Origin of the sequence: Pseudomonas sp. FW300-N2A2 (assembly GCF_017351735.1) — a bacterium.
GTDB classification, from domain to species: Bacteria; Pseudomonadota; Gammaproteobacteria; order Pseudomonadales; family Pseudomonadaceae; genus Aquipseudomonas; species Aquipseudomonas migulae.
This window is the reverse complement of the sequence record NZ_JACNDU010000013.1, coordinates 1-115,343: the sequence shown is the minus strand read 5'-3', so window position 1 is coordinate 115,343 and position 115,343 is coordinate 1. Positions and strand designations below refer to the sequence as shown.

The window sequence follows — 115,343 nt, the reverse complement described above, 5'->3', positions numbered from 1 at the left end:
CTGCAACACTTCGGTCACAAACCGCGGATTCTCCAGATTGGAGATATGCCCCGCCTCCGGCACCAGCACATACGGACAACCGATCAACTCGGCCATTTCAATGGTTTCCGACGGTGGCCGCGGTTTGTCCTGATCACCACACATCACCAGCGTGGCCTCAGCCTCCAGCTCGCCCAGTCGCGGCAACACATCATCGCGCCCAAATGTGATCCGCCCCATCGGCACGATACTTTCGCGCAGACGCTCTGGCGGCAGCGCAGCCAGTTTTGCGCGGAAATCCTGATACAGCGCCGACTGCGGGTCGATGCCCGGACGAAAGAAAATCGGCACGACGATGTCGAGCAGTTGCGGTGCAATCACGCCGCTGACTTCGATCTGTTTGAACAGCGAGAAATAGTATTGGCGAGTGGGTTCAGGTTCGACACCGACGTAGGTGTCCATCAGCACCAGGCCGTTGATCCGCTGTGGAACCGACAGCGCCAGGCGCACGCCCCACATGCCACCGACGGAAAGACCGACCAGCGTGACACGGTCGATGTGCAGATGATCGAGCAAGGCCAGCGCCTGACGTGCAATGTCATCCAGCGATTGCGTGCTTTCGGGTAGTGGGCCTGATTCACCGTGGCCCCAAAGGTCCAGGGCGATGACCCGGTATTGCTCCGACAGGGCGGCGATCTGCGGCGCCCACATGGTTTGGTCCCAGAGGTAGCTGCCGGCGAGTAGTACGGCAGGGCCGGTGCCTTGATCGATGTAGTGAAGGGGTTGTCCGTCAATCGTAACGAAGGGCATTGACTGTTTCCTTTGTGAAAACCGGAGCAGGGAGACTGTGCTGCTGTGGTTCCACAGTCAACCTTGTGGTGCTTTAAGAGGCCCCATCGCCAGCAGGCTGGCTCCCACATTTTGTTCTGCGAACACAGTTCAAATGTGGGAGCCAGCCTGCTGGCGAATAGGCCCTTACAGACGCTAGAGAATTACAGACCCTCCAACTCCGCCATCAAGTCATTCAACCGATCGACCTTGTCCTCGGTGATGTCACTCGCCGCCAACCCGTCGATGTACTCAGCCAATTCCTCCACCGTGCTGCACTCGAACATCGCCCGCAGCGGTACATCCCGTTGCAGGGCTTTCTGCACCCGCGACGCAATCTGCGTCGCCAGCAGCGAATGCCCGCCCAACTCGAAGAAGTTGTCGCGCACACCGACCTTTTCGACCTTCAACACCTCGGCCCAGATACCCGCCAACGTCTGCTCCAACTCATTGCGCGGCGCCTGATAATCCTGGCTCTGCATCTGACCGATCTCCAGCGCTGGCAGTGCCTTGCGGTCCAGTTTGCCGTTGGCATTGAGCGGCATCCGTTCCAGCCACAACCAGTGCAGCGGCACCATGTATTCCGGCAGCTCGGCGCGCAGGCGTTGCTTGATGCGCTCCAGGCGCTCAGTCGGATTAAGTGAAGAATCAGTCGCGACCAAATAGCCGACCAGATGCTTGCCGTTCACGCCCTCCTGCACACCAACCGCCGCTTCGCGCACTTCCGGTTGCTCATGCAGACGCGCTTCGATTTCACCCAGCTCGATGCGGTAGCCGCGAATTTTCACCTGATGGTCGATGCGCCCAACGTACTCCAGCACGCCGTCACTGCGACGACGGGCCAGGTCGCCGGTGCGATACAGACGATCGCCCGGCGCGCCAAACGGGTTCGGCACAAACACCTGCGCGGTACGCAACGGATCGCTGACATAACCGCGCCCGACACCAGTGCCGGCCACGCACAGTTCGCCCACCGCACCCAACGGCACCAGGTCCAGCGCGCCATCGAGCAGGTACAAACGGTTGTTGTCGGTCGGCGTGCCAATCGGCAAGTAACTGCCGCGAGTCGACGCCATGTCGACACGGAAGAACGCCACGTCGTCCGAACATTCCGCCGGCCCGTAAGCATTCACCAGCCCGATGTCCGGGTAGCGCAGCAACCATTGGTGCGCGAGTTCCGGCGGCATCGCTTCACCGGTCGGCAGCATCCAGCGCAGGCCGTCGAGGCTCATGCGTTCCTGGGCAAGCATGCCCTGAATCAGCGACGGCACGCTTTCCAGCACGGTGATGCCCTGGGCCGATACATGCGCCAGCAAGCCTTGCGGATCGTGGGCAATGGTGTTCGGCACGATGTCCACCCGCGCGCCGAACAACGGTGCGGCAAGGAACTGCCAGACCGAAATGTCGAAGCTTTGCGAGGCGGTCTGCGCGATCACATCGGCAGCGCTGAGGTTCAGGTACGGCAGCTTGCTCAATTGGTTGTTGAGCATACCGCGCTGCTCGACCATCACACCTTTGGGCAGGCCGGTCGAACCCGAGGTGTAGATCACGTAGGCAAGGTTGTCCGGGCCGCTGTAGACGCCCGGATTCGCCACCGACACTTCGCTCGCCTGCACCTCCTCCCACACCAGCAACCGTGGCCGATTGGCGCAACCGAATTCCTCCAGCAACGCCACCGCTTGTTCGCGACAGGCCTGGGTGCAGACCAGCAATGGCGTGCGGCTCAGGTCGATGATCCGGCTCAGGCGCTGACTTGGCAGCCCCGGATCCAGCGGCAGATAACCCGCGCCGGCCTTGAAGCTGCCGATGATCATCCCGAGCAGATCGAGGTTACGTTCGGCCAGCAACGCCACCGGCTGATCCAGCCCGACACCGGCCGCGATCAACGCATGGCCGAGACGGTTGCTGCGCTGGTTCAGTTCGGCGTAGCTGTGTTGCTGATCGAGGCAACTGGCGGCGATCCGTTGCGGATGCTGCGCAACCTGCGCTTCAAACAACGCAACGTAGCTCTGCTCCAACGGGTAATCGTGTTCGCTCTGGTTGCAGCCGTGGATCAGGAAATCCTGTTCCTCGGCACCCAGCAGCGGCAAGTCCGCCATGTCGCCATGGAAACCTTCGACCAGTGCCAGCAACAGGCGCTTGAACTCACCGAGCATGCGTTCAACGGTCGACTCATCGAAATAACGCTGGTCGTAAGACAGGTGCAAGCCCAGGTCATCGCCCGGATAGCACACCGCCGTCAGCGGGAAGTTGGTGTGGGTGCGGCCCGAATCCGAGGTCGCGTTGAGGCTCTGCGCACGGTCCAGTACCGAGACTTCCACCGGCGCGTTTTCGAACACGAACAGGCTGTCGAACAGCGGTTGGCCCTTCGGCAATTCGCTGTTTTCCTGAATGCTCACCAGCGGCAGGTATTCGTACTCGCGCAGTTGCATGTTGCTGTCGAGCAAGCCGCTCAGCCACTGACGAACGCTGCAACGCTGGTCGTCTTCCGGCATCTTCACCCGCAGCGCGATGCTGTTGATGAACAGCCCGACGGTGCGTTGCATCTCCGGCATTTCCACCGGGCGCCCGGCCACCGTGACGCCGAACAGCACGTCGCGATCACCGCTCAAGCGCCTCAGCACCAGGGCCCACGCGGCTTGGGCGAAAGTGTTGATGGTCAGCTGATGGGCCTGCGCCAGTTCACGCAGTTGCGCACCGTCGCGAGCATCGAGTCGGGTGTAGCGGTCGCCGACGATCATGCCGCCGCTGTCGCCGGCATGTTCACGCAGGAACGGCCGGTCGCTCGGAATCGGCGTGGTCCGTTCGAAGCCTTGCAGGTTGGTTTTCCACCACTGCCGCGCTTCGGCCAGGCTCTGGCGTTGCAGCCAGCCGATGTAGTCGCGGTAGCGCGGCGGCACAGGTAGCTGAGCTTCGCGACTTTCACCCAACGCGGTGTAGATCTCGAAGAAATCGTTCATCAGCAACGAGCGGCACCAGGCATCGATGAGGATGTGGTGGTTGCTCATCATGAACCAGTAGCGCGCTTCGCCAACCTTGATCAAACGCAGGTGGAACGGTGCCTGATTCAGCAGATCGAACCCGGCTTCACGCTCGCTTTTCAGCAACGCCTGCAACTTGGGTTCTTGCTCGGCCTCGGCGATTGCCGTCCAGTCGAGGGACTCGATCGGCGTGCTGCCCGGCTTGTGGATAACCTGCAGCATGTCTTCGCCAACGTTCCAGCAGAACGATGCGCGCAAGGCTTCGTGACGGGCGATCACCGCTTGCCAGGCCTCGGCAAAACGTTGCTGATCGAGCGCGCTGTTGATGCGGTAACGGTCCTGCATGTAGTAGAGGCCGGTGCCCGGTTCGAGCAAGGTGTGCAGCAGCATGCCTTCCTGCATCGGGGTCAGCGGGTAGACGTCTTCGATGGCGGCGGCCGGAATCGGCAGTGCATCGAGTTGCGGCTGGGTCAGCTTCGCCAGCGGGAAGTCCGACGGCGTCAGGCCGCCCGCCTCGTCACGCAGGCAATGCACGATCAGGCTCTGCAATTCGCCGAGGTAGGCGTCCGCCAGTTCACTGATGGTTTGCGGATCGTGGCGCTCGGCGCTGAAGGTCCAGCGCAGCACCAATTCGCCGCCGTAGACCTGACTGTCAACGCTCAGCTCGTTGGGCAGCGGCGCTTTCGGATCGTGGGCGGCACCGACCGGCTCATCCAGTGGACGGAACAACGCGTCCGCGCCAAAGCTCTGGTCGAACTGGCCGAGGTAGTTGAAGGTGATCGACGCCACCGGCAACGCGGCCATGGCTTCGCGGCACAGGTCGTCGGCGAGGTAACGCAACACGCCATAACCCAGGCCCTTGTGCGGCACGCCGCGCAGTTGTTCCTTGATCGCCTTGATCGAAGCGCCCTGGCCGGCGGCTTCTTCAATGTTCTGCGGGGTCAGGCGCAGCGGGTAGGCGCTGGTGAACCAGCCGACGGTGCGGGTCAGGTCGATCTCGTCGAACAGCGCCTCGCGACCGTGGCCTTCAAGTTGGATCAGCGCTGATTCATTCCCGCTCCAGCGGCACAGCACGCGGGCCAATGCCGTCAGCAACAGGTCGTTGACCTGGGTGCGATAGGCGCTCGGTGCCTGTTGCAGCAACTGGCGAGTGAACTCGCCGTCGAGGCGTACGCTGACGGTTTGCGCATGACGATTCTGCCGGCCGCCCTCAGGGCGATCACACGGCAATTCGACGCTCGGTCCGGCCAGCTGCGACTGCCACCAGCTCAGTTCTTCACGTAGGGATTCGCTGCCGGCATACGCCTGCAAGCGGGCTGCCCAATCCTTGAAGGCGCTGGTTTTCGCCGGCAGTTTCACCGACTGCCCAGCCGCCAGTTGGCGATACACCGTTTGCAGATCGTCCAGCAGCACACGCCAGGAAACGCCGTCCACCACCAAGTGATGGATCGCGAAGAACAGCCGTTGCTGGCCCTCGGGACCATCGATCAGCAGCACACGCATCAACGGCCCCTGTTCGAGGTCAAGGCTGCGCTGGGCATCGGCAAACAAAGCCGCGCATTTATCCATCGCCGGCACATGCACTTGCCACAACACGGGAGCGTCTCCCACCTTCTGGTGCGCCGCCGTCCATGCGCCGCCGGCCTCGGTGAAGCGCAGGCGCAAGGCGTCGTGCTGTTCGATCACCGCCAGCAGCGCTTGCTCCAGGCGATGAGGTTCCAGCGCAACGGTCGGTTCCAGCAACAACGCCTGGTTCCAGTGCTGACGCTCGGGCATGTCGGTGTCGAAGAACCAGTGCTGGATCGGGGTCAGACGCGATTCGCCGGTGAGCAAACCCTGCTCGGCTGTAACCTGCTCGGTGCGGCTGGCCACGGCGGCGAGTGTTTGAACAGTCTGGTGCTGGAACAGGTCACGCGGGCTGAAGTGAATGCCCTGCTGCCGCGCGCGGCTGACCACCTGGATCGACAGAATCGAGTCGCCACCCAGTTCGAAGAAGTTGTCGTTGAGGCCGACCTGCGCGACGTTCAGCACTTCGCACCAGATCTGCGCCAACGTCAGCTCCAGCTCGTTGCTTGGCGCCACATAGTCCTGACGATTCAGTTCCGGGTCCGGTGCCGGCAATGCGCGACGGTCGAGTTTGCCGTTGGCAGTCAGCGGCATGCTCGCCAGCAGGATCAGGTGCGTCGGCACCATGTACTCCGGCAGTTGCGATTTCAGGTGAGCCTTGAGGGCTTCGCGCAGCTCGGCTTGTTGCGCTTCATCCTGCTCAGCCACGTCGGTGACCAGATAGCCGACCAGTTGTTTGCCACTCGGGGCGTCCAGCGCCAGCACCACCGCTTCACGGATCGAATCATGGTCCAGCAGGCGGGTTTCGATCTCGCCCAGTTCGATGCGGAAACCGCGAATTTTCACTTGATGGTCGATGCGGCCGAGGTATTCCACCAGACCGTCGGCGCGCTGCCGCACCAGGTCGCCGGTGCGATAAATCCGCCCGCCATCCGCTGCAAACGGGTTGGCCACGAAGCGTTCCGCCGTGATGCCCGGACGGTCGTGATAACCCTGAGCCAGACCGGCACCGCCAACGTACAACTCACCGGTCGCGCCTTGCGGCACCAGTGCCAGATCGGCATCGAGAATGTAGGCCACGCGAGCACCGATCACGCTGCCGATCGGCACACTGCCCAACCCTTCTTCAAGCTGCTGCGGTGCAAGACTGGCCAACGGCATGACTACCGTTTCCGTCGGGCCGTAGGCATTGAAGAACAGGCTCGGTTTGAACGCTGCGCGAATGCGCTGCAAGTGCTCGCCGGTCAACGCTTCGCCGCCGGTGATGCACATGCGCACCGGCAAGGTTTCGCCCTGAGTCGCCAGACACTGCGCCAGTTGGCTGCCATAGCTTGGGGTGAAGCCGAGGATGTTGATGTGGTGGCGACGGATCAATCCGCAGATTTCTTCTGCGTCCCACTGCCCTTGAGCACGCAAGACCACTTGCGCACCGCTCAACAACGGCACCAGCAGACGCTCGGTCGCGGCGTCGAAGTTGATCGAGTAGAAGTGCAGCTCACAGTCGTCCGCACGCATGCCAAAGCGCTCGATCACCGCTTGGCAGTGCATGGCGATTTCACCGTGGGACACCACCACGCCTTTCGGCTTGCCGGTGGAGCCGGAGGTGTAAATCAGGTACGCCTGATGCTGCGGCAGGCTGATGAACGGCAGCTCGGTGGCCGGGTAGTTGGCCAATTCAGCAGCGTCATCTTCGAGGCACCAGCGACTTACGGTTGCCGGCAGATCACCCAGGGCCTTGAACATCGCCGCATCGCTGAGCAGCAAACCGATGCCGCTGTCTTCGATCATGTAATGCAGGCGATCGAGCGGGTATTCCGGATCGAGCGGCACATAGGCGCCACCCGCCTTGAGGATCGCCAGCAGGCCGATGACCATTTCCAGCGACCGCTCAAGTGCCAGACCGACGCGAACCTGCGGCCCGACACCCCGCTCGCGCAGCATCCAGGCCAGGCGATTGGCGCGGCTGTCGAGTTCGGCGTAGCTCAGGGTTTGCCCGGCGAACGTCAGCGCCGGCGCATCCTTGCGCACCAGCGCCTGTTCGCTGAACAGGTGATGAATGCACTGATCCAGTCGATGCTCACCCGGTTCGATGCCAAGGCTGTCGAGCAGCTTTTGCTGTTCCGTGGTTTCGAGCAACGGCAGTTCACTGAGGCGCTGTTGCGGATCGGCCAGCAACGCTTCCAGCAGATTGCGCCAGTGCCCGGCCATGCGCGCAATGCGCGGTTCATCGAACAGGTCGGTGCTGTAAGTCAGGCAGCAACCCAACCGATGATCGAGGTCGGTCACTTCCAGGTTGAGGTCGAATTTGGTCGCTCGCGCATCGTTCGCCAGATACTCGACCGTCATGCCGGCCAGCGTGCGGCTCTGCTGGAATTCCCAGCGCTGCACGTTGCACATCACCTGGAACAGCGGGTTGTACGCAGCACTGCGCGGTGGCTGCAACGCTTCAACCAAATGGTCGAACGGCAGGTCCTGATGGGACTGGCCTTCGATCACGGTGTGGCGCACCTGCTCGAACAGTTCGCCAACGGACATCTGCCCGTCGAGCTGGCAACGCAGCACTTGGGTGTTGAGGAACGCACCGATCAGCCCTTCGCTTTCCGGGCGAATGCGGTTGGCCACCGGCGCGCCGATGCGCAGGTCGGTCTGGCCGCTGTAGCGGTAAAGCAGCACGGCCAGCGCGGCCGTCATGGTCATGAACAGGGTCAGGCCGTTTTGCGCGTTGAAGGCGCGGACCCGTGCCGCGAGATCATCGCTCAGGTCGAAACGGAACAGCTCGCCCTGATGGCTTTGCACCGCTGGACGCGGACGGTCGGCGGGCAATTCCAGCAGCGGATGTTCGCGGCCCAGTTGCGCGGTCCAGTAGTCGAGCTGGCGCTGACGTTCGCCGGACTCCAGCCACTGGCGCTGCCAGACGCTGTAATCGAGGTATTGCACCGGCAGCGGCGCCAGTGGCGATTCGCGGTCATCGACGAACGCTTCGTAAAGCGCACTGAGTTCCCGGGCGAAAATGTCCATCGCCCAGCCTTCGGTGACGATGTGGTGCAGGGTCAGCACCAGGTAATGTTCCTGCTCGGCGGTCTTGACCAGGCAGGCGCGCAGCAGCGGCCCGGTTTCCAGATCGAAGGGTTGATGCGCTTCGCTGTCGGCCAATGCCTGCACCCGCTGTTCGCGCAAGTCGGCGTCCAGCGCGGAAAAATCTTTCCAGTCCATGCGCATCCCGGTTTCCGGGTGCACGCGCTGTTGCGCCACGCCGTCGATGCTCGGGAACGTGGTGCGCAAGGTTTCGTGACGCATGATCAGCGCTTGCAACGCCGTCTCGAAGCGCCCGATGTCCAGCACCCCGCGCAACCGCGCCATGCCGCCGACATTGTAGGCCGGACTGTCCGGCTCCATCTGCCAGAGGAACCACATGCGCTGCTGGGAATAGGACAGCGGCACCGGTTGGCTGCGGTCGACCTTTTCAATCGGCGGTTGTTTGTTGGTGTTGCCGCTGGCTTGAATCCGTTGCACCTGCTCGGCGAACGCGCCCAGCTCACTGTTTTCGAACAACGCGCGCAGTGGCAATTCGACGTCGCAGGCCTGACGGGTGCGGGAGATAATTTGCGTGGCCAGCAGCGAATGGCCGCCGAGGGCGAAGAAATCGTCGCGCAGACCGATCTGCTTCAAGCCCAGCACGTCACGCCAGATCGCGGCGATCTGCTGTTCAAGTTCAGTCACCGGCTCAACGTGTTCGCGCACCTGCCATTGCGGTTCCGGCAAGGCACGGCGGTCGAGTTTGCCGCTTGGGCTGAGGGGCATTTCGTCAAGGCGCATCAGCTGCGCCGGGACCATGTACTCCGGCAGCTCGGCCGCCAGCGCGGCTTTCAGGCGAGCGGTTTGAGTGTCTTCGGATTCACTGGTTTCGCTGGCCGTGTAGTAACCGATCAACTGCCCGCCAGCGGCGGTTTCGCGCACCAGCACCACGGCTTGCGCGACACCATCCTGCGCCAGCAGACGTGCTTCGATTTCTTCCGGTTCGACGCGAAAGCCCCGCAGTTTGACCTGCTGATCGAGACGGCCGAGGTATTCGATCACGCCATCGGCAGTCCAGCGTGCACGGTCGCCGGTGCGATACAGACGTGCGCCCTGCTCGCCCAACGGGTCGACGACAAAACGTTCAGCCGTCAGTGCCGGACGCCCCAGATACCCCCGGGCCAGACCGATGCCGCTGATGCACAACTCACCGGGCACACCAGCCGGCACAGGGTTGAGCTCGCTGTCGAGCACGCGGCAAATCACGTTGCCCAACGGACGGCCAATCGGCGAGCGCTCGCCATCGCCCGTGCTGCAATGCCAATGAGTGACGTTGATCGCGGTTTCAGTCGGGCCATAACGGTTGTGCAGTTGCACGGCCGGCAGCTGCGCCAACACGCGGTTGCGCAGCTCCGCCGGCAACGCTTCGCCGCCCGAGAACACACGACGCAGGCTGGTGCATTCGGCGGTGAGCGGCTCGTCGATGAACAACGAAAGCAGTGGCGGCACAAAGTGCAGCGTAGTCACCCCGTATTCCTGAACCAGTTGGGCAATGCGGTACGGATCGCGGTGTTCGCCGGGCCCGGCAATCAGCAAACGCGCCCTGGTGATCAGCGGCCAAAAGCATTCCCACACCGACACGTCAAAACTGATCGGCGCCTTTTGCATCAGCACGTCGGTGTCGTTCAGGCGATAAGTGTTCTGCATCCATTGCAGGCGTTCGGCGAGCGCCGCGTGGGTGTTGCCGACGCCCTTCGGCTGGCCGGTGGAACCGGAGGTGTAAATCACATACGCGAGGTTGTCGCCGTGCAGATGCAGGCCCGGCGCCTGGCTCGGCCAGTTCTCCAGGTGCAGTGCATCCATGGCAATCACGCTGACGCCATCGGTGGCCGGCAGCCGGTCGAGCAATTCGGTTTGGGTCAGCAGCAATTCGACGCCGCTGTCGCCGAGCATGTACGCCAGGCGCTCGGTCGGGTAATCCGGGTCCAGCGGCACGTAGGCACCACCGGCCTTGATGATCGCCAACAGGCCGATCAACAGTTGCGGCGAACGCTCGGCGGCGATGGCCACGCAAACGTCCGGGCCGACACCTTTGTCGCGCAGGTAATGCGCGAGGCGGTTGGCCTTGGCGTGCAGTTCGGCGAAGTCCAGGCTGCCGCCGTCCCACAGCAGCGCGGTGCGCTCCGGGTTCAGGCGTGCCTGTTCGGTCAGCAGTTCCGGCAGCCATTGGCTGGCCGGTGTGCACGGTGCGACGCTCCACGAGGTTTGCTGATCGTGCTCGCTCGCGGTCAACAGTTTCAGGTCGCCGACGGTGGTGACCGGCTGCTCGCAAATGGCTCGCAGCAGGTTGCTGAAATGCTCGGCCAGACGCTCGATGGTAGTGGCGTCAAACAGCTCGCTGGCATAGTCGAACGACAGGCTCAGGCGACCGTTACGGTCTTCCTCGCTGTGCAATTGCAAATCGAACTTGGCTTCGCGGCTGTGCCACGGCAGTTCTTCGGCGAGCAACCCGGGCAAGCGACGCAGTGCGCTCAGGTCCCGTTGCTGATGGTTGAACATGACCTGGAACAAGCCTTGTTCGCGGGCCTGCGGGAACGCTTCCAGCAGTTGTTCGAACGGCAGGTCCTGATGCGCCTGGGCGCCCAAGGCTGTCTGGCGTGTTTGCGCCAACAGTTCAACAAATGGCAACCGCGAATCCACCTCGGCACGCAGCACCTGGGTGTTGATGAAGAAGCCGATCAGGCCCTGGGTTTCCAGGCGCGGACGGTTGGCGTTCGGCACGCCGATGCGGATGTCGGTTTGGCCACTGTAGCGGTGCAACAGGCTCTGGAACGCCGTGAGCAACAGCATGAATGAGGTGGCGTCGTGGGCCTGGGCAGTCTGGCGAATCGCTTCGCTGAGGGGCGCAGCCAAACGCACGGTGTGGCGCGCGGCGCTGTGACGGTGTTGCACCGAACGCGGGTGATCGGTGGCCAGGTTCAGGGTCGGATGCTCCTCGCCCAACTGCGTTTTCCAGTAGGCCAGTTGCCGCTCGCCCTCACCTTGCGCCAGCCATTGACGCTGCCAGCTGCCGTAGTCGGCGTACTGGGTCGGCAATGGCGCGAGCGATGCCGTTTGCCCTTGGGACGCAGCGGCATACAGGCGCGAGAACTCGTCGATCAGCACGTTCAGCGACCAACCATCGGCGATGATGTGGTGCAGCGTCACCAGCAACTGGTGATCCTCGTCATCGAGGCGCACCAGCGTCACCCACAGCAGCGGACCTTTCTCCAGGTCGAACTGGGTGTGCGCTTCGTCCTCGCGGATTTGCTGCGCGCGAGCTTCACGCTCGGCGACGGGCACATCGCTGATGTCGATCCGCTGCAGGTTGAATTCGCCAGCGGCAATGACCTGTTGCAGCGCCACGCCGTCACGTTCGAAGAAGCGCGTGCGCAGGGATTCGTGGCGCTCGATCAGGTGCTGGAAGCTGGCGCGCAGGGCGTCTTCATCCAGTTCGCCACGCAAACGCAAGGCGCCGGGAATGTTGTAGGCGCTGCTTTGCGGGTCCAGTTGCCAGGTAATCCACAAACGGTTTTGCGCGAGGGATTGCGGCATCGCTTCGCTGCGCGAGAGTGTGCTGATCGCGCCTTGGGCCAGGCCCCCGTCCTGTTGTTGCTGCGCGACCACCGCGGTAAATGCACCGAGGGTCGGCGCTTCAAACAGCAGGCGCAGGTTCAGCTCCAGACCCAACTCTTCGCGCAAACGCGCAACCACCTGAGTGGCGGCGATGGAGTTGCCACCGAGCAGGAAGAAGTGGTCATCGGCACCGATCTGTTTCACCTGCAACTGCTCGGCCCAGATCTGGCCGATCAGACTTTGCAGCTCGGAACCCGACTCGGCTTTGGTCTGGTTTTCAGGGGCCGCCGATGGGAACACCGCATAGCTGTCGAGGCTGCCATCCGCCAGTCGATTGCGGCACGCCGAACGTTGCAGCTTGCCGCTGGAGGTTTTCGGCAATGCGCCCGGATTGAGCAACACCACCACGCTCGGTGCTTCCTGATACGCCTCGGCCACCGCCTGGCGGATGGCTTTGATCAGTGCCTCGGGCGGCAGGATTTTCTGCACGCTGCGGCTGATTTCCGCGGCGATGCCGATGCCTTCCTGACCGTCGATATTCACGGCGAACGCGGCGACGCGACCTTTGCGCACCACTTCCACTTCACGCTCGATGGTCTGCTCGATGTCCTGCGGGTACAGGTTGTGACCGCGAACGATCAGCATGTCTTTCAGGCGACCGGTGATGAACAGCTCGCCGTTGCGCATGAAACCCAGGTCGCCGGTGCGCAGCCAGGTTTTGCCGTCGTGTTGAACGAAGGTCTTGGCGCTGGCCTCGGGGTTGCGCCAGTAGCCATGGGCGATGCTCGGCCCGGTGGCCCAGACTTCGCCGACCGCGTTGTCGGCCAGTTCGGTCAGCGCCAATGGATCGATAATCAGCACCGCGTGATCCGGCTGGCTGATGCCGCAACTCATGATCGCGCTGCCTTCACCCGCTTCGGCACGGTTTTGCGCCAACGCCTGATCATCCACGCGCAGGTTGCCGATGCCTTGGCCACGAGGTGTGCCGGCGACGAACAACGTGGCCTCGGCCAAACCGTAAGACGCCATGAAACTGTCCGGGGTGAAACCACAGCTCGCGAACTTCTCGGCGAAACGGTCGAGGGTGTCGAGGCGAATCGGTTCGGAACCGGAATACGCCACGCGCCAGCCGCTGAGGTCGAGGCGTTCCAGCGCCGATTCACTGACACGTTCGCTGCACAGACGGTAGGCAAAATCCGGCCCGCCGCTGATGGTTCCACCGTACTCGCTGATCGCTTCGAGCCAGCGCAGCGGCCGACCGAGGAAGTACGCCGGCGACATCAACACGCACGGCACGCCGCTGAAAATCGGCTGCAACAGACCGCCGATCAAGCCCATGTCGTGGTACAGCGGCAGCCAGCTGACGATCACGTCGTCAGGGTTCAGGTCGATGCCGAAGCCGTGGCGAATCAGCAACTCATTGGCGACCAGGTTGCCATGGCTGACTTGCACGCCTTTTGGCAGCGCGGTGGAGCCCGAGGTGTATTGTAGGAAGGCGATGTGGTCGCCTTCGAGATTCGGTTCGACCCACTTTGCGGCCAGTGCACCGTCGAGGGTGTCGACGCACAGCAGCGGCGGCGCGCCTTCGATTTGCAGCAACGCATCGCGCAGGCCGGCGCTGGTCAGCAGCAGGCGCGGTTCGGCGTCGCTGATGATCGACAGCAGGCGTTCCTGATGATGACGCTTGGCCGACTCCGGCGGATAAGCCGGCACCGCGATCACGCCCGCATACAGGCAACCAAAAAACGCCGCGACGTAGTCCGGACCGCTGGGAAACAGCAGCACCGCGCGATCACCAAAGTCAGTTTCGGCCTGCAACGCGCCGGCAATGGTGCGCGCCCGCTGATCCAGTTCGCGATAACTGAGCACCACCGTCTGATCCGGGGTTTCGGCGAGAAAACGCAAGGCCACCCGATCCGGCGTCAGGGCCGCGCGGCGCTGAAGGGCTTGGACCAGTGTGCCAGGTATTTTGAACGCGTCGGTCATGAGGTTTCCTGCCTGAATTCGGCTTGCAAGTGGAATCGGTTTTCTGCTTTCACGCCCCATCAGGGGCATGCAGGACGCGGTCTTCGCCGACCACGCGAGGCATTGGGAATGCTGTTTTGGTCGGGGCTTGCGCCCGGAGCCATTCACCAATGAGAACGGATGACGTCTTGAAATAATTAGTCGGCAGGCTTGATCGCCAACGGGGGCTGAGCGCAACAGCGTGTCGCAGTTCTCACTGCGAACCTTAGAGAAGGATTAGTTCTCTTTCTCAATTGACAATCATTATCATTCAGAATAATTTGTCGCTCGATGTGTAGGACGGCTCCGATATACCCGTCGTCCCACGACCCCATTTGCAGCAAGGTGATTTCCATGACGGAACAAGTATCCACAAGCAGGTGCGATTCACCGCTACTTCAGGCATTCGTGGACAATCGACTGATTCTGGTCAAGATTGCCGCCCGTATTACCGGCTGCCGATCCCGTGCCGAAGATGTGGTTCAGGATGCGTTCTTCCGCCTGCAATCGGCGCCGCAGATCACCTCCTCGATCAAGGCTCAGCTCAGTTACCTGTTCCAGATCGTGCGTAACCTGGCGATCGACCACTACCGCAAACAGGCGTTGGAACAGAAGTATTCGGGGCCTGAAGAAGAAGGGCTGAACGTGGTGATTCAAGGCGCTTCGCCGGAAACCTCGCACATCAATTTTTCGACCCTGGAAAACATCGCCGACGCGCTGACGGAGCTGCCGAGCCGCACCCGTTACGCCTTCGAGATGTACCGCCTGCACGGCGTGCCGCAAAAGGACATCGCCAAGGAACTGGGTGTTTCGCCGACCCTGGTGAACTTCATGATTCGCGACGCGCTGGTGCATTGCCGCAAGGTGTCGGGCAGTCGCGCAGATACTTTCTCCCGCCGCTAAGATCTGAAATCTCATCGCCCCCATCGCGAGCAGGCTCGCTCCCACATTTGATCTGTGTACACCGGACCAATGTGGGAGCGAGCCTGCTCGCGATGGCGGACTCAAGACCGCTACGAATCTTGAACCCTACTAATCAAGCCAACCCACACCGCTCAAAAAACCGCTCCCGCCCCAACACCATCAACGCCGCGCGCTTGTGCGGGAAGTCGAACTCTTTCTCGCAATGAAACCGCTGACCCTGCATGTACCCGATCATCTTCGCGTTGTCGGCTCGCGGCTCTGCAACCACCCGCCGGGTACGCGGATCGTCGAGAAACAGGTAATGCGTCAACGCCGATAACCAGCTCGCCACCTTGTGCGGACCGCGATGGTTTTCTTCGCCGACCAGCATGTGAATGCCACGGTCGTAATCATCGACATCGTAGAACGCCGCAATGCGGTCTTCCTTGGCCCAGTAGGCTTCGAAATAAGCAAACGGCTGGTCATCGAAACAGCCGATCAACGTCACGGTGTGGGGATCGGCGTCGAGTTTGCCCAGGTATTCGCGATGCTGTTCAAGGCTGCCCTCTTCCTGCCAGAAACTCGCCACCCGCGCACTGTTCTGCCAGCGATTGAACCGCGCCAGATCCAGGTCGATGTCCAGCGTTCGCAGGGAAATCCACGCCCCCAGCCGCGCATCGAAACGTCGATAGACTTCACCGCGCGGTTTCACCGGGCGCAATGGATGACGCTTGCCAGCGCTGATCACCATTTGCTGCGGGTAGCTGCTGGTCAGCGACGTCCCCAGCCAAGGCTGCGGCAACTGCCAGAACAGTGTGCGCTCGCAGCGATACTGGTCGGCGAGTTCGGTCGACACCAGCAACCCGCTGAGCAAGGCTTCGGCGGGAGCTTTATCGAGGTGCCAGGTCAGGCGCTGGCAAGCCGGGTCACGGGCAAACAGCCAATAACCGGCGGCCCACACGGCCTGAGTGTCGACGCGAGCCTCGACATGCACGTGCAACTCGGGCTCACGCGTCAGCCGCAAGGTAATCAGCGATTGCGCGTCCAGGCTCAGGCTCAGGCGGTTTTCGGTTTCATCCGCGACAAGGCGGTTGCCTGTCGGCAAAGCCAGGGCAGTCAGGTCATTCAGATTGGGCATGGGTCGGGCTCACGATCATCGACAGTTCACTTAGGAACGTGAGCCAGGCTTGGAAATTTAGCGATGACTGTCGTAAACCTCAGAGTGACGTAAGCCAGATTTTGCTAATGATGTAGTCGTTCCCCATACCAGTGGCGATATGACTGACGATCTCCAAGTCCATTTGCGACGAGTCCGCCGTAAACGAACCCTCCAGGCGGTTTACCGCTGATGTAATCTCAGTGGGTGGGACAATGACACCAGCACTGGATTCAAGTGAGAGCACTGGAACTGCATAAAGGTTTATCCAACGGCGCACGTCAATCCCAAAGGTATACACGCGCCCCACCTCTAAATCCTGGAAGCTCTTGCTTAACAGAACGCCTGAAGATCGACTGGTGAACGTGTTGCTGAATAATGCATAGCCATTTCCATCTTGCCTGACAGTGAGATCTCGAGGGTCAGCCGCAGCCTCTCCCCTCATCCAGCCGTTCCAGTTATCTGTCCCGTCCTTCGCACTGAACGTTGTTACATCTTCGTAGCGCAACACAATCTCAAGACTCAGTGGCGGAAACAAATCCGGGCAACCACATTCGCCGTTCTCCAGCGGCACCTGAAAAACAAACATGAGGTGACTGCGGTCAAGCAGGCCTTGAAAATGCTCCCAACTAATGTCTCGAGACCAACCTTTCACATATTCGTCTTGGGTTACAGGCTCCTTATCTACGATGAGCTGCATCATTGTCGAGCCATCCCGATTGTACCCACAGATATGCAAAGTAGTCGGTTGGCCAACCTCAATAGTCCGCCAACGGGCAACATCAACAGTGATACCGGACTCTCCATCCGGCGTCGGCACAGTCAGAAACTTGCCGACAGCTTGCTTCACCAACGGAGTTGGAAGACGCGGGAGTAAATTCGATTCGTTATTTGACATTGCAGATGCCTTTTCGTAATGAGGCTTTCCCCCATTAAAGGGTTCAGCACCGGAAAGTCATCTAACCGCAAGGCAATGAGAGCGACTACTGTCACATTTGACAGTTTGCTCCTCGAAAAAAGGAATTTACGACGTATGGGCGCCTGCTACTTTCCAGGGGGTTGAAGCCTTATCGTCAATCCTGGGGAACCGGCACCACGGCGATCTTGTACGGATCGAAAATCTTCAGCATCTGGCCGTTGTCCCGCAACCCTTGCAGCAACTTGCCAAAGGCAACGCCGCTGATGGGCGCTGTCGGACGGAGAATGGCGTAATGGTGATAGACCTGATCGATGCGTTCGGACACCAGCAGTTGATCAGCAACTTTATCGTTACGCAGCAGGTAATCGCTCAGGTAGGAGCGCGTCACCAGGGCAATGTCGGCGCGCCCGCGCAGCACCATCAGCAGGTTGCTGTCATGGGAATAGGTCAGCGTGGCGTTGTAGTTTTGCGCGAGGACTTTGGGGTCGGCATTGAAGTTGGCGAATTCGTAGTGATAGCCACTGAACAGCGCCAGACGCTTGCCGGCAAGATCGGCGAAATAGTTCTGCTGACGATTGGGAATCCGTTGCGCGACAAAAATCTCGGCATCTTCCAGGCCCATGTCGACGCTGACGTGGGGAATGTCCTTCCAGCCCCAGTTCGGGTTCTCGAAGATGGCCATGTCCACCCGGCTCTGCTTGAAGTCACCGAAGCGTCGCGGAATGGATGTCGGCACGAGCACAAACTGGTAGTCGGTTTGCAGGGCATTGAGCGCCTCGACCAACTGCGGCAGCAGGCCAGTGTCGGCACCGGATTCAGGGCGTACGGTGTAGGGCGGAAAATGCGCGGCACCGACCCGCACCAGTTGCGCCGCCGGAGACGGTAATACCCAAAGCGCTGCAAGCGCCGCCAGAAAAAGCCGCGAGGCCGTCCGAATTGGCGAAGACATCAAAACAACCCACTCCCCAAAAAAGTACGCATCAATTCATTCAAGCTAGGCGGTTTCGGCCACTTAGCCAGTTTCCTGCGGTTCCGGGCAACACTATTGTTTTTCTTCGAGTACCAGAATCAACGCCTCATCGGCCAATTGATCGAGGTTCACGCTGCCATCCGGGCGATACCAGGTCGTGGTCCAGGACAGCGCACCGGTCAGAAAACGCCGAGTGATGAACACGTCCCCGCGGATGAATCCCGCGTCCTTGGCCTCCCCCAGCACCTGCAGCCAGAGGTCTTCATAGATGTCGCGCAACGCCAACACCTTCACTTGCCCGTCTTCGGACAGCGAACGCCATTCGTACACCAACACCGCCATGGCCTCGCCGCTGCCGCCCATGATCGACTGCAACTCACAGCGAATCAGCGCCAGTACCCGTTCGCGCACGTTTTCAGCTTCGGCGATCGCCGCACGCATCAACGCGGTGTTGTAGCGAATGGTTTCCTCCATCACAGCCCGCAGGATCTCGTCCTTGCTTTTGAAGTGATGAAAAATGCTGCCCGACTGAATGCCCACCGCGCCGGCCAGATCACGCACCGTGGTGCGCTCGTAGCCTTTGTTGCGGAACAGGTGAGCCGCCACTTGCAGCAATTTGCCACGGGCGCTGTCCGGGTCGGTCAACTGGCCGTTGTCGACCAATTCGCGCATTACCCTCAGGGCTTTTTGCTCGTCCACCCGTTCTCTCCTACAGTCGTACTCACCGCTAAAACAGCGGGGTTGCGCGGGCAATTTAAGCTGACGAAGGCAACCAAGCAAGCGCTCGGGCAGAAGATATTTAAGTCGTTTACAAACCAAGCGCTTGCTTGGTAGTCTCGATACACGTCTGAGGGAGGTGGCTATGGAAAGGGCTGTGCCTGAAACTGTTCGCATCGGTTGCGCCAGCGCCTTCTGGGGCGACACCTCGACCGCCGCCGCGCAACTGGTGGAAGGCGGACGCCTGGATTACCTGGTGTTCGATTATCTGGCCGAGATCACGATGTCGATCATGGCCGGTGCGCGGATGAAAGATCCCCGGGCCGGCTACGCCAGCGACTTCATCGAAGTGCTCAGCCCGCTGCTCACGCAGCTCGCCGCACAGAACATCCGCGTCATCAGCAACGCCGGCGGTGTCAACCCGCAGGCCTGCGCCGCCGCCCTGCAAGCGGCCTGCGACAAGGCCGGGGTGGCGCTGAAAATCGCCGTGTTGCTGGGTGATGACCTGCAACCGCAGTTCAAACACCTGAGCACCCGCGGCCTTCGCGAAATGTTCAGCGGCGCGCCCTTGCCGCCGATGTGCGTCTCCACCAACGCCTACCTCGGTGCGCCCGGCATCGTCGAAGCCTTGCGCCTGGGCGCGGACATCGTCATCACCGGGCGCGTGGTCGACAGCGCCGTGGTCAGCGCTGCACTGGTGCATGAATTCGGCTGGTCCTGGCACGACTACGACAAACTCGCGCAAGCCGCACTCGCCGGTCACATCATCGAATGCGGCGCCCAGTGCACCGGCGGCAACTTCACCGATTGGCGCGACGTGCCCGACTACGAACACATCGGTTTCCCCATCGTCGAAGTCAGCGCCGACAGCCAGTTCATCGTCAGCAAACCCGAAGGCTCCGGCGGTCTCGTCACGCCACTCACGGTCGGCGAGCAGATGCTCTATGAAATCGGCGACCCGCAGGCCTATCTGCTGCCCGATGTGATCTGCGATTTCACCCAGGTCAAACTTCAGCAACAAGGCAAGAACGCAGTTCAGGTACACGGCGCCAAAGGCTTGCCGCCCACCGATCAGTACAAGGTCAGCGCGACGTATCCGGACGGTTTCCGCTGCACCGCCAGTTGCCTGATCGCCGGGATCGATGCGGTGGACAAGGCACGGCGTGTCAGCGAAGCGATCATCAACAAGACCTCGGAAATCTTCAGTCAGCGCGGTTGGGCGCCCTACAGCGAAGTCAATATTGAACTGCTCGGCAGCGAGGCCACGTACGGTCCCCATGGCCAGCGTCACGACAGCCGCGAAGTGGTGATCAAACTCGCCGTGCGCCACCCGGACAAACAGGCGCTGATCGTGTTCTCCCGGGAAATCGCCCAGGCCGCCACCGGCATGGCGCCGGGGTTGACCGGCATCGTCGGCGGACGGCCGACGGTGTATCCGCTGATCCGGCTGTTCTCGTTCCTCATCGACAAATCCGCCTGCACGCTGGACATTGATCTCAATGGTCAACGTCATCCGTGCGCCCTGCCCGCCCTCGACGCGCTCACCACCGCGAACCTGCCGGTGCCGTACGACCCACCGAAACCCACCGGTCGCGCCGATGCCAGCGTGGCGCTGATCAAGCTCGCGGTCGCACGCTCGGGTGACAAGGGCAATCACAGCAACATCGGCGTCATGGCACGCGAGCCGGAGTACCTGCCGTGGATCGCCGAAGCCCTGACCCCGGAAGTGATGGTCGACTGGATGAGCCATGTGCTCGACCCGGTTCACGGGCGCGTCGAGCGCTGGTACCTGCCCGCGACCCACAGCCTGAATTTCTTGCTGGAAAACGCCCTTGGCGGCGGAGGCGTCGCCAGTCTGCGGATCGATCCGCAAGGCAAAGCCTTCGCCCAACAACTGCTGGACATCCAGATTCCGGTGCCGCAGCGCATCGCCGACCAGGTCAACTAGAGGATTGCCGCCGTGGCCTACGATTCGATTTTCAAAGCTGATCTGTTTGCCGGCCAAAACATCATCGTCACCGGTGGCGGCAGCGGCATCGGTCGCTGCACCGCCCATGAACTGGCGGCCCTCGGCGCCCATGTGCTGTTGATCGGGCGCAATGCCGACAAACTGAAATCCGTGGTTGCCGAGATTACCGAGGATGGCGGCAAGGCCGATTGGCAGACCTGCGATATTCGCGACGAAGAAGCGGTCAAGCATCTGGTCAGCGAACTGATCCGCAAGCACGGTCCGATCCACGGACTGGTCAACAATGCCGGCGGCCAATTTCCCTCACCACTGGCCTCGATCAACCAGAAGGGTTTCGAAACCGTGATGCGCACCAACCTGGTGGGCGGTTTCCTGATGGCGCGCGAAGTCTTCAACCAGTCCATGAGCCAACACGGCGGCGCCATCGTCAACATGCTCGCCGACATGTGGAACGGCATGCCCGGCATGGGCCACTCGGGCGCGGCGCGCTCGGGCATGGATAACCTGACCAAGACCGCTGCGTTCGAATGGGGTTACGCCGGGGTGCGGGTCAATGCAGTGGCGCCGGGCTGGATCGCCTCCAGCGGCATGGACACTTACGAAGGTGCGTTCAAAGCGGTGATTCCGACCTTGCGCGAGCACGTGCCGCTGAAACGCATCGGCACCGAATCGGAAGTCAGCGCCGCGATCGTCTTCCTGCTCAGTCCGGCCGCAGCGTTTGTCAGTGGCAGCACCTTGCGTATCGACGGCGCCGCCAGCCTTGGCGGTCGGGCGTGGCCGATCCACAAGGCCAGGATCAGTGAGTCGTACAACGGTTTCCACCGCGCGTACTTGCCGGACGTGCTCAAGGACAAGGAATAAGTCATGCCGGTGATTCAGTCGCAAGTCGACCCGTTCAGCGACCAGTTTGCCCAGAACCGTGCAGCGATGCTGGCGGGAATCGAGCAAGTCCGTCAGCTCGAACAGAACCTGCTGAACAAAGCGGCCGAAGCCAAACCCAGGTTCGACAAGCGCGGGCAATTGCTGCCCCGCGAACGCCTCAATCTTCTGCTCGACCCGGGTGCGCCGTTCCTCGAACTGGCGAGCCTGGCCGGCTACAAATTGCATGACGACAAGGACGGCAGTTCGGCCGGCGGCGGTTTGATCGCCGGGATCGGTTACGTGTCCGGTGTGCGGGTTCTGGTCGTGGCGAACAACAGCGCGATCAAGGGCGGGACGATTTCCCCCAGCGGTTTGAAAAAGTCCCTGCGCCTGCAACAGATCGCCATGGAGAACAAACTGCCGGTGATCACCCTCGCCGAAAGCGGCGGCGCCAACCTCAATTACGCAGCGGAGATTTTCGTCGAAGGCGCGCGCAGTTTTGCCAATCAGGCGCGGATGTCGGCCATGGGGTTGCCGCAGATCACCGTGGTCCACGGTTCGGCCACGGCGGGCGGTGCTTATCAGCCAGGGCTCTCGGATTACACGGTAGTGGTGCGTGGCAAAGCCAAACTGTTTCTCGCCGGCCCACCGTTACTGAAAGCCGCGACCGGAGAAGTGGCGACCGACGAAGAACTGGGCGGTGCCGAGATGCACGCGCAAACCGCCGGCACCGCTGAATACCTGGCCGAGAACGATGCCGATGGCGTGCGCCTGGTGCGCGAGATTGTCAGCCTGTTGTCATGGAACGAGCAGCTGCAATGGTTGCCCGAACGGCAGTGGAAAGAACCCCTCTACCCTATCGACGAGCTGCTGGGACTGATCCCGGACGATCCGAAAAAGCCCTACGACGTGCGCGAAATCATTGCGCGGATTGCCGACGGCTCGAACTTCCTTGAGTTCAAGGGTGAGTTCGATCAGCAAACCATTTGCGGCCATTTGCACATTCAGGGGCGCGCCTGCGGATTCATTGGCAACAACGGCCCGATCACCCCCAAAGGGGCGAGTAAAGCCGCGCAATTCATCCAGCTGTGCGATCAGAGCCAGACGCCGCTGCTGTTCTTTCACAACACCACCGGGTTCATGGTTGGCACCGAGTCGGAACAGCAAGGCGTGATCAAGCACGGCGCGAAGATGATTCAGGCGGTGGCCAACGCCCGCGTACCGAAACTGACCATCGTCGTCGGCGGCTCCTATGGCGCCGGTAACTACGCCATGTGCGGTCGCGGCCTCGACCCGCGCTTTATCTTCGCCTGGCCCAACAGCCGCACGGCGGTGATGGGCGGCGCGCAGGCCGGCAAGGTGCTGCGCATCGTCACCGAAGCCAAACAACTCAAGGACGGCCTGGTGCCCGACCCGAAAATGCTCGACATGCTGGAGCAGGTCACCGCACAGAAACTCGACAGCCAGTCCACCGCGCTTTATGGCAGCGCCAGTCTGTGGGACGACGGCCTCATCGATCCGCGGGACACCCGGACCCTGCTCGGTTACTTGCTGGACATCTGTCATGAGGCCGATGTGCGGCCGCTGCAAACCAACAGTTTTGGCGTAGCCCGGTTCTGAACCGGCCAGAGGAGAACAATAAAAATGATCTTCACCCAGGAACACGAAGCACTGCGCCGCACCGTTCGCCAATTCGTCGAAAACGAGATCAACCCGCACGTCGAGGCATGGGAAAAGGCCGGGCGCTTTCCCATCCACGAAATCTTCCGCAAGGCCGGTGACCTGGGCCTGCTGGGAATTTCCAAACCGGAGAAATTCGGCGGCATGGGGCTCGACTACAGCTATTCGATTGTCGCCGCCGAGGAGTTCGGCACCATTCATTGCGGCGGCATTCCGATGTCCATCGGTGTGCAGACCGACATGTGCACTCCAGCGCTGGCGCGTTTCGGTTCCGATGAACTGCGTGAAGAATTTCTGCGCCCTGCCATTACCGGCGAACAGGTCGGTTGCATCGGCGTTTCCGAAGTCGGCGCCGGCTCCGACGTGGCCGGGTTGAAAACCACCGCCCGCAAGGACGGCGACGACTACGTGATCAACGGCAGCAAGATGTGGATCACCAACTCGCCAAGCGCCGATTTCATTTGTCTGCTGGCCAACACCTCGGACGACAAACCGCACATCAACAAGTCGCTGATCATGGTGCCGATGAACACGCCGGGGATCAGCCTCAGTTCGCACCTGGACAAGCTCGGCATGCGCAGCTCGGAAACCGCCCAGGTGTTTTTCGACAACGTGCGCGTGCCGCAACGCAACCGCATCGGCCATGAAGGCGCGGGCTTCATGATGCAAATGCTGCAGTTTCAGGAAGAACGCCTGTTCGGAGCGGCGAACATGATCAAGGGCCTGGAATACTGCATCGACAGCACCATCGAGTATTGCAAGGAACGTAAAACCTTCGGCAATGCGCTGATCGACAATCAGGTCATCCACTTTCGCCTCGCCGAATTGCAAACCGAAATCGAATGCCTGCGGGCGCTGGTCTATCAGGCCACCGAGCAATACATCAAAGGTCAGGACGTCACGCGTCTGGCGTCGATGGCCAAACTCAAGGCCGGGCGGCTGGGCCGCGAAGTCAGCGACAGTTGCCTGCAATATTGGGGCGGCATGGGCTTCATGTGGGACAACCCCGTGGCCCGCGCTTACCGCGATGTGCGGCTGGTGTCGATTGGCGGCGGCGCCGACGAAATCATGCTGGGGATCATCTGCAAACTCATGGGCATCCTGCCGGGGAAAAAGAAATGAGCCCCCTGCCGGATTGCCAGACGTTATTGCTCGAACCGCATAACGGCGTGCTGCACATCACCCTCAACCGCCCGGAAAGCCGCAACGCCATGAGCCTGCAGATGGTCGCCGAACTGCGTGCGGTGCTGTTGGCCGTGCGCGATGACCGTGCGATTCGGGCCTTGGTGATCGGCGGTGCCGGTGGACATTTCTGTGCCGGTGGCGACATCAAGGACATGGCCAACGCCCGTGCTCAAGGCGCGAACGCCTTCCGCGATCTGAACCGTGCGTTCGGCGCGCTGCTGCAAGAGGTGCAACACGCGCCGCAAGTGGTGATCACCGTGCTGCAAGGCGCGGTGCTTGGTGGCGGATTGGGCCTGGCCTGCGTCAGCGATGTCGCCCTGGCGGATCATCAGGCGCAATTCGGGTTGCCGGAAACCAGCCTCGGCGTGCTGCCCGCGCAGATCGCGCCGTTTGTGGTCCAGCGCATCGGCTTGACTCAGGCCCGGCGCCTGGCGCTGACGGCGGCGCGGTTCGATGGCAACCAGGCGCGGCGCATGGGGCTGGTGCATTTTGTCGAACATGACGCGCAAGCCTTGGCCGAGCGTCTCGGTGAAATTCTGGCCCACGTACTGTGCTGCGCGCCGGGGGCCAATGCGACGACCAAAAAACTGTTGCTGGCGAGTGCCGGGCAACCGTCGGATGCGTTGCTGGATGAAGCGGCCGAGTGGTTCAGCGAAGCGGTGATCGGAGCGGAAGGAGTCGAGGGCACGATGGCCTTCGTGCAGAAGCGTAAACCGGGGTGGGCAATTTAAAAGCTTCGCGGGCAAGCCTCGCTCCTACAGGGCTCACCAAAAACCTTGTAGGAGCGAGGCTTGCCCGCGAAGAGGCCATCACTTCCACCGCAAATACGAAGGGAATATCCCAATGCCCGCCCTGAAAAAAATCCTGATCGCCAACCGCGGTGAAATCGCCTGCCGCATCCAGCGCACGGCCCAATCCTTGGGCTACCGCACCGTCGCCGTGTTCAGCGACGCAGATGCGGATGCCTTGCACGTACAAATCGCCGACGAAGCCGTCAACATCGGCCCGGCCCCGGTCCAGCAGTCGTACCTGAACATCCCGGCCATCCTCGACGCCGCCCGCCGCACCGGTGCCGATTCGATCCACCCCGGCTACGGCTTCCTCTCGGAAAATGCCGAATTCGCCCGCGCCTGCCAGCACGCCGGCCTCACTTTCATCGGCCCCAGCCCCGAAGCCATCGAACTGATGGGCAGCAAACGCCTGTCGAAACTCGCCATGCTCGACGCCGGCGTGCCCTGCATCAAAGGCTATCAAGGCACCGGGCAGGACGATGCGACCCTGAGCCGCGAAGCCGAACGCATCGGTTTTCCGCTGATGATCAAGGCCAGTGCCGGCGGTGGCGGGCGCGGCATGCGCCTGGTGCACGATGCAGGGGATTTGCTCGCACAGATTCGCACCGCGCGCTCCGAGGCATTGAACGGGTTTGGCAGCGACGAACTGATCCTCGAACAAGCGCTGATCGATCCGCGTCACGTTGAGGTTCAGCTGTTCGGCGACCAACACGGCAACCTGATCTACCTCGGCGAACGCGACTGTTCGATCCAGCGCCGCCATCAGAAAGTCATCGAAGAAGCGCCCTGCCCGGTCATGACCGCCGAACTGCGCCAGGCCATGGGGGAAGCGGCGCTCAAGGCCGGTCGCGCGGTGAACTATGTGGGCGCTGGCACTGTGGAGTTTCTGCTGGACGCGCACGGGCAGTTCTACTTTCTGGAAATGAACACGCGGTTGCAGGTGGAACACCCGGTGACTGAATTGATCACCGGCCTCGATCTGGTGGCCTGGCAGTTGCACGTCGCCGAAGGGCTACCGCTGCCATTGCGCCAGGAACAGGTGCAACTCAACGGCCACGCCATGGAAGTGCGGCTGTATGCCGAAGACCCGACCCAAGGGTTCCTCCCGCAGACCGGGCGCATCACCACCTGGGAACCGGCCTTGCAGAGTGGAGCGCGGATCGACCATGGGTTGATCGAAGGTCAACACGTCAGCCCGTTCTATGACCCGATGCTGGGCAAGATCATCGCCCACGGCGCTACCCGTGAAGAAGCCCGGCGCAAGTTGCTGCGCGCGGTGCAAGACAGTGTGCTGCTGGGCTTGCCGAGCAATCAGCGCTTGCTTGCCAGCCTGCTGGAACATCCACGCTTCATCAGTGGCGAGTTCAGCACCGGGTTCATCCCGACGCATTTCGCCGACCATCCTTGTTTGCATCCGCATAACCCGAGTGCTGAAGAACTGGCGATTGCGGCGGCGCTGTTTTATCAGGCTTCGGCGCAGGCTCATCCCGCCGCGCTGGCCGGCTGGCGCAACAACGCCAGTGTGCCGCTGCACTATCGCATCGGCCTGGAGGATCGGGACTGGCCGGTGCAGTTGAACGCGGTACCAGGTGAACCGTACCGGATTGAAGTCGCCGCCCAGGCCTTCGAACTGAACGTCATCCAGTGCGACGGACGCTGGGCCACCCTGGACATCAACGGCATCCGCCAGCGCCATGCCTATCGTCTGGAGGCCGGACAACTCTGGCTGTTCACCCGCCCCGGCAGCCTGCGCCTGGAGGATCGCACGCAAGCGCTGGTCAGCGGCCAGGCCAGCGTCAGCTCCGGCACGCTCAAGGCGCCGATGGACGGCGCGATCGTCGACGTGCTGGTCGCACAAGGCAGCCTGGTCAGTAAAGGCCAACTGCTGGTGGTGCTGGAAGCAATGAAAATGGAGCATCCGCTCAAGTCCGGCATCGACGGCGTGCTCAAACGCTTGCAGGTCAAGGTCGGCGATCAGGTAAAAAATCGTCAGATTTTGTTGGAGGTCGAATAAGCCGCTAGGCGGATCCGTCGGGTTTGGCTACGCTCAAGCCCTATCAGGATGCGGATACCGGGAACCCTTCAATGCCTCACTGGCTGGTGATCGATCTGGAAGCCACCACCGATGAAGGTGGCTGGCCAGTTACGGAAATGGAAATCATCGAAATCGGCGCCACGCTGGTGGACCGCCAAGGGCGTGAGCAGGACCATTTCCAGCGCTTCGTGCGACCGCTGCGACGGCCCCTGCTCACGCCGTTTTGTCGCGAGTTGACCCGCATCACCCAGGCGAATATCGACAGCGCACAGGCGCTGACCGAGGTCTGGCCGGTCTTCGAGCGCTGGCTCGGCCAACATCATTCGCGGCTGGAAGGCTGGGCCAGTTGGGGCGATTACGATCGCAGGCAACTGCTTCAGGAGTGGGAGCGCTTGCAACTCGACAGCCAACTGAGTCGCGTGCCGCACATGAACCTCAAGCAGCGCTTTGCCAAGGCCCGACGGCTGGAACGCCCGCTGGGACTCAACGGCGCCCTGCAACTGGCCGGCATGCAGTTCACCGGCCAGCAGCACCGGGCACTGGAAGATGCGCGCAATACAGCGCGTCTGTTACCGCTGATTCTCCCGCTCTAGAGAGGTGACGGCGCCAAGGGCCTTGTGCATACTGGCCGGCCCTTTTTAGCCCTTTTCGAGGAATCGCCCATGTTTAAAGTCAACGAGTACTTCGACGGCACCGTCAAGTCGATCGCCTTTGGCACCGCTGAAGGTCCGGCGACCATTGGCGTCATGGCTCCGGGCGAATACGAATTCGGCACCAGCCAGCGTGAAATCATGCACGTGGTGACCGGCGCCCTGACCGTCAAACTGCCAGACAGCACCAACTGGGAAACCTTCGCCGCCGGCAGCCAGTTCAACGTGCCAGCCAACAGCAAATTCCAGCTTAAAGTGGCCGTCGACACCGCTTACCTGTGCGAATACCGCGGCTAAAACCCCGGGTTTTCACAGCACAAAAAAAATGCCCGTGTCCTTGGACACGGGCATTTTTCATTCAGGGTCGCTTATTCCAGGATCGTGACCGGCATGCCGACTTCGAGAAGACCGTTGCCATCGTTGACCAGATTCTGGCCAAACATCGCACCGTCTTCCTGGGCACGATACTTCTGCAAGGTCGCGAGCGGTTCACGGTCATCGCTGCGTTCGCCGGTCTGCGGATCGATGGTGGTCAGAATGCAGCGCGAACACGGCTTGACCACACGAAACTCGACATCGCCGATACGAATACGCTTCCAGCCGTCCTCGGCATACGCCTCGCTGCCCTCGATCACCAGATTCGGTCGAAAACGCAGCATCTCCAACGAACGCCCGACCTTTTGCGACAGATCCTCAAGGGACGCCTGCCCGATCAGCAGCAACGGGAAGCCATCGGCGAAGGCCACCTGATCGTCGTCCTTGCCATAACCGGCCTGTGTGGTCCGAGCGCGATCAACCGGCACCTGCACCAGGCGAGTCGGCTTGCCAATGAATCTGCTGACCCAGGCCCCCGCCTCGTCACCGGCATCAGGCACACGCAAGGTGTCGCGCCAGATGGTCACGCCACGCAACTCAGCGTCGTTGGCAGGCAAGGCAATATCAATTGGCGTGTGGCCGGGAGCGCTGAGGGTCAAACCACCCTGGGCATTCCACAACGCCGACAGCTGGCTCATCTGCGCCACCGCACGCTGGGTCAGGAAGCGCCCGCTGGCCTCGTCCACCAGCATCCAGCGTCGATCCCCGTCCAGCCCCAGTTTGTCGAGACTGACCTGTTGCAGGATCTCGCCCTTGCCGGATTTCAACGGATAACGATAAAGCGCGCTCAGACGCAGCATGACCAGCTCCCTGGAGGACAAAAATGCCACCCTATACGAGCTTGATCGCCGAATCAAAGACTGCGAACTGGATTACCAACCCTGTGGGAGCGAGCAGGCTCGTTCCCACAGGAAACTGTATCGTGATCAGGCAGGCACTTCGTCGAGCATCAGGCGCTGACGCACCACATCGACCAGTTTGTCCGGCTGGAATTTGGAGAGGAAGTTGTCACAACCAACCTTCTTGACCATCGAGTCGTTGAAACTGCCGGACAACGAGGTGTGCAGAACCACGTAGAGGCCGCGCAGACGCGGATCGTTACGGATCTCGGTGGTCAGGCGATAGCCGTCCATTTCCGGCATCTCGGCGTCGGTGAAGATCATCAGCAATTTGTCGGTCATGTTCACGCCGGTATCCGCCCAGCCCTTGAGCATGTTCAGCGCTTTCAAGCCATCGCTGGCGATGTGCATCTTCACGCCCAACTGGCCGAGGGTGTCGCGCAACTGCGAGAGCGCCACGTTGGAGTCGTCCACCAGCAGCACTTCACGGCCACGGGCGCGCTCCAGTATTGGATCGTCGAGTTTGTCGCGGGACACCTTGGCGTTGTACGGAACGATTTCGGCGAGGACTTTTTCGACGTCGATAATCTCCACCAACTGATCATCGACCTTGCTGATGGCAGTCAGGTAATGCTGACGGCCGGCGCTGGTCGGCGGCGGCAGAATGGCTTCCCAGTTCATGTTGACGATGCGGTCCACACCACCCACCAGGAAAGCCTGCACGGAGCGGTTATACTCGGTGACGATGATCGTGCTGGTAGGGCTCGGCACCAGCGGACGCATGCCGATGGCCTGGGACAGGTCGATCACCGGCAACGTCTGGCCACGCAGGTTGACCACGCCGCAGACAAACGGATGGCGCTGGGGCATCAGGGTCAGTTTCGGCAGTTGCAGCACTTCCTGCACTTTGAAAACGTTGATCGCGAACAATTGCCGCCCAGCCAGGCGGAACATGAGAATTTCCAGGCGATTCTCACCCACCAGTTGCGTGCGTTGGTCTACCGTGTCGAGAATGCCGGCCATCAATGACTCCTGGTACTTGTTCTGATGAATTCACTAAAGAGGGTTATCGGCTGTTTTTTCAGGACCTTGACCCCGATGCAAAATGCCACGCTCAGGCATTGATGTCACATTAACATCATGCTTTACTGGCGCCATCACTTCATCTGCTTCACTCCCTGCGGCGCGACCCTGTTTCGTCCATTAGGTTCCCGTGCGTAAGGGATTCCCCTAGTAACAATCAGGCCCAACCTGATATTCGCAATATCCAATAGCCATTAATGTGACGCCATTCTCATTGCATGAACGGAGTCAGGCTTTTGTGTGCGATCGCAGGTCAGTGGCCATCCACCCTCTTGAACTCCTCCGCCTGCAGACAGCCCGGCTGGAGCGCGATCTCACGACGGCACGGCAACGCCATGGCGCAGATCATTCTCGCTGACACACACGACATTCCCTCATTTGACATGACGTTGTGGAGATAAGCATGCCGAACGACCGTAACGACTGGGCCAAGCGGTTCCCGGAGTTTCTCGCCGAAGCTGAAACACTCCTGGCCAAATCCGAGGAGTGCCTGAGTCATTTGCAACTGATCAGCAATGACAAGGACGCCATCGAATGCATGCTCAGTACCCTGCTCAAGCTGGCCAACAAGGCCGACGCCCTCGCCCTGGTCGCCGTTTCGGAGTTTTCGCTGCACATTCATGGCCTGCTGAACCATGCCCAAAACCACGTCGACCTGCATGCTCAGGCGCTGGATGCGTTGAAAGACTGCTTCACATTGATGGCCTGGCAACTCGAACTGATCGATCAGACCACCGGCCAACTCAGCCTCGACGACAGTGAACAAACCTCATTGATCGAAGCCTTTGCCTACCAGGTCGGGCAAAACCAGTTTCAGCCACCGGTTAATTCCAAACCGTTCCGGCTCGTTTCCTTTACGGAACGGCAGGCTTAATTTCACCCGATAATAACGCCGTGGTTCGTATTCATATTGCCAAGATGTCACTCTGTAACTTGATCACGCTCATGTCGCAATTGAATATTTCATGCCTGTCAACGACAGCCCGATACAAGTAACTATTCCCTTCCTGCCGATAAACTTTTCCATTGTGGAACTATCGTCCAAAACCTTTATTTCCTGACTCTATAGACATATATACCGAACGCGACCAACGGTATGTTAAGTGGTATTATGCCGACCATTAGTTGACGTCAATTAATGGCAGAGTGACTCAGACAGAGACCCGTCAGTCCATTAGACCGGTCTGCCCGCAGCGAACATCCATTGGCTCCATCCGTTATGTACGCCAGCCTCAAGTCAATCACCATGTGGCCCCCCTCCCGAGTAAACGCGCGTCGGTTCACGCTTTTGTTGTGTACCTGCTCGGCGCTCGGCAGCCTGCTGATCTATGGCCTGTCCACACGCTTGCCGCTAAGTCTGCTGCTGCTCAATATTGCAGCGCTGACGTGCGTCTGGGTGCAGCATCGCCTGTCGCGCAAGTCGATAAAGTTCGAGCCTCAAGAGCTCGCCGACCGTTTATTGAAGGTTCAGGAGAACGAGCGCCACCGGCTCAGTCGTGAACTGCATGACGATATTGGCCAGTTATTGACCGCGGCAAAACTTCAAAGTGATTGGCTCAGACGCCGAATGCCCGAAGAACTGCAAGAGCAATGCGCGGCGCTCTGCGACACGCTGGAAGAAACCCTGACCAAAGTGCGTGACGTATCGGCCATCCTCAACCCCAGACAGTTGACCAGCCTCGGGCTGGAAGCCAGCCTGCGTGCGCATTTGCTCAAGACACTGGGCAATACGACGGTGAACTGGAGCCTGGAATGCCATTCACGCTTGACCGGCATCCCCGAAGAAATGGCGGTGGCCGCCTTTCGAATCACCCAGGAAGCGGTGACCAACATACTGCGCCACGCCGAGGCGAAAAATCTGTTGGTCCGCCTGCAACGCCAGCCTCAAGGCTTGACGCTGTTGATCAGCGACGACGGCCTGGGGTTTGCGCCAGCGACGGATCCGGGTCGTGAGGGCCAGCGCGGAATGGCCGGAATGTCGGAACGTATCGATCAACTGGGCGGTACATTGACCGTCACCAGCGAACCGGGCAAAGGTACTCAAATCGAAGCTCTCTTCCCCTGGGCGCCACGTGCGCTCGAACGGGCCAGTACGAATAAGGTTATGCGTTGACTTGTAACTTACTTCTGGTGGATGACCACTCGCTTATCAGGGCTGGCGTGCGCGCTCTGGTGCTGGATATTCCCGGCTACGCTGTCATCGGCGAGGCCAATGACGGCTCGCAGCTGCTCGAAATGGTCGAGCATCTGTCCCCGGACATCGTGCTGCTGGATATTTCCATGAAGGAAACCGGTGGCCTTGAAGCCTTGCAGCGCCTCAAGCGCGTACGCCCGCAAAGCAAGGTACTGATTCTGTCGATGCACACCGACCCGGCGCTCATCATGCAGGCACTGGAATCAGGCGCCCACGGTTACCTGCTCAAGGACACCACGGCCACCGAACTCGAACATGCCCTGGAAGCCCTGCGCAACAACGAGCGCTACCTGAGCCCGGCCATCGCCCATACGGTTATCAACCAGGCGCTAACCCGCAACCAGAAACATCAGCCGGAACCCGCGGACTCGCACAACCTGACCGCACGTCAGCTGGAAATCCTGCGGCTGATTGTTCGCGGAAAATCCACCCGGGAAATCGCCAATGGCCTTGGTTTGAGTATCAAGACGGTCGAAACCCACCGCTCGCAAATCATGAAGCGCTTGCAGATTTACGACGTGGCAGGCCTGGTGCTGTTCGCCGTGCGCGAACAGATCATCAGTCTGGACGACTGATCATTGCCGGAACGCTCAGCAGCGGCGAGTCCTCGGGCAAATGCACCCGCAGTGCTGCCGGGCGCGCCGAGAAACGCAAGCTGTCGCCTTCCAGTGGTTCACCATCGAGATTGATGTAAAGACCTTCCGAGACCTTGATCTCGACCCATGGCAGACGGGCGCGCACAAACATGCTGTCGATACCGAAGCCGTCGGAGAGCAAACTTTTCAACGTACCCACCACTTCCTGCGGTGCAGGCAGAATACTGATATCCAGCAGACCGTCATCCGCCAGCGCCTGTGGGCACAGTACGTGACCACCGCCCGCCTGGCGGCCATTGCCGATGCCCAGTGCCAGCAGCTCGCCACTCCACTGAAAATCCGGGCCATGCAGCTCGCCATAGGCCGCATGCAACTCGCTGAAACGTGACAACCCCGTGAACAGGTAGGCCGCACCTCCAAGCACTTTCTTTAGTTCCTCTGAGGTATTGGCCGTGACCTGACTGCCGAAGCCGCCCGTGGCCATATTCAGAAACACCTGCCCGCCGACCTCTCCCAGGTCGATGGCACACGGTTCAGTTTCCAGAAGATTCAAGGCTTGGGCGGGTTCCAGAGGCACACCGGCAGCGCGCGCGAAATCGTTGGCGGTTCCCAACGGCATCAGCACCAGACTGGCCTGCGTCGACTGTGCAGCCATGGCTTCGGCAATATCACGCAACGTTCCGTCACCGCCCCCAGCGATGATCTGCCTGTAGCCCGCCGCCAGAGCCTCATCCACCAGGCGTCGTGCGTCGCCGGCCTCCCAGGTCAATCGAACAGCCAACTCCCAACCTTGTGCGCGCCTGCCCTCGACCGCCGCACGAACCTCCTCGTTGAGCGCCTGCTTGCCATGCAGAATCAACAGTGCCTTGCGTTCGCTCATTGTGATCACCCCCATGTTTGCATTCCGTATGGGAGATGTTGACCGCGATGCGCACCATAAAAGTCGCAGGAAACCGAATTATTTCAAGGAGTCCGGGATTGAGGTCCTACAAGGCGGGATTTTTTCTTACAAAACCTGAGGAATCGGCTCAATTGACCCACCCGTTTGATTGGTACACCTTGGTGGCCGCGGTTTATCAGTCATCAGCAGGAATTACAGGGACGTACCATGCAAAGCCATGACATCAGGTTACCGGGCATCCCGGTTGCACCACTCGCGGAAAGACGGGCCAAACAGCAAGCCGAATTCAATAAAAGTACAAAACCCACTGGAGAAGCCGAAATGGAACCTCGCGTCGTCGAACTGGAAACTCACCTCGAATACATCCGAAGAGACATGGATGAAGTCCGCAGTGACGTGAAATCGATCAAACACCGGCTTGCCTATTCAGCCGGTGGCACTGCCGTGGTGCTCGGCCTTCTGGGCTGGATCGCCAACAGTCGTTTCGACCAGGTCGTGGCACTCATCGCACATTAAGCGTCAGCCATCAACGCAAAACCCGGTTCGATCAACCGGGTTTGCGTGGCCAGCGTGAGGCAGATATCAGCCCAGAACTTCGCTCAGCGGGATGAAATACACGCTGTCACCTTCAATTAGCGTGTGATCCTCCAGCACTTCAACCAGACCATCGGCCCAGGCTGCGCTGCGCAGTACACCTGAACTCTGATTTTTGTAGATGATCGCCCGGCCGTTTTCCAGACGTCCACGCAAGTACTCGCGTCGACTGCCGGCTTTGGTCCAGTTAAACCCTGCCGGCACCTGAAATTTCAGCGGCTCAACCACTTTTACGCCTTGGCGGCGTAATAGATAGGGCCTTGCCAACAAGGCAAAGGTCACCAGGGTCGACGCCGGGTTACCGGGTAAACCAATGACCGGAACCCCACGGAAATGTCCGAAGGTCAGCGGTTTGCCCGGTTTGATAGCGAGTTTCCACAATGTCAGCTCGCCCTCCTCCCGTAAGGCAATGCCCAGAAAATCCGCCTCACCCACCGATACGCCACCGGTCGAGAGGATCAGATCGACGCTTGCCAAACTGGCAAGACGGGCACGAGTGGTCTCGAGGTCATCTGGAAGAATACCGGCGTCGATCACCTCACAACCCAATCGCTGCAACCAGCTGCAGAGCAACACACGATTGCTGTTGTAGATCTGGCCAGGTCCCAGCGGCTTACCCGGTTCAACCAATTCATCACCGGTGGACAAAACGGCGACGCGAACTTTGCGAATCACCTCCAGCTCTGCGCATCCCAGTGAAGCAGCCAGGCCCTGCTCAATTGGCCCAAGCCGTGTGCCGGCTGGCAGAATCAGTTCACCGACGGTAGTTTCCTGGCCTTGTGGCCGGATGTTTTGTCCTGGCGCCAGGGCTTCGGTGAAACGGACTCGTTCATCCGCCTGGATTTCGGCGTTTTCCTGCATCTCGACGCAGTCGGCCCCAGCAGGAACCGGCGCACCGGTGAAGATTCGCGCACAGGTGCCGGGCGTCAAAGGCGGCGGAGCGTTGCCTGCAAAAATCTTCTGGCTGACCACCAACGGCTCTCCCGTCCAGTCGGCCGCGCGCAACGCATAACCATCCATTGCACTGTTGGGCCACGGAGGAAGATCAAGCGTCGAGATCAGGTCATCGGCCAGAACACGACCCTCAACCTGCGCCAGGGGCAGGCGCTCACGCTCACGAATCGGCGTGGCTTCAGCCATTTCCAGCAAGCGCGCCAGTGCGACTTCGACAGCCATCAGGCTGCCTGTCTTGCCTGGCTTACCCACGGGATTCACAGGGCTGCGCCTGTTTCAGATGAGGCACGAAATTGCATGGGCGGTGCCGCGAATCCAGTTGCTCAGCGAGAATACCGTCCCAACCGGTTCGCACAGCGTTGGTCGAGCCGGGCAAGCAGCAGACCAGCGTGCCATTGGCCAAACCGGCCAAGGCGCGGGACTGAACAGTGGAGGAGCCAATATCCGCCACCGATATCTGCCGGAAAAGCTCGCCAAATCCATCGACCTGCTTGTCCAGCAGGCAGCTCACCGCTTCGGGCGTGCTGTCGCGCCCGGTGAATCCCGTACCACCTGTGATCAGGACAACCTGCACCACATCGTCGGCAATCCAGTTGGCGACTTGCGCGCGGATTTTGTAGAGGTCATCTTTGAGCAGAACCCGAGAGGCCAGGTTATGGCCAGCAGCGATCAAGCGGTCAACGAAGACCTGGCCTGACGTGTCGGTTTCCAGAGTACGGGTATCGCTGACAGTCAGCACCGCGATGTTGAGCGGTGCGAAAGGTACATCAGCCTTGGCTTTCATAGGCTCGTCCAGTTGTAGGAGAAACAGCCCGGTGTTATATCACAGCGCCTCCTTTTTTCGCCGCCCCCATGGAGACCTGCCATGACCTCGAATACACATTTGCCACCCTGTTCCATTCTGCTCCTGGCAGGGGGGCGCGGCCAACGCATGGGCGGCCAGGACAAAGGGCTGATCGAGTGGCACGGCGAGCCACTGATCGCGCATTTGCATCGCAAGACCCGTCCGCTGAGCGATGACCTGATCATCTCCTGCAACAGGAACCTGGAAAAGTATGCGCCCTACGCCGACCTGTTGGTCCATGACGACGAAGGCGATTTCCCCGGTCCGTTGGCTGGCATGCGTGCAGGCCTGAAGGCCGCTCGTCATGCGTATCTGCTGGTATTGCCTTGTGACGTACCGCGCATCGATGCCGCGCTGCTCCACAGCATGCGCGAAACTGCCAGCCAGCATCCGGACAAACCGCTGATGCTGCGCCATGACGGACACTGGGAACCCTTGCTGTGCATCATTCCGGTTGCACTGCGAGAAGCGTTCGAAAGTGCCTGGAATGACGGCGAACGCAGCCCGGGGCGCCTTATGCGCAAACTGGGCGCCACGGCGTTGCAGTGCCCCGACAACGATCCTCGCCTGGCCAACCTCAATACACCGGAACTGTTAAGTGCCCACATCACTGTGTCAGACTGACACGAGAATGAACTTGCACGTGTCGCGAACGTCTCAAGCTCAGTTACCAAAAGAATTCATATTCGGAGACACACTCATGACTCAACGGACCCTCGCCGCTTTCATGCTCGCACTCGGCCTCGCTACCCTTGCCGGTTGCGCATCGCCTGCAGTGATCACCTTGAATGATGGTCGCGAAATCCAGGCTGTCGACTCGCCAAAATACGATAAGGAATCGGGTTTCTACGAATTTGAACAGTTGGACGGCAAACAAACCCGCGTCAACAAGGATCAAGTTCGTACCGTCAAAGAGCTGTAATCTTTGCGGCACCAACCGGATACAGAAAAGCCCGCTTTATGCGGGCTTTTTCATGGCTGAAAAACAGCCATCACCATTGCAGGGTGATAGCGCTTTCGAAGTCTCTTTCCTCCCCCGTGACCGGGTCCACAAACCGAAGCCCTTGTGCGAGCAACTTCAACGGATTGGCATAGTCGTCTTCGACATCCTTGAGCACTTGCGGATAGAACGGGTCATTGCAGATGCTGGCCCCCAAAGCCGTCATGTGCACCCGCAACTGATGCTTCTTGCCTGTCACCGGGTAAAGCGCATATCGCCAGAGATCGCCGTTCTTCTCCCTGACCTCGACGGCCGTCTCGGTATTGCTGGCGCCCGGCCCCTCTTGCATACGAAAGAAAGGCTCGCCATCAACGAGCCGACTCTTGTGGACCAAGGGAAAGGTCAGTTCCGGCAATGCCCTGGCAATAGCCTCGTAGCGCTTTTCGATCTGCCGCGTTGGAAGCAACGACTGATACGCGGAACGGCTCTGAGGATTGGCTGAAAACAGCACCAGCCCCGCCGTATGCCGATCAATGCGATGCAACGGTACCAGGTGCGGGTTATCCAGCCGACGGATCAACCGTCGAAGCAGCGTCTGCTCGACATATTCACCCGCTGGCGTCACAGGCAGGAAATGCGGCTTGTCTGCCACCACCAGGTGCTCGTCCGCGTACAGAATCGACTCGACCACAGGGATCGGCTTTTCGTCCGGCACTTCCCGAAAGTAGTGGATCCGCAGGCCTTCCTTGTAAGGAAGATCAAGGGCGATTGGCGTACCGTGCCCGTCGAGGACGCGACCGCGGGCGATTCGGTCCAGCCATTGCTCGCGACCGATGGCACTGAAGTGCTCGCACAGGCATTCAAGTACGGTCTGCCACGGGCCAGGCGGCAAGTAGAGCGTACTGGCCTGGCTGTGCGCAGCAGAAAAAGATGAAATGGACATACGGAAGCTCTGACCCTCAATGCAGGGCGGCATTATCCAACAGAGGCAGGACCGAACCTAGCAGAGAATCCTCAGGCCGGAATCGACTGCGTGCGCGCCGCCGCTTCAGTGAACTCCTTGAGCCAGCGCAACACATCGACCGCCTCCCAGCGACCCGGATCGTAAAGTGCGTACAACAAGCCCTGATAGCCCACGACGTCCAGCTGCCGGTGATAACCCGCGCGCTGGAACAATGCTTCGATTTCAGCGAAACAGGTATTGAAATGCAGCTTGTTGAACGGTGTTTTTCCTTCCGTGACCAGGCCATCCAGACGCAACTCGTGGACGGCCTCACGCACTACGTCCACCGACATCCGGTTCACGCTGTTCTTCAACTGTTCGACATTGACCAAGATTCATCCCTCTGACTTCCGGGATCACCTGCCTGAATCCGCAATAAAGAGAACACGACAGGCGACCGGAATAACTGTATGCACATACAGTAACCGAATAACCTGCATTTCGCCAATGACCGAAACGAGAACAGCGACAGATGGGAATCGAGAAAAATGTCGAGGTCAGCGCAGGAACGCCACGACCTGGTCGGCACTGAATGGCCAACCCAGCTCAGCGCCGGTATCGACTCGCCGTAACACCGGAATGCGCAGGCTGTAGGCTTCGAACCATGATTCATCGTCAGCGATATCCACCAGCTCGACCAGCAGACCGTGCTCGACAAATTCCATCACTATGGCTTCGGCCACTTCGCAGAGATGGCACCCAAGGGTGCCGAAAAGCTGACATTCAGGAGGCATGAGCACACAACCCGGTAAAGTGAGCGTTTATTCTAGGCCCGCTATAAGAAGCAGTCGAGCCAATGACTCAGGCGCCTTGGCAACAGCGCATTTCCAAAGTTTTCGGCAACTCCCTGACTCAAATCACTCAAGCGCAATGTCACTTGCGCGATGCTCGCGGCTTTTTTTGCCTCTACGCTTGAGTAACTCGCACCTTGACCGGAGTTTTTTGTGTTCGCCAACCTGTTGATCATCCTCGCCTCCTCTCTGGTGGTGATTGCACTGTTCCAGCGCCTGCGCCTGCCACCGGTGCTGGGCTATCTGTGCGTGGGGTTGATGATCGGACCGACCGCGTTCAACTGGGTCAATGAAAGCGAAGAGTTGCCCGACCTCGCCGAGCTGGGCGTGGTGTTCCTGCTGTTCTCCCTCGGGCTGGAGTTTTCCCTGACGAAAATGCTCGCGTTGCGCCACGTGGTGTTTCGGCTGGGCGGCCTGCAAGTACTGGTCACCGCGACACTGCTTGGGGGAGTGCTGATGTTGCTCGGCATGTCGGTAACCCCTGCACTGCTGCTCGGTGCAGGTCTCTCGCTGTCGTCCACCGCCATTGTCAGCAAGGAGCTGGGCAGTCTCGGCGAGATTTTCAGCAGCCACGGCCAGAACGCCATTGCGGTGTTGCTGTTCCAGGACGTCGTGGCGGTGTTGCTGCTGACTCTGGTGCCGGTGTTCGCCGGGAACAGCGATCAGGCCTGGTACTGGGCGTTACCTGTGACGCTCGGCAAGACCGTTGTGCTGTTCGTCGGGCTGTTGCTGACCAGTCGCTGGTTGCTGCCGCGGCTGTTCCATGAAGTGGCGGCGGCCCGCTCCGCCGAGCTGTTTGTGCTGCTGGCACTGGTCATTGTGCTGCTGACCGCCTGGCTGACTCACCTGCTCGGTCTCTCTCCTGCCCTGGGGGCGTTTCTCGCCGGCATGCTGCTGGGAGAAAGTCATTACCGCCATCAAATCGAGGCCGATATCCGTCCGTTCCGCGACATTCTGCTCGGGGTATTTTTCGTCAGCATCGGCATGTTGATCGACCTGCAGTTGTTCGCCAGCCACAGCCTGCTGATCCTCGGCCTGACCATCGGCTTGCTGCTGATCAAAGGCTGCGTGGTCGCGCTGCTGGTCAAATGGCGCGGCAGCGATGTCGAAACCGCCTGGCGCAGCGGCCTGGCTTTGGCCCAGGGCGGCGAGTTCTGTTTTGCGCTGATGGCCCTGATGCAACAAAACAAAATGATGCCCGCCGACCTCGGCGGACTGCTGCTGGCCGCGACCTTCTGCTCGATGCTGCTGACGCCACTGTTGCTGCGTTCGGCGCCCCGCATCGCAACGCGTCTGCACCGCAAGCCCAACGAAGAAGCGAAGCTCGACGAAATAAGCGCGCTGAACGCCGGACTGCACAGCCATGTGGTGATCTGTGGTTATGGTCGCGTCGGTCAGTCGATCGGGCGGGCGCTGCGCAATGCGCTGCAGCCCTATATCGCGCTGGACACCGATCCGGTGCGTGTCCAGGAAGCCGCCGTGGGTGAAACCTGTGTGCACTATGGCGACTCACGACGCGGTGAACTGCTGCTGGCGGTAGGACTGGCGCGCGCCAGGCTGCTGGTGATTGCCGTGGACCAGGCCGATATCGCGTTACTGATTCTCCAGGAGGCGCGCCGATTAAACTCGACCGTTCCAATCCTGGTACGCACTCGGGACGACAGCCAACTGGCCGAGTTGAAAGCAGCCGGCGCCAGCGAAGTCGTGCCCGAATTGCTGGAGTCGAGCCTGATGCTCGCCTCCCACGCGTTGATCATGCTGGGTATACCCGCGCATCAGGTCCAAGAGCGAGCCGACCAGATACGGCATGACCGCTATCGCCTGCTGCACGGTTTTTATCCCGGTGCCGACGATGAAGAAACCTGACTCAGTCCTGGCTCACGGCGCCGATCTTGTGCACCGACAGGTCCGCGCCGTAATACTCTTCTTCCTGACTCAGGCGCAGGCCATGGAACGCCTTGATCACGCCATACACGGTGAAGCCGCCGGCCAGCGCCACGACCACCCCGAGGGAGGTTCCGATCAACTGACTGACCAGGCTCACCCCACCCAGGCCACCCAGTGCGCTCTGACCGAAAATGCCACAGGCGATCCCGCCCCAGACACCGCACAGACCGTGCAACGGCCAGACACCCAATACGTCATCGATGTGCCATTTGCCTTGCGCAGCGGTAAAGCACCAGACAAACAGCGCCCCGGCGATGGCGCCGGTCACCAGCGCGCCGACCGGGTGCATCAGATCGGAACCGGCGCAAATCGCCACCAGCCCGGCCAACGGGCCGTTATGCAGAAAGCCCGGGTCATTGCGCCCAACGATCAGCGCCGCCACGGTGCCGCCCACCATGGCCATCAGCGAGTTCACCGCGACCAACCCGCTGACGCCCTGCAAGGTTTGCGCGCTCATCACGTTAAAACCGAACCAGCCCACGATGAGAATCCACGAGCCCAGGGCCAGGAAGGGAATGCTCGACGGTGCGAACGCCACCAGGCGTCCCTCGCGATAGCGACCTTGCCTCGGCCCGAGCAACAACACCGCTGCCAGCGCCAGCCAGCCGCCCATGGCATGGACTACCACCGAACCGGCGAAATCATGGAAGCTGGCACCAAAGTGCGCGAGCAACCAGGCCTGCAAGCCAAAGTTGCCGTTCCAGATCATGCCTTCGAAAAAGGGATAGACGAACGCCACGATCAACGCCGTCGCACACAACTGCGGAACGAACCGGGCGCGCTCGGCGATGCCGCCGGAAATGATTGCCGGTATGGCTGCGGCGAACGTCAGCAGAAAGAAAAACTTCACCAGGCCATAGCCATGATCGGCATTGATCACCGCCGCCGGTTGCATGAAGGTGACCCCGTAGGAAATCCAATAGCCTATAAAGAAGTAGGCAAGGGTCGAAATGGCGAAGTCGCTGAGGATCTTCGACAAGGCGTTGACCTGGTTCTTCTGTCGAACTGTGCCGACTTCGAGAAAGGCAAAACCGGCGTGCATGGCCAAGACCATGACTGCACCGATCAGAATGAACAACGTGTTGGAGCTATGGACCAGACTGTCCACAGCGCTTTGCAGATTTTCCATGGAGTTGGCAGACCTGAAGGCTAAAAAAGCACCAAAGCAGTTCGCGCAGACAATTCATGCACCAAGTTGCAACTTCGCCGGATCAGTCCATTGATCCCGATGAGTCACTTTGGCGCACAAGGTTGGAACCTTTGCGCGAGGTTTCATTATTTGAGATAAGGTTTTGCTCGATTCTTGCCCAGCAACAGCGCAAACACGCGGGCTGACGCACCACGACATAGCAAAAGTTGTACCAGTCATTTGTACTGAACCTTCGCGCAAGGCTCATACTCGAACGCAACAGAAGCCACTTACGGAGATCACCAATGGCCAGCATCAAGGCAAAGACTGCTCAAGAAATCCTGATGAACGACTTCCAGACCCTGGTCAGCGACACCGAGCGGTTGCTGGAACACACCGCCACATTGGCCGGTGATCAGGCGGATGAGTTGCGCGAACAGATCCACGACAGCCTGCTGCGTGCACGCGAAACCTTGAAACTGACTGAAGACTCCCTGCGCGAACGCGGCAAGGCCGCCGTCACCGCCACTGAAGACTATGTTCAGGCCAACCCATGGCAATCGGTCGGGATCGCGGCCGGCGTGGGTTTCCTGATCGGTCTGCTGGCAACACGGCGCTGATTATGGCGATCGGTGAATCCGGCTCGTCCGCGACGGGCCCAAGCTCCTCATCGCGGCGCCTGGGTGCCGCTTTCCTTGGACTGCTGCACAGCCATGTCGAACTGTTCGGCATCGAATTGCAGGAACAAAAAGCCCGCACCGTCAGCCTGCTGCTGTTCGCAGGCCTGGCGCTGGTGTTTGCCTTGCTGTTGCTGGTGGGGTTGTCGACGCTGGTGTTGATCCTGTTTTGGGACACCTATCGCCTGCCCGCCATCATCGGGCTCTGCGTGTTCTACACCCTCGCGGCCATCTTCTGCGCGATGCGCTTGAGAGCAGCGATTTTCGATGAATCCTCGCCCTTCAATGGCACCCTGGAAGAACTGGCCAACGATCGGGAGCGTCTGCTGCCATGAGCCTGCCTGAACTGCCTCACAACAGCTCGCGCACGGAAATGCGCAAGGCGCTGATCCGTCTGCGCATGGAAATGCATCGCCAGGAAATCCGTCACGAATCCGCGCAACTGCTGCAACCCTTGCAACGTGTGCGCGGGATGACGCAAAACCTGCAAGACGGCTTCGGCATCAAGCACGCCCCGCTCTGGGGCGTAGCGGCCGTGACCCTGCTGGGCTTTTTGACCGGCAAGGGCGCCAAGAGCGGTGGCGTCAGCAGCCTGACTCGACTGGTTCGGCTAGGCACCACGCTGGGGCCGCTGATCAAGCTGATCCTGCAAGGCAACTCGCCCAAACACTGAAGCCACTAGCTGGCTGCATTCTTGCAACATCTCCGGGATGAACCTCTTTATCGAGGGGTTCAAACCTGCACGCCTACCCGGCATCAGGTTCAATCCAAAAACAAGACCTTACTAAGGAGGCCTCGTGATCGACGGGCAACCGCTCGCCTGCTTTCAGCCGTTCATCGATACCGCCACCGGCCGTATCGCCGGCGTCGAAGCACTGGGCCGACTGCGTCAGGCCGACGGTCAATTGGCCTCGGTGGGTCCACTGTTCGCCGACCCGAGAACACCCGCCATCGCCCTGCGTCGCCTGGACCGCCAGATCCGCGATAACGCCCTGAGCCGTTTGCATGAAGCGCCCCCGGAGTGGTTTCTCAGCCTGAACATGTCACCGCGCTGGATCAGTCGCTTGCGTGCAGACCAGGCACTGCCGAGCCTCAAGCAATTGAGCCGGCACGGCGTCGACCCGCAGCGAATCGTGTTCGAGATCACTGAACTGGGCGGTGACATCCAGCGTCTGGCCGACGTGGTGGCGCGATACCGACACGCCGGCGCGCGAATCGCCATCGATGATTTCGGTGCCGGTTACTCACAGCTTGATCGCGTGCTGGCCCTGCAACCGGACATTCTCAAGCTCGACATGCGGCTGTTCCAGGCCGCGGCGTTGGGCGGTCCCAGCAGCGACGTGGTCAAGGCCCTGGCGCAAATGGCGGAGAAAACCGGGTGCTGGATCATTGCCGAAGGGGTGGAAACCGAGGCTCAATTGAATTTTGCCCTGGAGTGCGGATCGCGTTATGTGCAGGGTTTTCTGTTTGCCCGCGCGCAAGCAGACTTCTTCGCCACCGACGCCTTCGTCGAACGCTTCGCCCAGCTGCGTCAGCGCTATGTACAGCAAAAACTGACTGAGCGCGGTCGCCTGATGAGCATGCGCCAGCAACTTTGCGAGCTGATGGCGATTCTGCAAACCTGGGCCCAGGCCAGCGCGCCGCTGAGCGCATTGCCACAATTGGACGCCTTTCCCTGGCTCTTGCGTTTCTATCAATGCGACCGCCACGGCACTCAACTGACGCCCAACCTCGAATGGCGCAACAGCGGCTGGGAAGCCGACGATCGCTACCTGGGCCATAACTGGTCATGGCGTCCGTACTTTTATCATTTGCTGGCGGAGGGTTGGGATGAGCGCCGACTGACGCTTTCCAACACTTACCGCGACGCCACCAGCAACCAGTACTGCCTCACCGCCGGGCAATTTTTCGCCAACGGCGAGCGACTGCTGCTCATCGACATCGACGCTGCGGGGCTGTAGTTCCGCTTGCAGGTCCTGACGCGAACCGGGAAGCTTAAGGCATCAGTCACCTGACGGAGAGAATCAGCCTTGGATTGGCAAACCCTGCTTACCCGCGAACGCCTCGGAAAGCCGCTGCACAGCCCGGAAGAACTCGGCCGCAGCCCTTTCCACAAAGACCACGACCGCATCATTTTCTCGGGAGCGTTTCGCCGCCTCGGACGCAAGACCCAGGTGCATCCGGTCACCAGCAACGATCACATCCACACGCGCCTGACCCACTCGCTGGAAGTCAGTTGCGTCGGCCGCTCGCTGGGCATGCGTGTCGGTGAAACCATCCGCAGCGCCCTGCCCGACTGGTGCGAACCCAGTGACCTGGGCATGGTGGTGCAATCCGCTTGCCTGGCCCACGACATCGGCAACCCGCCCTTCGGCCACTCCGGCGAAGACGCGATCCGTCACTGGTTCCAACAGGCTGCCGGCCGCGGCTGGCTGGATGCAATGAGCGAAGCCGAACGCAATGACTTCCTCAACTTCGAAGGCAACGCCCAAGGTTTCCGGGTGCTCACGCAGCTTGAGTACCATCAGTTCGATGGCGGTACCCGGCTGACCTACGCCACGCTGGGCACTTACCTGAAATACCCATGGACGGCCATGCACGCCGATTCGCTGGGTTACAAAAAGCACAAATTCGGCTGTTATCAGAGTGAGCTGCCGCTGCTGGAGCAGATCGCCCATAAACTCGGCCTGCCGCAGCTCGAAGATCAGCGCTGGGCCCGCCATCCGCTGGTCTATCTGATGGAGGCCGCCGATGACATCTGCTACGCGCTGATCGATCTGGAAGACGGTCTGGAAATGGAGTTGCTGGAGTACGCTGAAGTCGAGTCCCTGTTGCTGGACCTGGTCGGCGACGATCTGCCGGAAACCTATCGCCTGCTCGGCCCGCGTGATTCGCGCCGACGCAAACTGGCGATTCTGCGCGGCAAAGCCATCGAACACCTGACCAACGCCGCCGCCCGCGCTTTTGTCGAGCAACAGGATGCATTGCTGGCCGGTACACTGCCCGGTGATCTGGTGGAGCACATGCACGGTCCGGCCAAGCGTTGCGTACTGAATGCCAAGGACATGGCGCGCAAGAAAATCTTTCAGGACAAGCGCAAGACCCTGCACGAAATCGGTGCCTATACCACGCTGGAAATCCTGCTCAACGCCTTCTGCGGCGCAGCCCTGGAACAGCACAACGGGCGGGCGCCTTCGTTCAAGAGCCGTCGCATCCTCGATTTGCTGGGTAACAACGCGCCAGACCCTCACGGGCCATTGCACACGTCGTTCCTGCGCATGATTGACTTCATCGCCGGCATGACCGACAGCTATGCCAGCGAAATGGCCCTGGAGATGACCGGCCGTTCGAGCCACTGACGAGAGCAGGTTGATCAGCCATTACGCCGCCTGAAATGGCTGATCAGCCTCCCAACGCCCAAGTGCACTCAACGCTCGCTGAATCGCCCTACACCTCACGTCGAGCAAGCTGATCGATTACTCGGAATACTCGCGAAATAATCACGCGTCCCAGAGACGAAGCGTGAGTAACTCCATGTTCAAAGACGACCTGCGCATCCTGATGGTGGAAGATCATCCCTTTCAACTCAGGGCAACTCAGTACCTGCTTGAAAGTTACGGCTTCACTCAAGTGACCACCACCGACAGTGCCAAAGGCGCGTTGCAGCAAATGTTCAGGGCTGTGCAACCGTTCGATATTCTATTGTGCGATCAATGTTTGCCCGACCTTCCCGGACTTGATCTTGTCCAGTTCGCCAGTCATCGAGGAATGATCAGGCAGGCCATACTGTTAAGCAGCCTGAGTTGTACAGAACTTGATGAAATTGAGAAAACAGCCAACGAGCGGGGGCTACCCTTACTTGGTTATTTGATCAAACCCTTGAAACAATCCGAATTCAGAAACTTATTGACCTCGGCCTCATTATAAAAACAGCACAAGTGCGATAACTGCTTTTCGATACACAACTTGAAAACAACAAATAAAAACTCCCAACAGACTGACTGATCACACGCAACTTCCAGCCATCTTCATTAAAAACCTAGTTGATTCGTAGCCCCTTTCCTATTCGCTTGTAGGATTATTCCTATATTGCTGCTTGTGGTCCGTCAGTTCATGCGTCCCCTCAACTATCTGAGCTAAGGTGCGCGCTTTATTAGAGCTCGTATGGGATTTGATTATGAACTCCGTTTTTATTGTCGACGATCACCCCGTCATCCGTCTTGCCGTCCGAATGTTGCTGGAGCACGAAGGCTACAAAGTCGTCGGCGAAACCGACAATGGGGTCGATGCCATGCAGATGGTTCGCGAATGCATGCCCGACCTGGTCATTCTCGATATCAGCATTCCGAAACTGGATGGTCTCGAAGTTCTCGCCCGCTTCAACGCGATGAGTACCCCCCTGAAAACACTGGTATTAACTGCACAATGCCCGACACTTTTCGGTATTCGCTGCATGCAGTCCGGTGCTTCAGGTTATGTATGCAAACAGGAAGACCTGAGTGAACTGGTGAGTGCTATCAAAGCAGTATTGTCCGGTTACAACTACTTCCCGAGCCAGGCCCTGAATCCTGTTCGCGGCGATGAGGTGCGCTGTGCAGAACTGGAACTGTTCAAGTCAGTCAACGACCGAGAGCTGATGGTGTTGCAACTTTTTGCCCAGGGCCGCACCAACAAGGAAATTGCCAAAGGCATGTTTCTCAGCAACAAGACTGTGAGCACCTACAAAAAAAGACTCATGCAAAAACTCAGAGCCAAATCCCTGGTTGAACTCATCGAGATGGCAAAACGTAACGCATTGGTGTGAGACACAGGATGCCCAGTCGCATAAAGGATTATCTGCTACTCATGGCCGCCGCATGCCTGACCTCTTCGGTGCTTGCCGCACAGCCAGCCAGCGAGCACTACAACCTGCTCAGTCGCTCAACGGCCGGACACCTGGACGTCCAACTGGATCAAGCACAACAACAATGGATCACCGGTAAACGGCAACTGATTCTCGGCACGTCAGCGCCGGACTACCCACCTTTCGACCTGACCGTCAGCGGCCAGGATTACGAAGGTTTCACCGCCGATTATGCGGGCCTCCTCGGCAAGGCCATCGGTTTACCGATCAAGGTGCAACGCTTCGCGTCCCGAGGGGCTGCGATCAAGGCGCTCGAAAAAGGCGAGGTCGATCTGCTCGGCACCGCCAATGGATTCGAGGCTCATAACGCCGATATCGTGCTTTCAACCCCCTACGCCGTGGACCAGCCGGTTCTGGTGACACGGGAAGGAGAAACCCGATCCCTGACCGACGGCCTCGCCGGTCTGCGGTTGAGCATGGTGTATCACTATTTGCCGCTGGAGGAAGTCCGGGCCCTGTATCCCAAAGCCGTTATCACGTCTTACCCGTCCTATCAGAATGCAATCAATGCCGTGGCTTTCGACCAGGCTGACGTCTTCCTCGGCGACACCATCTCGACCCACTACATGATCAACAAGGGTTACCTGAACAATATCCGCATGGCCAACTTCGGCAAACACGAGGCCCACGGATTCAGTTTTGCCGTGCACAAAGACAACCCGGAATTGCTCGCAATCATCAACGCGATGCTCATGGCCATCCCCGCCAGCGAGCGGGAAAACATTGCCGAACGCTGGAGTGCCGGCAGCGACATTCTGCTCACCGACCAGAAACTGCAACTCACCCACCTCGAAGAACGCTGGCTCGCGCAACATCCGGTGGTGCGCGTGGTGGTCAATGAAGCCTATGCGCCGCTGACGTTTTTCGACAGCGATGGCAACTTTCGCGGCGTTACCGCAGACCTGCTCGAACTGATCAGATTGCGTACCGGCCTGCGCTTCGACATCCGTCGCAGCCGAAGCGATGACGAGATGATCAAACAGATCAAAGACCATCAGGCCGACGTGATCGCCGCCCTGCTCCCCAGCGATGAACGTGAAACGATCCTGAACTTCACCCGTCCCTATCTGCAAAACTCCTTTGTGTTGCTGACGCGCAAAGCCGCCGACAGCCCGACCAACCTTGAGCAACTGCAGGGCAAGCGCCTGACCATCGCCCAAGGCAACCCACTGGTGGATTACCTGCGTCGCGAGTTCCCGCGAATCAAGCTGATAGAGACGCCAGACACGTTCAGCGCAGTTGAGTTGCTCGCCGAAGGCAAAGCCGAAGGTGCGGTGAACTCACTGGTGATCGCCAACTACTTCATGTCATCGCGGCTCTTCGAACACACACTTCAGATCAGTACCACCATCGGCACCCGCCAGGCCGCGTTCTCGCTGGCGACCGGGCAAGACGCCAAAGAACTCAACGCCATCCTCAACAAGGCGCTGCTGAGCATCGCGCCGGAAGAACTTGGCATCATCAACAGCCGCTGGCGTGGCTATTCGGCGTCGTCGCAAAGTACCTGGCGCAACTACCAGCGATTGTTCTATCAGATCGTTATCGGTGCCGGCGTACTGCTGCTGATTTCCGCGGTGTGGAACGCTTACATGCGTCGTCAGATCAAACAACGTCAGGCGGCTGAGCGCGCGTTGAACGATCAATTGCTTGAACGGCGACAGCTGTTCGACGAGCTGCGTTGTGCGAAAGATCGTGCCGATGAAGCCAACCGGGCCAAAAGCACGTTCCTGGCGACCATGAGCCATGAAATCCGCACCCCGATGAATGCCGTCATCGGCATGCTCGAACTGACGCTGAGGCGGATCGATCGCAATCATCCGGATCGCCCGGCCATCGACGTGGCGTACAACTCGGCGAAGGACCTGCTGGCACTGATCGGGGACATTCTCGACATCGCCCGCATCGAATCCGGGCGCTTGAGCCTGAGCCCGCAACGCGTCAATCCGCTTGAAATCATCGGCTCGGTTGCAAGGATCTTCGATGGGCTGGCCCGCCAGAAAAACCTCGATCTGCGACTTGAGTTCAACCAGGCCAACCCGCCCGTCGGTGTCCTGCTGGACCCAATGCGTTTCAAGCAGGTGCTGTCGAATCTGGTCAGCAACGCCATTAAATTCACCGAGCAAGGCGAGGTCAGAATCACCGTTGAGTTGCTCCCGGGCACCGAGCCCGGGCACATCCGGATGCTGTTGCTGGTTGAGGACAGCGGCATCGGTATCAGCGAACAGGATCAGCAACGCCTGTTCGAACCTTTCGCCCAGGCCAATGACCAAGGGCAGGCCGGCAGAGGCGGCGCCGGGTTGGGTCTGGTGATCAGCCGAAGCCTGTGCGAAATGATGGGCGGCAGCCTGCATTTGAGCAGCCAGCCGGGGGTAGGCACGCAGGTTCAGGTTTCGCTGCACCTGGCCACAGTGCCCGTCGAACAGGTGCCGAAAGCTGCCGAAGTGCCCATCCACACGACGACGCCCTTGAACGTTCTGGTGGTCGACGATCACCCGGCCAATCGCTTGCTGATGTGTCAGCAACTGGAGTTTCTGGGGCATCGATTCAGCGTCGCAGAAGACGGCGAAGCAGGACTGGAAGCGTGGAAAAACGGGCTGTTCGATCTGGTGATTGTCGATTGCAACATGCCGATCATGAACGGATACGAGCTGACCCGCGCCATTCGCCGCCATGAACAGCATTCGAAACGACCGCCCTGCACCGTGCTCGGCTTCACCGCCAACGCACAGCCCGAAGAGTTACTGCGCTGCAAACAAGCCGGGATGGACGATTGCCTGTTCAAGCCACTGACGCTGAGCGCGTTAAGCGAATGGGTGGCCGGCATCAAACCGCCCGTTCGCGATCCCGCCTTCAGCCTGCAAGGGCTGCACCTGTTGACCGGTGGCAATCCCGTGATGGACAGGCGATTGTTGACCGAGCTGCAGAGCAGTAACCGCCAGGACCTGCAAGCGCTGCGGGCATTATCCCGGTCAAAAGACCCGCGGGCTTTTCTCGACATCGCCCACAAAATCAAGGGCGCCGCGCGCATTGTCCAGGCCACCCGTTTGATGGACAGCTGCGAGGCGCTTGAGCAGGTCTGCCTTGGCGTCTTCCATCAAGAAGAAGTGGCGCAATGCTGCAAAGCCATGGAGCGCGCCATGCTTGAACTGGAGCAGGCATTGCAGCAACAAATTGGACAAAACGACAAAAGCAGAATGACGGAGCCTTAACTATGCTTGGTCGCTGAGCAGTGTGTTAAACATCATGGAGAGACCCCGCAATGACCAGCCCACTGCGCCCGGATCAACGACGGTTTCCCCTGCACGTCCATATCAGCGTGATGTTCACCTTCCTGTTGCTGCTGACTGGCGTGGTGCTGGGCATTTTCAACTATGGGCAAACCACGCAAATCATTCTGTCCAGCAGTGAGAAGCTCTTCGAGCGCATCGAGCAGGATGTCCGCCTGGACCTGCACGCCACCTATGGGCCCATTCGCCATCTGTTGAGCCTGTTGGTGTTCAACCCGGCGGCGCAGGCGCCTGACCTGGAACAGCGCCTGGCATTGCTCAAACCCTTCAGCCAGTCGCTCAAGGACAATCCTGACCTGGCCTCGCTGTATCTGGGTTACGACAACGGTGATTTCTTCATGGTTCGCCCCTTGCGAACCGCCGCCCTGAAAGCGCTGCTCAAGGCCCCGGACAAGGCGGTTTATCAAGTCTGGAGCATCGAGCAGAACCGCGGCCCGGTGCATTCCCAGTCATTGTTTTTCGATCAGGACCTGAACCTCCTCAGCCGTCACGACAACCCCGACGACACCTACGATCCGCGCACCCGCGCCTGGTATTCCAGCGCTCGCGGCGACAGCGATCAGATCACCACCGAGCCCTACCTCTTTTTCTCCACCCGCAATGTCGGCACCACCCTCGCCCGGCGCAGCGGCGAGCACGCCATCATGGGCGCCGACCTGACCCTGGCGGAACTGTCCGCGACGCTGGCCAAGCACGTTGTAACCCCCAATACCGAAATCGTGCTGTTCGATGCCCAGGGCAATGCCATCGCATACCCCGACAGCAACAAACTGATCGTCGACGATCAGACCGCACGCTTGAGCAAGGCTGCCGACCTGAGTCCCGGCCTCGGCGCATTGCTGAACAACCCGCCAACAGGCAATCGGCTGAGGGCCGCCGGCCGGCAGTGGATCGTTGCCCGCAGCAGCATGCAGGAAGGTGGTCCGCAGGGGCTGCAACTGGCGCTGCTGGTACCGGAAGACGAATTGCTCGCCGATGCCTACCGCATGCGTTGGCAGGGCGCGCTGATTACGCTGGCCACGTTGCTTTTGTGCCTGCCCTTGGGCTGGTTGACCTCCAGAATTCTGGTCACCCCCCTGCGTGCTCTGGTGCAGGAAGCCGATGCGATTCGCAGTTTCAATTTCAAATTTCCGGCCTCCCGTCGCTCTCCGGTACTCGAAGTCGACCAACTGAGCGTGTCGATGGCGCGCATGAAAGACACCCTGGCGAGTTTTTTCCGGATCACCGACAGCCTGAGCGCCGAGACCCGGTTTGCCCCCTTGCTGGAAAGGGTGTTGTTCGAAACCGTGAAAATCGGACAGGCCCAGGCGGGCCTGATCTATCTGCGGGAAAATGACGGCGATCGCATGACACCTCACGGTCTGGTCATCAACGACATTTCACAGGCATTGCCCTCATTCGACATTCGCAGCCATGAACTCCAGGACCCACAGAGCCCTGCCTGGCTACAGCAGCTGTCACATGCCGACAACGTGGTCACCACTCTCGGTTTCGAACAAGTGGGGGATTTGCAGAAAGTGTTGCTGGCGATGGAATGCCCGCGAGTGCATCTGATCGGTATCCGCCTGCACAATCGCCATAACGAAACCGTGGGCCTGCTGGTCCTGTTGCTGGCGGACAGCGGCGATCAAAGTGATCTGGAAAAGCTTCGTCCGGACCGTATCGCGTTCCTTCAGGCTGTGTCCGGCGCGGCCGCCGTGAGTATCGAAAGTCAGCGCCTGCAAGCCAAACAAAAACAGCTGCTGGACGCGTTCATTCAACTGCTGGCCGGTGCCATCGACGCGAAAAGCCCTTACACCGGCGGCCATTGTCAGCGAGTGCCGGCGCTGACGTTGATGCTCGCCCAGGCTGCCGCGGCGAGTCAGGACCCGGCCTTCAGCAGTTATCAACCGACCGAGGACGAGTGGGAGGCGCTGCACATCGCCGCCTGGCTACATGATTGCGGCAAGGTCACCACGCCGGAGTACGTGGTCGATAAAGCCACCAAGCTGGAAACCCTGAACGACCGTATCCACGAAATCCGCACCCGCTTCGAAGTGCTCAAGCGCGATGCCTGTATCAGCTACTGGCAAGCCGTTGCCCTGGGCGGTGACGAGCAGCACCTGGCGGAACTGCGCGATGCCACTCTGGCGGCGCTGGACGATGATTTCGCGTTTGTTGCCCGCTGCAATCTGGGCGGCGAGGCGATGGCCGAGTCCGATTTGCAACGCCTGCGCAACCTGGCCCAGCGCACCTGGACCCGAACCCTTGATGACCGGCTGGGCGTTTCCTGGGAAGAGAACCGGCGTCAGGCGCGAACATCGGCGCCAACCCTGCCGGTCAGCGAGCCGCTGCTGGCGGACAAACCGGAGCACCTGTTCGAACGCGCCGAAGGCGAGCTGATGCCGGAAGACAATCCCTGGGGTTTCAAACTCGATGTGCCCCGCTACAAGTACAACCGGGGCGAACTCTACAACCTGAGCATCGCCCGAGGCACGTTGACGCGCGAGGAGCGTTACATCATCAATCACCACATGGTGCAGACGATCCTGATGCTCAGCCACCTGCCCTTCCCCGGCCACCTCAACAACGTCGCGGAAATCGCCGGCGGCCACCACGAAAAAATGGACGGCACCGGTTATCCAAAACAATTGAAGCGCGAGGAAATGAGCCTGCCGGCGCGGATGATGGCGATTGCCGATATTTTCGAAGCGCTGACCGCCGCCGATCGTCCCTACAAGAAAGCCAAGCCGTTGAGCGAAGCACTGGGCATCATGGCCACCATGTGCCGTGACGCCCACATCGACCCGGAACTGTTCAGGCTCTTCATCAACGCCGAAATCTACCGGCAATACGCCGAGCGATTTCTCGATCCGCAACAGATCGATGCCGTAGACCCGCCAGGCCTGCTGGCCAAGGCAGGCTTGAGGGCGTGATCAGCAGTCGGTCAGGCGCAGGAAGATGGCCGCCAGTTTTTCAATCCCGGCTTGATCGTGTTCGGTGAAGCGCGCCAGTTTCGGGCTGTCGAGGTCCAGCACGCCGATCAGGCGGCCGTCCTTGACCAGCGGCACAACCAGTTCGCTGTTCGACGCGCTGTCGCAGGCGATGTGCCCGGGAAAGGCGTGCACGTCTTCGACCAACTGAGTCTGCAACGTCGCCGCCGCTGTCCCGCACACGCCACGACCGAACGGGATGCGCACGCAAGCGATCTGCCCCTGGAACGGACCCAGCACCAGCTCTTCATTGCGATTGAGGTAGAAACCGGCCCAGTTCAAGTCGTCGAGCTGGTTGTACAGGAACGCGGAAAACTGTGCGGCGTTGGCGATGAAATCACGCTCGTCCGCCAGCAAGGATTCCAGCTGCGCGTGCAGCATGCCGTAGCCTTCGAGGCCTTGGCCGCTTTGTTGTAAATCGATCATGCCTTGTGCTCCAACAGCTTCAGCCCGACCCAATAGCGGGCAAATTGATAGGCGCAACGTCCGTTGCGATTGCCTCGGCCGGTGGCCCAACGCACCGCGAGGATGTCCAGTTCTTCGTCACGCTGCCACTTCAGGCCGGCCTTGTCGGCCAACTGACCGATCCAGTGCTCGACCACATTAAGGAAGTGTTCCTGCGTAAACGGATAGAACGACAGCCACAGGCCGAAACGGTCCGACAGCGCGATCTTGTCTTCCACAGCCTCGCTGGGGTGCAATTCGCCGTCGACCCTTTTCCAGTTTTCGTTATCGCTTTCCTTTTCCGGGACCAGGTGGCGACGGTTGGAAGTGGCGTACAGCAAAACGTTGTCCGGCGCCTGTTCGAGAGAACCGTCGAGCACGCTCTTGAGCACGCGATAGTCGCCCTCGCCCGCCTCGAACGACAGGTCATCGCAGAACAGCACGAAACGTTGGGGCAGTTTGGCGATTTGCTCGACCACACGCGGCAAGTCGGCCAAGTGATCGCGTTCGATCTCGATCAGTCGCAGACCGGTCTTGGCGTGTTCGGCCAACAGCGCGCGCACCAGCGACGATTTACCGGTGCCACGCGAGCCCCAGAGCAACGCGTGGTTGGCTGGCATGCCGTCGAGGAATTGTTGAGTGTTTCGGCCCAGTTGCTCTACTTGGCGGTCAACACCGATCAGGTCGGACAGCCGCGTATCGAGGCTGACCTGCAGCGGCAGCAGAAAACCGCTGCGCCCTTCCCGCTGCCAGCGTGCGGCCAGGCAATGCGTCCAGTCGATGGCTTGCCGAGGTGCGGGCAAGAGCGGTTCGATACGGGCCAGAACGGCATCGGCGCGTTCAAGAAAAGCATTCAATCGGGAATCCACGTCTTCTCCTCGGGCACGTTCACAGTAATGATGGCGCTACAGCGACGAAATACAGCATTCACAGACGTGTTCATCCCGTGCACAAGGGCTCGCGAGAACATCGGTATCCATGCATGATCGACTATGCTTGAGCAGCGAAGGGAAACGGAAGTGGTTCGACACCCCATGGATATCAAGTTCACCAACCGGCTGTCCTACAAGCAAGCCCGGCTTACCGTGCTGGTCGGTTTCATTCTGGGTACGCTGCTCAGCCTGCTGCAAATAGGCATCGATTATGCCAGTGAAGACGCCTCCATCAACCGTGAAATAGTGTCTTTGCTGGAAATCAGCCATAACCCCGCTTCGCGCATTGCCTACAACATCGACGCCGAACTCGCCCAGGAACTGACCCTGGGCCTGCTGCGTTCACCGGCGATCATCGCTGCGCAACTGACCGACAACAACGGCTCGGTGCTGGCCAGCGTCAAGCGCCCGCCATCGCAGAGCAGCTATCGGGTGATCAGCGATTTTCTGTTCGGTGCCAACCGGGCGTTCGAAGACCGGCTGTATCTGGATCACTTGCCCAACGAATCCCTCGGCACCTTGCGCCTGGAAGTCGACACCTATTCTTTCGGCAACCGCTTCCTGCGTCGGGCCGAAGTGACCCTGCTCAACGGCTTTGCCCGCAGCCTGATCCTGACCGGCATCCTGCTGGCGCTGTTCTATGTGATGCTGACCAAACCGCTGGTGCGGGTTATCCGCGAACTCAGCAGCCGCGATCCGCGCAGTGTCGAACCGACCTGGCTGGAGTACCCGAGCGGGCATAAAAACGATGAGATCGGCGTGCTGGTCAAAGTTGCCAACCAGCAATTCGAGAACATTGCCACTGAAATCCAGCAGCGACGCAACGCTGAAAACCGTTTGACCGATTACCTCGGGCAACTGGAAAACATCGTGTCGGCGCGCACCGCCGAACTCAAGGCGATCAACAGCCGGCTCAGCCAGTCCAACCAGGAACTGGAAGTCGCGCGCAGCACCGCCCTGGACATGGCCGAGGCACGCTCGGTATTTCTCGCCAACATGAGCCACGAGATCCGTACGCCCCTCAATGGCTTGCTGGGGATGATCGCGCTGTCCCTCGACGGCCCGCTCAATGCCGAGCAACAGCAACAACTGTCTATCGCCCATGACTCGGGCAAAGTGCTGGTGGAGTTGCTCAACGATATTCTCGACCTGTCGAAATTCGACGCCGGTCAGCTTGAACTCGAACACATTCCGTTCGACCTCGGTTCGCTGATCGAGGACACCGCCAACCTGCTGTCGCAAAACGCGGCGCCAAGCGTCGAACTGACGTGCCTGATCGAACCGACATTCCCGGCGCTGGTGCTCGGTGACCCGACCCGGGTCCGGCAGATCGTCAGCAACCTGTTGTCCAACGCCCTCAAATTCACCCGTTTCGGTCGGGTCGATGTGCGCCTGTCGACGTACGAAGACGGCGTCAGAATCGAAGTCTGCGACACTGGCATCGGCATCGCCCAGGACGCTCAGGTCAAGATTTTCCAGCCATTCACCCAGGCCGGCGCCGGCATTACCCGACAGTTTGGCGGCACCGGGCTGGGGCTGGCGCTGACTTACAACCTCTGCGAAGCCATGCAGGGGCGCCTCACCATCAGCTCGGAAGCCGGTTTCGGCAGCCAGTTCTGCGCCGACCTGCCGCTGCCGAGCCACACCCGCGCCTTTGCCCCGGCCACGCTGCACGGCAAGGTGATCGCGATCACCACCGCCAGCAGCGGCCTGGCGGAACTGTTGAAGAGTCTGTTGCCGGGTTGGGGGCTCGACTATCAGCAGCGTTCGATCGATGACGCGATGATTGGTCTGAAGTCCGACGTGGTCATCACCGATTGCCCGGAATGCCTGTTTCGCCTGCGCCCCACCTGTACCGCACCGATTCTGTTGGTGACCGCTTACGGCAGTTTCATGCCCAGCGAACAGGCCAGCGCCCTGGCGCCATTACAACAACAGGCCCGGCCTCTGGCGCGCAATGCGCTGTACCAGACACTGCGGCGAGTGTTGCAGCCGGAAATCAACACCATCAACGATGCGCGACTGGAGGCGCTCACTCCCCAGCGGCGCGGACGGGTGCTGCTGGTGGAGGATAATCCGGTCAATCAATTGGTGGCCAAGGGCATGCTCGGAAAACTCGGCTGCGAGGTGATTGTCGCCGCCCACGGCGGCGAGGCTCTGGATCAGCTGGAGCAAAGCGAATTCGATCTGGTGCTGATGGACTGCAACATGCCGGTGATGGACGGCTACGAAGCCAGTCGGCAAATCCGTCGCAGCGGTCGCTGGCCGCAATTGCCCATCGTCGCCCTGACCGCCAACGCCATGTCCGAGGAACGCGAACGCTGCCGTGCGGCGGGCATGAGCGATTACCTGGCCAAACCTTTCCGCCGGGAAGAACTGGCCGCCCTGCTGGACCTGTGGATGCCCGCTACGACAGTGCTTTGATTTGTCCCAACAAGTGGTCAAGCCCCTCGCGCAGATCATTCAAGCGATCCAGATCGACACCGCTGTCACACAACAGTCGGGCTTTGAGCGGCCCGACCTGATCACGCAGCGCCTTGCCCGTGGGCGACAGGCTCAGGTGCACTTCACGCTCATCCCGCGCTGAACGCTGACGCTGCACCAGTTGCAGTTGTTCAAGTCGCTTGAGCAACGGCGTCAACGTGCCGGAATCCAGCGCCAGGCGCTCGCCCAACGCCTTGACCGTCGGCTGCTCCGGCGCCGCCTCCTGCCATTCCCACAAAACCAGCATCGCCAGGTATTGTGGGTACGTCAGGCCGAGTTGATCGAGCATCGGCTTGTAAGCGCGGATCACCGCCCGGGAAGCGGCGTACAGCTTGAAGCAGAGTTGGCTGTCGAGCTTCAGGGAATCGACGGACAAGGTATTCATTTGAGCAGGGCTTCGATCTCGCGGCTGAGGTCTTGCGGCTTGGTCGCGGGAGCGAAGCGCTTGACCAGTTGGCCGTCCTTGCCGATCAGGAATTTGGTGAAGTTCCACTTGATGCCCTGAGAACCCAGAACACCCGGTGCGCGTTTTTTCAGTTGCACGAACAGCGGGTGGGCGTCGGCACCGTTAACGTCGATCTTTTTGAACAGCGGAAAGCTGACACCGAAGTTCAGTTCACAGAACTCGGAAATCGCGCCTTCATTGCCCGGCTCCTGCTTGCCGAACTGGTTGCACGGGAAACCGAGCACTACCAGCCCTTGATCCTTGTAGGTCTGCCACAGTTCTTCCAGCCCTTTGTATTGCGGCGTGAAGCCACATTTGCTCGCGGTGTTGACCACCAGCACCGCTTTGCCGGCGTAATCCGCGAGGGTCTTTTTCTCACCCTTGATGGTGGTGCAAGGGATGCTCAGCAGGTTGTCGCTCATGATTCGGACTCTCGAATGAAAGAAGATGAGACAAACATAGCGAGCAATTGAATTGTGTGCAATTTAAATTATTGGATGCCGAATATCTGTAGGAGCGAAGCTTGCTCGCGAAGGCGTCTTAACATTCAACACTGATGTTGACTGACCCGACGCCTTCGCGAGCAAGCTTCGCTCCTACAAGGGCCCGCATCACGAACGCGGAACGAGATCCAGGCACACCGAGTTGATGCAATACCGCAGGCCGGTCGGCGGCGGACCATCCGGGAACACATGCCCCAGGTGCGCATCGCATTTGGCGCAGACCACTTCGGTACGGATCATGCCGTGGCTGACATCACGGATTTCAGTCATGGCGCTGTCGCCGATCGGCGCATAGAAACTCGGCCAGCCGCAGCCAGAGTCAAATTTGGTTTTTGAGTCGAACAGCGGCTCATTGCAGCAGATGCAGTGGTAAATACCGTCGGTTTTGGTGCCGTTGTACTTACCGGAAAACGGCCGTTCGGTGCCCTTGAGGCGGCAAACGTTGTACTGCTCCGGATCGAGCATGGCCTTCCATTCTTCCAGGGTTTTTTCCAACTTTTCCATCATCACACCTCAGCAGCTGAAAAAGCCCGATCTGTACCTTTTCCACGGATCGGGCGGCACGTATGATTGCGCCTCGTCAAACGCCAGTCTGGCAGCCAGACCACGCGCATTCAAACGGATTTATGGGTGCTGCCTCTCAAGGCGCCAGGCCTGTGTGAATACGCAGGATTCCCAGTACGGTAGTTCATACACCGCCTGGATCGTTCATTTTCGGGAACACATCGCCATGCAGGTCAGCAAATCGAACAAGCTCGCCAACGTCTGCTACGACATTCGCGGCCCAGTGCTCAAGCACGCCAAACGCCTGGAAGAGGAAGGCCATCGCATCCTCAAGCTGAACATCGGCAACCCGGCGCCTTTTGGTTTCGAAGCGCCGGATGAAATCCTCCAGGACGTGATCCGCAACCTGCCGACCGCCCAGGGCTACAGCGATTCCAAAGGTCTGTTCAGTGCGCGTAAAGCCGTCATGCAGTACTACCAACAGAAGCAGGTAGAAGGCGTCGGCATTGAAGACATTTACCTGGGCAACGGCGTTTCCGAGCTGATCGTGATGTCGATGCAAGCGCTGCTCAACAACGGCGACGAAGTGTTGGTGCCGGCTCCGGACTACCCGCTGTGGACCGCCGCCGTGAGCCTGTCGGGCGGCAACCCGGTGCATTACCTGTGCGACGAGCAGGCCAACTGGTGGCCGGACCTGGCCGACATCAAGGCCAAGATCACCCCGAACACCAAGGCCCTGGTGATCATCAACCCGAACAACCCGACCGGCGCGGTGTATTCGAAGGAAGTCCTGCTGGGCATGCTGGAACTGGCCCGTCAGCACAACCTGGTGGTGTTTTCCGACGAGATCTACGACAAGATCCTGTACGACGATGCCGTGCACATCTGCACCGCGTCCCTGGCCCCTGACCTGCTGTGCCTGACCTTCAACGGCCTGTCCAAGTCCTATCGCGTGGCCGGTTTCCGTTCCGGCTGGATTGCTATCTCCGGTCCGAAACACCACGCGCAAAGCTACATTGAAGGCATCGACATGCTGGCGAACATGCGCCTGTGTGCCAACGTGCCGAGCCAGCACGCGATCCAGACCGCCCTCGGGGGTTATCAGAGCATCAACGATCTGGTCCTGCCGCAAGGTCGCCTACTGGAACAACGCAACCGTACCTGGGAATTGCTCAACGACATTCCCGGTGTCAGCTGCGTCAAGCCGATGGGCGCGCTGTATGCGTTCCCGCGCATCGACCCGAAAGTCTGCCCGATCCACAACGACGAAAAATTCGTGCTCGACCTGCTGCTGTCGGAAAAGCTGCTGGTGGTTCAAGGCACCGCTTTCAACTGGCCATGGCCGGACCACTTCCGCGTCGTGACCCTGCCGCGTGTCGACGACCTGGACATGGCCATCGGACGAATCGGCAACTTCCTCAAATCCTATCGCCAGTAATCGGACTGGCCTCGTGCGACTTTTCCACGAAAGTCGCACGAGGATTAATTCAGCAACATATCTTTAAGCCTCGCCGTACATCCCCACTGCAATCGCTGCCCGGTAGCAAGCTTTGTGACCGCGTCCAACAATCACGGGGCCCGCAACGCGAATCGGCTGACAAACACTTCCCCTGCCCACGTCGGAAATGCCCTGCAAGCGACTAGACTGTTGCTGTAGGACACAGTTTGAAATAGTCACCCGGTTGAATAGCCCGTTGCAGCACCTTATATACCCCGCAGTACGCTACATCTTTAGCAAAAGGAGATTTCTACAACCATGATGCGCATCCTGCTGTTTTTGGCCACTAACCTGGCGGTCGTGCTGATTGCCAGCATCACCCTGAGCCTTTTCGGCTTCAACGGGTTCATGGCGGCCAATGGGGTTGATCTCAACCTCAATCAGCTGCTGATTTTCTGTGCGGTCTTTGGTTTTGCCGGCTCCCTGTTCTCGCTGTTCATCTCCAAGTGGATGGCGAAGATGAGCACCAGCACCCAAATCATCACCCAGCCGCGCACACGTCACGAGCAATGGCTGCTGCAAACGGTCGAGCAACTGTCTCGCGAAGCCGGGATCAAGATGCCGGAAGTCGGGATTTTCCCGGCCTACGAGGCGAACGCGTTCGCCACTGGCTGGAACAAGAACGATGCACTGGTCGCGGTCAGCCAGGGCTTGCTCGAGCGATTCTCGCCGGATGAAGTGAAAGCCGTTCTGGCCCACGAAATCGGTCACGTGGCCAATGGCGACATGGTCACCCTGGCGCTGATCCAGGGCGTGGTGAACACCTTCGTCATGTTCTTCGCGCGGATCATCGGCAACTTTGTCGACAAGGTGATCTTCAAGAACGAAGAAGGCCAGGGCATCGCCTACTACATCGCGACCATCGTCGCCGAACTGGTGCTGGGCATTCTGGCCAGCTCCATCGTCATGTGGTTCTCGCGCAAACGCGAGTTCCGTGCCGACGAAGCCGGTGCACGCCTGGCGGGCACCAACGCGATGATTGGCGCACTGCAACGCCTGCGTGCGGAACAAGGGCTGCCGGTGCACATGCCTGACACCCTGAACGCTTTCGGCATCAACGGTGGCATCAAACAGGGGTTCGCCCGCATGTTCATGAGCCACCCGCCGCTGGAAGAGCGTATCGACGCATTGCGTCGTCGGGGCTGACAGGCTCGGCACTAAAAGAAAAGGCCCGCAGTGATGCGGGCCTTTTTTTGTCTGCTTGATTAATGCGGTGTTCATCAGGAACTCTTCGCGGGCAAGCCTCGCTCCTACAGGAGATTGCGGTCAACTGTGGGAGCGAGCCTGCTCGCGATGGGGCCAGTGCAAGCAGCATCAATTACCTGGCAGAAACCCGATAAACCCGCTCCTCAAGCCGCGTCACGCCGCTTTCGACGAATTTCCAGCTCTCACCCAGAACGTCCTGATCCTCCAGAATCTTCAACGACCACACAGCCCCGAACAACCGCTGCACTTCATCATCAAGCACGGCAAACGGCGGTCCGTCCTTTTGCGTCTGGTCGTAATCCAGCGTGATCAAAAGCCCCAACGCATCCTTTGGCAGAATCCGGTTCAAATGAGCCGCGTATTGCTCGCGCATGGCCGGCGGCAGAGCGATCAGTGCCGCCCGGTCGTACAGGCCGGCGCAATCGGCAACATCGCCGGCCGTCAACTCGAAGAAATCACCACACCACAACTCGATCGAGCCTGCGCGATAGACCTTGAAGGGCCCCTGCTCAGTGACGTTCGGGTCAAAGTGATGTTCGCTGAAGAAATCTTCGATAGCCTTTTCCGACAGCTCAATTCCCAGGACTTCATGCCCTTGGTGCGCCAGCCACAACAAATCCAGACTTTTCCCACACAACGGCACCAGTACGCGCGCCCCCTCCTCCAGCCCCAATTGCGGCCAGAAACGTTGCAGATAAGGGTTCACCTGCGGCAGATGGAAGCCGATCTGATTCGACTGCCATCGCTTGTGCCAAAACTCCGGCTGCATAAATATCTCCGAAAATTCGATCAAAACACCCTAAAACTTATATTAGATTTAGATCAATGATCTGACTGAAGATGGGCCCATCTTACTCTCAGGAGCTCCTTCATGTTCCCCAGCCTTTACATCTCTCATGGCTCACCCATGCTGGCACTGGAACCCGGTGCCAGCGGGCCGGCCCTCGCGCGCCTGGCTGCCGAATTGCCGAAACCCCGGGCCATCGTGATTGTTTCCGCGCATTGGGAAAGCAATGAATTGCTGGTCAGCGGCAATCCGCAGCCTGAAACCTGGCATGACTTCGGCGGCTTTCCCAAGGCGTTGTTCGAGGTGCAATACCCGGCACCCGGCGATCCACAACTGGCCGCAGAAGTTGTCGAGTTGTTGAAGCGCAGTGACCTGCCCGCCCGCATCGACAGCAAACGGCCCTTCGACCATGGCGTCTGGGTGCCGTTGTCGTTGATGTATCCGCAGGCGGATATCCCGGTGGTGCAAGTCTCGCTGCCCACACGCGGCGGTCCTGCGCTGCAAACCCGCGTTGGCCATGCCCTGAGCAGCCTGCGCGAACACGGCGTGCTGTTGATCGGTTCGGGCAGCATCACCCACAACCTGCGCGAACTGGACTGGCACGCCGGACCGGAAAGCGTAGAACCGTGGGCGAAGGTGTTTCGCGACTGGATGATCGAGAAACTTGAGGCCAACGACGAAGCCGCGTTACACGACTATCGCCAGCAAGCACCGAACGCCGTGCGCAACCACCCGAGCGATGAACATTTGTTGCCGTTGTACTTTGCCCGCAGTGCCGGCGGAGCATTCAGCGTCAGCCACCAGGGTTTCACCATGGGCGCGCTGGGCATGGACATTTACCGCTTCGGGTAATGAAAAACCAAGACCTGCGGCGGCCAGGCTCAGACCACATCAACACCGACATGGATCGCATCGTGCCGCCAGAACTCCAGGTCACAATCGATCAACCGTTCGTGTTGGTCGTAATTGACCCGGGCGATGCGCAATCCTGGGCTGCCGACCGACACCCGTAACGCCGCCGCCGCATCCACCGACAACGCCGTCGGCACGATCTCGAAGCGCACCCGCCCGTAATGCAAATCGTAATGCCGCGCGTACAGCTCGGTAATCGACTGATTCAGATCAAACTCCAGAATCCCCGGGAAATACTGCGGATTGAGGTAGTGCTCCACATACAACACCAGCCGCTCATCAATTCGCCGTGCGCGGCAAATCTGAATCACGCTCGACAACGCCGGCAACTGCAACCAGGCACAGACCGCCGCCGACGCAGGCTGCAAGCGTGCCGAAATCACCTCGGTAGACGGCACCCGCCCTTGAGCGCTGACCATCGCGTGAAAGTGGCTGCGCTGCATCAGGTTGTAAGCCAGGCGCGGTGGCGACACGAACCAGCCCCGGCGTTCTTCGCGATAAATCTGCCCTTGGGCCTCCAGCTGCAACAACGCTTCGCGCACGGTAATGCGTGTCGTGCCGAACAACTCACTGAGCTTGCGCTCTGCCGGTAACTTGCTGCCAGGCGCCAACAGGCCGTGGTCGAGCTGTTCCTGAAGAACCTGCCCGATGGCTGTCACCGCTTTGGTTGTCTCGATGCGCATCAACGTTACCTATCTGGACTAGACCAGCACTGTTTCGGAGCAGAACCGTCATTTGAAACGACTCCGTCAACTTTCAGCAAGCCTAGGCACTGCACATGACTGACAGATGACAAAGGCGCTGAACGGTGCAGTCAAACGTGTGCAATTTAACGGCCAAGTCCTTTCATATCAGTTCTTTAGCCATGGTCTACGCTTACTCGCAAGCCTGAGCGTTGATCTGAAGAAAATGCAGACGGACCGCTGGTCGACATCAAAATGTCATCAGGGGCGCCTAGATTGGCTCAGGTATTGCTGACCTAGACCAACACAACCGCAATCGCAGCGTTGAAAACGCCCAAAGGAGCTTCGGATGAAAAAGCTTTTCCTGGCATCACTGTTAGGTTCGACCATTGCCATGTGCACCGCCGCCATGGCGGCTGATGATTTGAAAACCCTCGAAGCCGCTGCGAAAGCGGAAGGTGCGGTCAACAGCGTCGGCATGCCCGATGACTGGGCCAACTGGAAAGGCACCTGGGAAGACCTGGCCAAGATCTACGGCCTGAAACACATCGACACCGACATGAGCTCGGCGCAGGAAATCGCCAAGTTCGCCGCTGAAAAAGACAACGCCACGGCCGACATCGGCGACGTCGGTGCAGCGTTCGGCCCTATCGCGGTCAAGCAAGGCGTGGTCCAGCCGTACAAGCCAAGCACCTGGGATCAGGTGCCTGCCTGGGCGAAGGATAAGGACGGCAACTGGGCACTGGCCTACACCGGCACCATCGCGTTCATCGTCAACAAAAAGCTGCTGCACGGTTCGGAAGCACCGACCAAATGGGCTGACCTTAAAACCGGTAAATACAAAGTATCCATCGGTGACGTGAGCACCGCTGCTCAGGCCGCCAACGGCGTTCTGGCGGCTGCACTTGCCAACGGCGGCGACGAGAAAAACCTTCAGCCTGCCCTGTCGCTGTTTGCTGACATTGCGAAACAAGGCCGCCTGTCCATGGCCAACCCGACGATTGCCACCATGGAAAAGGGTGAAATCGAGGTCGGCGTGGTCTGGGACTTCAACGGTCTGAGCTACAAGGCCAAGATGGCCAATCCGGATGACTACGTGGTGTTGATCCCCTCCGATGGTTCGGTGATTTCCGGTTACACCACCATCATCAACAAATACGCCAAGAACCCGAACGCCGCCAAACTGGCTCGTGAATACATCTTCAGCGATGCCGGCCAGATCAACCTGGCCAAGGGTAACGCCCGTCCGATCCGTGCCGAGCACCTGACCCTGCCAGCTGAAGTCCAGGCCAAGTTGCTGCCGAACGAGCAGTACAAAAAGGTCACGCCGATCAAAGACGCGGATGCGTGGGAAAAAACTTCCAAGGCTCTGCCGCAGAAGTGGAACGAAGAAGTCATCGTCGAGATGAAGTAATGCTTCATTTGTAGGAGCGAGGCTTGCCCGCGAAGAGGGACTTTAATTCAACAGTTATGTTGACTGAAAGTACGCTTTCGCGAGCAAGCTTCGCTCCTACAGGTTTCTACGATATTTCCAGTCTCCCGGAGTCCCGCCCCTATGAAGCACAACGTCATCCTTGTCGTGCTCGACGGCCTCAATTACGAGGTTGCGCGCCACGCCATGGGGCACCTGCAGGCTTACGTCGGCGCAGGACGCGCGGCACTCTACAAACTGGAGTGCGAACTGCCGGCCCTGTCCCGTCCGCTGTATGAATGCATCCTGACCGGCGTCACGCCGATCGATAGCGGCATCGTTCACAACAACGTTTCGCGCCTGTCCAACCAACGCAGCATTTATCACTACGCCAGCGAAGCGGGCCTGAAAACCGCTGCCGCGGCTTATCACTGGGTCAGTGAGTTGTACAACCACTCGCCGTTCGTGGCCGCCCGGGACCGTCACACCGACGCCCCCGAATTGCCGATCCAGCACGGTCATTTCTACTGGAACGATCACTACCCGGACTCGCACCTGTTCGCCGACGCAGAACACTTGCGCCTGCGCCACGCACCGAATTTTCTCCTGGTGCACCCCATGAACATCGACGACGCCGGGCACAAGCACGGCCTCGACACCGCGCAATACCGCAACAGCGCCCGCTCGGCGGACATTATCCTCGCCGACTACCTGCAAGGCTGGCTCGACGCCGGTTACCAGGTGCTGGTGACCGCCGACCACGGCATGAACAACGACCGCTCCCACAACGGCCTGCTGCCGGAGGAACGCGAAGTGCCACTGTTCGTGCTCGGTGACGCCTTCAGCTTCAACGCCGGTGCCGAACCGAAACAGACAGACATCTGCGGCACCGTCTGCGAACTGCTGGGCGTGGCCCACGACAAACCAGTGTGCCGGGAGCTGCTCAAGTGAATGCCATGACTCGCGGCAAATGGCTGGCGGCCTTGTGCCTCGTGCCCTTCGCACTGTTCTTTATCGTGTTCGAGATCGCCCCGCTCATCTGGGTGATGATCAACAGCCTGCAATCGGAAGAGTTCGGCTGGGGCCTGGCCAACTTCACCAAGATCTTCAATTCGAAGTTCTATTTGCAGGCGATCCAGTACAGCCTCGAGATCAGTTTCTGGTCCAGCGTGTTCGGGATCATCATCGCGGTGCTCGGCGCTTATTCCCTGCGTCGTGTCGACTCGAAGCTGCGTAACTTCGTCAACGCCTTCGCCAACATGACCAGCAACTTTGCCGGCGTGCCTTTGGCCTTCGCGTTCATCATCCTGCTGGGTTTCAACGGCAGCATCACCATCATGCTCAAGCAGGCCGGGATCATTCAGGATTTCAACCTGTACTCGAAAACCGGGCTGATCATTCTCTACACGTATTTCCAGATCCCCCTCGGTGTGCTGCTGCTCTACCCGGCCTTCGACGCCCTGCGCGAAGACTGGCGTGAATCTGCCGCGCTGCTGGGCGCCAACGGCTGGCAGTTCTGGCGACACATCGGTTTGCCGGTGCTGACGCCGGCACTGCTCGGCACCTTCGTGATCCTGCTGGCAAACGCCCTCGGCGCCTACGCCACGGTTTACGCACTGACCACCGGCAACTTCAACGTGCTGCCGATCCGTATTGCGGCGATGGTCTCCGGTGACATTTCCCTGGACCCGAACCTCGCCAGTGCGCTGGCCGTTGTGCTGGTGGCGTTGATGACCCTGGTCACCATCGTGCATCAGCTGCTGTTGAAGAGGAGCTACCATGTCTCGCGCTGAATTGGGCCCCGTCGGTATCTATCACCGCGTCGTGGTTTACCTGCTGTTTGCCATTCTGTTGCTGCCACTGGTTGGCACGCTGATCTACTCGATTGCCAGCAGTTGGTCGGCGACCATTCTGCCCAGCGGCTTCACCGTCAAATGGTATGTGCAGCTGTGGAGCGATCCGCGATTCCTGAGTGCTTTTGGCCAATCGCTGCTGGTCTGCATCGGTGCGCTGATTCTGTCGGTGGTGCTGATTCTGCCCCTGCTGTTTGTGGTGCATTACCACTTCCCGAAACTCGATGCGCTGATGAACATCCTGATCCTGCTGCCCTTCGCGGTGCCGCCGGTGGTGTCGTCGGTGGGGCTGTTGCAGCTTTACGGTTCGGGGCCGTTCGCGATGGTCGGCACGCCATGGATTCTGATCGGCTGCTACTTCACCGTGGCGCTGCCGTTCATGTACCGCGCGATCACCAACAACCTGCAAGCGATCAACCTGCGCGACCTGATGGACGCCGCCCAACTGCTCGGAGCCAGCACTTTTCAGGCGGCATTCCTGGTGGTGCTGCCGAACCTGCGCAAAGGTCTGATGGTTGCGTTGCTGCTGTCGTTCTCGTTCCTGTTCGGTGAGTTCGTGTTCGCCAACATCCTCGTCGGCACCCGCTACGAAACCCTGCAGGTCTACCTCAACAACATGCGTAACAGCAGCGGCCACTTCACCAGTGCGCTGGTGATTTCCTACTTTTTCTTCGTACTGGTTCTGACCTGGGCGGCCAATATCTTGAACAAGGACAAAAGCGAATGAGCTATGTCAGCGTCCAACATCTGCAGAAAAACTATGCAGGCACCACCGTATTCAGCGACATCAACTGCGAAATCCAGAAGGGCGAATTCGTCACCCTGCTCGGCCCGTCCGGTTGCGGCAAATCCACGCTGCTACGCTGCATCGCCGGGCTGACCTCGGTAGATGGCGGCAAGATCTTGCTGGATGGTGTGGACATCGTGCCTCTGAGCCCGCAGAAACGCGGGATCGGCATGGTGTTCCAGAGCTACGCCCTGTTCCCCAACATGACCGTGGAGCAAAACGTCGCTTTCGGTTTGCGCATGCAGAAGGTCAACAGCGACGACAGCCAAAAGCGCGTTGCCGAAGTGCTGAAACTGGTGGAGCTCAACGATTTCGCCGCCCGTTATCCGCACCAACTGTCCGGCGGTCAATGCCAGCGCGTCGCCCTCGCCCGCTCATTGGTGACCCGTCCACGCCTGTTGCTGCTGGACGAACCGCTGTCGGCCCTTGATGCGCGGATTCGCAAGCATTTGCGCGAACAGATCCGTCAGATCCAGCGCGAGCTCGGCCTGACCACGATCTTCGTCACACACGATCAGGAAGAAGCGCTGACCATGTCTGACCGGATTTTCCTGATGAATCAGGGAAAGATCGTACAGAGCGGCGACGCCGAAACCCTGTACACCGCGCCGGTGGATGTGTTCGCTGCCGGCTTTATCGGCAACTACAACCTGCTCGACGCCGACAACGCCTCGAAATTGCTGCAACGACCGATTACGCATCGCATCGCGATTCGCCCGGAAGCCATCGAACTGAGCCTGAACGGCGAACTTGACGCACAAGTGCGCAGCCACAGCCTGCTGGGCAACGTGATTCGCTACCGGATCGAGGCCCGGGGCGTGGAATTGGTGGTGGATGTGCTCAACCGCTCGGCGGCCGATCTGCACCCCGATGGTCAGCGTCTGGCGCTTTCCATCGATCCGACGGCCCTGTGTGAGGTAGCCTGATGACTTTGCTGATGTTGAAGAGAGAACTGCACTGATGGCCCTGGCAATTTTTGATCTGGACGAAACCCTGATCCACGGCGACTGCGCCACCCTCTGGAGCGAACAGATGGGCCGGCTGGGCTGGGTCGATCCCGAGTCGTTCATGCGTCAGAACAACGAACTGATGGACGCTTACAGCCACGGCAAGTTGCGCATGGAGGAATACATGGCCTTCAGCCTCGAACCGATGATCGGGCGCACACCCGAAGAGGTCGACCACTTGGTCGGGCCGTGGGTGGAAGACTTCATCGAACCGATCATCTTCAGCGACGCAACCAAAGCCATCGCCGCCCATCGCAAGGCCGGTGACCGGATACTGGTGATTTCGGCGTCGGGTACACACCTGGTCAGGCCGATTGCCGACCGCTTGGGCATCGACGAGATTCTGGGCATCGAGTTGGAAGTGTTGCATGGGGTCTATAGCGGCAACACCGTCGGTACGCTGACCTACCGCGAAGGCAAGATCACCCGATTGCTGGAATGGCTGGATGCGGAAGAGGAAAACCTGGAGGGCGCGAGTTTCTATTCCGACTCACGTAATGATTTGCCGCTGTTGCTGAAGGTAGATTTCCCACACGTGGTGAACCCTGACCCGGTATTGCTCGAGCACGCCGAAAAAGCCGGCTGGCCGATCCACCTCTGGAAATAACGCAAAACCCTGTAGGAGCGAGGCTTGCCCGCGAAGGCGTAATTACATTCAACACCTATGTTGACTGATACACCGCTTTCGCGGGCAAGTCGGATCGCCGCACCGCTCGCTCCTACGGGCTCGGTGTTGTCAGACGAGGCTTTCGTCGATCACCAACACCAACTTCCCCGCCACCTTGTTCGTCGCCAACTCGGCAAATGCCGCTTCGGCATCCTTGATCGGGAAGGTCTTCGCCAACTGCGGGCTCAATCGCCCTTCGGCAAACAACGGCCAGACATGCTGGCGTAAATCACTGAACAAATCCGCCTTAAACTGATCGTCACGGCTGCGCAAGGTCGAACCCAGCAACTGCACGCGTTTGGCCAGCACCTGCGCCAGATCCAGTTTTGCCTCACGGCCGCCCATCAGGCCAATCAGCACCCAACGGCCATCAAGAGCCATCAGCTTGAGGTTCAGCGCGGCGTAGTTGCCGCCGACCGGGTCGAGAATCACATCGAACGGCCCCAGGTCGCTCAAGCTGTCCAGATCGTCGGTGCGCACCACGCCACCCTGTGCACCCAGCGCTTCGCAATAGGCCAGACGCTCGGCAGAACCGACGCTGACCCAGCACGGGTTGCCAAACGCCTTGCACAGCTGAATGGCAGCTGAACCGATTCCACTTGCTCCGGCGTGAAGAAGAACTTTCTCACCCGGTTTGAGCGCAGCCAATTGAAACAAATTCAGCCAGACGGTTGCATAGACTTCGGGTAGCGCTGCCGCCTCGGCCAGCGACAATCCTTCGGGCACCGGCAGCACATGCCGTCCGTCGACAACCACCTCTTCGGCCATCCCGCCCCCGGCCAGCAAGGCGCAGACCCGATCACCGACCTGCCAGGACGAGCCCGGGCCGACCTCACTGATCACCCCGGAACACTCAAGACCCAGTACCTGACTGGCCCCCGGCGGTGGCGGATAAAGGCCCGCCTTCTGTAACAAATCGGCGCGATTGAGGCCCGCTGCCGCCACGCGAATGCGAACTTGCCCTACATCGCATGTAGGACCGGGCTCTTCAACCCACTCCACTTGACCGTCAACGCCTTGCAATGCTTTCACAGTGCCTCCATAGTGAGTCTGGACTGAGCCCGAAGCTGTAGCGCCGGGCTTTTTGCATTATGCGACCGGCCCTTGTGGTACCGGCGACTTCAAAGACGGCCTAATATGCGTTATCAATTGTCCCCGCGTCGAATCAGCATGAAGCATCTGTTCCCCAGCACCGCCCTCGCCCTATTTATTGGTATCGGCCTGATGCCGATGTCGAGCAATACGTTCGCAGCCAATAGCTGGGACAAGCTTCAGCCAGATCGTGACGAAGTGATCGCCAGTCTGAATGTCGTCGAGTTGCTCAAGCGTCACCACTACAGCAAGCCGCCGCTCGATGACGCGCGCTCCGTGATCATCTACGACAGCTACCTCAAGCTGCTGGATCCGTCGCGCAGCTACTTCATGGCCAGCGACATTGCCGAATTCGACAAGTGGAAAACCCAGTTCGACGACTTCCTCAAGAGCGGCGACCTCAACGCCGGGTTCACCATCTACAAGCGCTACCTGGACCGCGTAAAAGCGCGTCTGGACTTTGCCCTTGCGGAGCTGAACAAGGGCGTCGACAAGATCGACTTCACCGCCAAGGAAACCTTGCTGATCGATCGCAAGGACGCGCCTTGGCTCAAGTCCACCGCAGAGCTCGACGACCTGTGGCGCAAACGCGTCAAGGACGAAGTGCTGCGGATGAAGATTGCTGGCAAAGAGCCCAAGCAGATTCAGGAAACGCTGACCAAGCGTTACAAGAATCAGCTCTCGCGCCTGGACCAGACCCGTCCGGAAGACATCTTCCAGGCGTACATCAACACCTTCGCCATGTCCTACGACCCGCACACCAACTATCTGTCGCCGGATAACGCGGAAAACTTCGACATCAACATGAGCCTGTCCCTCGAAGGCATCGGCGCTGTGCTGCAGAGCGACAACGATCAGGTGAAAGTCGTGCGTCTGGTGCCGGCTGGCCCTGCCGACAAGACCAAGCAGGTCGCACCGGCCGACAAGATCATCGGCGTTGCCCAGGGCAACAAAGAGATGGTCGACGTGGTCGGCTGGCGCCTGGACGAAGTGGTCAAGCTGATCCGTGGTCCGAAAGGTACCGTGGTGCGCCTGGAAGTGATTCCGGCCAGCAATGCGCCGAACGACCAGACCTCCAAGATCGTGCCGATCACCCGCGAAGCGGTGAAGCTTGAAGACCAGGCCGTGAAGAAGTCAGTCCTCAACCTGAAACAGGATGGCAAGGACTACAAGCTCGGCGTCATCGAGATTCCGGCCTTCTACCTCGACTTCAAGGCTTTCCGTGCCGGCGATCCGGACTACAAGAGCACCACTCGCGACGTCAAGAAACTGCTGACCGAGTTGCAGAAAGAGAAAGTCGACGGCGTGGTCATCGACCTGCGCAACAACGGCGGCGGCTCCTTGCAGGAAGCCACCGAGCTGACCAGCCTGTTCATCGACAAAGGCCCGACCGTGCTCGTGCGTAACGCCGATGGCCGGGTCGATGTACTCGAAGATGAAAACCCGGGCGCCTTCTACAAAGGCCCGATGGCGTTGCTGGTCAACCGCCTGTCCGCCTCGGCTTCGGAGATTTTCGCCGGCGCGATGCAGGACTACCACCGCGCACTGATCATTGGCGGCCAGACCTTCGGCAAAGGCACCGTGCAGACCATTCAGCCGCTGAACCATGGCGAACTGAAACTGACCCTGGCCAAGTTCTACCGGGTTTCCGGCCAGAGCACCCAGCATCAGGGCGTACTGCCGGACATCGATTACCCGTCGATCATCGACACCAAGGAAATCGGCGAGAGCGCCCTGCCGGAAGCCATGCCGTGGGACACCATCCGCGCGGCCATCAAGCCTGCGGTCGACCCGTTCAAGCCATACATTTCGCAGCTCAAGTCCGAGCATGACGTACGTTCGGCCAAAGACGCGGAGTTCGTGTTCATCCGCGACAAACTGGCCCTGGCGCAGAAACTGATGTCGGAAAAAACCGTCAGCCTCAATGAAGCCGAGCGTCGTGCCCAACACGCGGATATCGAAGCCAAGCAGCTTGCGATGGAAAACATCCGTCGCAAGGCCAAGGGCGAAGAGCCGCTCAAAGAGCTGAAGAAAGAAGACGAAGATGTCGCTGCGGCCGAGCCGGACAAGGTCAAACCAGAAGACGATGCCTACCTGAGCGAAACCGGTCGGATTCTGTTGGACTACCTGAAACTCAACACCGCGGTTGCCAAACACTAAGTTGTTACAAGCACGATGATGGCAATTTAATGCTGACGCCCCCTTAGCGTCATCAAACAGTCATCATTCTGTCGTGAAATACGGGACTGAGAGCTTTGGCTCTCAGTCCTTTTTTTTTCGCCAGAGACCGCCATGACCACTACCGAACAGCTGAGTGCGTTGAGTTCAATATTGACTCAAAGCGGTTTGCACAGCCTGTTCCAGCCAATCATTTCGCTCTCTGAACGACAGATCATCGGTTACGAAGCCCTCAGCCGTGGCCCATCCAACAGCCCGCTGCACTCGCCCATCGCCTTGTTTGCCGTCGCCCGCCAGGCCGGTCGTTTGAACGAGCTGGAAATTGCCTGCCGCGAGAGCGCTTGCCGGCGCTTTAATGAGCAGCAACTGCCGGGCAAACTCTTTCTCAACGTGTCGCCGGAATCGCTGCTCGAAGCGGCTCACCAACCGGGTCGGACCCTGCAACTGCTGCAGGATTTCGGCATACCGCCCAGCCAGGTGGTCATCGAACTGACGGAACAGACGCCGACCGACGATTTCCAGCTGCTGCAAAACGCGCTGCATCACTATCGGGCGATGGGCTTTTCCATTGCGCTGGATGATTTGGGTGCCGGTTATTCGAGCCTGCGCCTGTGGTCCGAGCTGCGGCCGGACTATGTGAAGATCGATCGGCACTTCATCGACGGCATCCATCAGGATGCGCTCAAGCGTGAATTTGTCGGTTCCATCATGCAAATCGCCAAAGCCTCTCGGGCACAAGTGATTGCTGAAGGGATCGAGCTGCCGGAGGAGCTCGCGGTGTTGACCGATATGGGCGTCGATCTGGTCCAGGGTTATTTGCTCTGCCGCCCTCAAGAACACCCGCCAAGGGAAGCGCGAAACCTGATGCCCAAACAGGACAGCTCTGCGGTGGCGCTGAACGACGAAGGCAGTGACCTCAGTGCTCTTTTGATCGATCAACCAGCGGTCGCGCGGGGTACGCCGACTGCCACGGTGCTGGAAGCCTTCCGCCGCCAGGCCAACCTGAACTCACTGGCGGTGCTCGATGAGCAAGGCCACCCCTGCGGCATCGTCCATCGGCATTCGCTGTCGGACGCCCTGCTCAAACCGTTTGCCACCGACCTCTTTGCCCGCAAGCCCATCAGCCGGTTGATGAACGACGACTTTCTCGCCGTCGAGATGAGCCAGTCGCTGCAACAAGTCAGTCGCCTGATCACCAGCCGCGCCCGGCAGCGCATCGAGGAAGACTTCATCATCACCCTCAACGGCGGCTATCTGGGACTGGGTCGGGTCATCGACGTACTGAAGCTGATTACTGAACTGAAGATCCAGCAAGCCCGTTACGCCAACCCACTGACCCTGCTGCCGGGTAACGTGCCGATCCAGCAATGCCTGACGCGCCTGCTGCAACAACAAAGGGAATCAGTGATCTGCTACGTGGACATCGACAGTTTCAAACCCTTCAACGACATCTACGGCTACGGACGCGGGGACGAAGTCCTGCTGTGCCTGGCGCAATGTCTGAATGATCGCGTCGACCCGTCCCGCGACTTTGTCGGCCATATCGGCGGTGATGATTTCCTGCTGGTGCTCGGGCCGGAAGACTGGCGCAAACGTTTGAACCAGCTGCTCGATGATTTCCAGAGCCAATGCCGGCGCTTCTACCGCAGCGAACACCTGGAAGCCGGCTGCTTCATCGCCCCGAATCGCCAGGGCGTGCGCCAGGAATTTCCGTTGTTATCGCTGTCGATCGGCGTGGTGCATTTGCATCCACAGGCCTGTGGACAACTCGATGCGAGCCAGTTGGCGGAGATGGCGTCGCAGGCTAAACACCACGCGAAGAATGTGCCGGGGTATAGCGTGCATGTGATTGATAGTCTGACGGCGCCCAAGCGAGAGGATGAATTGCTGGTTGGGCAGCGGTGATGGGGCTGACGCCTTCGCGGGCAAGCCTCGCTCCTACGGGATGGGTGTCGTTATTAACGTTCACATCCCGTAGGAGCGAGGCTTGCCCGCGAAGGCGTCGGATCAGCCACTAATTATCCAAAGGACCGCGAGCAGCCAACTCTTTCAATTTGATCTCAGCCAACGGATGTCCGGCCTTGGCAGCCATCGCCCAAAACCGGGCGGCCTCATCCGGATCCGGTGCCTTGCTCGCCGTCCCGGCCAGACTGATCACCCCCACCTGATACGCCGCCTTGCCATCCCCCGCCAACGCCGCCAGGCGCAGCAAGCGGACACCTTCCTCACGAGCCCCAAGGCCCACGCCGCGAAAGGCCAGAATGTGGCCATAGAAGCTTTGAGCGTCGACATCGCCCAGGTTCGCCATGCGTGCAAGCTGGCCTTCAAGCCAACTCCAGCCGCGTGGCTGACGCACAAACCACGACCAGTGAAACAACCGGCGAGCCAGCCAGTAACCGGCCCGCGCCTTGAGCTTGAAAAACACTCAGGCTTCCGCCGATTCGGGGTACTCGTATTCGAACACTCGCACCACTTCCGAGGCATGCCACGAGGCGGCGGCGACACCATCGGACGGCCCGGAGAAACGCCCCAGGCGCTCGACGCATTCGAAGAAACCGGTGCGCGGCAGGCGACTGGCGCCCTGGCTGATTACCAACGAGCTGCGCAGCGGCTGCTCGGCCTTGGCGTCCAGTGCGGCCAGGTGCTCAAGGGCCGCGGTCAAGGTTTGCATGGCCGGCGTCGGCAATTGCAGGCGCTCAAGCAACGCGCGGTAGGTCAGCAAATGACGCTGGCGGCGCGCCTGATCCAGCTCGCCCAGCAATCCGTCCCAATGTTGACGACTGATGCGTACGCTCACGATTCTTCCCTCCACCCTGGCACCGTCAATTCCCAGGCCAGGCTGCGGCGAATTGCAGCGTCGGGTTGACGCTCGCCACTTTCGATCAAGGCCAGATAGGACGGGCTGATGCCTACCGTGCGGGCCAGCGCCTCAATGGCGATGCCCTTCCCTTCGCGCAAACTGCGTAGTTGATCCAGACCCGGAAGAATCTGGTCTGGCGTGGCCGCGCGATGCACAGGGGCCTCGCGCGGCGGTTGTTGATCGATGCCTGCTGCTTTGAGTAGAGCCTGATACTGAGCCCACGGAACAACCGCATACTCGGGCTCGCCTTCGCGTGTGATTATCTGAATATCCATGACTTCCCCGTAGGACAACGACACTTAGCGAGTCGGCGCTTTTCCTTAGAAGTGTAATCCTAACAGCGGCCAAGGTCGCGGGGGTATGAATATAGGGATGATCCTGAATCGACTCAGGTTTTTTTCGGGCCCTGCAGTTGAAGTTGTTCCAGGGTATCGGGCAAGCGCTCGACCACCGCGAGCTTCTCTGGCACCTGGCGATTGCGCCAGGCGCGGAAGGCGTTGAGCTCGTCGTCGAGAACCTTCATCAGCCAGGCGAGCACGGCGATGTCATCGAACATGCCGAACACCGGAATGAAATCCGGAATCGCATCCACCGGGCTCAGGAAATACATCAAGCCTGCCACCACCGAGATCAGCGCTTTAGGGCTGATGGCCCGGTATTCACCGCGCCAGTAAGCCAGGCACAACGCCTGCAACAAGCGCAGGTCGTCTTTGAGCTTGCCCAAACGGTTGCCCTGGCTGGCACCTTTGCTGGCTACCGCGAACAATAACGTCGGCAAACGCCCACGAGCGAGCAGACGTCCGGCCAGTGGCAGGAAACGAGCGAAATTCCAGGGTGCTTTCATCATTCCTCCCGCTGAAATGTTATCCACACAAATTGTGGATAACCTTGTGAACAGAGCTGCATTTCACGGCTGAAAGCCCCGTTTCATAAGGGCTCAACTCAGATCGGGCGTTTTTTACTCACATAAAAAAACCCAAGATTTCATTGACTTGGCGCTCCGCCGCGGCTAGCGCAGGCGCTCTCAATGGCTATGACTCCAGCCTGAAACATCCGTTCGCTTTGTTTACCCTTGCCGGACGCCAGATGCAACAACGCCCCGCATAAGCGAGGCGTTGTTGTCAGGACAAACGCTAATTACTTGGCAGCGTCGTCTTGTTTTGCCGGATCCTTGATCGCCAGCAGTTCCAGGTCGAATACCAGCACCGAGTTGGCTGGAATCGCCGGGCTTGGGCTTTGGGCACCGTAAGCCAGCTCGCTAGGGATGAACAGTTTGTACTTCTCGCCAACGTGCATCAGTTGCAGGCCTTCGACCCAACCCGGAATCACGCCGCTGACCGGCAGATCGATCGGGCTGCCACGCTCCACGGAGCTGTCGAACACGGTGCCGTTGGTCAGGGTGCCGGTGTAGTGAACAGTCACCACGTCGGTCGGCTTAGGCTGTGCGCCATCAGCTTTCTTGACCACTTCGTACTGCAGGCCCGAAGCCGTGGTGGTGACACCGGCTTTCTTGGCGTTGTCTTCGAGGAATTTCTTGCCGGCGGCTGCCGACTCTTCACTCATTTTGGCCATACGTTCTTCAGCACGCTTCTGCAGTGCTGCGAAGGCTTCGACCAACTCGTCATCCTTCAGTTTCTGTTCTTTCTTGCCGATGGCATCTTCAATGCCCTGGGCAACGGCTTTGGAGTCCAGATCATCCATGCCTTCCTGAGCCAGGCTCTTGCCCATGTTCAGGCCAATCCCGTAGGAAGCTTTTTGCGCCGGGGTTTTCAGCTCTACGCTGGTCTGCGAGTCGCAACCCGCAAGTACCAGGCTAACCAGGGCCACCGCCGCCGCCAACCGATGCTGTTTCATGCTATTTCCTTGTTCATGCGCCTAAAGGGCAATCGAGTAAAGCCGCGAGCTTATCAGGCGGCCACGACCAATGGCTACCGGCATGAGAGCAGGAAACTTCTGATAAGTTCAGGTGTTTTAACGCATTTCCGGAATCGGATGATGAAGCTTCTGTCATCTTCGCCCCACAGGGACGACTGCTTCGTCCCACAACAACTGAAGTAATGGCCACTTGCCCCACGATTGCAGCTGAGGCATAAGAGAGCGACAACTCGACAAGGATGTTTAACTTGCGCCTCTTTTATCGCTTTCTGATTCTGATCGTTGCACTGCTGGGCCTCGCCCTCGCCGTGATTCTGTATTACGTCGCCAACCCGAAACTGCCGAACTGGTCGCCAGCACAACAAGTGCATTACCTGGAGCAGTGGAGCGCGGCCGACCGCCAGACCTACTACTTCACGCCCCAGGGCACTCAGGTCAAAGGCTTGCGCTACGAGTGGTTCAACGCGCTCGAGCTGCCCTTTTCGCAACAGCGATTCGCCAGTCCGGAGTACCTTGCGCGCTTCGGTTTCCTGGTCGATCCCGGCCAGAAAGCCACGCCGAACAACCCCGGCAACCTGCCCGTGGGTTTCGCCCGCCATCAAAACCCCGGCAGCCAGGATCAGTTTCTGGACATTACCTGCGCCGCCTGCCACACCGGCGAATTGCGCTTCAACGGTCAGGCCATCCGCATCGATGGCGGTTCGGCGCAACACGTCTTGCCGTCCAGCGTTCCGACACTGCGCGGTGGCAGTTTCGGACAAGCTCTGGTCGCCAGTCTGACGTCGACTTACTACAACCCGTGGAAATTCGAACGTTTCGCTCGCAACGTGCTGGGCCAGGAATACGACGCCCGGCATCAACAGCTGCGCAAAGACTTCAAAACCTCTCTCGATACGTTCTTGAAAGTAGCCTGGAACGACACCCATCGAGGGCTCTACCCGACCGAGGAAGGCCCTGGCCGCACCGACGCGTTCGGGCGCATTGCCAACGCCAGTTTCGGCGACGCGATCTCACCGGCCAACTACCGGGTGGCCAATGCGCCGGTCGACTACCCGCAACTGTGGGACATGTGGACATTCGACTGGGTGCAGTGGAACGGTTCGGCACAGCAGCCGATGGCCCGCAACATCGGCGAGGCGTTGGGCGTAGGCGCCACGCTGAATTTCTTCGACAGCAACGGGCAGCCACTCAAGGGCGACTACCGATATCCGTCCAGCGTGCGGGTGCGCGATTTGCACCTGATCGAAGAAACCCTGCAACGACTCAAACCGCCTGCCTGGCCGGAAGAGCTGCTGGGCGCGGTCGACAAACCTTTGGCCGCCAAAGGTCGCGCACTGTTCACCGAGAACTGCGCCGGTTGCCACGTTCCGCGGACGATCCAGGAAGGCGAGCGCTGGGTGCAGCAGTTGCACATGCTGCCCGTCGACGTCATCGGCACTGATCCGACGGCGGCGAGCAACATCGCCAACCACCGTTTCGACCTGACCGCGCTGCAATGGGACCCGACCGAACTGGCACAGATGGACGTGAAGCTGCACCCGCCCCCCGAGGAGCCGCTGGACCTGAGCCAGCTTTCGGTGGCCAAGGGGCTGGCCTACGTCACGGCGTTCGTCGAGGACCGGGCTTACCGGGAGGCCAAGGTCACAGCGGCAGAAAAGCCTCGGCTCGATGGCTTCGGCCTGCCGATCGGCGTTCGTGAAAAAGTCGCCTACAAGGCTCGGCCGCTGTCAGGCGTCTGGGCGACCGCTCCGTTCCTGCACAACGGCTCGGTACCAAGCATTTATCAATTGCTCTCGCCTCAGGACGAACGCGCGGCCACCTTCTATAAAGGCACGTTCGAGTACGACCCGAAACACCTGGGCTATCGCACCGAAGCCTTCACCAATGCATTCCTGTTCGACACGCGCATTACCGGCAACCACAACAGCGGCCATGAATTCCGCGCCGGTAAACGCGGCAACGGGGTGATTGGCCGACTGCTGCAACCCGAGGAACGCTTTGCGCTGCTGGAGTACCTGAAAGTGCTGGGCGGCCCGCTGGAGGCGCAATTGCCATGATCATGACCACCTTCAAGAAAGATTTGCCGATGTTTGCCCGGTTCTGGTTGTGGCTGGGTCGCCTGCTCGGCAAAACCCTGCTGGTTTTGCTGGGCATCGGCTTGCTTGGCTGGGCGCTGGCCACTGCCTGGTTTGCCTGGCAGCACCGTGGACCGGTCTCGGCACTGGAGCAGATTCCGGATGGCGAAGCCGCCATGACCCAGGACGTGATCCAGACCGCTGTGCGGATTGTCGATCAACACCGTGAAAGCACCCGCTATCTGCGTGATGCCCATGCCAAGGCCCATGGCTGCGTAAAGGCCGAGGTGCAGGTGTTGCCGGATCTGGCGACAGAGTTGCGTCAAGGTGTGTTCAGTGAGCCGGGCAAGACCTGGCAAGCGACGATGCGCCTGTCCAACGGCAATGCCTACCCGCAATTCGACAGCATCCGCGATGCGCGGGGCATGGCGATCAAACTGCTCGATGTGCCGGGTAAACAATTGCTCAGCGATCAACAGCGTCGCGGCGAACAGGACTTCGTGATGTTCAGCCATCCGAACTTCTTTGTCAGCGATGTCGCCGAATATCGTCAGAATGTCGCCGCCCAGGCGGACGGCAAGAAGGTGATGGCGTTCTTTCCGGGCTGGGACCCGCGCACCTGGCAGGTTCGTCATCTGTTTATTGCCTTGGCGACGCTTTCTCCGCCACCACCGAGCCCGACCCAGACGACATACTTTTCGGTTTCGCCCTACAAATTCGGCGAGGCCAATGCCAAGTTTCGGGTCATGCCCGACCCAACGAACTGCCCAACCTATGCCCTGCCCGCGCAAAACCAGAAGTTGCCGAACTTTCTGCGCAATGCGCTGAACCAGCAACTGTCGACCGATCGGGTGCCTGCCTGCTTTGTCCTGCAGATCCAGCGGCAAGATGCAGGCAAGTACATGCCGATCGAAGACACCAGCGTTGAATGGAAGGAAAGCGACGCGCCTTTCCAGACAGTGGCGCGGATCAACGTGCCCGCCCAGGACTTCGACACGCCAGCGTTGAACCTGCAATGCGACAACCAGTCGTTCAATCCATGGTTTGGTGTTGAGGCCCATCGCCCGATTGGCGGCATCAACCGCTTGCGCAAAGCTGTTTACGAGGCGGTCAGCGATTACCGACACAGCCGAAACGCCGAACAGTAGGCGGGCACAAACGAAAAAAGCGACCCGAAGGTCGCTTTTTTAATGGAAGTCGGCATAAAGCCAAACTCCAGACAGCAAAAAGCCCGCTTAAAGCGGGCTTTTTCCGTGGTGACCTGGCGTTCAGTGTTCCAGGTTACCGAATATGGCGCAGCGGACGGGACTCGAACCCGCGACCCCCGGCGTGACAGGCCGGTATTCTAACCGACTGAACTACCGCTGCGCGTAGCGTTGAAAGTAAATGGTGGGTGATGACGGGATCGAACCGCCGACATTCTGCTTGTAAGGCAGACGCTCTCCCAGCTGAGCTAATCACCCTTTACCTTCGTTGCGGGGCGCATTGTGCCACAGATTTTCATAACGTGTTGATTTAATTGATAAATAATTCAAAAAAATCTGAAAACCGGTGAAACGACGCATCCAGCAGGAACTTCAGGCAGAAAAAAACCCGCGTTAGCGGGCTTTTCCGTGGTGACCTGGCGTTCAGCGTTCCAGGTTACCGAATATGGCGCAGCGGACGGGACTCGAACCCGCGACCCCCGGCGTGACAGGCCGGTATTCTAACCGACTGAACTACCGCTGCGCGTAACACTTGAAGCGAATGGTGGGTGATGACGGGATCGAACCGCCGACATTCTGCTTGTAAGGCAGACGCTCTCCCAGCTGAGCTAATCACCCTTCACTTTCGGTGTGGCGCGCATTCTACGGAGCGACCTCACCTCTGGCAAGCACTTTTTTAAATAATTTTTTCAGGCCTTCCAAAGGCTTAGAGAAGGGTTGGCCTATGGCGCCACGAAGAGAATAATGCCCCACTTTGTATAAAGGAGAGACTCGCCCCATGTGGTTCAAAAACCTGCTTATCTATCGCCTGACCCAAGATCTGCCTTTTGATGCCGAGGCGTTGGAAACTGCACTGGCCACCAAACTGGCGCGTTCATGTGCAAGCCAGGAGTTGACCACCTACGGTTTCGTCGCGCCTTTCGGCAAGGGCGAAGATGCACCACTGGTGCACGTCAGCGGCGACTTCCTGCTGATCTCCGCCCGTAAGGAAGAACGCATCCTGCCGGGCAGCGTCGTGCGTGACGCCGTTAAGGAAAAGGTCGAAGAGATCGAAGCCGAACAAATGCGCAAGGTCTACAAAAAGGAACGCGATCAGATCAAGGATGAAATCATCCAGGCCTTCCTGCCACGCGCCTTTATCCGTCGTTCGTCGACCTTCGCGGCCATTGCACCAAAGCAAGGGTTGATTCTGGTCAACTCGGCGAGCCCGAAACGTGCCGAAGACCTGCTGTCGACCCTGCGTGAAGTGATCGGCACCCTGCCGGTACGTCCGCTGACTGTGAAAATGTCCCCGACCGCCACCATGACTGAATGGGTCACCACCCAGAAAGCCGCCGATGACTTCTTTGTGCTGGACGAGTGCGAGCTGCGCGACACCCACGAAGACGGCGGCATCGTGCGCTGCAAGCGTCAGGACCTGACCAGCGAAGAAATCCAGTTGCACCTGAGCACCGGCAAAGTGGTCACTCAGCTGTCGCTGGCCTGGCAGGACAAACTGTCCTTCGTCCTCGACGACAAGATGGTGGTCAAGCGCCTGAAGTTCGAAGACCTGCTGCAGGATCAGGCGGAACAGGACGGCGGCGAAGAAGCCCTCGGCCAGCTGGATGCCAGCTTCACCCTGATGATGCTGACTTTCGGCGACTTCCTCCCGGCGCTGGTTGAAGCGTTGGGCGGTGAAGAGACGCCGCAGGGAATCTAAAGCCTGGTGATTTTCCACTGTGGGAGCGGGCTTGCTCGCGAAAGCGGTTTTACATCCAACACATGTGTTGGTTGAAACACCGCTTTCGCGAGCAAGCCCGCTCCCACATTTGTTTTGCAGTGCTACTTAAAATAAGGATCAGGCCATGCGTGCACTGGCTGCATTGAGTCGCTTTGTCGGCAACACCTTCGCTTACTGGGTTCTGATTTTCGCCGTCGTGGCTTTCCTGCAACCGGCATGGTTCCTCGGCCTGAAAGGCGCGATCGTGCCGCTCCTGGGCCTGGTGATGTTCGGTATGGGCCTGACTCTCAAGCTCGAAGACTTCGCCGAAGTCGCTCGCCATCCGTGGCGTGTGGCGCTGGGCGTGGTTGCACATTTCGTGATCATGCCCGGTGTGGCGTGGTTGCTCTGCCAGGTGTTCCATCTGCCGCCGGAAATCGCCGTGGGTGTCATCCTGGTCGGTTGCTGCCCAAGCGGCACCTCATCAAACGTCATGACCTGGCTGGCCCGTGGCGACCTTGCGCTGTCGGTGGCCATTGCCGCCGTCACCACCCTCCTCGCTCCACTGCTGACGCCCGCGCTGATCTGGCTGCTCGCATCGGCCTGGTTGCCGGTGTCCTTCATGGAATTGTTCTGGTCGATCCTGCAAGTGGTGCTGCTGCCGATCGTGCTTGGCGTGGTCGCTCAGCGCGTGCTCGGTGATCGGGTTCGCCACGCAGTGGACGTACTGCCGCTGGTTTCCGTTGTCAGCATCGTGATCATCGTCACGGCTGTCGTCGCGGCCAGCCAGGCGAAGATCGCCGAGTCCGGTCTGCTGATCATGGCCGTGGTGATGCTGCACAACAGCTTTGGCTATCTGCTGGGGTACTTCACCGGACGGCTGTTCAAGTTGCCACTGGCCCAGCGTAAATCCCTGGCGCTGGAGGTCGGCATGCAAAACTCCGGTTTGGGCGCCGCGCTGGCCAGTGCGCATTTCTCGCCGCTGGCGGCGGTGCCGAGCGCGTTGTTCAGTGTGTGGCACAACATTTCCGGGGCGCTGCTCTCGACGTATTTCCGCCGGATGAGCGAGAAAGAAGATCGGGAAACCGCGACTCGGCAAGTGACCGAGTAAGCGGAAAACTTGATCCCCGGGTTAATGATGGGCACCATACTGCGCAACGCGAGGACGACCTCGCGGCTCGATCGAGTCATTAATCTGGGGACGACCCCGTCAATCGATGGAGGTCTCTCATGTCCTGGATCATTCTGTTTTTCGCCGGCCTGTTCGAAGTGGGCTGGGCTGTCGGCCTGAAATACACCGACGGTTTCAGCCGTCCTCTCCCTACTGCGTTGACGATTGCCGCGATGGCCATCAGCCTTGGCCTGCTTGGGCTGGCGATGAAGGAATTGCCCCTGGGCACTGCCTATGCGATCTGGACCGGCGTGGGTGCCGTCGGCACGGTCATCGCCGGGATCATCCTGTTCGGTGAATCGATGGCGCTGTTCAGGCTGGCCAGCGTGACCTTGATCATTGCCGGGCTGATAGGACTGAAAGTCAGCGCCTGACGGCTTGCGGCCAATACGACAAAGCCCGCCCCTCTATCGATAGAGGGCGCGGGCTTTTTCAATGGTGAGTCCAACCGATCAGCTTTCGGCCAATGCCATGCGCCCACGCGCGACCGGAGCCTTTTCCACATGCTCAAGCTGGATGCACCGTTCCAGGAACAGGTACATGTAGTCGTAGCTTTTGCACACGGCCTCGCGCAATTGGGCCTGCAGTGACTTGCTCGGGTTCAGCCCCGCCAGCGTGCAGATGATTTCCAGCGCTTCCCACGGATGGGCATCATCGTACTGGGCATGCATCTTCAGCCACTTCATGGCTCGCTTGCGATCCTCTTCGGGGAACGATGCCGCGTAGACGCCATTGGAACAGACCAGCGCCGACCACTCGCCGGTCGCGCCTTCAATGGCGTAGTTGGTGGCGGCAATGGCGACGATCAACGAGTCCGCCGAACTGGTGTGCCAGCACCAATGACTCAAGGCGTGAAGTTCAGGGGCCACCTTTTGCGCCTGCAGTTCTTCCAGGCTGACACCGTGAGCACGGCTCCAGTGCACCCAGTAATCGGCATGGTTCAATTCCACACGAATGTTGCGCATCAACCATCGTCGCGCCATGTCCTCGCCGGGATGGCGGGCAAAACGGGTCTTGGTGAGGTTCTGTGCCATATACAACGCGAATTGCTCAACCACGGGCCAACCACCAATAAGGTAGTTGCGCATGGTCTTTGCGCTGAGTTTGTTATCTCGCATGCGCCTGTACAATTCGTGTTCGACAACCCGGCGTTTACTCTCGCTGCAGTCCTGGATCAGTTGCTGAGCCCAGGCGGGATAACTTGCAGCTTCCATGAGGGGTCCGGTTCTGTTGAATGTATCGATCACTGTCGGGTTCCTTTTGATTGTGATTGTAAGGATCAGCAAGAGATTTCAACGGAACGTGCCAGGCGCCTTGAACAACAACGGCTGAGGCCTGGCAGGACGACTTTGTAAACTATCGCAGGTAAACAAATGCGGGCGCTCAATCACATACCCTTGAGCGTAATCCACCCCGATTTCCAGCAATGCCTGTTCAATCTGGGGTGTTTCAACAAACTCGGCAATCGTACGCTTACCCATTACATGGCCGATGTGATTGATCACTTCGACCATGGCGCGGTTAATCGGGTCGTCCAGCATATCCTTTACGAAACTCCCGTCGATCTTCAGGAAGTCTACAGGCAAATGTTTCAAGTAGGCGAATGAGGACATACCGGCGCAAAAGTCATCCAACGAAAAGTGGCAACCTAAGCCTTTGAGTTCATTAATAAATCTAATTGCACTTCCAAGATTGGAAATAGCACTGGTTTCAGTAATTTCAAAACAAATCATTTCAGGCGGTATGGAATAAGTAATGAACTGTTGACGCAGGAAGCCCAGGAACGCCTCATCTCCTATAGTTGTGCCTGACAGATTAATCGCACACATCGCCAACGGCCCTTTGTGTTTCTCCGATATACATTGGGCAATGATCTTGAAAACATTCTGTACAACCCAACGATCAAGCGAAGTCATCAACCCATAACGTTCCGCCGCCGGAATAAAACTGTCGGGCAATATCATGCGCCCGGCTTCGTCATGCAGGCGCAACAGGATTTCGATATGCCCGCCGCCTGTTTCGACATGACCCAAGGCTGCGATTTCCTGGGCATACAGACAAAAGCGGTCCTCTTCCAGCGCCATGTGCAAGCGCTGCACCCAAGCCATTTCGCCAAAGCGCAGGGACAGTTCCGAGTCATCGGCGTGATAGACCTGAACCCGGTTGCGACCCTTCTCCTTGGCCATGTAACAGGCCATATCGGCGGCGCGCAGCGACGTTTCGAGGGTGGTCGGGTGCTGATTGATGTGTACCAGGCCGATGCTCACGGTGGTCACGAACGGCCGGCCTTTCCAGACGAAGTGCAGGTTCTGCACGGTCTGGCGCAGGCCCTCGGCGATTTTCTCCGCGGCTTCCGGCGCGCAACTCTCCAGCAGGATGCCGAATTCGTCGCCGCCCAGGCGGGCCAGGGTATCGCCTTCGCGCAAGCCCGATTGCAGCAACGCGCAGATGTGCCGCAACAACTCGTCCCCCGCCGCGTGGCCGCACGTGTCGTTGACCAGCTTGAACTGGTCCAGATCGAGAAACATCAAGGCATGACGCCCCGGATGTCGCGTCAGGTTGTGCAGCACCTGTTCCAGGCGATATTCGAATTCGCGGCGATTGGCCAGCCCGGTCAGGGCGTCATGGGTCGCCTGCCAGGACAAATTGGCAATGTATTGCCGCTCCTGGGTCATGTCGTGCAACACCAGCACGGTGCCGCTGACCTTGCCGGCATTGCGGATCGGCGCACCGACCAGCGTGACCGAAACCGTGCTGCCATCCAGCCGTTGAATCAATTTGGAATGCTCGCTGCCACCGCTGAGCTGACCGCTCAGTATGTGCTCGATCAACGTAAAGCCGTCGGCCTGGGCATTCTCGTCCAGCAGATTGAACAGCGCGGCCAGGGGCAAGCCTGTCGCCTGCTCGGCCTTCCAGTGCGTCAACGCCTCGGCGGCCGGGTTCATGTAGGCAATCGCGCCGTCGACATTGGTGGTGATCACGGCGTCGCCAATCGATTGCAGGGTGATCTGCGCGCGCTCCTTCTCCAACTGCAAGGCGTCGGCAAACGCATGGCGCTGCTTGAGCAATTTGTGCGTGCGCATCAGGGCCAGGACAATCAAGCCCAGGGCGGTGGCGAGATTCGTCAACAGCAGCAGGCGCAGAATCACCCGCGAGCCTTCACCCAGGGCATCGCTGAAGGCCTTCGCCGCCGGCGTCACTTCATCGTTGATTGCAAAAATCTGATCTTTCCAGCGCTGGATATCGCCATTGGTGGCCTGACGGGAGGTGATGCGCTGATGCATTTCCCGAGCAACATTATCAAGGCGCAGCAGATACGCATCCCCTACCGTCCAGAGGTCGATGGCTTTCTCAAGGTAAGAGAAGTGGCGGAAATTGAGGTACAGCCAGATCAGGCTGGAGACGTCATCCGGATGGTTGCCCCCCTTGAGGATCGCCTGGCGTGCCGCTTCGATGTTCGGCGGCTGATGGTCCAGCGCCAAACGTAACTCGTGGCCCCCCTGAGGCACGGCGATGGCGTTCTGGTATTTGAGGAATATCGTCTCGTCGCGACTGTCCGCGTAGAGATTCAGGTAATAGATGGCGTCTTTCTGGCCCTTGGACCAGAGGCTTTCGCCGGCAACATAGCCGCGCACCGCCGACAAAACATACAGGCTGAAACCGCCCAACAGCGCCTGAAATAGCACGACAGCGATAAATGGCCAGACAATGCCCAGCAACCGTGGCGTTCCGAGAGTCCGCGTTTGATTCATGAGGTCCCTTGTTTTAGCACTGCCAGATCATCATCCAACGTGATCGCTACAGCTAGACTAGGGTGCGTTCTCGATCCCGGCAAGCGAGAAGCCCTTTCTATGGGCAAGTGCCGGTAAATAACGGTTTTCAGTGAGAGGCGGACACACCTCGCGACACAGTTCCTGGAGAAAAGCCGCCATCACCTAACTATGTACCGCTCTCTCCTGTTTGTTTTCGCTTGAAATCGGCCAACGACGCCATCGCACCAGAGCGATGCGCAGATCAACCGATAATCAAGAGAAGCAATTACATGCAATTGAACACTTCAAACCCACCTTCACCCTCCGAGGCTGAGTTACATGCAGGCCAACTGGAGGATTACGAACTTCTGCTCGCGGCCTTGCGCGAAACACCGGTAAACATTCTATGGCCCGTCTTGCCACTAAAACCTTATTCACCACTCACCAAGGTGAGCGCAGATGGATTAAAAGCGTTGTGGCAAGTGCTGCGCGATCGGGATTACATCGATATGTGCACAAAACTTGAAATAAAGCACGGCGATCTGTCCGTTGCGTTCAAGGAGGGCAAGTATGTCTATCAGGCCTGGAAGAACACAGGACATAAAGTCACGTTGGAGTTGACCGAGCACGCCAAATGGCAGCCGCTGAAACTGCGGATTGAGCGGGCAGCAGCATTACTGGGCGGAGTGTTGAATTCAAACCGCACCATTGGCTTAGAAAGAATGTGCGTCTTTTACGGTATTGCATTGACGTCGAGAGACCCGCAAATAGTTCAGGTCACGATAAAGGTCGTTCAGGACAGGATCGCCGCCCATCGTTTGAGACTGGAGGACGAGTTTGAAGCCCTTGATCTGAAGTCCCCTCCCACAGAAAAGGACCTGGAAACGTTCGCGACTATCCAACAAGCATTTCCTGGCACTCCAGTCGATACGCAGTTACTCCATAGCGGCCAGGTCCGCGGCGAAATAGTCGATGCGGTTAATCAATTTTTGCCGGAGAGCGTTACTTCACCGCTGACTTACCTTGCCAAGGACATTCTTCCTACCGCAACGATTGAACAAGTACGCGCAATGCCGAGTGTGTATCTCGAAAAAATCCTGCAGAGCGCGGAGGCTCAAAGGCTTGGAAACACATTACTGACAACAATGAATTGGTATGGTGGCACAACCGGTGAAGAGACTTCGCCTTACATCCGCACCAGACTGATAGCTAACGCGCTGCAGTATTGGCTTTGTGCACAGACCCTGGATTCCAGCGATTTGATCGCCGGGTACAACTGGCGAAGTCGTTCGAACTGGGGAAAGAGCTACCAGGCAATCCGCGAGGCATTTGAATCCCATTTACTCACGTCAAAACTGGCATCGTCGGAAAAAGAGGCAGTGGTCATTTCGCGATTGTTTTTGTCCCGGTTCCCATTTGAGTTTCGTGTCCGGGACATTCCGGCAGATCTTGCTTACCGGAGCACGGCTGTCTGGGTCAACTTCCTCAACGGAGTCAATTTCGTCAAATCCGTCTCCCCCGAATTGCTGGACAGACTGAGCTTCCAGCAGTTGGTCAACTTGCCCATGCACAGGGCCGAAGTGGCAACCACGGAAGAATTGAACCTCCTCAGTCTCACCAGGCTGCTTCCGACCCTGGATTGGGCTGTCACCCAGGGTTTCGTTTCGCAAAAAGACCTCAAGGATTACACGCAAGCCGACATCGAACGAGCCTGCTCCGAACTGGAAAAACACTCGAACGAGGTCAATCAAGCGGTTATCCGAATCAATGAAGAGCCACCCAAACGGCTGGCCATCGCCAAGGCTGAAATACAAACGCTGTTCGGAAGCGAAGCCTTCAATACCGATGGACGCGAACTGGCCAGGCATGACGAGTTGGCTTCGATCGGCTTTCGCGACCCGCCGCCACTCAGGGGTAAGGAATACAAGTACTACTCGTTCACCGATGTCTTGGCGTCCGGCATGTTCGACGATCAGAAAAAATGGTTTGTGACTGAGGCTGACGGCGAGACCTTGAGCAAACAATGGATCAGGATGGACAAGGATCGGTATGTCAAAACCGAAGCGCCATGGCCTGTTCCCGGCATCAACTGGGAAGGCCGCCTTCGGCCAGTCCTGTCACCGTTTACCAAAATCCCCGATGTCCCTGCGCTGTTTGACGATGCGTTCAAGCGGCATCTGGAAACGATCACGACGGCCTACCAGACATTGATCAGAACGCTGTTAACCTCACTCCCCTATGCCGACCGCCTGGCGCTGGAGGTGGGTGAAGTCAAGATTTACAGCCTGCGCAAAGAAACCCGCAAAGTCGCCGCCAAAGACGAAACGCCCGAAATTACGTTGCCGCTCAGAGCGCGCAACGGCGTAATCCTGCAAGCGACTCAAACAAACGAGCCCATCGGGGACGAAGCCGCCGTTTCCGTCAGCACTTTTTACGAACTTCTCCCGAAAGCCGGGGTAATACGTCGCCTCGAAAATTTTGATGCGACGTTGTTGATTCCCCGGATCGGGGCGATGGCAACCACCTCCAATGGGGCCTATGTCGATGTCATCCGCGACAGGCATTTACCCTTCGACTGGGATGCGCATTCGAACGGCACCCTGCCCAAGGCAACGGCCTTCTGCGAGGCCATCATCGATCAGCTGCCACCAGCCTTCAGCGCAAGTTCCGAGATCACGGAGCATCATCAACGCGCCCCATTGACCCTGTCGTCCAGCCGCTCACTGGCGATCAGCCGACACATTGCGACCGAACTCCTGTTCGTTGACCCGCAAGCGTTGCGCACCTTTGCGAAGGGTCAGACCAGGTTTGAACTCGAAGAAGCTCAACGTAGAAAGATATTCAAGATCGCCAAGTTGTTTGTACCGTTCTGGGGCCCTGTCGAAGACGTGATGTCAGGCGATAAGAATCGCATCGCCCTGGGAATAGTCGGCCTGTTTTTCGATGTAATTTCGTTCGTGATCCCCATTGGCAAATTCGCCACGGGTTCGATCAGACTGATCAGTAACGCGGGCCAACTGGCCACACGCGCAACGCTCCCTTCATTTTCAACGCTGACAAAAACGCTGCTGGTATCGACACTGCGAGCGTTGAATCCGCTTGAGATTATTCCCGCGCTGCTCAAAGGCTTGGGCAAATCGGTGCGATACATTTATAAAACCGTCACGTTCGAATTTAACGAACTCGTGGGGAAAATCCGCTACTACGAGTACGTGCGCAGCTTGCCTCAGTTGAGTGATGCCGGACGCTGGAAGCCTGCAACGCTGGGAGATCAGCTAGCCAGCATCAAAGGCATAGATGATGTGCCAATTCGCAACATCGGCACCTCTGGCAAGACCGACTTGCGCCTGATCGATCCATTGTCCTCCAAGCCCTATGGCCCGTCGTTGACCACCCGCGCCAGTGACTTCTCTCCCGGGCAATCGCACTACAGCACCCTGGAAAGCCGCAACCAGCAATCGGTTGTGGAGCTAGCCAAGACACGCCACGTACGAGAAGTGCTTGAAGTGGACGGCCGAACCACGCTGTTCATCGATGACGTGCCGTACCGGCTGGAGGGTGACACGCTACGCCGTGCAGACTTGATTGACGCGAGTGATTCGCTGAAGTCGATACCTTGCCGACCGAGACGCGCCCCGGGAGCAGATGTGTGCACGACTCGCTATGTGAAGCGAGACCCGGCCCCGACACCCGCGGTTGGCGCCTTCGATGAAACCAAGGGATGGGCCACCTGGTTTGGCGACAGCATTTACACACCAGGCACTGCGGGCGCCCCCCTGACGAAGGTTTCGTTGGCCACTCACACAACACTCGACGCGACGATGGAATTCCGCAAAGGCATTTACGGGCGTGTCAAAGTCAACGTGACCGAAAAAGGTGTGACCGATACCTTCCACTCCGGAGCCGTCATCGTGGACTCCGTAGACGGTTCGAAACGGTATGTTTTCACACGTCTTGATGCGGGGGATTTTTACGTTGCCGAACTGGCAAAAGGGCAAAGCCTGCGTAACGCACTGACTTTCAAGCAAGCGTCAACCTTGCCCGCCGAACTGCGGCGCGAGTTGATGGTGGTGTACACCGGCTCGTTGAATGCCAACAACATGGCGAGGATTTACGGTGTGACTCTCGTTGAGCGCGCCATGAGGGCGATGGACAACATCGCCATACCTATCGGCGGCCATGCCAATCCGCCCGATACACTCAGGCTGATCAAGGTCGATACCAGCCCCGGCGAGGCCGTGCTGTTCGATCACTCGACCCGAATGATCGTCAGGCACTCCACCGATGGCGCAACGACCTGGTCAGCGTCCAGGAATGCTCCGGAAAGTGTCCGTGAAACGACAGCGCAAGTATTCAATACACTGTTTCAGAGAACCGTTATCACCCTGGAATCGTCGGTTCGGGATGGGCCCAAGGCGTTGAGAATCGATGGCGTCATGTTGGAACTACAGCAACGCATCAGCGCCATTCATAACAGTGAATTGGGCAAACTGCGCAATGTTGCATTCGCTGAAATCAAGACAAGACAGGGCATTCGGGAGGTTTATGTCAGCGTTTCCGGCAGACAGGGTGACACCGCTTACCTGCCATTGTTTGAGAGAAACAGAGGCTCGAAAGAGGTGATCGACGAAGGTACGAGTTACTTCAACATCGATCACGGTGCCAACTTCCCGGAGAAATCGCTGAAGGTCTCCAGTTCTGGCAAGTTACAAGCGATTCCGCACACGATCAAAGACATCGAGAAATACACCCCCGAACTCACCCTACGCCCTACGTCACTGGACACCGAGAGCAAGCTCATCAGCGTCATACGCCAGAAATATCCAGACTCTCAGGAGCTTGAGTCCATCACCATCGCCACCACCATGGCCCCCTGCGATTCGTGTTCAATCGTCATGAAGCAATTCGGTTATGACGGCAGTCCGGAGGCCTTGAACGTGATCTGGAAGTAGTCGCGCAGCACTGATCAGTGCTGCTGCAAATGCCCGTACAGCTTGGCGTACAAACCACCCTCGGCAATCAATTGCTGATGGTCGCCATCCTCGGCAATTTGCCCGCCATCGAATACCAGCACCCGGTCGGCCTGCTTCACGGCGGACAATCGGTGCGCAATGATCAGCGTGGTGCGGTGGCTCAAGAACCGCGCCAACGCCTGGTGCAGGTTGTATTCGGTGGCGGCATCCAGCGCTGAAGTGGCCTCGTCGAGGATCACCACTTTCGGTTCGGCCAGCACCATCCGAGCAATCGCCAGGCGTTGGCGCTGACCGCCGGACAAGCGCACGCCGGAGCGTCCGACGATGCTGTCCAGGCCGTTGGGCAATTCCCGAACCGTGTTGTGCAGCTGCGCAATTTCCAGCGCCTGCCAGCAGGCTTCGTCACTGCGCTCACGGCCCATGGTCAGGTTGGCGCGGATGGTGTCGTTGAACAGCGCCGGGTGTTGCAGGACCACCGCAACGTTTTCACGCACCGTTTCCAGGCCGATGTCCTGCTGGGTCGAACCGCCGAAGCGAATGGTTCCGGCCAGGGGCGTGTAAAGGCCCAGCAGCAATTGCACCAACGTACTTTTGCCGCCGCCGCTGGCGCCGACAATCGCGACTTTTTCACCGGGAGCGATGGACAGGTTCATCTGGTTCAACACCAGTTCGTCACCGTAACCGAAACTCAATCCCTGGACTTCGATACCCACGGTTTCGCGACCGTTGAACGGATCGACCCCGCCCGGGTACTCAGGCTCATCGGCCCTTGCCAACAACTCATTGATTCGGGACAGCGCACCACCGGCGGCGTAGTAGGCGTATTGCAGATTCAGCAGCTGTTCCACCGGACCGATCATGAACCACAAGTAACTGAACACCGCGAGCATCTGGCCGATGGACAGGTCGGAAAACAACACGGTGAGCATCGCCGCGGCGCGGAAAATATCGATACCGAACTGGAACAGCAAACCGCTGGCCCGGTTTGAGGCATCGGTTTTCCACTGGGAGTTCACCGCGTAATCGCGCACTTCCCGCGCACGTTGGCCGAGGCGCCCGAGGAAAAAACCCTGACGGTTGCCGGCGCGCACTTCCTGGATGGCATCGAGGGTTTCGGTCAACGCTTGAGTGAATCGCGAGGTGCTGTCGTTCTCGAGTTTCTTCAGGTGCTTGACCCGCTTGCCCAGCAGCACCGTGGCATAGATAACCAGCGGGTTGAACAGCATGATCAGCAGCGCCAGCTTCCAGTGCATCCAGATCAGGATGCTCGCGGTGCCGATCAGGGTCAGCATGGCCACGAGGAAACGGCTGAGGGTTTCGCCGACGAATTTGTCCACCGTGTCCAGGTCAGTAACCAGGTGCGTGGTCACCGTGCCGCTGCCCAGGCTTTCGTATTCACCCAGCGAGATGCGCTTGAGGCGCTCGATCAGCCGCAGGCGGATGCGGTACACGATGTCTTTGGCCAGTGCCGCGAACAACTTGGCCTGCACCACGTTGAACAACAAGGCACCGCAGCGCAGCAACAAGGTCACCAGCAGCATCAGGCCGATGTACCCCGCCGCTTTCTGCCAGCCTTCGGGCAGCGCGTGGTTCATGACTTTCAGTGCTGCGTCGCCATGGCCCAGCAGCACTTCGTCCACCAGCAAGGGCAAGAGCAAGGGAATCGGCACGCTGCACAACGTCGCCAGCACGGCCACGCCGTTGGCGATCCACAGGGATTTCTTGTGATGCAGGGCCAGGCGGCGGATTTCCGCCCAGCTCAGACGGTCGACACGTGCAGCGGTTGGGGCGTCGTCAGGCAGATCATGCACAGGCAGCGCGCTCCAGCCAGCGGCCGAGCAGCGGTGACAGTACGCTGAGAGGCTGATAGCCATTGGTCAACAACGCCAATTGACCATCACGCTCTGCCAGCAAGGTGGGGAAACCGGCGATGCCGAGGTCCTGCACCCAAGTGAAATCGGCCGCAGTCGCGGCATGTTGATCGGCGCGGTCGAACGCGGCTGCGAACTCGATGCGCGGCAAACCGGCCTGCTCCGCCAGTTCCACCAGCACACTGGCGTGGGTGACATCGCGCCCTTCTGCGTAAAACGCATGCTGGATCAGACCAAGCAGTTTCCACGCACAATCCGGCGCCAGGCTGCGCGCCGTCACCAACGCCCGACAGGCCGGTTCGGTGTCGTACACAAAGCCGTCGGGCAATGCGCCTTCGATCTTGAACGGTTGACCGGTGGCCTCGGTGACCGCCTGCCAATGTTCAAGAATGTAGCGCCGGGTGGTCGGCTCCAGCGCCGAACCACTGCCGGTGCGCAAACCGCCCACAATCAAATGCACGTCCACACCCGCCGCCTGCGCCTGCTCGACCAACGCATTGGCCACCGGCGCAAAGCCCCAGCACCAGGAACACATCGGGTCCATCACATAGAGCAGGCGGCGTGCAGACATGGTTCAAGCCTCGGAAGGGGTTTGCTTGTAGTTGTAGCCGATCGGGTGCGGCATGTTGCGAGCCTTGGCCAGTTCGATCTGCTTCTGCCGATCGATGGCACTGCGCCGGGTCTTCTCGCTCAGCTTATCCCAGCAATGCGGGCAGCTGATGCCGGCCACATAGTGCTCGGACGCGCGGTCTTCAACACTAACCGGTGTACGACAGGCGTGACATTGATCGTAGTCACCTTCACTGAGGTCATGACGAACGGTCACGCGGTTATCGAACACGAAGCAGTCGCCCTGCCATTTGGTTTCTTCCTGCGGCACCTCTTCGAGGTACTTCAGGATGCCGCCCTTGAGGTGGTAGACCTCATCGAAACCCTGGCTGAGCATGTAGCTCGAAGCCTTTTCACAACGAATGCCGCCGGTGCAGAACATCGCGACTTTCTTGTGCACGGCCGGGTCGAAGTTGGCTTTGATGTAGTCGGGGAATTCGCGAAAACTGGTGGTTTTCGGATCGATGGCGCCTTCGAAGGTGCCGATCGAGACTTCGTAATCGTTGCGGGTGTCGATCAACAGTACTTCCGGATCGCTGATCAGCGCGTTCCAGTTCTCTGGATCAACGTAGGTGCCGACCTTTTTGTTCGGGTCCACGCCTTCGACGCCGAGGGTGACGATTTCTTTCTTGAGTTTGACTTTGGTGCGATAGAACGGCTGCTCGTCGCAGTACGACTCTTTGTGGTCGATGTCGTCCATGCGCGGGTCGTTCTTGAGCCAGGCCATCAGCCCGTCGATGCCTTCACGGCTGCCGGACACGGTGCCGTTGATGCCTTCTTCGGCGATCAGCAGCGTGCCTTTGATGCCGTTGTCGACCATGGCCTGCAGCAGCGGCTCGCGCAGGTCGACGTAGTTTTCCAGGGTGACGAACTTATACAGTGCCGCCACGACAATCTGTTGTGTCATGGGTGATTCTCCAGGTGGCTACCCTCGTAAGGGGTGAACCGGATGCGAAAAAAAACGCGCCGGGTAAGCGGCGCGTTGCGGATTCTAGCAAAAATAAACGCTCCTCTGTAGGAGCCGGCTTGCCGGCGATGGCAATCTCGAGGACGCCATCGCCGGCGAGCCGGCTCCTACAGGGGGCGGGACATCAATGCGAGCCGCCAGCACAGGTCGGCGAGGCCGGAGCCGTGTCGATCTGTGCCCATTCCTCAGGCGTGTAGGTATGCAGCGCCAACGCATGGAACTCGCCCATCAGCTCGCCGAGCGTGCCGTAGACTTTCTGGTGACGCTTGACGCGGTTGAGCCCTTCGAACTGCTGGCTGACCACCACGGCCTTGTAATGGGTCTGCAACCCACGACTGTGCATATGGCTTTCATCTAGCACTTGCAGGTGCTCGGGCTGTAACAGGCCCAGCGTCGATTCGATGCGTTGTTGCATGGTCATACCGAACTCCGCTTAAGGCTTTTTCTTGGCAGCAGGTGCAGCGGCGTTAGCCTTAGGGTCCAGCTCGTTGGTCATGTCAGCCAACAGCTTGTTGACCACTGGCACGGCGCTTTCGAGCTTGGCCTGGGTCATCTGGGCCGATTGCTGGGTCAGCTGCGGCATTTTTTCCAGGACTTTCTTGCCCAGTGGCGACTGGTAGAACGCGACCAGGTCTTTCAGCTCGGATTCGCTGAAGTTGGAGGTGTACAGCTTGACCATGTCCGGCTTCAGCTTGTTCCAGCCAATGGCTTGATCCAGAGCGGCGTTGGCTTTGGCCTGGTAGGTTTCCAGCAAGGCTTTTTTCGATTCAGGGGCTTTGGTCTGTTCAAAGCGCTGAGCGAACATTTGCTGCACTTGCATGTACACCGGAGTGCCCAATTTGTCAGCGTGCGCCAGGGTCAGGAAAGCTTCGGCACTGGCGTTGTGGCTGGCGGTATCGGCAAAAACAGGGCCGCTGGCGCAAACCAGTGCAACCGCGGTACAGATGGCACGAAGACGAGTCATCGAGTTTCCTTTTCTAGCAGGCGAGGTAAAACCCCAAGGGCGTCCATTCTGCGCCTAAAAAAGTGTGTCGCTCAACCCCAAGCCTTGTCGTGCCTGAATTAGAGGGGTTGAATGGTCAAAATACTGACCGATGGAACCACGGCCGGCGATCACGGCCTAAACTGCGCTATCAGACTGACAGGAGTGTGCATGATGAGCCGTATCGAAACCGACAGCCTTGGCCAGGTGGAAGTGCCGGATGAGGCCTACTGGGGCGCTCAGACGCAACGCTCGCTGATTAACTTCGCCATCGGCAACGAGCGCATGCCGCTGGCGGTGCTGCATGGGCTGGCGCTGATCAAGAAAGCCGCGGCGCGGGTCAATGACCGCAACGGCGATCTGCCCGCCGACATCGCCCGGCTGATCGAACAGGCCGCCGACGAAGTGCTCGACGGCAAACACGACGACCAGTTCCCGCTGGTGGTCTGGCAGACCGGCAGCGGCACCCAGAGCAACATGAATGTCAACGAAGTGATCGCCGGGCGCGCCAACGAACTGGCCGGCAACCCGCGTGGCGGCAAGGTGCCGGTGCACCCCAACGATCACGTCAACCGCTCGCAGAGCTCCAACGACTGCTTCCCCACCGCGATGCACATCGCCGCCGCGCAGGCGGTGCAAAACCATTTGCTGCCGGCGATCAGCGAACTGTCGGGCGGTCTGGCCGAGCTGTCCGCGCGACACATGAAGCTGGTGAAGACCGGCCGCACCCACATGATGGATGCGACGCCGATCACCTTCGGCCAGGAACTCTCGGCTTACATCGCGCAACTGGATTACGCCGAACGGGCGATCCGCAGCGCCCTGCCCGATGTGTGTGAACTGGCCCAGGGCGGCACCGCCGTCGGCACCGGGCTGAATTCGCCGCACGGTTTTGGCGAAGCGATTGCCTCCGAGCTGGCTGCGCTCTCCGGCCTGCCGTTTGTCACTGCACCGAACAAATTCGCCGCATTGGCGGGCCATGAGCCGCTGACCACGCTGTCCGGCGCACTGAAAACCCTCGCCGTGACCCTGATGAAAATCGCCAACGACCTGCGCTTGCTGGGTTCCGGGCCACGTGCCGGTTTCGCCGAAGTGAAATTGCCGGCCAACGAACCCGGCAGTTCGATCATGCCCGGCAAGGTCAACCCGACTCAGTGCGAAGCCCTGTCGATGCTCGCATGCCAGGTGTTGGGCAACGACGTGGCCATCGGCTTCGCCGCGAGTCAGGGGCATCTGCAACTGAACGTGTTCAAACCGGTGATCATCCACAACCTGCTGCAATCGATCCGCTTGCTGGGCGATGGCTGCAGCAACTTCCAGCAGCATTGCATTGCCGGCCTGGAGCCGGATGCCGAGAAAATGGCCGAGCATCTGGAGCGTGGGTTGATGCTGGTGACGGCGCTGAACCCGCATATCGGTTACGACAAATCGGCGGAAATTGCCAAGAAGGCCTATGCCGAAGGGCTGACGTTGCGGGAGGCGGCGTTGCAGTTGGGGTATCTGACCGATGAACAGTTTGATGCGTGGGTGCGGCCGGAGAATATGCTGGAGGCTGGGGCCAAGGGCTGAGATTTTTGGCGGCCTTTAGTCAGCCATCGCGAGCAGGCTCACTCCCACAGTTGACCACGTACTCCTGTGGGAGCGAGCCTGCTCGCGATGAACGATAACGCAGATTAACCTGCTGCCATCCGTATGCGCCGTGCCTTGAGCCCCGCAATCAACGAAGGCCCCAACGCCACCAGCGCCGATCCCAGCACCACCAGCACTGCCCCGCCATACCCCAGGCCATTGATCGTTTCGGCATGCACATACTCCGGCCATAACCAGGCCGCCATGGCCACCGCCGCGAACGTCACCAACGGCGTGATCGCCAGCGTCGCACTCACCCGCGACGCCTCCCAGTGCGCCAGAGCTTCGGCAAATGCGCCATACGCAATCAGGGTGTTCATGCAGCACGCCAGCAACAGCCAGCCTTGCAGCGGATTCAGTTGCAGCGCTTCCAGCGGGTGTACCCACGGGGTCAGCAACAACCCGCAGAACAGGTAAATCACCATCATCACCTGCAACGAATTCCACACCGTCAGCAACTGCTTCTGCCCCAGGGCATAGAACGTCCAGACCGTGGACGCCAACAACACCAGCAGCACACCCGCCGTGTAGTCGCTCAGCGAGGTGAACAACTCAACCAGACGCTGGTTGAAAAACAGTCCGAAACCGATCAGCAACACCAGCAGGCCAATCCCCTGCCCCACGCTGAAGCGTTCCTTGAACACAAACAGGCTGGCGATCAGCAACATGATCGGGCCCATCTGCACCACCAATTGCGCCGTGCCAGGACTGAGCAGGTTCAAGCCCATCAAGTACAGGACGTAGTTGCCCACCAGACCGAGCACCGCCATCACCACCAGCCAGCCACCGCGCGGGCCGAGCACTTTGCGGCTCGGCAGGCGTCGGGTCGCTGCCAGGTAAATGAACAGGCAGCCGCCGGACACCATCAGGCGAAACCAGGTCACCGTGACCGGGTCCATCACCAGCAGCACTTGCTTGAGCTTGATCGGCAGGATTCCCCACAAAAACGCAGTCAACAAGGCCAGGAACAGACCATAAACCCAGCGCCCCGATGAAATGTGCATGCGTACCTCAAAGCCAGATGGCAAGAGCCGTCATTCTAGGCTCAGCGGTGCCTGGTACACAGGGACAGTTGGCTGCCGGACGCAAATGAAACTGTGCGGGTCGCAGCAATAAATTGGCGATGTGCCGCTGATCGGCTGGCCAGGCGTTGCAAGTGGTTCATGCATAAGCTCATTGGATCCGCCAACAGCAGCCCCCTTCAGGAGACCGCCATGTACGGCATGCGCGCCCAGGACAACGCCCCCGCCGTGCACTTTCGCAGTGACCGGATGTGTCGGGTGAATGGAGAGTTGTATTTCAGCACCCGGGAAAACACCCTGGAGGGGCCGTTTGAAAACCCAGAGGCGGCTGCGCGGGAGATTGAGGCTTACATCGCGCGGATGCAGGTTCTGAGCGCCCGTCGATAGACCGAGGCGCCTTCATCGCGAGCAGGCTCGCTCCCACAGTGGATCAATGTCGCACACCTGATCCCTGTGGGAGCGAGACCGGCTTGCCGGCGATGGCGATGTAATAATCACCACAAACTTTAAGGTTTACCGCACCGCTTCAAACAACCCGGTCGCGCCCATCCCGCCACCCACGCACATGGTGACGATGCCGTAGCGCAATTTACGTCGCTGCAATTCCCGCACAAGATGCCCGACCTGACGCGACCCGGTCATGCCGAACGGGTGACCGATGGAAATCGAGCCGCCATTGACGTTGTACTTCTCGTTATCGATCCCCAGCCGGTTGCGGCTGTACAGGCATTGCGAGGCGAACGCTTCGTTGAGTTCCCACAGGTCAATGTCGGCCACCTGCAAACCCTTGACCTTGAGCAGCTTCGGCACCGAAAACACCGGGCCGATGCCCATTTCATCCGGTTCGCAGCCCGCTACAGTGAAACCACGGAAGAACGCCTTCGGCTTCAACCCCAGTTCCAGCGCTTTCTCCAGGCTCATCACCAGGGTCATGGACGCACCGTCGGACAGCTGCGACGAGTTGCCCGCCGTCACCGAACCGTCTTCGGCAAATACCGGCTTCAACCCGGCCAGACTTTCCAGGGTCGTGTCCGGACGGTTGCAGTCATCGCGATCAACGACGCCATCGAGGATCTGCACCTGCCCGGTGGCCTTGTCTTCAACCCGATACTTCACCGCCATTGGCACGATTTCGTCGTCGAACAACCCGGCGGCCTGCGCCTGAGCGGTGCGCTGCTGACTTTGCAGGGCGTACAGATCCTGTTCTTCGCGGCTGACGTTGTAACGACGCGCAACGATTTCGGCGGTCTGGCCCATGGGGAAGTAGATGCCCGGCACCTGCTCTTTCAGCAGCGGGTTGATCAGGTTGTCGGTGTTGACGCTTTTCATGGTCAGGCTGATGGATTCGACACCACCGGCGACGATGATGTCGCTGCAGCCCGAAGCGATCTGGTTAGCAGCGATGGCAATCGCCTGCAAGCCCGATGAGCAGAAACGGTTGAGGGTCATGCCGGCGGTGCCGGTGCCCAGGCGCGACAGCACCGCGACGTTGCGACCGATGTTGTAGCCCTGGGCGCCTTCGTTGGAGCCGGCGCCGACGATGCAATCCTCGACGCTGGCCGGGTCGATGCCCGAGCGCGCCAGCAGTGCATTGACGCAGTGGGCCGCCATGTCGTCCGGACGGGTCTGGTTGAACTTGCCGCGAAAGGACTTGGCCAGGCCGGTCCGCACGCTGTCGACGATCACCACTTCACGCATGGCATACCTCATTATTGTTGTCGGTTGAGAGTGGATCGAGCATAAGTCCAGCCGTGACCGGTCGCGACAATCATTCACCCCGCGTATGCGTCACCATCGGCTCAAGTCTTGGGCTTTTTCAGTTTCTTTTCATGCTTGTCGGACTTTTCGAACGCCGCTTCCAGCGCCTGGTTGAGCGTGCGCAAAACCTTGACCCGGGCCCAGCGCTTGTCGTTGGCTTCCACCAGCGTCCAAGGGGAAATTTCGGTGCTGGTACGGTCGACCATGTCGCCGACCGCGCCGCGATAGGCCTCCCACTTATCCCGATTGCGCCAGTCGTCTTCGGTGATTTTGAAGCGCTTGAAGGGGATCTGTTCGCGCTCTTCGAAGCGCTCCAGTTGCGTCTGTTTGTCGATGGCCAGCCAGAACTTGACCACGATCACTCCGGCATCGGCGATCTGCTCTTCGAAGTCGTTGATTTCACCGTAGGCGCGTAGCCAGTCGGCCGGGCTGCAAAAGCCTTCGATACGCTCCACCAGCACCCGGCCATACCAGGAACGGTCGAACACGGTGAATTTGTCCCGTGCCGGAATATGTCGCCAGAATCGCCACAGGTACGGATGCGCCCGCTCTTCTTCAGTGGGCGCAGCAATCGGCACGATGCTGTATTGCCGAGGATCGAGCGCGGCGGCCACCCGGCGGATCGCCCCGCCCTTGCCGGCCGCGTCGTTGCCTTCGAACACGGCGATCAAGGCGTGCCGGCGCATGCGTTTGTCGCGCATCAACCCGGAAAAACGCGCCTGCTCGGTGATCAGTTGTTCTTCGTAGTCTTCCTTTTCCAGGTGTTGGTTCAGGTCGAGGCTGTCGAGCAGGTTCACCAGATCGACACTGCTGGCCAGTGGTGCGGCGCTGACTTTATCCGGGTGAATCTTCGGCCTTTTCAACGCGCCTTGCAGGCCTTCAAGCAGAATCTTGCCGACCGCCAGGCTCCGATAGCGCGGGTCCATCCCGGCGATCACATGCCACGGCGCATAGTCGCGGCTGGTGCGGCGCAGAATGCGTTCGCCATACTTGACGAACCTGTCGTAAGTCTCCGATTGCTGCCAGTCCAGCGGGCTGATGCGCCAGCTGTGCAGCGGGTCGTCGGCCAGGGCCTTGAGGCGGTCCTTCATTTGCTTCTTGGAAAGGTGGAACCAGAACTTGAAGATCAGCGCGCCTTCGTCGCACAACATCTTTTCCAGGCGTTCGGCACCGTTGATGCTCTGATCGAACCGGGGTTCCTTGATCACGCCATGAACCCGGGCCTGCAACATCTGGCTGTACCAGTTACCAAAGAAGATGCCCATGCGGCCCTTGGCCGGAAGCATCCGCCAGTAGCGCCAGGCCGGTGGTCGCGCCAGTTCTTCGTCGGTCTGCTGATCGAACGTGCGGACCTCGATCAGGCGCGGGTCCATCCACTCGTTGAGCAGCTTCACGGTCTCGCCCTTGCCGGCGCCTTCGATGCCGTTGATCAAAATGATCACCGGAAAGCGTTTTTGCTGCTGAAGTTCGAACTGTGCTTCGAGCAGTGCCTCACGCAGCGCCGGCACTTCGGCTTCATAGGTTTCTTTGTCGATGACGTGACCGATTTCAGCAGATTCGAACATGGGGCGGCTCCTTCCAGGATTGAACAAGACTAGCGGATTGACCTCTCCTGCGTGGGAGAAATCCCATTTTCACTGCCTGGCCAGATCTGGACGTTGCCATGGATCAAGCAGCGACTCGGCGATCGGCTAGAATGGTCGCCTTGCCGTTGCCGAGCCTGCCATGAAACCTGTACTGCCCCACGCCCAGCTCGACTGGGACGACCAAGGTCTCCCGCGCTCGCGGGTGTTCGATGATGTGTATTTTTCCAACCTGTCCGGGCTGGACGAAACCCGTTACGTCTTCCTCGAACAGAACGCGTTGCGTGAGCGTTTCGCGGCATTGCCGGTGGACGGAAAACTGGTGATTGGCGAGACCGGTTTTGGTACCGGGTTGAATTTCCTGTGCGCCTGGCAGTTGTTCGAGCAGCACGCGGTGGCCGGTGCGCGGTTACATTTTGTCAGTGTCGAAAAGTACCCGCTGAGCCTGCCCGACCTGCAGCGGGCGCTGGCCTTGTGGCCGGAACTCAAGCCGTTTGCCGATCAACTGTTGGCGCAATACGTGGCGATCCATCAAGGTTTCCAGCGCCTGATCCTGGACCACGGACGCATCACCCTGACGCTGCTGATCGGCGATGTGCTGGAACAGTTGCCACAGCTGGACGCGCAGATCGATGCCTGGTTTCTCGACGGTTTCGCCCCGGCGAAAAACCCCGACATGTGGACCGCCGAACTGTTTGTCGAGCTGGCCCGACTCGCGGCGCCCGGCTCGACGATCAGCACCTTCACCAGCACCGGTTGGGTACGTCGTCTGTTGAATGCCGCAGGCTTCAAGATGAAACGCACGCCCGGCATCGGCCACAAATGGGAAATCCTGCGCGGGGTGTTTCTCGGTTGGCCTGAGGAGGTCACGAAGCCCGTCATGGCAAAACCGTGGTTTGCGCGTCCGGCCCCCCTGACCGGCGAACGTCGGGCCCTGGTGATTGGCGCCGGCCTCGCCGGTTGCGCGACAGCCGCCAGCCTCGCGGCGCGGGGTTGGCAAGTCAGTCTGCTGGAGCGTCACGGGGCACTGGCGCAGGAAGCCTCGGGCAATCCTCAAGGGGTTTTGTACCTCAAGCTTTCCGCCCATGGCACCGCATTATCGCAATTGATCGTCAGCGGCTTCGGCCACACCCGCCGCTTGCTTGAGCAGTTGCATCGAGGTCTCGACTGGGACGACTGCGGCGTGCTGCAACTGGCCTTCAATGCCAAGGAAGCGGAGCGTCAGGCGCAGTTGGCCGCAGCGTTTCCCGAGGACTTGCTGCACACGCTCGATCAAGCGCAGGCCGAAATCCGCGCCGGCATCGCGCTGCAATCGGGTGGCCTGTTCTACCCCGAAGGCGGCTGGGTGCACCCGCCCGCCCTGTGCCAATGGCAAGCGGCGCACCCGAACATACAGATCCTGCCCCATCACGATGTGCTGGAGTTGCGCCGAGCGCACGGACACTGGCAAGCCCTGGATGGCGAAACCGTGCTGGCCGATGCCCCGGTGGTGGTACTGGCCGGGGCTGCCGAGATCAAGCGTTTTAGTTATAGCAGCGAGCTGCCACTCAAACGCATTCGTGGGCAAATCACTCGCCTGCCACAGACGACTGAAAGCCAGGCGCTGGGCACCGTCGTCTGCGCCGAAGGTTATGTCGCGCCAGCTCGTTTGGGTGAACACACCCTGGGCGCCAGTTTTGATTTCAACTCCGATGACCTGACCCCGACCGCTGCCGAACATGCAGGCAATCTGCAAATGCTTGAAGAAATCTCGGTAGACCTGGTCGCTCGGCTCGGCGCAAATGCATTGCAACCTGAAACACTTGAAGGCCGCGCAGCGTTTCGTTGCACCAGCCCGGATTACTTGCCGATTGTCGGCCCACTGGCCGACGGCCAGGCGTTCGCCGACGCCTACAGCGCCTTGAGCAAGGATGCCCGGCAAACCCCGGACATCCCTTGCCCATGGCTGGACGGTTTGTATGTCAACAGCGGCCACGGTTCCCGAGGGTTGATCACCGCGCCGTTGTCAGGCGAATTGCTCGCCGCGTGGCTGGATAACGAACCGCTGCCATTACCAAGAGCCGTGGCCGAGGCGTGTCATCCGAACCGCTTCGCCTTGCGCCGATTGATTCGAGGCAAATGAGGCACCTGGCTACCGGGCATACCAGGTTTTGCACTTAAAGCCTTGGCACGCACCCAACACCTTTATTACTTATCGATCTAAAACTCCCACGATCCCACCGGGTCAGTTTCTGAGTACCTGCCTTTTGGGCGCGGTATCGATTGACCCTCCCCAACGGAAAAACCGGTAAGGACTTTATGTGCGGATTAGCTGGCGAGTTACGCTTTGATCATCAACCTGCAGACCTTGCAGCCATTGAACGAATCACTCATCACCTGGCGCCTCGCGGCCCTGACGCGTGGGGCTTTCACAGCCAGGGGCCGATTGCCCTTGGTCATCGTCGCCTGAAAATCATGGACCTGTCGGACGGCTCGGCGCAGCCGATGGTCGACCATCAACTGGGCCTGTCCCTGGCCTTCAACGGCGCGATCTACAACTTCCCCGAACTGCGTACCGAACTTGAATCCCTCGGTTACGCCTTCTATTCCGGCGGCGACACCGAAGTGCTGCTCAAGGGCTACCACGCCTGGGGCGAAGCGCTGTTGCCCAAGCTCAACGGCATGTTTGCCTTCGCTATCTGGGAGCGTGACGCCAAGCGCCTGTTCATCGCCCGTGACCGTCTCGGCGTGAAGCCGCTGTACCTGTCGCGCACCGGCCAGCGCCTGCGCTTTGCTTCTGCGCTGCCGGCGTTGCTCAAGGGCGGCGATATCAATCCGATCCTCGATCCGGTGGCGCTCAATCATTATCTGAACTTCCACGCGGTGGTCCCGGCGCCGCGCACCTTGCTGGCCGGCATCGAAAAGCTGCCGCCCGCCACCTGGATGCGCATCGAAGCAGACGGCACCACCGAGCAGAAAACCTGGTGGACCCTGCCCTACGGCCCACACGAGGATGAGAAAAATCTGACCCTCGAAGACTGGCGCGACCGCGTACTCGACAGCACCCGCGATGCGGTGGCGATTCGTCAACGGGCAGCGGTGGACGTCGGCGTGTTGCTGTCGGGCGGCGTCGATTCGAGCATGCTCGTCGGTCTGTTGCGGGAGGTCGGCGTAGAAAACCTGTCGACCTTCTCCATCGGTTTCCAGGATGCCGGCGGCGAGCGCGGTGACGAGTTCCAGTATTCGGATCTGATCGCCAGGCATTACGGCACCCAACATCATCAACTGCGCATCGACGAACAAGAGATCATCGAGCAACTGCCCGCCGCCTTCCGCGCGATGAGCGAGCCGATGGTCAGCCATGACTGCATCGCGTTCTATCTGTTGTCCCGCGAAGTGGCCAAGCATTGCAAAGTGGTGCAAAGCGGCCAGGGGGCGGACGAATTGTTCGCCGGTTATCACTGGTATCCGCAGGTCGATGGCGCGGCCGATCCGTACGCGGCGTACCGCGATGCGTTCTTTGATCGCAGCTACGAGGATTACGCCGCCACCGTACAGCCGAAATGGCTGACCGCGAATGACGCCGCCGGCGATTTCGTGAAGGAACATTTCGCACAGCCCGGTGCCGATGCGGCGGTGGACAAAGCCTTGCGTCTGGACAGCACGGTGATGCTGGTGGACGACCCGGTCAAACGCGTCGACAACATGACCATGGCCTGGGGCCTGGAGGCACGCACGCCGTTTCTCGACTATCGCCTGGTGGAATTGTCAGCCCGGGTGCCGGGCAAATTCAAACTGCCGGACGGCGGCAAGCAAGTGCTGAAAGAAGCGGCGCGACTGGTGATTCCGAGCGAAGTCATCGACCGTAAAAAGGGTTACTTCCCGGTGCCGGGTCTCAAGCATTTGCAGGGCGACACGCTGAACTGGGTGCGCGAATTGCTGCTGGACCCGAGCCAGGATCGTGGCCTGTTCAACCCGGCGATGCTCGACCGTTTGCTGACCGATCCACAAGGCCAGTTGACCCCGTTGCGCGGCTCGAAGCTGTGGCAATTGGCGGCGCTGAACCTGTGGCTCAGTGAACAAGGAATCTGATCGATGAAACCTCACGCCACGGCGTACAGCCAACGCTTGTTGCGCGGTCAGGCGCCCTCCTACGAACGCTTGCAGGCACGTCTGGCTGAAGACGGCAGTGAACTGGGAACCGCGCCGATTGCCGTGCATTGCGGCTGGGGCCGGTTGTTGATCGGCCATACGTTCCCCGACCCGGCAAGCCTCGCCCAAGAGTTGTTGAACGAGCAACCGGGCGAACGGGACATCGCCCTCTATGTCGCCGCGCCCCAGCAAGTGCTGGGGCTGGAGCCGGCCCAGTTGTTTCTCGATCCGTCGGACACCTTGCGCTTGTGGTTCAGCGATTACCGACAGGCAACCCGCGTGTTTCGCGGCTTTCGCATTCGTCGTGCGCAAGGCGATGCCGACTGGCAGGCGATCAATCAGTTGTATCAGGCGCGTGGCATGTTGCCGATCGACGCCCGTCTGCTGACCCCGCGTCATCTGGGCGGCCCGGTGTACTGGCTGGCCGAGGACGAGGACAGCGGCGCGGTCATCGGCAGTGTCATGGGCCTCAATCATCACAAGGCGTTCAACGATCCGGAAAACGGCAGCAGCCTCTGGTGCCTGGCGGTCGATCCGCACTGTTCGCGGCCCGGCGTCGGTGAAGTGCTGGTACGGCATTTGATCGAACACTTCATGAGCCGTGGCCTGAGTTACCTGGACCTGTCCGTGCTGCACGACAATCGCCAGGCGAAAAGTCTTTACGCCAAGCTCGGTTTTCGCAACCTGTCGACCTTTGCGATCAAGCGCAAGAACGGCATTAACCAACCGTTGTTTCTCGGCCCCGGTCCTGAGGCCGAGTTCAACCCCTACGCGCGGATCATCGTCGAGGAAGCCCATCGTCGCGGCATTGATGTGCAGGTCGATGATGCCGAGGCCGGGATGTTTACCCTCAGCCACGGCGGACGGCGAGTACGTTGCCGCGAGTCGCTGAGTGACCTGACCAGCGCCATCAGCATGAGCCTGTGCCAGGACAAGAGCCTGACGCACAAAGTGTTGAAGGCGGCCGGTCTGAATCTGCCGAGCCAGCAACTGGCGGGCAACGCCGATGACAACCTGGCGTTTCTCGACGAACACGAGCGGGTGGTGGTCAAGCCGCTGGATGGCGAACAGGGTCAAGGGGTGGCAGTGGATCTGCGGACCATCGAAGACGTCCAGCAAGCCATCGAATCAGCCCGTCAGTTCGACAGCCGCGTGCTGCTGGAAAGCTTTCACGAAGGCCTCGACCTGCGGATTCTGGTGATCGGGTTTGAGGTGGTGGCGGCGGCGATTCGCCGACCGGCCGAAGTGGTGGGCGACGGGCAGCATTCCATCGGTGCGCTGATTGACGCCCAGAGTCGGCGGCGGCAAGCGGCCACCAGCGGTGAAAGCAAAATCCCGCGGGACCACGAGACCGAACGCACGTTGCAGGCAGCGGGTTACGACTACAGCAGCATTCTGCCGGCGGGTGAACATTTGTTCGTACGGCGTACGGCGAATCTTCATACCGGCGGTGTGCTTGAAGATGTCACGGCGATCCTGCATCCCACGCTGGCGGAGGCCGCCGTGCGCGCGGCGCGGGCGCTGGACATTCCGATGGTCGGGCTCGACCTGATGGTGCCTGCGGCGGATCAGGCGCAATACGTGTTTATCGAAGCCAATGAACGCGCCGGCCTGGCCAACCATGAGCCGCAGCCGACGGCCGAGCGGTTTGTGGATCTGTTGTTTCCGCATAGTCAGCCGGCGGTCTCTTAGTGATGTGGTGCCTGAACCGGCCCCTTCGCGGGCAAGCCTCGCTCCTACAGGTTTTGCGTCGTTTGGAATATCGCGCACGACGCTATTCCCTGTAGGAGCGAGGCTTGCCCGCGAAGACGGCCTCACAGACACCGCAAATTACCCTCATCGAAACCATCGATGCGCTCAACTCATCAGGAGTTTCCATGACCCATAAAATCCCGGAACCCGACCTCAACTACCTGCAAAAAGTCCTCCTGGAAATGCTCGCCATTCCGAGCCCGACCGGTTTCACCGACACCATCGTGCGTTACGTCGCCGAGCGGCTTGAAGAGCTGGGCATTCCTTTCGAGATGACTCGCCGCGGCACCATCCGCGCCACGCTTAAAGGCAAGAAAAACAGCCCCGACCGCGCCGTTTCCGCCCACCTCGACACCATCGGCGCCGCCGTTCGCGCAGTGAAAGACAACGGTCGCCTGACCCTGGCGCCAGTCGGCTGCTGGTCCAGCCGATTCGCCGAGGGCAGCCGCGTCAGCCTGTTTACCGACAACGGCGTGATCCGTGGCAGCGTGTTGCCGCTGATGGCGTCCGGGCATGCGTTCAACACGGCGGTGGACGAGATGCCGATCAGCTGGGATCACATCGAACTGCGCCTCGACGCGTACTGCGCGACCCGCGCCGATTGCGATTCCCTGGGGATCAGCGTCGGCGATTTCGTCGCGTTCGACCCGTTGCCGGAGTTCACCGAAAGCGGCCACATCAGCGCCCGGCACCTCGACGACAAGGCCGGCGTTGCTGCGCTGCTGGCGGCACTCAAAGCGATTGTCGACAGTGGCGAAGAGCTGATGATCGACTGTCATCCGCTGTTCACCATCACCGAGGAAACCGGCAGCGGTGCAGCGGCGGCGTTACCGTGGGACGTCAGCGAATTCGTCGGTATCGACATCGCACCGGTCGCGCCCGGCCAGCACTCCAGCGAACATGCGGTCAGCGTGGCGATGCAGGATTCCGGCGGGCCTTATGACTATCACTTGTCGCGGCACTTGCTGCGACTGGCCAGAGACAACGAGTTGCCGGTGCGCCGCGACTTGTTTCGCTACTACTTCAGCGATGCCCATTCGGCGGTCACCGCCGGCCATGACATTCGTACCGCCCTGCTCGCCTTCGGATGCGACGCGACTCACGGCTACGAACGCACCCACATCGACAGCCTCGCGGCGCTCAGTCGCCTGCTCGGCGCCTACATCCTCAGCCCGCCGGTGTTCGCCAGCGATGCGCAACCGGCCAAGGGTTCGCTGGACCGCTTCAGTCATCAGATTGAACATGACACGCAGATGGAAAGCGATACGCGGGTGCCTTCGGTGGATAGTCTGGTGGGGCAGCGGTCGGATAGCTGATCCGGAGTTTTCATTGACTGGACTGACGTCTTCGCGGGCAAGCCTCGCTCCTACAGGTTTCGCGTTGATCACATTACTTCGGATCGACGCAAAGTCTGTAGGAGCGAGGCTTGCCGGCGATGGCGATCTATCAGGCAACACATCAGGTCCAGACTAGCCGCCACCCATCATTCGCCGTAGCATCGCGCCATTGTTTAGCCGAGGTGCCTATGCTGATTCCCCACGACCAACTTGAAGTCGACACCCTGACCCGCCTGATCGAGGATTTCGTGACCCGTGACGGCACCGACAACGGCGATGACACGCCGCTGGAAACCCGCGTATTGCGTGTTCGCCAGGCCCTGACCAAAGGTCAGGCGCTGATTGTCTTCGACCCGGAAAGCGAGCAATGCCAGTTGATGCTCAAGCACGACGTGCCCAAGCATCTGTTCGACTGACGCCTTCATCGCCCTTTGGTTTTTGCCAGTTTGACCTGGATGCGTTTGTAGACTTCGGCACGGTGCACATTGACGTTTTGCGGCGCGTCGACGCCGAAGCGCACCGTGTTGCCGTTGACGGCGACAATACGCACCGAAATGTCGTCACCGATGGAAATCATTTCGCCCACAACGCGGCTGAGTACAAGCATGGCATTCGTCCTTCAGGGTTATCGAACCCTGAAGATGCCCGGCACGCGGCGGGCCTTCAATGCGACGAGGGCAAAACAGTCCCGCCCTACAGCGCAAGGCGAACACCTCCTAAGGAAACGTCTTACAAACCGAGGCTTTGCTTCAGGCAGCGGAAAAACGCGGGCCAAACAGGATGACGCTTGCGCCGATCACACACAGCGCCACGCCGATCCAGTCAGAGCCGAGCGGGCGAATCCGTTCGACCACTGCCAGCCAGCCAATCGACGCAATGATGTAGATGCCACCGTAGGCGGCATAAGCCCGCCCCGCGTAGCTCGCCTCGACACGGGTCAGCAGCAGCGCGAACAAGGTCAGGCTGAGCAGCGCCGGCACCACCCACCAGACGCTTTTGCCTTGGCGCAACCACATCCAGAAGGCAAAGCAGCCGGCGATTTCGAACAGCGCGGCAAGAAAAAACCACAGGTAATTGAGCATGCGAACGTCTCGCGAGGATGACCGATGGCGGCCACCCTAACGGCGACGTTGTGCGCGGGCAAGTTCAGCCTGCGGTCTGTTTGGCCTTGGCGCGCATTTTATCGGCCATGAGGGTCATTTCGTCGTAGAGCAGTTGCGGGTTCTTCTGCTTCAGCGCCCAGGCCATACGGCCCTGTTCGTGGGGCAGGATCATGAATTCGCCGGCGGCGACGTGCTGATAGATGTAGTCGGCAATATCGGCCGCACTAATCGGCGAACTTTCCAGCAACTTGCCAACCTGCGCTTTCATGGCGGGTGTCGGACCACGGAAAGAGTCCAGCAGGTTGGTCTGGAAGAACGACGGGCACACCACATGCACGCCAACTTCCTGGTGCGCCAGTTCGATCAGCAGGCTTTCGGACAACGCCACCACACCGGCCTTGGCCACGTTGTAGTTACTCATCGCCGGGCCTTGCATCAGGGCGGCCATCGACGCGATGTTGATGATCTTGCCTTTGCTTTTTTCCAGCAGCGGCAAGAACGCCTTGCAACCCTTGACCACGCCCATCAGGTTGATCGCGATCTGCCAGTCCCAGTCTTCCAGGGACAGCTCGCTGAAGAACCCGCCCGAGGCGACACCGGCGTTGTTGACGATGACATCGATGCCGCCGAGCTTGACTTCACAGGCTTGGGCGAACGCGGTCAGCTGACTGTAATCGCGCACGTCGCAACGCTGGATAAAGCCATCGCCGCCGGCTTCGCGAACCAGTTTCAGGGTTTCCTGCAGACCGGGTTCGCTGACATCCGACAAAGCCAGTTGCCAGCCTTCACGTGCCCAGCGCAGCGCGATTTCGCGACCCAGGCCCGAGCCCGCGCCAGTGATCATCATGCGATTTTGCATAGCAAACAGCCTTGTTGTTCCGGGGAAGATGCGTCGAGTGTAGCGAAGGACCTTGCCCGACCCACGCTCCATCAGATTGCTGAATGGCGCGAGCAAACCGTGAGCGCGCCTGTATCAACCAGGCCCCTGAAAACGAAATAAGCCTTTCTTCGAAAAACATTAAAAAAACTTGGAATTTTCTTTCAAGTGCACCAGTCGGAATTTACAAGCAGCTCGGGTTTATTGCAGTCCAGCTGACAATTAACACCAGGCAATTTCAGAACACTTCCGACAAGGAAATAGACATGGGCACAATACTAATCATTATTCTGATCCTCCTGCTGGTAGGTGGTCTGCCGGTCTTCCCTCATTCCAGAAGTTGGGGTTATGGCCCGTCGGGTATCATCGGCGTGGTGTTGGTGGTGCTGTTGATTTTGCTGTTACTCGGCAAGATATAAAGATCTGACAGGCAAAAAAAAGAGGCCCTTGAAGGGCCTCTTTTTTATTGCGTCAACGCTTAGTCCGGCTTGCCGTCAACGACACCGGCGGTGTTGTCGATCAGGCTCTTGGTCGCCGTTTGCAGGAACGCTTCGAGCTTGAGTTTCAGCTCGGCAGTGCGAGGTGCATTCGGTACGATCTCGGCGTGAGGTGTCGCGCCCAGTTCGTACTGATACATCTTCGGCTCCATTTCCTTTTCTTTCGGCAAGACCAGAATCTGATCCGCCGTGACAATGGCCGTGGTCTGTTCGCTGCCCGACGGTTTGATCACGCCAAAACCGGTGTCGCCTTCCGGCAGGTCGAGCAGGTCACGCCCCCAGCACTGATGACGCACTTCGCCACCGATGCGACCCATGATGGTCGGTACGATGTCGATCTGCGTGCCTACCGTGTGGTCAAGTTTGCCGAATTTGTCCTGGATGCCCGGTGCGATCATCAGCATCGGCACGTTGAAACGGCCCAGGTCCATTTCGGTGATCTGGCGCTCGTTGCCGAAACCGTGGTCACCGACGATGACAAACAGGGTTTCCTTGAAGTAAGGCTCCTTGCGGGCCTTTTCAAAGAACTGACCGAGCGCCCAGTCCGCGTAACGCATGGCGGTCAAATGCTCGTTCAGGCTGCCACGATCGGTCACGCGCTCGACCGGCAATGGCGTCGGCAAGGCGTATGGCGTGTGGTTGGACAAGGTTTGCAGCAACGCATAGAACGGCTTGCCGTTTTCCCGCGCCTTGAGCTCGACCAGACCACGGTCGAACATGTCCTGGTCGGACACACCCCAGGTCGGATCGGAGAACACCGGGTTGACGAAGTCGTTACGACCAATGAAGTTGGTCATGCCCTGGCTGCTGAAGAAACCCGACTGGTTATCCCAGGCGAAGTCGCCGTTGTAGACGTACACGTCGTCATAGTCGCGGGCGCTGAGCAATTGCGGGAGGCCGGACAGTTTGTGACTGCCTTCCGGGGTCTGCATCAGGTATTCGAAACCCGGCAGGTTCGGGAAGCAGGCCATGGTGGCGAACATACCCTGGTGGGTGTGGGTGCCGTTGGAGAAAAAGCGGTCAAACAGCAGGCCTTCCTTCGACAGCTTGTCGAGGTACGGCGTGATGTTGCCCGGTGCACCGAGGGCGCCGACCGAGTGACCGGCCATGCTTTCCATCAGGATCACGACGACGTTCTTGATCGGCAGAGTCTTGTCGGCCGGCGGCGTGTAATCGCGACGCACCGCTGCGGTCTCGGCATCCACCAGTTTGTCGTTCGGCATCACCAGCATGTCACGCACGATTTGCTGAGCTTGCGGCTGTGGCAGCGTGGCTTTCCAGATGTTGTCGCGATCTTCGGACATCCGGCTCTTGGCTGCCGCAACCAGCGACAATGTGCCGTTGAGGCCCAGCTGGTTGGCGAAGTTGGAGTCGGTGGTGTAGACGTCACCCCAACGCAGTGGCGGGCCTTGGCGCAGAGTGCCGCGAGCCGCGACCACGCAAACCAGCAGGCACACCACGAACACGACAATGCGCGCATACCACGGGGCGATCTGGCGCGTGCCGATGCTGCCGCCGCTGAATGGACCGCGAGGACGGGTCGCGCGGTCGGCGCCCTTGAACGCCAGGGTCAGGATCAACGTGCCCACGCCCCAGGCCAGCAGGTAGCGAACCACCGGGAATCCGTACCAAAGCATGCTCATTACGGTTTTCGGGTCTTCCTTCACGTACTGGAAGACCAGGCCGTTGAGGCGCTGGTGGAACTCGCGGTAGAAGTCCATTTCCATCAGGCCGAGGAACAGCGCGATGCTCGAAGCGATGGTCAGCCAGAAACGGAAGAACCCGCGGGCCGCCATGGCCCGGGCGCTGAACAGCGCCAGCAACAGCGGAATGCTGAGGTAGACCACCAGGCGCAGGTCGAAGCGCAGGCCGTTGGCGAACGCTTCGAAGAAGGTCGAGGCCGGGGTGTCGAGGATCATCTCGCGGTTGTAGACCAGCAGCGCGACGCGCAGCAGGCTGAACATGACCATCATGACCAGGGCACACAGCAGCGTGTAGGCCAGATGCGATTTGACGGTCGGTTGCAGCAGGCGACTAGAAGCTCGCTGCTGACTCAGGGCGTCCGGGATTGCCATGTCGTTTTAGGACCCATTGGAAGTTGAAGTTTCAAAATTACAGCTGCGCCCTGCCCTCTGTTGGCCAGTTCTCGGCCCCGGGGTTTGCGCGGTGCGCAAATGTTGCACGATCAACCGCGGCATTGCCATTGATTACTGATCTGCACGGCTGGCGCGGGCGAATTGTCTTGGAGGCTTTGTGAAAATTTTGTGTAGTGCATATTCGGAAACACAATAAAGTCTTTCAGAGTCCATAAGTTGGGTGTGGGCATATCCGTTTCTTCGGTCACGGCGGCTTATGGTTTCGCCCTTACG

93 protein-coding genes and 4 tRNA genes (1 of these 97 running past the window's edge) are annotated in these 115,343 nt (G+C 59.6%); 51 read left to right on the top strand and 46 right to left on the bottom strand.

Features of this window, described 5'->3' with window-relative positions; all coding sequences use genetic code 11:
• Together J4E42_RS17665 and J4E42_RS17660 are read right to left on the bottom strand one after the other, a co-directional pair.
• Nucleotides 1-789, bottom strand: the 5' portion of a protein-coding gene (locus J4E42_RS17665; protein WP_207285772.1) for an alpha/beta fold hydrolase. Its footprint begins 24 nt before the window's first position; only the first 789 of its 813 coding nucleotides appear in the window; it begins with the start codon at nt 787-789; its stop codon lies off the left edge, out of view.
• A 182-nt stretch (nt 790-971) separates the two neighbouring features.
• Nucleotides 972-13,970, bottom strand: a complete 12,999-nt coding sequence (locus tag J4E42_RS17660; protein WP_207285771.1) for a non-ribosomal peptide synthetase — start codon at nt 13,968-13,970, stop codon at nt 972-974.
• 372 nt (nt 13,971-14,342) lie between these two features.
• Between J4E42_RS17660 and J4E42_RS17655 the strand changes: the two genes are divergently transcribed.
• Entirely contained in the window at nt 14,343-14,891 is a 549-nt protein-coding gene (locus tag J4E42_RS17655; protein WP_008030278.1) for an RNA polymerase factor sigma-70, read from the top strand.
• A 133-nt stretch (nt 14,892-15,024) separates the two neighbouring features.
• Here J4E42_RS17655 and J4E42_RS17650 read toward each other — a convergent pair whose 3' ends face one another.
• From J4E42_RS17650 to J4E42_RS17635, 4 genes are all read right to left on the bottom strand, one after another.
• Nucleotides 15,025-16,029 carry a GNAT family N-acetyltransferase gene (locus tag J4E42_RS17650; protein ID WP_207285770.1) on the bottom strand — a complete coding sequence of 335 codons (1,005 nt, stop codon included), beginning with the start codon at nt 16,027-16,029 and terminating at the stop codon, nt 15,025-15,027.
• A gap of 79 nt (nt 16,030-16,108) precedes the next feature.
• Complete coding sequence (locus J4E42_RS17645) at nt 16,109-16,945, bottom strand: sugar-binding protein (protein WP_207285769.1); 837 nt, start codon at nt 16,943-16,945, stop codon at nt 16,109-16,111.
• A 175-nt stretch (nt 16,946-17,120) separates the two neighbouring features.
• Entirely contained in the window at nt 17,121-17,915 is a 795-nt protein-coding gene (locus J4E42_RS17640) for an ABC transporter substrate-binding protein (RefSeq protein ID WP_008044437.1), read from the bottom strand.
• 93 nt (nt 17,916-18,008) lie between these two features.
• Complete coding sequence (locus J4E42_RS17635) at nt 18,009-18,635, bottom strand: TetR/AcrR family transcriptional regulator (protein ID WP_207285768.1); 627 nt, start codon at nt 18,633-18,635, stop codon at nt 18,009-18,011.
• A 175-nt stretch (nt 18,636-18,810) separates the two neighbouring features.
• On the opposite strand from J4E42_RS17635, the gene J4E42_RS17630 reads away from it, so the two are divergent.
• From J4E42_RS17630 to J4E42_RS17595, 8 genes are all read left to right on the top strand, one after another.
• A complete protein-coding gene (locus tag J4E42_RS17630; RefSeq protein ID WP_207285767.1) occupies nt 18,811-20,601 on the top strand; it encodes an acyclic terpene utilization AtuA family protein in 1,791 nt (596 codons plus the stop codon).
• Nucleotides 20,602-20,613: 12 nt separating this feature from the next.
• Nucleotides 20,614-21,483, top strand: a complete 870-nt coding sequence (locus tag J4E42_RS17625; protein WP_008044432.1) for an SDR family oxidoreductase — start codon at nt 20,614-20,616, stop codon at nt 21,481-21,483.
• Nucleotides 21,484-21,486: 3 nt separating this feature from the next.
• Nucleotides 21,487-23,103: a geranyl-CoA carboxylase subunit beta gene (atuC, locus tag J4E42_RS17620; RefSeq protein WP_008044430.1), complete on the top strand. Its 1,617-nt coding sequence runs from the start codon at nt 21,487-21,489 to the stop codon at nt 23,101-23,103.
• A 24-nt stretch (nt 23,104-23,127) separates the two neighbouring features.
• Nucleotides 23,128-24,285 carry a citronellyl-CoA dehydrogenase gene (gene atuD / locus J4E42_RS17615; protein WP_008044426.1) on the top strand — a complete coding sequence of 386 codons (1,158 nt, stop codon included), beginning with the start codon at nt 23,128-23,130 and terminating at the stop codon, nt 24,283-24,285.
• Nucleotides 24,282-25,079, top strand: coding sequence for an enoyl-CoA hydratase/isomerase family protein (locus J4E42_RS17610; RefSeq protein WP_207285766.1), 798 nt, complete (start codon nt 24,282-24,284; stop codon nt 25,077-25,079). The genes atuD and J4E42_RS17610 overlap by 4 nt, the downstream gene beginning before the upstream one ends.
• Nucleotides 25,080-25,191: 112 nt before the next feature.
• The gene (locus J4E42_RS17605; protein ID WP_207285765.1) at nt 25,192-27,153 is read left to right on the top strand and encodes an acetyl/propionyl/methylcrotonyl-CoA carboxylase subunit alpha; all 1,962 of its coding nucleotides are present in this window, start codon (nt 25,192-25,194) and stop codon (nt 27,151-27,153) included.
• A gap of 71 nt (nt 27,154-27,224) precedes the next feature.
• A complete protein-coding gene (locus J4E42_RS17600) occupies nt 27,225-27,767 on the top strand; it encodes an exonuclease domain-containing protein (protein ID WP_008030291.1) in 543 nt (180 codons plus the stop codon).
• Between the two features lie 69 nt (nt 27,768-27,836).
• Nucleotides 27,837-28,121, top strand: a complete 285-nt coding sequence (locus J4E42_RS17595; RefSeq protein WP_008030293.1) for a pyrimidine/purine nucleoside phosphorylase — start codon at nt 27,837-27,839, stop codon at nt 28,119-28,121.
• 71 nt (nt 28,122-28,192) lie between these two features.
• Here J4E42_RS17595 and J4E42_RS17590 read toward each other — a convergent pair whose 3' ends face one another.
• Entirely contained in the window at nt 28,193-28,999 is an 807-nt protein-coding gene (locus J4E42_RS17590) for an MOSC domain-containing protein (RefSeq protein ID WP_008044403.1), read from the bottom strand.
• Between the two features lie 126 nt (nt 29,000-29,125).
• Nucleotides 29,126-30,061, bottom strand: coding sequence for a chemotaxis protein CheV (locus J4E42_RS17585; RefSeq protein WP_008044401.1), 936 nt, complete (start codon nt 30,059-30,061; stop codon nt 29,126-29,128).
• Nucleotides 30,062-30,524: 463 nt separating this feature from the next.
• On the opposite strand from J4E42_RS17585, the gene J4E42_RS17580 reads away from it, so the two are divergent.
• The 3 genes from J4E42_RS17580 (at nt 30,525) to J4E42_RS17570 (ending at nt 32,890) form a co-directional block, all read left to right on the top strand.
• A complete protein-coding gene (locus J4E42_RS17580) occupies nt 30,525-30,995 on the top strand; it encodes a hypothetical protein (RefSeq protein ID WP_008044399.1) in 471 nt (156 codons plus the stop codon).
• 345 nt (nt 30,996-31,340) lie between these two features.
• Nucleotides 31,341-32,234, top strand: coding sequence for a sensor histidine kinase (locus tag J4E42_RS17575; RefSeq protein WP_008030303.1), 894 nt, complete (start codon nt 31,341-31,343; stop codon nt 32,232-32,234).
• A complete protein-coding gene (locus J4E42_RS17570) occupies nt 32,231-32,890 on the top strand; it encodes a response regulator transcription factor (protein ID WP_032828800.1) in 660 nt (219 codons plus the stop codon). Before J4E42_RS17575 ends, J4E42_RS17570 begins: the two co-directional genes overlap by 4 nt.
• On the opposite strand, the gene yegS is transcribed toward J4E42_RS17570, so the two are convergent.
• Complete coding sequence (gene yegS / locus J4E42_RS17565) at nt 32,874-33,791, bottom strand: lipid kinase YegS (protein ID WP_032832873.1); 918 nt, start codon at nt 33,789-33,791, stop codon at nt 32,874-32,876. The genes J4E42_RS17570 and yegS overlap by 17 nt on opposite strands.
• Nucleotides 33,792-34,019: 228 nt before the next feature.
• Between yegS and J4E42_RS17560 the strand changes: the two genes are divergently transcribed.
• Nucleotides 34,020-34,328 carry a hypothetical protein gene (locus J4E42_RS17560; RefSeq protein WP_207285764.1) on the top strand — a complete coding sequence of 103 codons (309 nt, stop codon included), beginning with the start codon at nt 34,020-34,022 and terminating at the stop codon, nt 34,326-34,328.
• 66 nt (nt 34,329-34,394) lie between these two features.
• Here J4E42_RS17560 and glp read toward each other — a convergent pair whose 3' ends face one another.
• Together glp and moaB are read right to left on the bottom strand one after the other, a co-directional pair.
• Nucleotides 34,395-35,582 (bottom strand): gephyrin-like molybdotransferase Glp, encoded by a 1,188-nt coding sequence (glp, locus tag J4E42_RS17555; RefSeq protein ID WP_207285763.1) that lies wholly within the window; start codon nt 35,580-35,582, stop codon nt 34,395-34,397.
• Between the two features lie 22 nt (nt 35,583-35,604).
• The gene (moaB, locus tag J4E42_RS17550) at nt 35,605-36,144 is read right to left on the bottom strand and encodes a molybdenum cofactor biosynthesis protein B (protein ID WP_008030315.1); all 540 of its coding nucleotides are present in this window, start codon (nt 36,142-36,144) and stop codon (nt 35,605-35,607) included.
• An 81-nt stretch (nt 36,145-36,225) separates the two neighbouring features.
• On the opposite strand from moaB, the gene mobA reads away from it, so the two are divergent.
• Both mobA and J4E42_RS17540 read left to right on the top strand, forming a co-directional pair.
• Nucleotides 36,226-36,828, top strand: coding sequence for a molybdenum cofactor guanylyltransferase MobA (mobA, locus tag J4E42_RS17545; protein WP_207285762.1), 603 nt, complete (start codon nt 36,226-36,228; stop codon nt 36,826-36,828).
• A 76-nt stretch (nt 36,829-36,904) separates the two neighbouring features.
• Entirely contained in the window at nt 36,905-37,126 is a 222-nt protein-coding gene (locus J4E42_RS17540) for a YgdI/YgdR family lipoprotein (RefSeq protein WP_008030318.1), read from the top strand.
• 70 nt (nt 37,127-37,196) lie between these two features.
• Here J4E42_RS17540 and J4E42_RS17535 read toward each other — a convergent pair whose 3' ends face one another.
• From J4E42_RS17535 to J4E42_RS17525, 3 genes are all read right to left on the bottom strand, one after another.
• A complete protein-coding gene (locus J4E42_RS17535) occupies nt 37,197-38,087 on the bottom strand; it encodes a pseudouridine synthase (protein WP_207285761.1) in 891 nt (296 codons plus the stop codon).
• Between the two features lie 71 nt (nt 38,088-38,158).
• Nucleotides 38,159-38,479 carry a hypothetical protein gene (locus J4E42_RS17530; protein ID WP_008030323.1) on the bottom strand — a complete coding sequence of 107 codons (321 nt, stop codon included), beginning with the start codon at nt 38,477-38,479 and terminating at the stop codon, nt 38,159-38,161.
• A 165-nt stretch (nt 38,480-38,644) separates the two neighbouring features.
• Nucleotides 38,645-38,881, bottom strand: coding sequence for a glutaredoxin family protein (locus J4E42_RS17525; RefSeq protein ID WP_207285760.1), 237 nt, complete (start codon nt 38,879-38,881; stop codon nt 38,645-38,647).
• Between the two features lie 210 nt (nt 38,882-39,091).
• Between J4E42_RS17525 and J4E42_RS17520 the strand changes: the two genes are divergently transcribed.
• Nucleotides 39,092-40,804, top strand: a complete 1,713-nt coding sequence (locus J4E42_RS17520) for a monovalent cation:proton antiporter-2 (CPA2) family protein (RefSeq protein WP_207285759.1) — start codon at nt 39,092-39,094, stop codon at nt 40,802-40,804.
• A gap of 1 nt (nt 40,805) precedes the next feature.
• Here J4E42_RS17520 and J4E42_RS17515 read toward each other — a convergent pair whose 3' ends face one another.
• Nucleotides 40,806-42,014 (bottom strand): ammonium transporter, encoded by a 1,209-nt coding sequence (locus tag J4E42_RS17515; protein WP_207285758.1) that lies wholly within the window; start codon nt 42,012-42,014, stop codon nt 40,806-40,808.
• Between the two features lie 305 nt (nt 42,015-42,319).
• Between J4E42_RS17515 and J4E42_RS17510 the strand changes: the two genes are divergently transcribed.
• The 9 genes from J4E42_RS17510 (at nt 42,320) to J4E42_RS17470 (ending at nt 53,796) form a co-directional block, all read left to right on the top strand.
• Complete coding sequence (locus tag J4E42_RS17510; RefSeq protein WP_008030332.1) at nt 42,320-42,634, top strand: YqjD family protein; 315 nt, start codon at nt 42,320-42,322, stop codon at nt 42,632-42,634.
• Between the two features lie 2 nt (nt 42,635-42,636).
• Entirely contained in the window at nt 42,637-43,026 is a 390-nt protein-coding gene (locus J4E42_RS17505) for a phage holin family protein (protein WP_192227863.1), read from the top strand.
• Nucleotides 43,023-43,364: a hypothetical protein gene (locus J4E42_RS17500; RefSeq protein WP_008044376.1), complete on the top strand. Its 342-nt coding sequence runs from the start codon at nt 43,023-43,025 to the stop codon at nt 43,362-43,364. Before J4E42_RS17505 ends, J4E42_RS17500 begins: the two co-directional genes overlap by 4 nt.
• A 124-nt stretch (nt 43,365-43,488) precedes the next feature.
• Nucleotides 43,489-44,652, top strand: coding sequence for an EAL domain-containing protein (locus J4E42_RS17495; RefSeq protein WP_207285757.1), 1,164 nt, complete (start codon nt 43,489-43,491; stop codon nt 44,650-44,652).
• Between the two features lie 69 nt (nt 44,653-44,721).
• Nucleotides 44,722-46,050, top strand: coding sequence for a deoxyguanosinetriphosphate triphosphohydrolase (locus J4E42_RS17490; RefSeq protein ID WP_192227865.1), 1,329 nt, complete (start codon nt 44,722-44,724; stop codon nt 46,048-46,050).
• 175 nt (nt 46,051-46,225) lie between these two features.
• The gene (locus J4E42_RS17485; RefSeq protein WP_207285756.1) at nt 46,226-46,618 is read left to right on the top strand and encodes a response regulator; all 393 of its coding nucleotides are present in this window, start codon (nt 46,226-46,228) and stop codon (nt 46,616-46,618) included.
• 250 nt (nt 46,619-46,868) lie between these two features.
• Nucleotides 46,869-47,495 carry a response regulator transcription factor gene (locus J4E42_RS17480; protein WP_008030344.1) on the top strand — a complete coding sequence of 209 codons (627 nt, stop codon included), beginning with the start codon at nt 46,869-46,871 and terminating at the stop codon, nt 47,493-47,495.
• Nucleotides 47,496-47,503: 8 nt separating this feature from the next.
• Nucleotides 47,504-50,803: a transporter substrate-binding domain-containing protein gene (locus J4E42_RS17475; RefSeq protein WP_207285755.1), complete on the top strand. Its 3,300-nt coding sequence runs from the start codon at nt 47,504-47,506 to the stop codon at nt 50,801-50,803.
• A gap of 50 nt (nt 50,804-50,853) precedes the next feature.
• The gene (locus J4E42_RS17470; protein ID WP_207285754.1) at nt 50,854-53,796 is read left to right on the top strand and encodes an HD domain-containing phosphohydrolase; all 2,943 of its coding nucleotides are present in this window, start codon (nt 50,854-50,856) and stop codon (nt 53,794-53,796) included.
• Here the strand turns inward: J4E42_RS17470 and J4E42_RS17465 are convergent, their stop codons facing one another.
• Entirely contained in the window at nt 53,797-54,279 is a 483-nt protein-coding gene (locus tag J4E42_RS17465; RefSeq protein WP_008030351.1) for a GAF domain-containing protein, read from the bottom strand.
• Nucleotides 54,276-55,166: an ATP-binding protein gene (locus tag J4E42_RS17460; RefSeq protein ID WP_008030353.1), complete on the bottom strand. Its 891-nt coding sequence runs from the start codon at nt 55,164-55,166 to the stop codon at nt 54,276-54,278. The genes J4E42_RS17465 and J4E42_RS17460 overlap by 4 nt, the downstream gene beginning before the upstream one ends.
• Nucleotides 55,167-55,331: 165 nt before the next feature.
• Between J4E42_RS17460 and J4E42_RS17455 the strand changes: the two genes are divergently transcribed.
• Nucleotides 55,332-57,653, top strand: coding sequence for a response regulator (locus J4E42_RS17455; protein ID WP_280161881.1), 2,322 nt, complete (start codon nt 55,332-55,334; stop codon nt 57,651-57,653).
• Here the strand turns inward: J4E42_RS17455 and J4E42_RS17450 are convergent.
• The 3 genes from J4E42_RS17450 to msrB form a co-directional block, all read right to left on the bottom strand.
• On the bottom strand, nt 57,637-58,098 hold the full coding sequence (locus J4E42_RS17450) for a MarR family winged helix-turn-helix transcriptional regulator (protein ID WP_008030355.1): 462 nt from the start codon (nt 58,096-58,098) through the stop codon (nt 57,637-57,639). The genes J4E42_RS17455 and J4E42_RS17450 overlap by 17 nt on opposite strands.
• The gene (locus tag J4E42_RS17445; RefSeq protein WP_008030357.1) at nt 58,095-58,580 is read right to left on the bottom strand and encodes a glutathione peroxidase; all 486 of its coding nucleotides are present in this window, start codon (nt 58,578-58,580) and stop codon (nt 58,095-58,097) included. Before J4E42_RS17445 ends, J4E42_RS17450 begins: the two co-directional genes overlap by 4 nt.
• Before the next feature lie 189 nt (nt 58,581-58,769).
• On the bottom strand, nt 58,770-59,165 hold the full coding sequence (gene msrB, locus J4E42_RS17440) for a peptide-methionine (R)-S-oxide reductase MsrB (protein WP_207285752.1): 396 nt from the start codon (nt 59,163-59,165) through the stop codon (nt 58,770-58,772).
• Nucleotides 59,166-59,391: 226 nt separating this feature from the next.
• Here msrB and J4E42_RS17435 point away from each other — a divergent pair, with 226 nt between their 5' ends.
• Both J4E42_RS17435 and htpX read left to right on the top strand, forming a co-directional pair.
• Nucleotides 59,392-60,603 carry a pyridoxal phosphate-dependent aminotransferase gene (locus tag J4E42_RS17435; RefSeq protein ID WP_008030363.1) on the top strand — a complete coding sequence of 404 codons (1,212 nt, stop codon included), beginning with the start codon at nt 59,392-59,394 and terminating at the stop codon, nt 60,601-60,603.
• Between the two features lie 318 nt (nt 60,604-60,921).
• Nucleotides 60,922-61,809 (top strand): protease HtpX, encoded by an 888-nt coding sequence (htpX, locus tag J4E42_RS17430; protein ID WP_008044359.1) that lies wholly within the window; start codon nt 60,922-60,924, stop codon nt 61,807-61,809.
• A 172-nt stretch (nt 61,810-61,981) separates the two neighbouring features.
• On the opposite strand, the gene J4E42_RS17425 is transcribed toward htpX, so the two are convergent.
• Nucleotides 61,982-62,638 (bottom strand): thiopurine S-methyltransferase, encoded by a 657-nt coding sequence (locus J4E42_RS17425; protein ID WP_207285751.1) that lies wholly within the window; start codon nt 62,636-62,638, stop codon nt 61,982-61,984.
• Between the two features lie 102 nt (nt 62,639-62,740).
• Between J4E42_RS17425 and J4E42_RS17420 the strand changes: the two genes are divergently transcribed.
• Nucleotides 62,741-63,508 carry a class III extradiol ring-cleavage dioxygenase gene (locus J4E42_RS17420; RefSeq protein ID WP_192419337.1) on the top strand — a complete coding sequence of 256 codons (768 nt, stop codon included), beginning with the start codon at nt 62,741-62,743 and terminating at the stop codon, nt 63,506-63,508.
• Between the two features lie 29 nt (nt 63,509-63,537).
• Here J4E42_RS17420 and J4E42_RS17415 read toward each other — a convergent pair whose 3' ends face one another.
• On the bottom strand, nt 63,538-64,251 hold the full coding sequence (locus J4E42_RS17415; protein ID WP_008030372.1) for a UTRA domain-containing protein: 714 nt from the start codon (nt 64,249-64,251) through the stop codon (nt 63,538-63,540).
• A gap of 349 nt (nt 64,252-64,600) precedes the next feature.
• Here J4E42_RS17415 and J4E42_RS17410 point away from each other — a divergent pair, with 349 nt between their 5' ends.
• The 6 genes from J4E42_RS17410 (at nt 64,601) to J4E42_RS17385 (ending at nt 69,916) form a co-directional block, all read left to right on the top strand.
• Nucleotides 64,601-65,665, top strand: a complete 1,065-nt coding sequence (locus tag J4E42_RS17410; protein ID WP_207285750.1) for an ABC transporter substrate-binding protein — start codon at nt 64,601-64,603, stop codon at nt 65,663-65,665.
• 141 nt (nt 65,666-65,806) lie between these two features.
• Nucleotides 65,807-66,613 (top strand): alkaline phosphatase family protein, encoded by an 807-nt coding sequence (locus J4E42_RS17405; RefSeq protein ID WP_207285749.1) that lies wholly within the window; start codon nt 65,807-65,809, stop codon nt 66,611-66,613.
• Between the two features lie 5 nt (nt 66,614-66,618).
• Nucleotides 66,619-67,455 (top strand): ABC transporter permease subunit, encoded by an 837-nt coding sequence (locus tag J4E42_RS17400; RefSeq protein WP_162130714.1) that lies wholly within the window; start codon nt 66,619-66,621, stop codon nt 67,453-67,455.
• Nucleotides 67,442-68,242 (top strand): ABC transporter permease, encoded by an 801-nt coding sequence (locus J4E42_RS17395; RefSeq protein WP_008030379.1) that lies wholly within the window; start codon nt 67,442-67,444, stop codon nt 68,240-68,242. Before J4E42_RS17400 ends, J4E42_RS17395 begins: the two co-directional genes overlap by 14 nt.
• Nucleotides 68,239-69,228, top strand: a complete 990-nt coding sequence (locus J4E42_RS17390) for an ABC transporter ATP-binding protein (protein WP_008030381.1) — start codon at nt 68,239-68,241, stop codon at nt 69,226-69,228. Before J4E42_RS17395 ends, J4E42_RS17390 begins: the two co-directional genes overlap by 4 nt.
• A gap of 34 nt (nt 69,229-69,262) precedes the next feature.
• On the top strand, nt 69,263-69,916 hold the full coding sequence (locus tag J4E42_RS17385; RefSeq protein ID WP_008040903.1) for an HAD family phosphatase: 654 nt from the start codon (nt 69,263-69,265) through the stop codon (nt 69,914-69,916).
• A 129-nt stretch (nt 69,917-70,045) separates the two neighbouring features.
• Here J4E42_RS17385 and J4E42_RS17380 read toward each other — a convergent pair whose 3' ends face one another.
• On the bottom strand, nt 70,046-71,008 hold the full coding sequence (locus J4E42_RS17380) for a zinc-binding dehydrogenase (RefSeq protein WP_207285748.1): 963 nt from the start codon (nt 71,006-71,008) through the stop codon (nt 70,046-70,048).
• 138 nt (nt 71,009-71,146) lie between these two features.
• On the opposite strand from J4E42_RS17380, the gene J4E42_RS17375 reads away from it, so the two are divergent.
• Both J4E42_RS17375 and J4E42_RS17370 read left to right on the top strand, forming a co-directional pair.
• Nucleotides 71,147-73,228 (top strand): carboxy terminal-processing peptidase, encoded by a 2,082-nt coding sequence (locus J4E42_RS17375; RefSeq protein ID WP_008040905.1) that lies wholly within the window; start codon nt 71,147-71,149, stop codon nt 73,226-73,228.
• Between the two features lie 132 nt (nt 73,229-73,360).
• Nucleotides 73,361-75,151 carry a bifunctional diguanylate cyclase/phosphodiesterase gene (locus J4E42_RS17370; protein ID WP_008040906.1) on the top strand — a complete coding sequence of 597 codons (1,791 nt, stop codon included), beginning with the start codon at nt 73,361-73,363 and terminating at the stop codon, nt 75,149-75,151.
• Between the two features lie 109 nt (nt 75,152-75,260).
• Here J4E42_RS17370 and J4E42_RS17365 read toward each other — a convergent pair whose 3' ends face one another.
• From J4E42_RS17365 to J4E42_RS17345, 5 genes are all read right to left on the bottom strand, one after another.
• Nucleotides 75,261-75,671 (bottom strand): sel1 repeat family protein, encoded by a 411-nt coding sequence (locus J4E42_RS17365; protein ID WP_008040907.1) that lies wholly within the window; start codon nt 75,669-75,671, stop codon nt 75,261-75,263.
• Complete coding sequence (locus J4E42_RS17360; RefSeq protein ID WP_003223109.1) at nt 75,672-76,043, bottom strand: hypothetical protein; 372 nt, start codon at nt 76,041-76,043, stop codon at nt 75,672-75,674.
• Nucleotides 76,040-76,381 carry a helix-turn-helix domain-containing protein gene (locus J4E42_RS17355; protein WP_207285747.1) on the bottom strand — a complete coding sequence of 114 codons (342 nt, stop codon included), beginning with the start codon at nt 76,379-76,381 and terminating at the stop codon, nt 76,040-76,042. Before J4E42_RS17355 ends, J4E42_RS17360 begins: the two co-directional genes overlap by 4 nt.
• A 113-nt stretch (nt 76,382-76,494) precedes the next feature.
• Nucleotides 76,495-76,950 carry a YkvA family protein gene (locus J4E42_RS17350; protein ID WP_192227878.1) on the bottom strand — a complete coding sequence of 152 codons (456 nt, stop codon included), beginning with the start codon at nt 76,948-76,950 and terminating at the stop codon, nt 76,495-76,497.
• 293 nt (nt 76,951-77,243) lie between these two features.
• Nucleotides 77,244-77,960 (bottom strand): FKBP-type peptidyl-prolyl cis-trans isomerase, encoded by a 717-nt coding sequence (locus J4E42_RS17345; RefSeq protein WP_008040911.1) that lies wholly within the window; start codon nt 77,958-77,960, stop codon nt 77,244-77,246.
• A 269-nt stretch (nt 77,961-78,229) separates the two neighbouring features.
• On the opposite strand from J4E42_RS17345, the gene J4E42_RS17340 reads away from it, so the two are divergent.
• Together J4E42_RS17340 and J4E42_RS17335 are read left to right on the top strand one after the other, a co-directional pair.
• The gene (locus tag J4E42_RS17340; protein ID WP_207285746.1) at nt 78,230-80,038 is read left to right on the top strand and encodes a di-heme-cytochrome C peroxidase; all 1,809 of its coding nucleotides are present in this window, start codon (nt 78,230-78,232) and stop codon (nt 80,036-80,038) included.
• Nucleotides 80,035-81,204: a catalase family protein gene (locus tag J4E42_RS17335; RefSeq protein ID WP_207285745.1), complete on the top strand. Its 1,170-nt coding sequence runs from the start codon at nt 80,035-80,037 to the stop codon at nt 81,202-81,204. Before J4E42_RS17340 ends, J4E42_RS17335 begins: the two co-directional genes overlap by 4 nt.
• A 143-nt stretch (nt 81,205-81,347) precedes the next feature.
• Here J4E42_RS17335 and J4E42_RS17330 read toward each other — a convergent pair.
• From J4E42_RS17330 to J4E42_RS17315, 4 genes are all read right to left on the bottom strand, one after another.
• Nucleotides 81,348-81,424: transfer RNA gene (locus J4E42_RS17330), tRNA-Asp, on the bottom strand.
• Between the two features lie 19 nt (nt 81,425-81,443).
• Nucleotides 81,444-81,519, bottom strand: a tRNA-Val gene (locus tag J4E42_RS17325).
• Between the two features lie 188 nt (nt 81,520-81,707).
• Nucleotides 81,708-81,784 (bottom strand) — tRNA-Asp (locus J4E42_RS17320).
• A gap of 19 nt (nt 81,785-81,803) precedes the next feature.
• Nucleotides 81,804-81,879, bottom strand: a tRNA-Val gene (locus J4E42_RS17315).
• Between the two features lie 160 nt (nt 81,880-82,039).
• Here J4E42_RS17315 and rdgC point away from each other — a divergent pair.
• From rdgC to sugE, 3 genes are all read left to right on the top strand, one after another.
• A complete protein-coding gene (rdgC, locus tag J4E42_RS17310) occupies nt 82,040-82,960 on the top strand; it encodes a recombination-associated protein RdgC (RefSeq protein WP_008035659.1) in 921 nt (306 codons plus the stop codon).
• 145 nt (nt 82,961-83,105) lie between these two features.
• The gene (locus tag J4E42_RS17305) at nt 83,106-84,071 is read left to right on the top strand and encodes a bile acid:sodium symporter family protein (RefSeq protein WP_207285744.1); all 966 of its coding nucleotides are present in this window, start codon (nt 83,106-83,108) and stop codon (nt 84,069-84,071) included.
• A 119-nt stretch (nt 84,072-84,190) separates the two neighbouring features.
• A complete protein-coding gene (gene sugE, locus J4E42_RS17300; RefSeq protein ID WP_008035664.1) occupies nt 84,191-84,505 on the top strand; it encodes a quaternary ammonium compound efflux SMR transporter SugE in 315 nt (104 codons plus the stop codon).
• Nucleotides 84,506-84,583: 78 nt separating this feature from the next.
• Here sugE and J4E42_RS17295 read toward each other — a convergent pair whose 3' ends face one another.
• Together J4E42_RS17295 and J4E42_RS17290 are read right to left on the bottom strand one after the other, a co-directional pair.
• A complete protein-coding gene (locus tag J4E42_RS17295) occupies nt 84,584-85,345 on the bottom strand; it encodes a TenA family transcriptional regulator (RefSeq protein WP_008040915.1) in 762 nt (253 codons plus the stop codon).
• 78 nt (nt 85,346-85,423) lie between these two features.
• Nucleotides 85,424-87,883, bottom strand: a complete 2,460-nt coding sequence (locus J4E42_RS17290) for an EAL domain-containing protein (protein WP_207285743.1) — start codon at nt 87,881-87,883, stop codon at nt 85,424-85,426.
• A 290-nt stretch (nt 87,884-88,173) separates the two neighbouring features.
• Here J4E42_RS17290 and J4E42_RS17285 point away from each other — a divergent pair, with 290 nt between their 5' ends.
• Nucleotides 88,174-92,835, top strand: coding sequence for a deaminase domain-containing protein (locus J4E42_RS17285; RefSeq protein WP_207285742.1), 4,662 nt, complete (start codon nt 88,174-88,176; stop codon nt 92,833-92,835).
• Between the two features lie 14 nt (nt 92,836-92,849).
• On the opposite strand, the gene J4E42_RS17280 is transcribed toward J4E42_RS17285, so the two are convergent.
• The 5 genes from J4E42_RS17280 to J4E42_RS17260 all read right to left on the bottom strand — a co-directional run bounded on the left by J4E42_RS17280 (nt 92,850) and on the right by J4E42_RS17260 (nt 97,267).
• Complete coding sequence (locus J4E42_RS17280; RefSeq protein WP_008040921.1) at nt 92,850-94,667, bottom strand: ABC transporter ATP-binding protein; 1,818 nt, start codon at nt 94,665-94,667, stop codon at nt 92,850-92,852.
• Complete coding sequence (locus J4E42_RS17275) at nt 94,660-95,298, bottom strand: DsbA family protein (RefSeq protein ID WP_008035678.1); 639 nt, start codon at nt 95,296-95,298, stop codon at nt 94,660-94,662. The genes J4E42_RS17280 and J4E42_RS17275 overlap by 8 nt, the downstream gene beginning before the upstream one ends.
• Nucleotides 95,299-95,301: 3 nt before the next feature.
• Complete coding sequence (locus J4E42_RS17270; RefSeq protein ID WP_017340054.1) at nt 95,302-96,243, bottom strand: rhodanese-related sulfurtransferase; 942 nt, start codon at nt 96,241-96,243, stop codon at nt 95,302-95,304.
• A gap of 184 nt (nt 96,244-96,427) precedes the next feature.
• The gene (locus J4E42_RS17265; RefSeq protein WP_008035680.1) at nt 96,428-96,724 is read right to left on the bottom strand and encodes a BolA family transcriptional regulator; all 297 of its coding nucleotides are present in this window, start codon (nt 96,722-96,724) and stop codon (nt 96,428-96,430) included.
• 12 nt (nt 96,725-96,736) lie between these two features.
• Nucleotides 96,737-97,267 (bottom strand): DUF2059 domain-containing protein, encoded by a 531-nt coding sequence (locus tag J4E42_RS17260; RefSeq protein WP_008035681.1) that lies wholly within the window; start codon nt 97,265-97,267, stop codon nt 96,737-96,739.
• Between the two features lie 192 nt (nt 97,268-97,459).
• Between J4E42_RS17260 and J4E42_RS17255 the strand changes: the two genes are divergently transcribed.
• Nucleotides 97,460-98,854: a class II fumarate hydratase gene (locus J4E42_RS17255; RefSeq protein WP_032829261.1), complete on the top strand. Its 1,395-nt coding sequence runs from the start codon at nt 97,460-97,462 to the stop codon at nt 98,852-98,854.
• 104 nt (nt 98,855-98,958) lie between these two features.
• On the opposite strand, the gene J4E42_RS17250 is transcribed toward J4E42_RS17255, so the two are convergent.
• Complete coding sequence (locus J4E42_RS17250; RefSeq protein WP_207285741.1) at nt 98,959-99,918, bottom strand: DMT family transporter; 960 nt, start codon at nt 99,916-99,918, stop codon at nt 98,959-98,961.
• Between the two features lie 210 nt (nt 99,919-100,128).
• Here J4E42_RS17250 and J4E42_RS17245 point away from each other — a divergent pair, with 210 nt between their 5' ends.
• Nucleotides 100,129-100,323, top strand: coding sequence for a DUF6316 family protein (locus J4E42_RS17245; protein WP_207285740.1), 195 nt, complete (start codon nt 100,129-100,131; stop codon nt 100,321-100,323).
• Nucleotides 100,324-100,449: 126 nt separating this feature from the next.
• On the opposite strand, the gene J4E42_RS17240 is transcribed toward J4E42_RS17245, so the two are convergent.
• Entirely contained in the window at nt 100,450-101,634 is a 1,185-nt protein-coding gene (locus J4E42_RS17240; protein ID WP_207285739.1) for a thiolase family protein, read from the bottom strand.
• Nucleotides 101,635-101,735: 101 nt separating this feature from the next.
• Nucleotides 101,736-103,259 (bottom strand): polyphosphate:AMP phosphotransferase, encoded by a 1,524-nt coding sequence (gene pap, locus J4E42_RS17235; protein ID WP_207285738.1) that lies wholly within the window; start codon nt 103,257-103,259, stop codon nt 101,736-101,738.
• A gap of 160 nt (nt 103,260-103,419) precedes the next feature.
• On the opposite strand from pap, the gene mnmC reads away from it, so the two are divergent.
• The 5 genes from mnmC (at nt 103,420) to J4E42_RS17210 (ending at nt 110,913) form a co-directional block, all read left to right on the top strand.
• Nucleotides 103,420-105,399, top strand: a complete 1,980-nt coding sequence (gene mnmC, locus J4E42_RS17230) for a bifunctional tRNA (5-methylaminomethyl-2-thiouridine)(34)-methyltransferase MnmD/FAD-dependent 5-carboxymethylaminomethyl-2-thiouridine(34) oxidoreductase MnmC (protein WP_207285737.1) — start codon at nt 103,420-103,422, stop codon at nt 105,397-105,399.
• A gap of 176 nt (nt 105,400-105,575) precedes the next feature.
• On the top strand, nt 105,576-107,348 hold the full coding sequence (locus tag J4E42_RS17225; RefSeq protein ID WP_207285736.1) for an N-acetylglutaminylglutamine amidotransferase: 1,773 nt from the start codon (nt 105,576-105,578) through the stop codon (nt 107,346-107,348).
• A gap of 3 nt (nt 107,349-107,351) precedes the next feature.
• Nucleotides 107,352-109,100 (top strand): N-acetylglutaminylglutamine synthetase, encoded by a 1,749-nt coding sequence (ngg, locus tag J4E42_RS17220; RefSeq protein WP_207285735.1) that lies wholly within the window; start codon nt 107,352-107,354, stop codon nt 109,098-109,100.
• 185 nt (nt 109,101-109,285) lie between these two features.
• Nucleotides 109,286-110,476, top strand: coding sequence for an osmoprotectant NAGGN system M42 family peptidase (locus J4E42_RS17215; RefSeq protein ID WP_008040932.1), 1,191 nt, complete (start codon nt 109,286-109,288; stop codon nt 110,474-110,476).
• A 209-nt stretch (nt 110,477-110,685) separates the two neighbouring features.
• Nucleotides 110,686-110,913 (top strand): YheU family protein, encoded by a 228-nt coding sequence (locus J4E42_RS17210; protein ID WP_003199186.1) that lies wholly within the window; start codon nt 110,686-110,688, stop codon nt 110,911-110,913.
• A 5-nt stretch (nt 110,914-110,918) separates the two neighbouring features.
• Here J4E42_RS17210 and csrA read toward each other — a convergent pair whose 3' ends face one another.
• From csrA to J4E42_RS17195, 3 genes are all read right to left on the bottom strand, one after another.
• Entirely contained in the window at nt 110,919-111,104 is a 186-nt protein-coding gene (gene csrA, locus J4E42_RS17205) for a carbon storage regulator CsrA (protein WP_207285734.1), read from the bottom strand.
• Nucleotides 111,105-111,246: 142 nt separating this feature from the next.
• Complete coding sequence (locus J4E42_RS17200) at nt 111,247-111,579, bottom strand: YnfA family protein (protein ID WP_008034549.1); 333 nt, start codon at nt 111,577-111,579, stop codon at nt 111,247-111,249.
• 64 nt (nt 111,580-111,643) lie between these two features.
• Nucleotides 111,644-112,459 carry an SDR family oxidoreductase gene (locus tag J4E42_RS17195; RefSeq protein WP_008034550.1) on the bottom strand — a complete coding sequence of 272 codons (816 nt, stop codon included), beginning with the start codon at nt 112,457-112,459 and terminating at the stop codon, nt 111,644-111,646.
• Between the two features lie 278 nt (nt 112,460-112,737).
• Between J4E42_RS17195 and J4E42_RS17190 the strand changes: the two genes are divergently transcribed.
• A complete protein-coding gene (locus J4E42_RS17190) occupies nt 112,738-112,896 on the top strand; it encodes a DUF3309 family protein (RefSeq protein ID WP_174602692.1) in 159 nt (52 codons plus the stop codon).
• A 59-nt stretch (nt 112,897-112,955) separates the two neighbouring features.
• Here J4E42_RS17190 and J4E42_RS17185 read toward each other — a convergent pair whose 3' ends face one another.
• Nucleotides 112,956-115,049 (bottom strand): LTA synthase family protein, encoded by a 2,094-nt coding sequence (locus tag J4E42_RS17185; protein ID WP_207285733.1) that lies wholly within the window; start codon nt 115,047-115,049, stop codon nt 112,956-112,958.
• Nucleotides 115,050-115,343: the final 294 nt, after the last annotated feature.

Bases quoted from the DNA above. Each gene is read 5' to 3' on its own strand.
- J4E42_RS17660 (WP_207285771.1), bottom strand. From the start codon at position 13,970: ATGACCGACGCGTTCAAAATACCTGGCACACTGGTCCAAGCCCTTCAG.
- J4E42_RS17655 (WP_008030278.1), top strand. From the start codon at position 14,343: ATGACGGAACAAGTATCCACAAGCAGGTGCGATTCACCGCTACTTCAG.
- J4E42_RS17650 (WP_207285770.1), bottom strand. From the start codon at position 16,029: ATGCCCAATCTGAATGACCTGACTGCCCTGGCTTTGCCGACAGGCAAC.
- J4E42_RS17645 (WP_207285769.1), bottom strand. From the start codon at position 16,945: ATGTCAAATAACGAATCGAATTTACTCCCGCGTCTTCCAACTCCGTTG.
- J4E42_RS17640 (WP_008044437.1), bottom strand. From the start codon at position 17,915: ATGTCTTCGCCAATTCGGACGGCCTCGCGGCTTTTTCTGGCGGCGCTT.
- atuC (WP_008044430.1), top strand. From the start codon at position 21,487: ATGCCGGTGATTCAGTCGCAAGTCGACCCGTTCAGCGACCAGTTTGCC.
- atuD (WP_008044426.1), top strand. From the start codon at position 23,128: ATGATCTTCACCCAGGAACACGAAGCACTGCGCCGCACCGTTCGCCAA.
- J4E42_RS17610 (WP_207285766.1), top strand. From the start codon at position 24,282: ATGAGCCCCCTGCCGGATTGCCAGACGTTATTGCTCGAACCGCATAAC.
- J4E42_RS17605 (WP_207285765.1), top strand. From the start codon at position 25,192: ATGCCCGCCCTGAAAAAAATCCTGATCGCCAACCGCGGTGAAATCGCC.
- J4E42_RS17600 (WP_008030291.1), top strand. From the start codon at position 27,225: ATGCCTCACTGGCTGGTGATCGATCTGGAAGCCACCACCGATGAAGGT.
- J4E42_RS17595 (WP_008030293.1), top strand. From the start codon at position 27,837: ATGTTTAAAGTCAACGAGTACTTCGACGGCACCGTCAAGTCGATCGCC.
- J4E42_RS17590 (WP_008044403.1), bottom strand. From the start codon at position 28,999: ATGCTGCGTCTGAGCGCGCTTTATCGTTATCCGTTGAAATCCGGCAAG.
- J4E42_RS17585 (WP_008044401.1), bottom strand. From the start codon at position 30,061: ATGGCCGGCATTCTCGACACGGTAGACCAACGCACGCAACTGGTGGGT.
- J4E42_RS17580 (WP_008044399.1), top strand. From the start codon at position 30,525: ATGCCGAACGACCGTAACGACTGGGCCAAGCGGTTCCCGGAGTTTCTC.
- J4E42_RS17575 (WP_008030303.1), top strand. From the start codon at position 31,341: ATGTACGCCAGCCTCAAGTCAATCACCATGTGGCCCCCCTCCCGAGTA.
- yegS (WP_032832873.1), bottom strand. From the start codon at position 33,791: ATGAGCGAACGCAAGGCACTGTTGATTCTGCATGGCAAGCAGGCGCTC.
- J4E42_RS17560 (WP_207285764.1), top strand. From the start codon at position 34,020: ATGCAAAGCCATGACATCAGGTTACCGGGCATCCCGGTTGCACCACTC.
- glp (WP_207285763.1), bottom strand. From the start codon at position 35,582: ATGGCTGTCGAAGTCGCACTGGCGCGCTTGCTGGAAATGGCTGAAGCC.
- moaB (WP_008030315.1), bottom strand. From the start codon at position 36,144: ATGAAAGCCAAGGCTGATGTACCTTTCGCACCGCTCAACATCGCGGTG.
- mobA (WP_207285762.1), top strand. From the start codon at position 36,226: ATGACCTCGAATACACATTTGCCACCCTGTTCCATTCTGCTCCTGGCA.
- J4E42_RS17540 (WP_008030318.1), top strand. From the start codon at position 36,905: ATGACTCAACGGACCCTCGCCGCTTTCATGCTCGCACTCGGCCTCGCT.
- J4E42_RS17535 (WP_207285761.1), bottom strand. From the start codon at position 38,087: ATGTCCATTTCATCTTTTTCTGCTGCGCACAGCCAGGCCAGTACGCTC.
- J4E42_RS17525 (WP_207285760.1), bottom strand. From the start codon at position 38,881: ATGCCTCCTGAATGTCAGCTTTTCGGCACCCTTGGGTGCCATCTCTGC.
- J4E42_RS17515 (WP_207285758.1), bottom strand. From the start codon at position 42,014: ATGGAAAATCTGCAAAGCGCTGTGGACAGTCTGGTCCATAGCTCCAAC.
- J4E42_RS17510 (WP_008030332.1), top strand. From the start codon at position 42,320: ATGGCCAGCATCAAGGCAAAGACTGCTCAAGAAATCCTGATGAACGAC.
- J4E42_RS17505 (WP_192227863.1), top strand. From the start codon at position 42,637: ATGGCGATCGGTGAATCCGGCTCGTCCGCGACGGGCCCAAGCTCCTCA.
- J4E42_RS17500 (WP_008044376.1), top strand. From the start codon at position 43,023: ATGAGCCTGCCTGAACTGCCTCACAACAGCTCGCGCACGGAAATGCGC.
- J4E42_RS17485 (WP_207285756.1), top strand. From the start codon at position 46,226: ATGTTCAAAGACGACCTGCGCATCCTGATGGTGGAAGATCATCCCTTT.
- J4E42_RS17480 (WP_008030344.1), top strand. From the start codon at position 46,869: ATGAACTCCGTTTTTATTGTCGACGATCACCCCGTCATCCGTCTTGCC.
- J4E42_RS17475 (WP_207285755.1), top strand. From the start codon at position 47,504: ATGCCCAGTCGCATAAAGGATTATCTGCTACTCATGGCCGCCGCATGC.
- J4E42_RS17470 (WP_207285754.1), top strand. From the start codon at position 50,854: ATGACCAGCCCACTGCGCCCGGATCAACGACGGTTTCCCCTGCACGTC.
- J4E42_RS17465 (WP_008030351.1), bottom strand. From the start codon at position 54,279: ATGATCGATTTACAACAAAGCGGCCAAGGCCTCGAAGGCTACGGCATG.
- J4E42_RS17455 (WP_280161881.1), top strand. From the start codon at position 55,332: ATGGATATCAAGTTCACCAACCGGCTGTCCTACAAGCAAGCCCGGCTT.
- J4E42_RS17450 (WP_008030355.1), bottom strand. From the start codon at position 58,098: ATGAATACCTTGTCCGTCGATTCCCTGAAGCTCGACAGCCAACTCTGC.
- J4E42_RS17445 (WP_008030357.1), bottom strand. From the start codon at position 58,580: ATGAGCGACAACCTGCTGAGCATCCCTTGCACCACCATCAAGGGTGAG.
- msrB (WP_207285752.1), bottom strand. From the start codon at position 59,165: ATGGAAAAGTTGGAAAAAACCCTGGAAGAATGGAAGGCCATGCTCGAT.
- J4E42_RS17435 (WP_008030363.1), top strand. From the start codon at position 59,392: ATGCAGGTCAGCAAATCGAACAAGCTCGCCAACGTCTGCTACGACATT.
- htpX (WP_008044359.1), top strand. From the start codon at position 60,922: ATGATGCGCATCCTGCTGTTTTTGGCCACTAACCTGGCGGTCGTGCTG.
- J4E42_RS17425 (WP_207285751.1), bottom strand. From the start codon at position 62,638: ATGCAGCCGGAGTTTTGGCACAAGCGATGGCAGTCGAATCAGATCGGC.
- J4E42_RS17420 (WP_192419337.1), top strand. From the start codon at position 62,741: ATGTTCCCCAGCCTTTACATCTCTCATGGCTCACCCATGCTGGCACTG.
- J4E42_RS17415 (WP_008030372.1), bottom strand. From the start codon at position 64,251: ATGCGCATCGAGACAACCAAAGCGGTGACAGCCATCGGGCAGGTTCTT.
- J4E42_RS17410 (WP_207285750.1), top strand. From the start codon at position 64,601: ATGAAAAAGCTTTTCCTGGCATCACTGTTAGGTTCGACCATTGCCATG.
- J4E42_RS17405 (WP_207285749.1), top strand. From the start codon at position 65,807: ATGAAGCACAACGTCATCCTTGTCGTGCTCGACGGCCTCAATTACGAG.
- J4E42_RS17400 (WP_162130714.1), top strand. From the start codon at position 66,619: ATGACTCGCGGCAAATGGCTGGCGGCCTTGTGCCTCGTGCCCTTCGCA.
- J4E42_RS17395 (WP_008030379.1), top strand. From the start codon at position 67,442: ATGTCTCGCGCTGAATTGGGCCCCGTCGGTATCTATCACCGCGTCGTG.
- J4E42_RS17390 (WP_008030381.1), top strand. From the start codon at position 68,239: ATGAGCTATGTCAGCGTCCAACATCTGCAGAAAAACTATGCAGGCACC.
- J4E42_RS17385 (WP_008040903.1), top strand. From the start codon at position 69,263: ATGGCCCTGGCAATTTTTGATCTGGACGAAACCCTGATCCACGGCGAC.
- J4E42_RS17375 (WP_008040905.1), top strand. From the start codon at position 71,147: ATGAAGCATCTGTTCCCCAGCACCGCCCTCGCCCTATTTATTGGTATC.
- J4E42_RS17370 (WP_008040906.1), top strand. From the start codon at position 73,361: ATGACCACTACCGAACAGCTGAGTGCGTTGAGTTCAATATTGACTCAA.
- J4E42_RS17355 (WP_207285747.1), bottom strand. From the start codon at position 76,381: ATGGATATTCAGATAATCACACGCGAAGGCGAGCCCGAGTATGCGGTT.
- J4E42_RS17350 (WP_192227878.1), bottom strand. From the start codon at position 76,950: ATGAAAGCACCCTGGAATTTCGCTCGTTTCCTGCCACTGGCCGGACGT.
- J4E42_RS17345 (WP_008040911.1), bottom strand. From the start codon at position 77,960: ATGAAACAGCATCGGTTGGCGGCGGCGGTGGCCCTGGTTAGCCTGGTA.
- J4E42_RS17335 (WP_207285745.1), top strand. From the start codon at position 80,035: ATGATCATGACCACCTTCAAGAAAGATTTGCCGATGTTTGCCCGGTTC.
- rdgC (WP_008035659.1), top strand. From the start codon at position 82,040: ATGTGGTTCAAAAACCTGCTTATCTATCGCCTGACCCAAGATCTGCCT.
- J4E42_RS17305 (WP_207285744.1), top strand. From the start codon at position 83,106: ATGCGTGCACTGGCTGCATTGAGTCGCTTTGTCGGCAACACCTTCGCT.
- sugE (WP_008035664.1), top strand. From the start codon at position 84,191: ATGTCCTGGATCATTCTGTTTTTCGCCGGCCTGTTCGAAGTGGGCTGG.
- J4E42_RS17295 (WP_008040915.1), bottom strand. From the start codon at position 85,345: ATGGAAGCTGCAAGTTATCCCGCCTGGGCTCAGCAACTGATCCAGGAC.
- J4E42_RS17290 (WP_207285743.1), bottom strand. From the start codon at position 87,883: ATGAATCAAACGCGGACTCTCGGAACGCCACGGTTGCTGGGCATTGTC.
- J4E42_RS17285 (WP_207285742.1), top strand. From the start codon at position 88,174: ATGCAATTGAACACTTCAAACCCACCTTCACCCTCCGAGGCTGAGTTA.
- J4E42_RS17275 (WP_008035678.1), bottom strand. From the start codon at position 95,298: ATGTCTGCACGCCGCCTGCTCTATGTGATGGACCCGATGTGTTCCTGG.
- J4E42_RS17270 (WP_017340054.1), bottom strand. From the start codon at position 96,243: ATGACACAACAGATTGTCGTGGCGGCACTGTATAAGTTCGTCACCCTG.
- J4E42_RS17265 (WP_008035680.1), bottom strand. From the start codon at position 96,724: ATGACCATGCAACAACGCATCGAATCGACGCTGGGCCTGTTACAGCCC.
- J4E42_RS17260 (WP_008035681.1), bottom strand. From the start codon at position 97,267: ATGACTCGTCTTCGTGCCATCTGTACCGCGGTTGCACTGGTTTGCGCC.
- J4E42_RS17255 (WP_032829261.1), top strand. From the start codon at position 97,460: ATGAGCCGTATCGAAACCGACAGCCTTGGCCAGGTGGAAGTGCCGGAT.
- J4E42_RS17250 (WP_207285741.1), bottom strand. From the start codon at position 99,918: ATGCACATTTCATCGGGGCGCTGGGTTTATGGTCTGTTCCTGGCCTTG.
- J4E42_RS17245 (WP_207285740.1), top strand. From the start codon at position 100,129: ATGTACGGCATGCGCGCCCAGGACAACGCCCCCGCCGTGCACTTTCGC.
- J4E42_RS17240 (WP_207285739.1), bottom strand. From the start codon at position 101,634: ATGCGTGAAGTGGTGATCGTCGACAGCGTGCGGACCGGCCTGGCCAAG.
- pap (WP_207285738.1), bottom strand. From the start codon at position 103,259: ATGTTCGAATCTGCTGAAATCGGTCACGTCATCGACAAAGAAACCTAT.
- mnmC (WP_207285737.1), top strand. From the start codon at position 103,420: ATGAAACCTGTACTGCCCCACGCCCAGCTCGACTGGGACGACCAAGGT.
- J4E42_RS17225 (WP_207285736.1), top strand. From the start codon at position 105,576: ATGTGCGGATTAGCTGGCGAGTTACGCTTTGATCATCAACCTGCAGAC.
- ngg (WP_207285735.1), top strand. From the start codon at position 107,352: ATGAAACCTCACGCCACGGCGTACAGCCAACGCTTGTTGCGCGGTCAG.
- J4E42_RS17215 (WP_008040932.1), top strand. From the start codon at position 109,286: ATGACCCATAAAATCCCGGAACCCGACCTCAACTACCTGCAAAAAGTC.
- J4E42_RS17210 (WP_003199186.1), top strand. From the start codon at position 110,686: ATGCTGATTCCCCACGACCAACTTGAAGTCGACACCCTGACCCGCCTG.
- csrA (WP_207285734.1), bottom strand. From the start codon at position 111,104: ATGCTTGTACTCAGCCGCGTTGTGGGCGAAATGATTTCCATCGGTGAC.
- J4E42_RS17200 (WP_008034549.1), bottom strand. From the start codon at position 111,579: ATGCTCAATTACCTGTGGTTTTTTCTTGCCGCGCTGTTCGAAATCGCC.
- J4E42_RS17195 (WP_008034550.1), bottom strand. From the start codon at position 112,459: ATGCAAAATCGCATGATGATCACTGGCGCGGGCTCGGGCCTGGGTCGC.
- J4E42_RS17185 (WP_207285733.1), bottom strand. From the start codon at position 115,049: ATGGCAATCCCGGACGCCCTGAGTCAGCAGCGAGCTTCTAGTCGCCTG.